Origin of the sequence: Rhodococcus sp. ACPA1, from assembly GCF_002300195.1 — a bacterium.
Taxonomy (GTDB): Bacteria; Actinomycetota; Actinomycetes; order Mycobacteriales; family Mycobacteriaceae; genus Rhodococcus_F; species Rhodococcus_F opacus.
Map to the genome: position 1 here is coordinate 57,672 of NZ_NSDX01000011.1, position 115,343 is coordinate 173,014.

General features: G+C 68.9%; 112 protein-coding genes and 1 tRNA gene (2 of these 113 cut by a window edge). 32 read left to right on the forward strand and 81 right to left on the reverse strand.

Translation table 11 applies throughout. From position 1 onward, the window contains the following. Positions 1-99 carry the start of an ABC transporter substrate-binding protein gene (locus CJ177_RS36615; RefSeq protein ID WP_005247457.1) on the reverse strand. It extends 1,224 nt beyond the left edge of the window, so only the first 99 of its 1,323 coding nucleotides appear in the window; its start codon is at positions 97-99; its stop codon lies off the left edge, out of view. A 166-nt stretch (positions 100-265) separates the two neighbouring features. Next, complete coding sequence (locus CJ177_RS36620) at positions 266-826, reverse strand: TetR family transcriptional regulator (protein WP_095870115.1); 561 nt, start codon at positions 824-826, stop codon at positions 266-268. A gap of 109 nt (positions 827-935) precedes the next feature. On the opposite strand from CJ177_RS36620, the gene CJ177_RS36625 reads away from it, so the two are divergent. Next, entirely contained in the window at positions 936-1,775 is an 840-nt protein-coding gene (locus CJ177_RS36625; protein ID WP_095870226.1) for an oxidoreductase, read from the forward strand. 38 nt (positions 1,776-1,813) lie between these two features. Here CJ177_RS36625 and CJ177_RS36630 read toward each other — a convergent pair whose 3' ends face one another. Beyond that, positions 1,814-2,443, reverse strand: a complete 630-nt coding sequence (locus CJ177_RS36630) for an ANTAR domain-containing response regulator (RefSeq protein WP_005260374.1) — start codon at positions 2,441-2,443, stop codon at positions 1,814-1,816. A 100-nt stretch (positions 2,444-2,543) separates the two neighbouring features. Here CJ177_RS36630 and CJ177_RS36635 point away from each other — a divergent pair. Then, a tRNA-Leu gene (locus tag CJ177_RS36635) sits at positions 2,544-2,617 on the forward strand. Between the two features lie 84 nt (positions 2,618-2,701). On the opposite strand, the gene CJ177_RS36640 is transcribed toward CJ177_RS36635, so the two are convergent. Next, a complete protein-coding gene (locus CJ177_RS36640) occupies positions 2,702-3,157 on the reverse strand; it encodes a carboxymuconolactone decarboxylase family protein (RefSeq protein ID WP_005247464.1) in 456 nt (151 codons plus the stop codon). 97 nt (positions 3,158-3,254) lie between these two features. On the opposite strand from CJ177_RS36640, the gene sigJ reads away from it, so the two are divergent. The 3 genes from sigJ to CJ177_RS36655 all read left to right on the forward strand — a co-directional run bounded on the left by sigJ (position 3,255) and on the right by CJ177_RS36655 (position 5,800). Beyond that, positions 3,255-4,130, forward strand: a complete 876-nt coding sequence (gene sigJ / locus CJ177_RS36645; RefSeq protein WP_095870116.1) for an RNA polymerase sigma factor SigJ — start codon at positions 3,255-3,257, stop codon at positions 4,128-4,130. A 104-nt stretch (positions 4,131-4,234) separates the two neighbouring features. After that, positions 4,235-4,738 carry an SRPBCC family protein gene (locus tag CJ177_RS36650; protein ID WP_005260370.1) on the forward strand — a complete coding sequence of 168 codons (504 nt, stop codon included), beginning with the start codon at positions 4,235-4,237 and terminating at the stop codon, positions 4,736-4,738. 36 nt (positions 4,739-4,774) lie between these two features. Then, positions 4,775-5,800, forward strand: a complete 1,026-nt coding sequence (locus CJ177_RS36655) for a DUF4185 domain-containing protein (protein WP_095870117.1) — start codon at positions 4,775-4,777, stop codon at positions 5,798-5,800. A gap of 4 nt (positions 5,801-5,804) precedes the next feature. Here CJ177_RS36655 and CJ177_RS36660 read toward each other — a convergent pair whose 3' ends face one another. The 13 genes from CJ177_RS36660 to CJ177_RS36720 all read right to left on the reverse strand — a co-directional run bounded on the left by CJ177_RS36660 (position 5,805) and on the right by CJ177_RS36720 (position 24,092). Further along, entirely contained in the window at positions 5,805-7,592 is a 1,788-nt protein-coding gene (locus tag CJ177_RS36660; protein ID WP_005247472.1) for an ABC transporter ATP-binding protein/permease, read from the reverse strand. Between the two features lie 197 nt (positions 7,593-7,789). Next, on the reverse strand, positions 7,790-8,038 hold the full coding sequence (locus CJ177_RS36665; protein ID WP_095870118.1) for a hypothetical protein: 249 nt from the start codon (positions 8,036-8,038) through the stop codon (positions 7,790-7,792). A 106-nt stretch (positions 8,039-8,144) separates the two neighbouring features. Beyond that, positions 8,145-9,023: an acyl-CoA thioesterase II gene (locus tag CJ177_RS36670; protein WP_005260362.1), complete on the reverse strand. Its 879-nt coding sequence runs from the start codon at positions 9,021-9,023 to the stop codon at positions 8,145-8,147. Then, the gene (gene pyk / locus CJ177_RS36675; RefSeq protein ID WP_005247478.1) at positions 9,024-10,442 is read right to left on the reverse strand and encodes a pyruvate kinase; all 1,419 of its coding nucleotides are present in this window, start codon (positions 10,440-10,442) and stop codon (positions 9,024-9,026) included. It lies immediately after the preceding gene. A gap of 37 nt (positions 10,443-10,479) precedes the next feature. After that, entirely contained in the window at positions 10,480-11,982 is a 1,503-nt protein-coding gene (locus tag CJ177_RS36680; protein WP_095870119.1) for a glutamate synthase subunit beta, read from the reverse strand. Then, positions 11,975-16,558: a glutamate synthase large subunit gene (gltB, locus tag CJ177_RS36685; RefSeq protein ID WP_095870120.1), complete on the reverse strand. Its 4,584-nt coding sequence runs from the start codon at positions 16,556-16,558 to the stop codon at positions 11,975-11,977. Before gltB ends, CJ177_RS36680 begins: the two co-directional genes overlap by 8 nt. Positions 16,559-16,833: 275 nt before the next feature. Next, positions 16,834-17,679, reverse strand: a complete 846-nt coding sequence (locus tag CJ177_RS36690) for a TM2 domain-containing protein (protein WP_061698037.1) — start codon at positions 17,677-17,679, stop codon at positions 16,834-16,836. Beyond that, entirely contained in the window at positions 17,672-18,730 is a 1,059-nt protein-coding gene (gene lgt, locus CJ177_RS36695) for a prolipoprotein diacylglyceryl transferase (RefSeq protein ID WP_061044220.1), read from the reverse strand. The genes CJ177_RS36690 and lgt overlap by 8 nt, the downstream gene beginning before the upstream one ends. Beyond that, positions 18,727-19,530: a tryptophan synthase subunit alpha gene (gene trpA / locus CJ177_RS36700; protein ID WP_005247486.1), complete on the reverse strand. Its 804-nt coding sequence runs from the start codon at positions 19,528-19,530 to the stop codon at positions 18,727-18,729. The genes lgt and trpA overlap by 4 nt, the downstream gene beginning before the upstream one ends. After that, a complete protein-coding gene (trpB, locus tag CJ177_RS36705; RefSeq protein ID WP_005247488.1) occupies positions 19,527-20,846 on the reverse strand; it encodes a tryptophan synthase subunit beta in 1,320 nt (439 codons plus the stop codon). The genes trpA and trpB overlap by 4 nt, the downstream gene beginning before the upstream one ends. Positions 20,847-20,908: 62 nt before the next feature. Further along, positions 20,909-21,718: an indole-3-glycerol phosphate synthase TrpC gene (gene trpC, locus CJ177_RS36710; protein WP_005247490.1), complete on the reverse strand. Its 810-nt coding sequence runs from the start codon at positions 21,716-21,718 to the stop codon at positions 20,909-20,911. A gap of 86 nt (positions 21,719-21,804) precedes the next feature. Then, positions 21,805-22,509 carry a TIGR02234 family membrane protein gene (locus CJ177_RS36715; RefSeq protein ID WP_061698035.1) on the reverse strand — a complete coding sequence of 235 codons (705 nt, stop codon included), beginning with the start codon at positions 22,507-22,509 and terminating at the stop codon, positions 21,805-21,807. After that, positions 22,506-24,092 (reverse strand): anthranilate synthase component I, encoded by a 1,587-nt coding sequence (locus tag CJ177_RS36720; protein WP_061044248.1) that lies wholly within the window; start codon positions 24,090-24,092, stop codon positions 22,506-22,508. The genes CJ177_RS36715 and CJ177_RS36720 overlap by 4 nt, the downstream gene beginning before the upstream one ends. Before the next feature lie 59 nt (positions 24,093-24,151). Between CJ177_RS36720 and CJ177_RS36725 the strand changes: the two genes are divergently transcribed. Continuing rightward, entirely contained in the window at positions 24,152-24,616 is a 465-nt protein-coding gene (locus tag CJ177_RS36725) for a peroxiredoxin (RefSeq protein ID WP_005247497.1), read from the forward strand. On the opposite strand, the gene CJ177_RS36730 is transcribed toward CJ177_RS36725, so the two are convergent. Continuing rightward, positions 24,604-25,383 (reverse strand): dioxygenase, encoded by a 780-nt coding sequence (locus CJ177_RS36730; RefSeq protein ID WP_061044218.1) that lies wholly within the window; start codon positions 25,381-25,383, stop codon positions 24,604-24,606. The genes CJ177_RS36725 and CJ177_RS36730 overlap by 13 nt on opposite strands. 178 nt (positions 25,384-25,561) lie before the next feature. On the opposite strand from CJ177_RS36730, the gene CJ177_RS36735 reads away from it, so the two are divergent. Continuing rightward, positions 25,562-26,071: a MarR family winged helix-turn-helix transcriptional regulator gene (locus tag CJ177_RS36735; RefSeq protein ID WP_095870121.1), complete on the forward strand. Its 510-nt coding sequence runs from the start codon at positions 25,562-25,564 to the stop codon at positions 26,069-26,071. An 84-nt stretch (positions 26,072-26,155) separates the two neighbouring features. On the opposite strand, the gene CJ177_RS36740 is transcribed toward CJ177_RS36735, so the two are convergent. The 14 genes from CJ177_RS36740 to CJ177_RS36800 all read right to left on the reverse strand — a co-directional run bounded on the left by CJ177_RS36740 (position 26,156) and on the right by CJ177_RS36800 (position 37,639). Further along, positions 26,156-26,335 (reverse strand): 2-hydroxymuconate tautomerase family protein, encoded by a 180-nt coding sequence (locus CJ177_RS36740; protein ID WP_005247502.1) that lies wholly within the window; start codon positions 26,333-26,335, stop codon positions 26,156-26,158. 53 nt (positions 26,336-26,388) lie between these two features. Then, the gene (gene hisI / locus CJ177_RS36745; RefSeq protein ID WP_005247504.1) at positions 26,389-26,733 is read right to left on the reverse strand and encodes a phosphoribosyl-AMP cyclohydrolase; all 345 of its coding nucleotides are present in this window, start codon (positions 26,731-26,733) and stop codon (positions 26,389-26,391) included. Beyond that, positions 26,730-27,503: an imidazole glycerol phosphate synthase subunit HisF gene (gene hisF / locus CJ177_RS36750; RefSeq protein WP_005247506.1), complete on the reverse strand. Its 774-nt coding sequence runs from the start codon at positions 27,501-27,503 to the stop codon at positions 26,730-26,732. Before hisF ends, hisI begins: the two co-directional genes overlap by 4 nt. Further along, entirely contained in the window at positions 27,500-28,333 is an 834-nt protein-coding gene (locus CJ177_RS36755; RefSeq protein WP_095870122.1) for an inositol monophosphatase family protein, read from the reverse strand. The genes hisF and CJ177_RS36755 overlap by 4 nt, the downstream gene beginning before the upstream one ends. A gap of 9 nt (positions 28,334-28,342) precedes the next feature. Beyond that, the gene (gene priA / locus CJ177_RS36760; protein ID WP_005247511.1) at positions 28,343-29,077 is read right to left on the reverse strand and encodes a bifunctional 1-(5-phosphoribosyl)-5-((5-phosphoribosylamino)methylideneamino)imidazole-4-carboxamide isomerase/phosphoribosylanthranilate isomerase PriA; all 735 of its coding nucleotides are present in this window, start codon (positions 29,075-29,077) and stop codon (positions 28,343-28,345) included. A gap of 19 nt (positions 29,078-29,096) precedes the next feature. Beyond that, the gene (locus tag CJ177_RS36765) at positions 29,097-29,354 is read right to left on the reverse strand and encodes a membrane protein (protein WP_005247513.1); all 258 of its coding nucleotides are present in this window, start codon (positions 29,352-29,354) and stop codon (positions 29,097-29,099) included. After that, positions 29,351-29,986, reverse strand: a complete 636-nt coding sequence (gene hisH / locus CJ177_RS36770) for an imidazole glycerol phosphate synthase subunit HisH (RefSeq protein WP_005247515.1) — start codon at positions 29,984-29,986, stop codon at positions 29,351-29,353. The genes CJ177_RS36765 and hisH overlap by 4 nt, the downstream gene beginning before the upstream one ends. A gap of 9 nt (positions 29,987-29,995) precedes the next feature. Beyond that, entirely contained in the window at positions 29,996-31,177 is a 1,182-nt protein-coding gene (locus CJ177_RS36775; protein ID WP_005247517.1) for an MFS transporter, read from the reverse strand. Continuing rightward, on the reverse strand, positions 31,177-31,329 hold the full coding sequence (locus CJ177_RS47690; RefSeq protein ID WP_007297398.1) for a hypothetical protein: 153 nt from the start codon (positions 31,327-31,329) through the stop codon (positions 31,177-31,179). Before CJ177_RS47690 ends, CJ177_RS36775 begins: the two co-directional genes overlap by 1 nt. A gap of 13 nt (positions 31,330-31,342) precedes the next feature. Beyond that, positions 31,343-31,957: an imidazoleglycerol-phosphate dehydratase HisB gene (hisB, locus tag CJ177_RS36780; RefSeq protein ID WP_005247522.1), complete on the reverse strand. Its 615-nt coding sequence runs from the start codon at positions 31,955-31,957 to the stop codon at positions 31,343-31,345. Continuing rightward, complete coding sequence (locus CJ177_RS36785; protein WP_095870123.1) at positions 31,954-33,096, reverse strand: histidinol-phosphate transaminase; 1,143 nt, start codon at positions 33,094-33,096, stop codon at positions 31,954-31,956. Before CJ177_RS36785 ends, hisB begins: the two co-directional genes overlap by 4 nt. After that, the gene (gene hisD / locus CJ177_RS36790; RefSeq protein WP_005247527.1) at positions 33,093-34,415 is read right to left on the reverse strand and encodes a histidinol dehydrogenase; all 1,323 of its coding nucleotides are present in this window, start codon (positions 34,413-34,415) and stop codon (positions 33,093-33,095) included. The genes CJ177_RS36785 and hisD overlap by 4 nt, the downstream gene beginning before the upstream one ends. 107 nt (positions 34,416-34,522) lie before the next feature. After that, complete coding sequence (locus CJ177_RS36795; RefSeq protein WP_095870124.1) at positions 34,523-35,584, reverse strand: putative zinc-binding metallopeptidase; 1,062 nt, start codon at positions 35,582-35,584, stop codon at positions 34,523-34,525. A 111-nt stretch (positions 35,585-35,695) separates the two neighbouring features. Further along, a complete protein-coding gene (locus CJ177_RS36800; RefSeq protein ID WP_005247531.1) occupies positions 35,696-37,639 on the reverse strand; it encodes an acyl-CoA dehydrogenase family protein in 1,944 nt (647 codons plus the stop codon). Positions 37,640-37,726: 87 nt separating this feature from the next. Between CJ177_RS36800 and CJ177_RS36805 the strand changes: the two genes are divergently transcribed. Both CJ177_RS36805 and CJ177_RS36810 read left to right on the forward strand, forming a co-directional pair. Further along, complete coding sequence (locus CJ177_RS36805) at positions 37,727-39,004, forward strand: glycoside hydrolase family 1 protein (protein ID WP_005247533.1); 1,278 nt, start codon at positions 37,727-37,729, stop codon at positions 39,002-39,004. A 36-nt stretch (positions 39,005-39,040) separates the two neighbouring features. Continuing rightward, positions 39,041-39,670 carry a LysE family transporter gene (locus tag CJ177_RS36810; protein WP_005247535.1) on the forward strand — a complete coding sequence of 210 codons (630 nt, stop codon included), beginning with the start codon at positions 39,041-39,043 and terminating at the stop codon, positions 39,668-39,670. Positions 39,671-39,720: 50 nt separating this feature from the next. On the opposite strand, the gene nadC is transcribed toward CJ177_RS36810, so the two are convergent. Genes nadC through nadA form a run of 3 tightly spaced genes read right to left on the reverse strand, consistent with a single transcriptional unit; the run spans position 39,721 to position 43,192 of the window. After that, a complete protein-coding gene (gene nadC, locus CJ177_RS36815) occupies positions 39,721-40,590 on the reverse strand; it encodes a carboxylating nicotinate-nucleotide diphosphorylase (RefSeq protein WP_025432858.1) in 870 nt (289 codons plus the stop codon). Next, the gene (locus tag CJ177_RS36820; protein WP_061697445.1) at positions 40,590-42,158 is read right to left on the reverse strand and encodes an L-aspartate oxidase; all 1,569 of its coding nucleotides are present in this window, start codon (positions 42,156-42,158) and stop codon (positions 40,590-40,592) included. Before CJ177_RS36820 ends, nadC begins: the two co-directional genes overlap by 1 nt. Then, the gene (gene nadA / locus CJ177_RS36825) at positions 42,155-43,192 is read right to left on the reverse strand and encodes a quinolinate synthase NadA (RefSeq protein ID WP_095870125.1); all 1,038 of its coding nucleotides are present in this window, start codon (positions 43,190-43,192) and stop codon (positions 42,155-42,157) included. Before nadA ends, CJ177_RS36820 begins: the two co-directional genes overlap by 4 nt. A gap of 78 nt (positions 43,193-43,270) precedes the next feature. Between nadA and CJ177_RS36830 the strand changes: the two genes are divergently transcribed. Continuing rightward, positions 43,271-44,005, forward strand: a complete 735-nt coding sequence (locus CJ177_RS36830) for an NUDIX domain-containing protein (RefSeq protein WP_025432859.1) — start codon at positions 43,271-43,273, stop codon at positions 44,003-44,005. Between the two features lie 18 nt (positions 44,006-44,023). On the opposite strand, the gene CJ177_RS36835 is transcribed toward CJ177_RS36830, so the two are convergent. Next, entirely contained in the window at positions 44,024-44,623 is a 600-nt protein-coding gene (locus CJ177_RS36835) for a TetR/AcrR family transcriptional regulator (protein ID WP_005247544.1), read from the reverse strand. A gap of 82 nt (positions 44,624-44,705) precedes the next feature. Between CJ177_RS36835 and CJ177_RS36840 the strand changes: the two genes are divergently transcribed. Further along, positions 44,706-45,518 carry an SDR family oxidoreductase gene (locus tag CJ177_RS36840; protein ID WP_061697443.1) on the forward strand — a complete coding sequence of 271 codons (813 nt, stop codon included), beginning with the start codon at positions 44,706-44,708 and terminating at the stop codon, positions 45,516-45,518. On the opposite strand, the gene CJ177_RS36845 is transcribed toward CJ177_RS36840, so the two are convergent. From CJ177_RS36845 to bioB, 3 genes are read right to left on the reverse strand one after another with little or no spacing between them, the layout of a single operon-like run. Continuing rightward, positions 45,508-46,065 carry a DUF2567 domain-containing protein gene (locus tag CJ177_RS36845; RefSeq protein ID WP_025432860.1) on the reverse strand — a complete coding sequence of 186 codons (558 nt, stop codon included), beginning with the start codon at positions 46,063-46,065 and terminating at the stop codon, positions 45,508-45,510. The genes CJ177_RS36840 and CJ177_RS36845 overlap by 11 nt on opposite strands. 10 nt (positions 46,066-46,075) lie before the next feature. Beyond that, entirely contained in the window at positions 46,076-46,342 is a 267-nt protein-coding gene (locus tag CJ177_RS36850) for a hypothetical protein (RefSeq protein ID WP_025432861.1), read from the reverse strand. Next, complete coding sequence (gene bioB / locus CJ177_RS36855; protein ID WP_005247552.1) at positions 46,339-47,352, reverse strand: biotin synthase BioB; 1,014 nt, start codon at positions 47,350-47,352, stop codon at positions 46,339-46,341. The genes CJ177_RS36850 and bioB overlap by 4 nt, the downstream gene beginning before the upstream one ends. Before the next feature lie 155 nt (positions 47,353-47,507). Between bioB and CJ177_RS36860 the strand changes: the two genes are divergently transcribed. The 4 genes from CJ177_RS36860 (at position 47,508) to CJ177_RS36875 (ending at position 50,810) form a co-directional block, all read left to right on the forward strand. Next, positions 47,508-48,137 carry a TetR/AcrR family transcriptional regulator C-terminal domain-containing protein gene (locus CJ177_RS36860; protein ID WP_005260290.1) on the forward strand — a complete coding sequence of 210 codons (630 nt, stop codon included), beginning with the start codon at positions 47,508-47,510 and terminating at the stop codon, positions 48,135-48,137. A 77-nt stretch (positions 48,138-48,214) separates the two neighbouring features. Next, on the forward strand, positions 48,215-49,348 hold the full coding sequence (locus CJ177_RS36865; protein ID WP_061044211.1) for a lipase family protein: 1,134 nt from the start codon (positions 48,215-48,217) through the stop codon (positions 49,346-49,348). A gap of 56 nt (positions 49,349-49,404) precedes the next feature. After that, positions 49,405-50,142 (forward strand): FadR/GntR family transcriptional regulator, encoded by a 738-nt coding sequence (locus tag CJ177_RS36870; protein ID WP_037181344.1) that lies wholly within the window; start codon positions 49,405-49,407, stop codon positions 50,140-50,142. Then, positions 50,139-50,810, forward strand: a complete 672-nt coding sequence (locus CJ177_RS36875; RefSeq protein WP_095870126.1) for a sterol desaturase family protein — start codon at positions 50,139-50,141, stop codon at positions 50,808-50,810. Before CJ177_RS36870 ends, CJ177_RS36875 begins: the two co-directional genes overlap by 4 nt. Positions 50,811-50,871: 61 nt before the next feature. Here CJ177_RS36875 and CJ177_RS36880 read toward each other — a convergent pair whose 3' ends face one another. From CJ177_RS36880 to CJ177_RS36895, 4 genes are read right to left on the reverse strand one after another with little or no spacing between them, the layout of a single operon-like run. Then, positions 50,872-51,621: a succinate dehydrogenase/fumarate reductase iron-sulfur subunit gene (locus CJ177_RS36880; protein WP_095870127.1), complete on the reverse strand. Its 750-nt coding sequence runs from the start codon at positions 51,619-51,621 to the stop codon at positions 50,872-50,874. A 1-nt stretch (position 51,622) separates the two neighbouring features. Further along, positions 51,623-53,557, reverse strand: a complete 1,935-nt coding sequence (locus tag CJ177_RS36885) for a fumarate reductase/succinate dehydrogenase flavoprotein subunit (RefSeq protein WP_005247564.1) — start codon at positions 53,555-53,557, stop codon at positions 51,623-51,625. A 21-nt stretch (positions 53,558-53,578) separates the two neighbouring features. Beyond that, complete coding sequence (locus CJ177_RS36890; protein ID WP_005247566.1) at positions 53,579-54,403, reverse strand: hypothetical protein; 825 nt, start codon at positions 54,401-54,403, stop codon at positions 53,579-53,581. Continuing rightward, on the reverse strand, positions 54,400-54,684 hold the full coding sequence (locus CJ177_RS36895; protein WP_005247567.1) for a hypothetical protein: 285 nt from the start codon (positions 54,682-54,684) through the stop codon (positions 54,400-54,402). Before CJ177_RS36895 ends, CJ177_RS36890 begins: the two co-directional genes overlap by 4 nt. 173 nt (positions 54,685-54,857) lie before the next feature. Here CJ177_RS36895 and CJ177_RS47695 point away from each other — a divergent pair, with 173 nt between their 5' ends. Continuing rightward, positions 54,858-55,244, forward strand: coding sequence for a VOC family protein (locus CJ177_RS47695; protein WP_025432862.1), 387 nt, complete (start codon positions 54,858-54,860; stop codon positions 55,242-55,244). A 25-nt stretch (positions 55,245-55,269) separates the two neighbouring features. Next, positions 55,270-55,644: a VOC family protein gene (locus CJ177_RS47700; protein WP_025432863.1), complete on the forward strand. Its 375-nt coding sequence runs from the start codon at positions 55,270-55,272 to the stop codon at positions 55,642-55,644. A gap of 10 nt (positions 55,645-55,654) precedes the next feature. On the opposite strand, the gene bioD is transcribed toward CJ177_RS47700, so the two are convergent. Continuing rightward, entirely contained in the window at positions 55,655-56,350 is a 696-nt protein-coding gene (gene bioD, locus CJ177_RS36905; protein ID WP_005247569.1) for a dethiobiotin synthase, read from the reverse strand. Then, a complete protein-coding gene (locus tag CJ177_RS36910; protein ID WP_095870128.1) occupies positions 56,347-57,498 on the reverse strand; it encodes an 8-amino-7-oxononanoate synthase in 1,152 nt (383 codons plus the stop codon). The genes bioD and CJ177_RS36910 overlap by 4 nt, the downstream gene beginning before the upstream one ends. A gap of 68 nt (positions 57,499-57,566) precedes the next feature. Between CJ177_RS36910 and CJ177_RS36915 the strand changes: the two genes are divergently transcribed. The 4 genes from CJ177_RS36915 to CJ177_RS36930 are packed head-to-tail and all read left to right on the forward strand — an operon-like array spanning position 57,567 to position 64,536. Continuing rightward, positions 57,567-58,862, forward strand: a complete 1,296-nt coding sequence (locus tag CJ177_RS36915) for an adenosylmethionine--8-amino-7-oxononanoate transaminase (protein WP_005247571.1) — start codon at positions 57,567-57,569, stop codon at positions 58,860-58,862. Between the two features lie 51 nt (positions 58,863-58,913). Next, positions 58,914-61,169, forward strand: a complete 2,256-nt coding sequence (gene glgX, locus CJ177_RS36920) for a glycogen debranching protein GlgX (protein WP_025432864.1) — start codon at positions 58,914-58,916, stop codon at positions 61,167-61,169. Between the two features lie 13 nt (positions 61,170-61,182). Beyond that, positions 61,183-63,540, forward strand: coding sequence for a malto-oligosyltrehalose synthase (gene treY / locus CJ177_RS36925; RefSeq protein WP_095870129.1), 2,358 nt, complete (start codon positions 61,183-61,185; stop codon positions 63,538-63,540). 54 nt (positions 63,541-63,594) lie between these two features. Continuing rightward, the gene (locus tag CJ177_RS36930; protein WP_061044206.1) at positions 63,595-64,536 is read left to right on the forward strand and encodes an NADP-dependent oxidoreductase; all 942 of its coding nucleotides are present in this window, start codon (positions 63,595-63,597) and stop codon (positions 64,534-64,536) included. Between the two features lie 10 nt (positions 64,537-64,546). On the opposite strand, the gene CJ177_RS36935 is transcribed toward CJ177_RS36930, so the two are convergent. After that, positions 64,547-65,173: a TetR/AcrR family transcriptional regulator gene (locus CJ177_RS36935; protein WP_005247575.1), complete on the reverse strand. Its 627-nt coding sequence runs from the start codon at positions 65,171-65,173 to the stop codon at positions 64,547-64,549. Positions 65,174-65,264: 91 nt separating this feature from the next. Further along, positions 65,265-65,453: a DUF1918 domain-containing protein gene (locus CJ177_RS36940; RefSeq protein ID WP_005247576.1), complete on the reverse strand. Its 189-nt coding sequence runs from the start codon at positions 65,451-65,453 to the stop codon at positions 65,265-65,267. 109 nt (positions 65,454-65,562) lie between these two features. Here CJ177_RS36940 and CJ177_RS47705 point away from each other — a divergent pair, with 109 nt between their 5' ends. Further along, positions 65,563-65,712: a hypothetical protein gene (locus tag CJ177_RS47705; RefSeq protein ID WP_005260252.1), complete on the forward strand. Its 150-nt coding sequence runs from the start codon at positions 65,563-65,565 to the stop codon at positions 65,710-65,712. A 40-nt stretch (positions 65,713-65,752) separates the two neighbouring features. Then, positions 65,753-67,486 carry a malto-oligosyltrehalose trehalohydrolase gene (treZ, locus tag CJ177_RS36945; RefSeq protein ID WP_095870130.1) on the forward strand — a complete coding sequence of 578 codons (1,734 nt, stop codon included), beginning with the start codon at positions 65,753-65,755 and terminating at the stop codon, positions 67,484-67,486. On the opposite strand, the gene CJ177_RS36950 is transcribed toward treZ, so the two are convergent. Further along, the gene (locus tag CJ177_RS36950) at positions 67,453-69,018 is read right to left on the reverse strand and encodes an MFS transporter (RefSeq protein WP_095870131.1); all 1,566 of its coding nucleotides are present in this window, start codon (positions 69,016-69,018) and stop codon (positions 67,453-67,455) included. The two genes, treZ and CJ177_RS36950, sit on opposite strands and share 34 nt — an antisense overlap. Before the next feature lie 126 nt (positions 69,019-69,144). On the opposite strand from CJ177_RS36950, the gene CJ177_RS36955 reads away from it, so the two are divergent. Next, positions 69,145-69,669 (forward strand): TetR/AcrR family transcriptional regulator, encoded by a 525-nt coding sequence (locus CJ177_RS36955; RefSeq protein ID WP_095870132.1) that lies wholly within the window; start codon positions 69,145-69,147, stop codon positions 69,667-69,669. Between the two features lie 4 nt (positions 69,670-69,673). Here the strand turns inward: CJ177_RS36955 and ilvA are convergent, their stop codons facing one another. The 3 genes from ilvA to CJ177_RS36970 are packed head-to-tail and all read right to left on the reverse strand — an operon-like array spanning position 69,674 to position 73,334. Further along, on the reverse strand, positions 69,674-71,026 hold the full coding sequence (gene ilvA, locus CJ177_RS36960; RefSeq protein WP_025432865.1) for a threonine ammonia-lyase IlvA: 1,353 nt from the start codon (positions 71,024-71,026) through the stop codon (positions 69,674-69,676). Between the two features lie 43 nt (positions 71,027-71,069). After that, positions 71,070-72,845: a pyruvate dehydrogenase gene (locus CJ177_RS36965; protein WP_005247584.1), complete on the reverse strand. Its 1,776-nt coding sequence runs from the start codon at positions 72,843-72,845 to the stop codon at positions 71,070-71,072. Between the two features lie 54 nt (positions 72,846-72,899). Next, positions 72,900-73,334 (reverse strand): nitroreductase family deazaflavin-dependent oxidoreductase, encoded by a 435-nt coding sequence (locus CJ177_RS36970; RefSeq protein WP_005247586.1) that lies wholly within the window; start codon positions 73,332-73,334, stop codon positions 72,900-72,902. Between the two features lie 171 nt (positions 73,335-73,505). Here CJ177_RS36970 and CJ177_RS36975 point away from each other — a divergent pair, with 171 nt between their 5' ends. Then, positions 73,506-73,742 (forward strand): hypothetical protein, encoded by a 237-nt coding sequence (locus CJ177_RS36975; RefSeq protein ID WP_005247587.1) that lies wholly within the window; start codon positions 73,506-73,508, stop codon positions 73,740-73,742. A 3-nt stretch (positions 73,743-73,745) separates the two neighbouring features. Here CJ177_RS36975 and dnaE read toward each other — a convergent pair whose 3' ends face one another. From dnaE to lspA, 5 genes are all read right to left on the reverse strand, one after another. Then, on the reverse strand, positions 73,746-77,282 hold the full coding sequence (dnaE, locus tag CJ177_RS36980; protein ID WP_061044203.1) for a DNA polymerase III subunit alpha: 3,537 nt from the start codon (positions 77,280-77,282) through the stop codon (positions 73,746-73,748). A gap of 98 nt (positions 77,283-77,380) precedes the next feature. Beyond that, positions 77,381-78,298 carry an EamA family transporter RarD gene (rarD, locus tag CJ177_RS36985; protein WP_061697440.1) on the reverse strand — a complete coding sequence of 306 codons (918 nt, stop codon included), beginning with the start codon at positions 78,296-78,298 and terminating at the stop codon, positions 77,381-77,383. Continuing rightward, entirely contained in the window at positions 78,295-78,972 is a 678-nt protein-coding gene (locus tag CJ177_RS36990) for a hypothetical protein (protein WP_005247593.1), read from the reverse strand. Before CJ177_RS36990 ends, rarD begins: the two co-directional genes overlap by 4 nt. 1 nt (position 78,973) lies before the next feature. Further along, positions 78,974-79,900: an RluA family pseudouridine synthase gene (locus CJ177_RS36995; protein ID WP_025432866.1), complete on the reverse strand. Its 927-nt coding sequence runs from the start codon at positions 79,898-79,900 to the stop codon at positions 78,974-78,976. Next, positions 79,897-80,493, reverse strand: a complete 597-nt coding sequence (lspA, locus tag CJ177_RS37000) for a signal peptidase II (RefSeq protein WP_179443385.1) — start codon at positions 80,491-80,493, stop codon at positions 79,897-79,899. Before lspA ends, CJ177_RS36995 begins: the two co-directional genes overlap by 4 nt. 51 nt (positions 80,494-80,544) lie before the next feature. Between lspA and CJ177_RS37005 the strand changes: the two genes are divergently transcribed. Both CJ177_RS37005 and CJ177_RS37010 read left to right on the forward strand, forming a co-directional pair. Continuing rightward, on the forward strand, positions 80,545-81,498 hold the full coding sequence (locus CJ177_RS37005) for a hypothetical protein (protein ID WP_005247600.1): 954 nt from the start codon (positions 80,545-80,547) through the stop codon (positions 81,496-81,498). Next, positions 81,498-82,250, forward strand: coding sequence for a sensor domain-containing protein (locus CJ177_RS37010; RefSeq protein WP_005247601.1), 753 nt, complete (start codon positions 81,498-81,500; stop codon positions 82,248-82,250). Before CJ177_RS37005 ends, CJ177_RS37010 begins: the two co-directional genes overlap by 1 nt. Positions 82,251-82,351: 101 nt before the next feature. Here the strand turns inward: CJ177_RS37010 and CJ177_RS37015 are convergent, their stop codons facing one another. The 24 genes from CJ177_RS37015 to CJ177_RS37130 form a co-directional block, all read right to left on the reverse strand. Beyond that, entirely contained in the window at positions 82,352-82,852 is a 501-nt protein-coding gene (locus tag CJ177_RS37015) for a hypothetical protein (RefSeq protein ID WP_005247603.1), read from the reverse strand. Between the two features lie 152 nt (positions 82,853-83,004). Continuing rightward, positions 83,005-84,339 (reverse strand): DNA polymerase IV, encoded by a 1,335-nt coding sequence (locus CJ177_RS37020; RefSeq protein WP_025432868.1) that lies wholly within the window; start codon positions 84,337-84,339, stop codon positions 83,005-83,007. 46 nt (positions 84,340-84,385) lie between these two features. Then, positions 84,386-87,520 carry an isoleucine--tRNA ligase gene (ileS, locus tag CJ177_RS37025; protein ID WP_005247606.1) on the reverse strand — a complete coding sequence of 1,045 codons (3,135 nt, stop codon included), beginning with the start codon at positions 87,518-87,520 and terminating at the stop codon, positions 84,386-84,388. A gap of 261 nt (positions 87,521-87,781) precedes the next feature. Then, positions 87,782-88,033, reverse strand: coding sequence for a hypothetical protein (locus CJ177_RS37030; protein WP_005247607.1), 252 nt, complete (start codon positions 88,031-88,033; stop codon positions 87,782-87,784). 49 nt (positions 88,034-88,082) lie between these two features. Beyond that, a complete protein-coding gene (locus CJ177_RS37035; protein WP_005247608.1) occupies positions 88,083-88,928 on the reverse strand; it encodes a DivIVA domain-containing protein in 846 nt (281 codons plus the stop codon). A gap of 102 nt (positions 88,929-89,030) precedes the next feature. After that, entirely contained in the window at positions 89,031-89,333 is a 303-nt protein-coding gene (locus CJ177_RS37040) for a YggT family protein (RefSeq protein ID WP_005247609.1), read from the reverse strand. A 133-nt stretch (positions 89,334-89,466) separates the two neighbouring features. After that, positions 89,467-90,144: a cell division protein SepF gene (locus tag CJ177_RS37045; protein ID WP_025432869.1), complete on the reverse strand. Its 678-nt coding sequence runs from the start codon at positions 90,142-90,144 to the stop codon at positions 89,467-89,469. 85 nt (positions 90,145-90,229) lie between these two features. Further along, a complete protein-coding gene (locus CJ177_RS37050; RefSeq protein ID WP_025432870.1) occupies positions 90,230-90,964 on the reverse strand; it encodes a YggS family pyridoxal phosphate-dependent enzyme in 735 nt (244 codons plus the stop codon). A 38-nt stretch (positions 90,965-91,002) separates the two neighbouring features. After that, entirely contained in the window at positions 91,003-91,746 is a 744-nt protein-coding gene (pgeF, locus tag CJ177_RS37055; protein ID WP_005247612.1) for a peptidoglycan editing factor PgeF, read from the reverse strand. Then, complete coding sequence (gene ftsZ, locus CJ177_RS37060; protein WP_005247614.1) at positions 91,743-92,942, reverse strand: cell division protein FtsZ; 1,200 nt, start codon at positions 92,940-92,942, stop codon at positions 91,743-91,745. The genes pgeF and ftsZ overlap by 4 nt, the downstream gene beginning before the upstream one ends. 217 nt (positions 92,943-93,159) lie before the next feature. Further along, positions 93,160-94,047, reverse strand: a complete 888-nt coding sequence (locus CJ177_RS37065) for a cell division protein FtsQ/DivIB (protein ID WP_257014873.1) — start codon at positions 94,045-94,047, stop codon at positions 93,160-93,162. Further along, positions 94,044-95,555, reverse strand: coding sequence for a UDP-N-acetylmuramate--L-alanine ligase (murC, locus tag CJ177_RS37070; RefSeq protein WP_025432872.1), 1,512 nt, complete (start codon positions 95,553-95,555; stop codon positions 94,044-94,046). The genes CJ177_RS37065 and murC overlap by 4 nt, the downstream gene beginning before the upstream one ends. Continuing rightward, positions 95,552-96,700 (reverse strand): undecaprenyldiphospho-muramoylpentapeptide beta-N-acetylglucosaminyltransferase, encoded by a 1,149-nt coding sequence (gene murG, locus CJ177_RS37075; protein ID WP_005247177.1) that lies wholly within the window; start codon positions 96,698-96,700, stop codon positions 95,552-95,554. The genes murC and murG overlap by 4 nt, the downstream gene beginning before the upstream one ends. Beyond that, positions 96,697-98,232, reverse strand: a complete 1,536-nt coding sequence (gene ftsW / locus CJ177_RS37080) for a putative lipid II flippase FtsW (RefSeq protein WP_061698846.1) — start codon at positions 98,230-98,232, stop codon at positions 96,697-96,699. The genes murG and ftsW overlap by 4 nt, the downstream gene beginning before the upstream one ends. Continuing rightward, a complete protein-coding gene (murD, locus tag CJ177_RS37085) occupies positions 98,229-99,728 on the reverse strand; it encodes a UDP-N-acetylmuramoyl-L-alanine--D-glutamate ligase (protein ID WP_095870134.1) in 1,500 nt (499 codons plus the stop codon). The genes ftsW and murD overlap by 4 nt, the downstream gene beginning before the upstream one ends. Positions 99,729-99,732: 4 nt before the next feature. Beyond that, complete coding sequence (gene mraY, locus CJ177_RS37090; protein WP_005247625.1) at positions 99,733-100,812, reverse strand: phospho-N-acetylmuramoyl-pentapeptide-transferase; 1,080 nt, start codon at positions 100,810-100,812, stop codon at positions 99,733-99,735. Further along, a complete protein-coding gene (gene murF / locus CJ177_RS37095; RefSeq protein WP_095870135.1) occupies positions 100,809-102,323 on the reverse strand; it encodes a UDP-N-acetylmuramoyl-tripeptide--D-alanyl-D-alanine ligase in 1,515 nt (504 codons plus the stop codon). The genes mraY and murF overlap by 4 nt, the downstream gene beginning before the upstream one ends. After that, positions 102,320-103,933, reverse strand: coding sequence for a UDP-N-acetylmuramoyl-L-alanyl-D-glutamate--2,6-diaminopimelate ligase (locus CJ177_RS37100; protein WP_061698842.1), 1,614 nt, complete (start codon positions 103,931-103,933; stop codon positions 102,320-102,322). The genes murF and CJ177_RS37100 overlap by 4 nt, the downstream gene beginning before the upstream one ends. Positions 103,934-104,102: 169 nt before the next feature. After that, a complete protein-coding gene (locus CJ177_RS37105) occupies positions 104,103-105,953 on the reverse strand; it encodes a penicillin-binding protein 2 (protein WP_005247630.1) in 1,851 nt (616 codons plus the stop codon). Continuing rightward, the gene (locus CJ177_RS37110; RefSeq protein WP_005247633.1) at positions 105,950-106,624 is read right to left on the reverse strand and encodes a hypothetical protein; all 675 of its coding nucleotides are present in this window, start codon (positions 106,622-106,624) and stop codon (positions 105,950-105,952) included. Before CJ177_RS37110 ends, CJ177_RS37105 begins: the two co-directional genes overlap by 4 nt. Further along, positions 106,621-107,637 carry a 16S rRNA (cytosine(1402)-N(4))-methyltransferase RsmH gene (gene rsmH, locus CJ177_RS37115; protein ID WP_005260190.1) on the reverse strand — a complete coding sequence of 339 codons (1,017 nt, stop codon included), beginning with the start codon at positions 107,635-107,637 and terminating at the stop codon, positions 106,621-106,623. Before rsmH ends, CJ177_RS37110 begins: the two co-directional genes overlap by 4 nt. A 196-nt stretch (positions 107,638-107,833) precedes the next feature. After that, positions 107,834-108,265 carry a division/cell wall cluster transcriptional repressor MraZ gene (gene mraZ, locus CJ177_RS37120; RefSeq protein WP_005247637.1) on the reverse strand — a complete coding sequence of 144 codons (432 nt, stop codon included), beginning with the start codon at positions 108,263-108,265 and terminating at the stop codon, positions 107,834-107,836. A gap of 490 nt (positions 108,266-108,755) precedes the next feature. Further along, positions 108,756-109,184 carry a DUF3040 domain-containing protein gene (locus CJ177_RS37125; RefSeq protein ID WP_005247640.1) on the reverse strand — a complete coding sequence of 143 codons (429 nt, stop codon included), beginning with the start codon at positions 109,182-109,184 and terminating at the stop codon, positions 108,756-108,758. A 233-nt stretch (positions 109,185-109,417) separates the two neighbouring features. After that, positions 109,418-109,882 carry an SAV_6107 family HEPN domain-containing protein gene (locus tag CJ177_RS37130; protein WP_257014874.1) on the reverse strand — a complete coding sequence of 155 codons (465 nt, stop codon included), beginning with the start codon at positions 109,880-109,882 and terminating at the stop codon, positions 109,418-109,420. A 173-nt stretch (positions 109,883-110,055) separates the two neighbouring features. On the opposite strand from CJ177_RS37130, the gene CJ177_RS37135 reads away from it, so the two are divergent. Genes CJ177_RS37135 through CJ177_RS37155 form a run of 5 tightly spaced genes read left to right on the forward strand, consistent with a single transcriptional unit; the run spans position 110,056 to position 114,949 of the window. Then, positions 110,056-110,667: an N-acetyltransferase gene (locus CJ177_RS37135; protein WP_095870137.1), complete on the forward strand. Its 612-nt coding sequence runs from the start codon at positions 110,056-110,058 to the stop codon at positions 110,665-110,667. After that, entirely contained in the window at positions 110,664-112,238 is a 1,575-nt protein-coding gene (locus tag CJ177_RS37140; protein WP_095870138.1) for an NAD(P)/FAD-dependent oxidoreductase, read from the forward strand. The genes CJ177_RS37135 and CJ177_RS37140 overlap by 4 nt, the downstream gene beginning before the upstream one ends. Then, positions 112,235-113,047 carry a carotenoid biosynthesis protein gene (locus tag CJ177_RS37145; protein ID WP_025432880.1) on the forward strand — a complete coding sequence of 271 codons (813 nt, stop codon included), beginning with the start codon at positions 112,235-112,237 and terminating at the stop codon, positions 113,045-113,047. Before CJ177_RS37140 ends, CJ177_RS37145 begins: the two co-directional genes overlap by 4 nt. Before the next feature lie 31 nt (positions 113,048-113,078). Then, positions 113,079-113,792 (forward strand): hypothetical protein, encoded by a 714-nt coding sequence (locus CJ177_RS37150; RefSeq protein ID WP_005247649.1) that lies wholly within the window; start codon positions 113,079-113,081, stop codon positions 113,790-113,792. Beyond that, the gene (locus tag CJ177_RS37155) at positions 113,789-114,949 is read left to right on the forward strand and encodes a glycosyltransferase family 2 protein (protein WP_095870139.1); all 1,161 of its coding nucleotides are present in this window, start codon (positions 113,789-113,791) and stop codon (positions 114,947-114,949) included. The genes CJ177_RS37150 and CJ177_RS37155 overlap by 4 nt, the downstream gene beginning before the upstream one ends. Here the strand turns inward: CJ177_RS37155 and metF are convergent. Continuing rightward, positions 114,942-115,343, reverse strand: the final stretch of a protein-coding gene (gene metF, locus CJ177_RS37160) for a methylenetetrahydrofolate reductase [NAD(P)H] (RefSeq protein WP_005247654.1). The gene runs 564 nt beyond the window's last position; only the last 402 of its 966 coding nucleotides appear in the window; the start codon falls outside the window, past its right edge; its stop codon occupies positions 114,942-114,944. The genes CJ177_RS37155 and metF overlap by 8 nt on opposite strands.

Below are 115,343 nucleotides of genomic sequence, written 5' to 3' on the forward strand. Positions count from 1 at the left end.
GCTCGCGGAGTCGTCGCCACTGTCCGAACTACAACCTGCCAGTGCGAGTGATGCCGCGCCGAGAACCGCGGCCGCCCGCACGAGGGTCCGTTTAGCCATCCAAACTCTCCTTAGATCACCTGAGTGCGGGCGCCACCCGAGTTGGCGTCCGCTGTGGGATCAGACGCTAGCGGTCCGGCGGCTTTCGCGATCCGTCCGGAAAGGCTCGTGACCTTACTGTGATCTGAATACGACGAGTGTTTACGCGGCCGTAGCGTGGCGAGCCTCAGGCGCCGACGAGAAGGCGCACGGAGTCGACGACCACCTGGCGCCGGCGGGCCCGGTCGGCGGGGGCCGACGCGCCGAGTTCCGGGGTCTGCGTGTGCCAGGACATCGCGACGGACCGGACGACGGTGAGCAGTTCCACGGGCTCGAATCGGGTTGGCAGCACACCACTTCTCTGCGCGCGCTCGATGTCGGCGAGCTTCGACCGGTTGGACGCGACCACCACCTGGAGCGGCTCACCGCCTGGCCGCTCCAGCTGGTACCAGGTGGCGAGCCGGAGCGTCGCCGGGTTGTCCTCGTACAGGTCGAACGAGCGCCCCGCATAACCCGGGAGGTCGGCGGCGTCGAACCGCACCTGCTCGGTGAACGCCACCACGTGGGCGGAGAAGACAGCGTCGAACAGCTGCCCCTTGTCGCCGAAGTACGCGTAGATCATCGACTTGTTCGCCTTGGCGGCCAGGGCGATGCGGTCGACCCGCGCCCCGGCGATGCCGAACTCGGCGAACTCGGCCGCCGCCGCGTCGAGTAGTCGCTTCTTCGTTGCCTCTGCATCGCGCACCATGCGTCCACGCTATCAACCAAATAGTTGGTTGACAGCTTCTCGCGGCGGGTGTTCCATGGATTTCGTAAGCATCCAACCAGTCAGTTGCAAGCGCGGGATGGAGTACACCATGGTGAAGACCTGGCTCGTCACCGGAAGCTCACGCGGCTTCGGCAGAGAACTCGCGACGGCAATCCTGGGCAGCGGCGACAACCTGGTCGCCACCGCCCGGCAGCCCGAACAGCTGACCCGCCTGGTCGACACGTACGGCGACCGGGTTCGGGCGGTCGCCCTGGACGTCACCGACGCCGAGGCCGCCCGTGCGGCGGTCGCCACCGCCGTCGCCGAGTTCGGGAGCCTCGACGTGGTGGTGAACAACGCCGGCTACGCCAACAGCGTCCCGATCGAGGAAATGGACGAGCAGGACTTCCGGCAGCAGATCGAGGCCAACTTCTTCGGCGTCGTCAACGTCACCCGGGCCGCACTGCCGATCCTGCGCGAACAGCGCAGCGGCTGCGTCGTGCAGTTCTCCTCAGTCGGAGGCCGCGTCGGTGGCACGCCGGGGCTGAGCGCCTATCAGGCAGCGAAGTTCGCCGTCGAGGGATTCTCCGAAGTCCTGGCGGCCGAGGTGAAACCGTTCGGCGTGACGGTGCTCATCGTGGAACCGGGCGCGTTTCGCACCGACTGGCAGGGTTCGTCGATGAAACGCAGCTCGGTCGGCCCCGGCTACAAGGCCACGGTCGGCGCGATGAACCGCCACCGGGAGGCCACCGACGGCACCCAGCCCGGAGACCCGGCCCGGGCCGCTCGGATCATCGTGGATGTGGTTGCCGCCGAGGACGCCCCGCTGCGCCTGCTGCTCGGGGCCGGCGCCGTCGAGATGACCGAGAAGTCGTCCCGCGAACGCGCCGCCGAAGCCCGCCGGTGGGCCGACGTCAGCCGATCCGCGGACTTCCCCGCCCGCACCTGACGCTTCGAAAGCGCATCGGCTGTAGCCGATCTCGCGGGTCAGCTGGTGGGGGCTTCCCCACCGAGGGTCTCGAGCACCACCTGCGCGACCGCCTTCATGGTCGACCGGCGGTCCATCGCGGCCCGCTGGATCCACTTGAACGCTTCGGGCTCGGTCAGGGACTGCTTCTCCATCAACACGCCCTTGGCCCGCTCGACGATCTTGCGGGTCTCCAGACGCTCGGACAGATCGGAGATCTCCCGCTCGAGCGCGGTCACTTCCTTGAACCGGCTGGCCGCCAACTCGACCGCGGGCACCAGGTCGGCGGTGGAGAACGGCTTGACGAGATAGGCCATCGCCCCGGCGTCGCGGGCCCGCTCCACCAGCTCGCGCTGACTGAACGCTGTGAGAATGACCACGGGCGCAATACGTTTCGCCGCGATCTCCGAGGCCGCATCGATGCCGTCGCGACGGGGCATCTTCACGTCCATGATCACGAGGTCGGGTTTGAGCTCCACCGCCAGGTCGACGGCGGCCTGCCCGTCCCCCGCCTCACCGACCACGTCGTAGCCCTCTTCCCGCAGCATCTCGACCAGATCGAGCCTGATCAGCGCCTCGTCCTCGGCCACCACGACCCGCCGCGGCTGCGACGGCACACCTTGCTGCTGGGGAGCGTTCATGGCCACCATTCTCCTCTGTTCGGACGACCCCGGCGCGGGGAGCGAACGTTAGAAGGGTACCGGTGGTTGACTCCCGACGGCGATCTTCTACAGTGGTACAGCGCAACACGCCCTCGTATCCCAATTGGCAGAGGAAACGGATTCAAAACCCGTCCAGTGTGAGTTCGAGTCTCACCGAGGGCACTGCCAGGATTTCTCCGCGAATCGCAGGTCGGATACCTTCTCCGACCTGCGATTCGCATCTCCTCCCCCGTTACGGTGTCCCCGTCACCACTGGCCGCCCGCGACCTGCCGGGTGGCGGCGTTGAGACGGTTCCACAGGTTCACGGTGGCGATCGACAGGACCAGCGACGCGAGCGCCTGCTCGTCGTAGTGCCGGGCGGCCTCGTTCCACACGTCGTCGGGCACCGGATCCGGACGATCACTCAACCGGGTCATCGACTCGGCCAGCGCCAGGGCCGCGCGTTCGGCGTCGCTGAAGTACGGAGTCTCCCGCCACGCCGCCACCGCGAAGATCCGCTCGTTGGTCTCCCCTTCCTTCTCCAACTCACGCGAATGCATGTCCACGCACACGCTGCAGCCGTTGATCTGGCTCGACCGCAGATGGACGAGTGCGTGGGTCACCGGCGGCACGTCCGCGTTCGACGCAGCCTTTCCCAGAGCCAGCAGAGACTTCATGGCGTCGGGAACGATCATCGCGGGGTTGGTCATCCGGGCTTTCATGATTGCCTGCCTCCAAAGGTATTCGGGTGATCTGATGTCACACCGGGTGATTTTCGTTCTCACTGACATGACGAACCGCGACGGCAGAATGTGACAGATGAACGACGACGAAGTTCTGGCACACCGCTTCGAGGAGAGCCGGACGCATCTGTCTGCGGTCGCCTACCGGATGCTCGGCTCGATCAGCGAAGCGGAGGACGCCGTGCAGGAGGGCTGGCTCCGGCTCAGCCGTGCCGAGACCTCGGATGTGGAGAATCTGCGGGGCTGGCTGACGACGGTCGTCGCCCGGGTGTGCCTCGACATGCTCCGGTCACGGAAGACTCGCCGCGAGGAGCCCCTCGACGTCCATGTGCCGGACCCGATCGTGAGTGAGCTGGACGGAGCCGATCCCGAGCACGAGGCGGTGCTCGGCGACTCGGTCGGACTCGCACTGATGGTCGTGCTCGACACGCTGACGCCCGCCGAGCGGATCGCATTCGTGTTGCACGACATGTTCGCCCTGTCCTTCGACGAGATCGCCCCGATCGCCGGACGCACCCCCGCAGCGTCCCGCCAGCTCGCGAGCCGCGCGCGCCGCCGCGTCCAGGGGTCGGGGCCCGTTGCGGATACCGACCTGACCCGACAGCGCGAGGTGGTCGAGGCATTCATGGCCGCCTCGCGGGGCGGCCGGTTCGATGACCTCCTCGCCCTGCTCGACCCGGACATCGTCCTGCGGGCCGACGGCGGCGCGGACGGATCCTCTCTCGTGCGCGGAGCCCGCGCCGTCAGCGAGCAGGCCCTCACCTTCTCGCGCTTCGCTCCTTTCGCCCGGCTCGCCCTGGTGAACGGCGCCGCCGGGGTCGTGACCGCACCCGAGGGAAAGGCCATGTCGGTCATGGCCTTCACCGTCGCAGGTGGGAAGATCGCCCGGATCGACATCCTCGCCGACCCGCAGCGCCTGCAGCGTCTGGGGCTCTCCGCCGTAGACGACTGACGACCCGCAGGTAGCGGCGGTTTTTTGTGGCCGATCCTGGGGATCTGAGCCGTCCTGCCAGTACCATGGTGGGACAGGTACGCCCTCGAGCACGGAGGTCACCCATGGAGCTCGGCACCGTCACTTTCACCTACGACGGGCGGGTAGCCCTTCGATTCCAGCAAGCGCTCTCGCACTCGCCGGAGAAGGTGTGGCGTGTTCTCACCGACCCGCAGTACCTGAAGGCCTGGTTCCCCGCCGACGTCGAGTTCGACCTCACTCCGGGTGCCGAACTCGTCTTCCGGGTGACGCCGGAGCAGGTGCGCCGATTCGGGTTGCCCGCAGATCAGACCACTACCGGGACGGTCATCTCGGTGCATCCCGCGCACATCCTCGAATACCTGTGGGACGCCGAGACCCTGCACTGGGAACTCGTCCCCGACGGCAGCGGAGGCTGCTGGCTGACGCTCACCCACACCGTGGAAGAAGAGGAATCCGCCTACGCGCACGCCGCCGGCTGGCACGCGGGGCTCGAGGTGGTCGAAGCGCAGCTGGACGGCCGCGAGGTCGACTGGTCCCCGTGGGATCGGGCCGACGAACTCGCCGCGTCGTACCGCAAGACGTCCTGACCGCAAGACGTCCTGATCGCTCACCGACTGGGAGGAGTGCGAATCCCGGGCAGCACGACCACACCGGCAGCGTCCTTCGTGAAGGAGGTCACCGGAGAGGCGACGCGGCGGTGGGGTGTGCACGGCACCGACCTCGGCTGTTCCGCGCGCCTGGCCGACGGCAGGGTCGCGTTCTTCTTCGGCGACACGTTCAGCTCACGCGGCCGAAAGGGTGAGCGGTGGCGCAGCCCCGTGATGTTGCGCTCCACCACAACCGATCTCCGGGGCGGCATCGAGTTCGAATCCGCGGCCGGCGGCCGGTATGCGACGGAGATCCTGCCCAACGCGCACGACGTCCGCGAACTCCCCGACCGGGAATCGGCGGGCAGCGAGTTCACCGTCGTTCCCGCTGACGCCGTCACGATCGGTGACCGGACCTATCTGTCCGTCGTCAGTGTGCACTCGTGGAGGTCGCGTGCGTGGCCGACGAACTTCACGTATCTCGCCTGGTCCGACAACGGGGGCGAGAACTGGCACCGCTCACCCGCCCGCTGGGACAACAGCGGTGGGTCGCTCGACCAGCTCTGGACCATGGAACGGCACGACGGCTACGTCTACGTCGTCTCGAGCGCGTTCGACCGCACCAATCCGGGTGGGATGATCCTCCGGCGGGTCCCCGAATCGCGCATCCTCGAGCCCGGAGCCTACGAGGACTGGGGCTGGGACCGCGCCACGGGGTGGGCGTGGGGACAGCCCGCGACCCCGATCCTGCCGGGCCCCGTCGGGGAGATGTGCCTGCGACGGATCGACGGCACCTGGGTCCTCGCGTACTTCGATCCCACCGCGTACGCGATCGTCACCCGCACCGCGGACCGGATCGACGGACTGTGGTCGGAACCGACCGTGCAGGTCGCCGGGGGCGACTGGGGAGCGGCGGACGGCACGTGGGCGCAGATCTACGGCGGATTCATCCACCCGGCGTCCACGTGGGACGAGCTGCATCTGCTTGTGTCGCAATGGAACACGACGACCGGCGACCCCTACCGCGTCCTGCAATTCACGACTCGGCAGGCCGCCGGGTAGCTCGTCACCCCACGAGTTCCGACTCCGTCCACCGTCCCTCCCCTTCCAGTTCCACACCGCGGGAATGGAATTGATTGAGGGTGCTGCGGTGGCCCACGCTCACCACGATGCTGTCCGGGAGTTCGGTCCTGAGCAGGGTGTAGAGCGTGTATTCGAGGCCTTCGTCGATGGCCGACGTGGCCTCGTCGAGGAAGATCACCGCGGGTCGGGCGATCAGCACCCGCGCGAACGCGAGACGCTGCTGCTCACCCGGCGACAGGATCCGCGTCCAGTCGGCGGTCTCGTCGAGCCGATCCCCCAGATTGCCGAGCGACACCTTCGACAGCGCAGCGCGTACGACGTCGTCGGCCGCCGTCGGCTCCTTCGGGTACGCCAGCGCGGTCCGCAGCGAACCGAGCGGAAGGTACGGCCGCTGGGACAGGAAGATCGCCTCTCCCGCGGGTCGTGACACCGTGCCGTCGGCGTACGGCCACAGATCGGCGAGCGTGCGGAGCAGGGTGGTCTTGCCCGAGCCCGAGGGGCCCTTGACCAGCAACGACTGCCCGGGGGTCACGGTGAGCTCGAGGCCCTCGATGAGGGTCTGCCCCGTCGGGATGCGGACGTCCAGCTTCTCGACCTGGAGGTCGTCGCCCGACTTGCCGGTCTTCAGGATCGGAAGTTCGGCAGCATGCTGGTTGTCGTTGGCCAGACCGTTGAGTCGGATGAGGGTGGCGCGGAAACTCGCGAAGTCGGCGTACGACTCACGGAAGAAGGACAGTGAGTCGTGGACCTGGCCGAACGCCTGCGACGTCTGCATCACGTCACCGAGCGACACCTGACCGGTGAACAGTCGCGGACCCTGCACGAGGAACGGGAAGATGACGGCCGTCTGGTTGACGGTGAGGTTCCATCCGCTGAACTTCAACGTCCGGAACACGATCTGCCACATGTTCCGGATGACGTCCGCGAACCGTCCGGCGAGCGTGCGGCGCTCGACGTTCTCGCCGCGGTAGAACGCGATGCTCTCGCCGTACTCCCGCACCCGGATGAGCGCGTAGCGGAAGTTGGCGCCCAGTTTCTCGTTGAGGAAGTTCAGCTTGATGAGCGGCTTGCCGATCCAGAACGCCACCACCGTGGTCACCAGCACGTAGATGTAGACGAGGAAGATCATCGCCCGCGAGATCTCGACGCCGAACACCGTCATCGGGCCGGACAGATCCCACAGGATTCCCGTGAACGACACGATCGACAGCACGGCGGTCACCGCGCCCATCGACAGCGAGCGGGACGTGGTCACGAAGTTGGTGATGTCGGCCTGGACGCGCTGGTCCGGGTTGTCGATCGCGTCGTCCAGGAACCGGTCGCGGTAGTAGGCGCGGCTGTCGAGCCAGTCGTCGACGAGATGGTGGTTGAGCCACGTCCGCCAGTCGATGTCGAGGGTCTGCCCGATCAGGTACTCGATCAGGGCCCGCACCACGTGGACCGTCGCCAGAAGGGCGAACACGCGGAGGAAGTGCCAGAACGCCGATTCGTCCAGGTTCTGGATCGAATCGTAGAAGTCGTTGTACCAGTAGGAGAACAGCACCGTCATCCGCACCGCGAAGACCGTCGACAGCAGCAGCACTGCCAGGATGGTCAACGGCTTGAGGCTGCGCCGCGGATTGAAGTACGGCGCGGCGAAGCGCCAGAACTGCCTACCCCATTTGGTGAACCGAGCGAGCAGTATCACTACGACGACGAACGCGACGACAGTCATGACGTAGGCCTTGAGCAGCCACATTGCGCTGTCCCAGACGACGTTGTTCCAGTCCACGACCCATATCCCCGATCACGAGGTGAAACTCACCAGAAAAGATGGCGAAGTCTAACCCCGGACGTCGGTCATCGGCGAGAGATACGCACAGGACACGCGTCGATCCGCACCCACACATCGCCCGATGTCCCATTTGGGCGGTTTCGCCGCTCGGGTGGGACATCGGGCAGGGCGAACGGACCCCGTCGACCGGGAGTCTACGAGTCCTTCTCGGGCTCAGGCTTTTTCAGATTGCCGTCGTCGTCGACGTAGTCGTCGAAGGCGGTACCCGACACCGTGCCGTCGGAGCCGGGCAGGACGACCGTCTCGCGGGCACCCGGCTCGTAACGGGCGTCGATCTCCTCCACCTTCTTCTTGGCTTCGGCGAGGGCCTCGTCGTCGGGGAGGGGAACTTCGCTCTCGGCCTGCCGGCCGGAGTTCTTCTGCTCGGGTGCGTCTGCGCTCATTGTGCACGTCCGTTCCGTTTTCGGAGATTCCAGACCGACCATACGCCGCAGCCACCAGTTGAACTACCGTTCAAAACCGTTCGGTATCAATGGAATGGCGGGGCCGCTACTTCCGCGGCGGGAAGTGGCGGATGAGACCCTCCTGGACGACGGTGGCCAGCAACTCGCCCTCGAGGGAGAAGAACCGCCCCGTCGCGAGGCCGCGGGACCCGGCGGCGACCGGCGACTCGGTGGCGTAGAGTGTCCAGTCGTCGAACCGGAACGGCCGGTGGAACCAGATGGAATGGTTGACGGTGGCCGCGACGATCCGGTCCAGCCCCCACGACAATCCGTGGGTGGTGATGATCGAATCCAGGACCGTGGTGTCCGACGAGTAGCCCATGACGGCCACGTGAATCAGCGGGTCGTCCGGAAGGTCGCCGTCAGATTTCATCCAGACCCGGTTGTGGGTGAGCTTCTCCCCGGTGCCCTTCATGATCCAGGACGGGTCGTTCGCGTAACGCATGTCGATCGGCTTGAGGGCGTCGACGAACATCTTCAGCCGATCCTCGTAACCCAGGAAGTGGTCGCCCAGCGGCGGCAACGTGTCCGGGAACGGGACGTCGGGCACCTCGACCGCGTGCTCCAGACCCTTGCCCCAGTCCTGGAACGCCGCCAGCATGACGAACAGTTCCTCACCGTTCTGCAGCGCCGTGACCTGCCGGTTCGCGAATGCCCGGCCGTCGCGGTGCCGCTCGACGCGGTATTCGATGGGTTCCTTGACGTCGCCGCCGCGGATGAAGTGGGCGTTGATCGCGTGCACGGCGCGCTCGCCGCTCACGGTGCGGCCGGCGGCGACCAGTGCCTGGGAAATCAACTGGCCGCCGAACGTCCGGCTCCCCACCTGCGCGGGATGCCGACCTCGGTACGTGTCCTCGCCGGTCCTCTCGAGATCGAGAAGTTCGAGCAGGGTCTGGAGATCGGTCTTCGCCGCGACTTCGCTCACCTAGTGGTCCTCTTCGCCGATTCTGTGGACGTGGATCAGGTTGGTCGAGCCTACGGTGCCGGGCGGCGACCCGGCCACGATGACCACCAGTTCACCCTTCTGGTACCGGCCCAACCCGAGCAGCGCGTGGTCGACCTGCCGCACCATCGCGTCGGTGCTCTCGACCGGGTCGACGATGAACGTCTCGGTGCCCCACGTCAGCGACAACTGGCTGCGCACCTCCGGCAGCGGGGTGAACGCCAGCAGCGGCAGCGGGGTGTGCAGCCGCGCCAGGCGGCGCACCGTGTCCCCGGACTGGGTGAACGCGACCAGCGCCTTCGCGTCCAGCCGCTCCCCGATGTCGCGGGCGGCGTACGAGATGACACCCCGCTTGGTGCGCGGCACATGCGTCAGCGGCGGCACCTGGGTGGACTCGTTCTCCACCGCCTCGACGATCCGCGCCATCGTGCGCACCGTCTCCATCACGTACTTACCGACCGACGTCTCACCGGACAGCATCACCGCGTCCGCACCGTCGAGCACCGCGTTCGCCACGTCGGACGCCTCGGCGCGGGTGGGCCGCGAGTTCTCGATCATCGACTCCAGCATCTGGGTGGCCACGATGACCGGCTTCGCGTTCTCCCGGGCGATCTGGATCGCCCGCTTCTGCACCAGCGGCACCTGCTCGAGCGGCAACTCCACACCCAGGTCACCGCGGGCGACCATCACCGCGTCGAATGCCAGCACGATCGCCTCGAGGTTGTCGATCGCCTCCGGCTTCTCGAGCTTCGCGATCACCGGGATCCGGCGACCGACCCGATCCATCACGGCGTGAACCAATTCCACATCGGCCGGCGACCGCACGAACGACAGCGCGATGAAGTCGACGCCGAGGCCGAGCGCGAACTCGAGGTCGGCGATGTCCTTCTCCGACAGCGCCGGGACCGACACGTTCATCCCCGGCAGGGACACACCCTTGTTGTTGCTGACCGGGCCACCCTCGGTGACCCGGCAGATCACGTCGTTGCCCTCCACACCGGAGACGACGAGACCGACCTTGCCGTCGTCGACGAGCAGACGGTCGCCGGGCTTGGCGTCCTCGGCGAGCTGCTTGTACGTGGTCGACACCCGATCGTGGGTGCCGTCGACCTCGTCGACGGTGATCCGCACTTCCTCACCGTTGGCCCACGTGGTGCGCCCCTCGGCGAACCGGCCGAGCCGGATCTTCGGGCCCTGGAGGTCGGCGAGGACACCGACCGCCTTCCCCGTCGCGTCCGAGGCGGCCCGGACGCGTTTGTAGTTCTCCTCGTGGTCGGCGTGTTCGCCGTGGCTGAAATTCAGCCGCGCCACGTCCATACCGCTTTCGACGAGCTCGCGAATACGGTCACCGGTGGCGGTAGCAGGTCCAAGTGTGCATACGATCTTCGTGCGTCGGTTCACGGCCTCGAGCCTAGTCGTCCCGCGCGCCCTTCTCCATTTAGACGACTGCCAGCGGGAGCGCCGTCGGGTGCACCGGCGACGGGAGGTCCGACGCCCCGGTCAGATACACGTCGACCGCGTGCGCCGCGGACCTGCCCTCCGCGATCGCCCACACCACGAGCGACGCCCCGCGATGCGCGTCCCCGCAGACGAAGACCCCGGGTGCGGTGGTCTGCCAATCCGGTCCGCAGGAGAGCGATCCGCGCCGGGTGGGCGACAGCCCGTAGTCGTCGAGCAGCGGTCCGAGATCGACACCCTCGAATCCGATCGCGAAAAGCGCCAATTCGCACGGCAATTCGATCTCCTCGCCGACCGGCGTGATGATGCGTTTGCCGTCCTCGCGGGTGACCCGGACCTCGGCGAGCACCATGGATCGGACGTTCCCGTTCTCGTCACCGAGGAAGCGTTGCACCGCGACCTGATACCGGCGGACACCGCCCTCGGCGTGCGCGGGCGACGTGCGCAGCACCATCGGCCACGCCGGCCACGGCGTCGCGGCCTCGTCCCGTTCCGTCGGCAACTCCGGGTTGTAATCCAGCAGGGTCACCGACAGCGCGCCCTGGCGGTGCGCCGTTCCGAGGCAGTCGGCCCCGGTGTCGCCGCCGCCGATGATGACGACGTGCTTGCCCTTGGCGGTGATCGTCGCGGGACCGTCACCCTCGCATTCCTTGTTCGAGGTGACGAGGTGTTCCATCGCGAGGTGGATCCCGTTCAGCTCCCGGCCTTCGACGGTCGTGTTGTCACGGCCCCGGAGCGCGCCGATCGCGAGCACGACGGCGTCGAAGTTCTCGCGCATCTGCTCCACGGTGAGGTCGACGCCGACCTCGCAATCGGTGACGAAGTGCGTTCCCTCGGCGCGCATCTGCATCAGGCGCTGATCGAGGATCGCCTTCTCCATCTTGAATTCCGGGATGCCGTACCGCAGCAGTCCCCCGAGCCGGTCGTCGCGCTCGTAGACGGTGACGTCGTGCCCCGCCCGGGTCAGCTGCTGAGCCGCCGCGAGACCGGCCGGACCGGAACCGACCACCGCCACCTTGCGGCCCGTGGCGATCATCGGCGGCTTGGGCACCACCGTGCCGGACTCCCACGCGACGTCGGCGATGGCCTGCTCGATCCGCTTGATGGTGACGCTGCCGGTCGTGTGCGTGTCGGCGAGCGCGAGCACACACGCCGACTCGCACGGCGCCGGACACACCCGCCCCGTGAACTCCGGGAAGTTGTTGGTGGCATGCAGGCGCTCACTGGCCGCCGACCAGCGGCCGCGCCGCACCAGGTCGTTCCACTCCGGGATCAGGTTGCCCAGCGGGCAGCCCGCACTTCCCGAGTGGCAGAACGGGATTCCGCAGTCCATGCACCGCGCGGCCTGCTCGGACACCTCGGCCGCCCGCTCCGCCGGACTCTGCGGCGCGTACACCTCGTGCCAGTCGTGCACCCGCTCCGCGACCGGACGCTTGCGCGCCTCCTTCTTGACGATGTGCAGAAAGCCCTGTGGATCAGCCACGTGCCGCCTCCATGATCGCAGTGTCGACGTCGAGTCCCTCGGCCTTGGCAATCCGGGTCGCGTCCAGGACCCGCTGGTAGTCCACCGGCATCACCTTGGTGAACAACGCGGACCGCCGGGGCCAGTCGGCGAGCACCGACGCCGCCACCGCGGAACCGGTCCAGCGGTGGTGGCGGGTGACCGCGCCGCACAACCAGTCGAGGTCGTCCGGGTCGGGTTGCAGGAGCTTCACCATCGCCGGGTTCACGTCCTCGTGGTCCAGGTCGAGGACGTACGCGATGCCGCCGGACATGCCGGCCGCCATGTTCCGGCCGGTCGGCCCGAGGATCACGACCCGTCCGCCCGTCATGTACTCGCAAGCGTGGTCGCCGACGCCCTCCACGACGGCCGACGCACCCGAGTTGCGCACCGAGAAGCGTTCGCCGACGCGGCCCCGGAGATAGAGCTCGCCCGAGGTGGCGCCGTAGAGGAGGGTGTTGCCCGCGATCACCTGGGTTTCCGGGACGAACAGGACGTCGTCGGCGGGACGGACCACGATCCGCCCGCCCGACAACCCCTTGCCGACGTAGTCGTTGGCGTCACCGGTCAGGTCGATGGTGATGCCCGGCGGCAGGAACGCGCCGAGCGATTGCCCCGCCGAACCCGTGAACGTGAGCCGGATCGTGTCGTCCGGCAGCCCGGCGGCGCCGTACCGGCGGGTGACCTCCGCACCGAGCAGCGTGCCGACGGTCCGGTTGACGTTGCGCACCGGCATCTCGATCTCCACGGCGTGCGCGTCCTCGAGGGCACCCTCGGCCAGTTGGATGAGCGTCCGGTCCAGCGCCCGGTCCAGTCCGTGATCCTGATCGCGGTCCCGGCGCCGCTGCGGCAGCGGCGCCCCGTCCGGTCCGGTGGGCACGGCGAAGATCGGGGTGAGGTCGAGTCCGCGATTCTTCCAGTGCGCGATCCCCTGCGCGGTCTCGAGGACATCCGCGTGACCGACGGCCTCGTCGATGCTGCGGAATCCCAGGTCCGCCAGGTACTGGCGCACGTCCTCGGCGACGAAGCGGAAGAACTCCTCCACGAACTCCGGTTTGCCGGTATACCGCTTGCGCAGCTCCGGGTTCTGGGTGGCGACACCGACCGGGCAGGTGTCGAGGTGGCAGACCCGCATCATGATGCAGCCCGCCACGATCAGCGGGGCCGTCGAGAACCCGAACTCCTCCGCACCCAGGAGCGCCGCGACCACGACGTCCCGCGCGGTGCGCATCCCGCCGTCGCACTGGACGGTGATGCGGTCGCGGAGACCGTTGAGCACGAGTGTCTGCTGGGCGTCGGCCAGCCCGATCTCCCACGGCGCCCCGGCATGCTTCATCGACGTCAGCGGGGTGGCGCCGGTTCCGCCGTCGTTCCCGGAGATCAGGACCACGTCGGCGTGCGCCTTGCTGACGCCGGCGGCGACCGTTCCCACACCCACCGAGCTGACCAGCTTCACGTGGACCCGGGCCCGGTCGTTGGCGTTCTTCAGGTCGTGGATCAGCTGGGCGAGATCTTCGATCGAGTAGATGTCGTGGTGCGGCGGCGGCGAGATCAGCCCGACCCCCGGCGTCGAGTGCCGGGTCTCCGCGACCCACGGGTACACCTTGTACGCCGGCAGCTGGCCGCCCTCACCGGGCTTCGCGCCCTGCGCCATCTTGATCTGGATGTCGCTGGCGTTGATCAGGTAGTCGCTGGTGACACCGAACCGCCCGCTCGCCACCTGCTTGACGGCGCTGCGGCGGGACGGATCGTAGAGGCGGTCGACGTTCTCGCCGCCCTCGCCCGTATTGGAGCGCCCGCCGAGATTGTTCATCGCGACGGCCATCGTCTCGTGGGCCTCGGCGGAGATCGAGCCGTAACTCATCGCGCCGGTGTTGAACCGGGTGACGATCCGCTCGACCGGTTCCACCTCGTCCAGCGGCACCGGCGGGCGCACACCCTCCCGGAACGTGAACAGGCCGCGCAGTGCGCCACCGGCCTCGGCGAGGCGGTTCACCTCCTCGCTGTACTTCGCGAACACCTCGTGCTGACCGGTGCGGGTTGCGTGCTGCAGCAGGAACACCGTCTCCGGGGTGAACAGGTGCAGTTCGCCGTCGCGGCGGAACTGGTACTCGCCGCCGTCCTCGAGCCGCCGGTGGGCGAACTCGGCCGGGTTGTCCGGGTACGCCTGCCGGTGACGGAGGGTGACCTCGCGGGCGATCTCGTCGAGACCGGCGCCGCCCAGCTTGCTGACGGTGCCCTTGAAGTACTCGTGGACGAGATCGCGGTCCAGGCCGATCGCCTCGAACACCTGCGCCGCGGTATACGAGCCGACTGTGGAGATGCCCATCTTCGACATCACCTTGAGCACACCCTTGCCGAGAGCGGTGAGATAGTTCCGCACGGCGATCGTGTGCTCGACGCCGGTGAGTTCGCCCTCGGACACGAGGTCCTCGATCGACTCCATCGCGAGGTACGGGTTGACCGCCGCGGCCCCGTACCCGATGAGCAGCGCCAGGTGGTGGACCTCGCGGGCGTCACCGGATTCGACGACCAGCGCCACCTTGGTGCGTTCCTTGGTCCGCACCAGGTGATGGTGCACCGCGGCGACCGCGAGCAGCGACGGGATCGGCGCGCGGGTGTGGTCGGAGTCGCGGTCCGAGATCACCAGCGTCCGGTAGCCGTCCGCGATCGCGGCGCTCGCCTGAGCCCGCAATTCCTCGATCGCCTCGGCCATCCCCGCACCGCCGCGTTCCACGTCGTACAGCGCGCGCAGCACCGCCGCGGCCAGCCCCGGATGGTTGCCGTCCGCGTTGACGTTGATGATCTTGTTCAGCTCTTCGTTGTCGAGCACCGGCCACGGCAGCACGATCTGCCTGCACGACGCCGCGGTCGGCTCGAGCAGGTTCTGCTCCGGTCCCATGACCCGCGACAGCGACGTCACGATCTCTTCACGGATCGCGTCGAGCGGCGGGTTCGTGACCTGCGCGAACAGTTCGACGAAGTAGTCGTAGAGCAGCCGCGAACGCTGCGACATGACGGCGATCGGGGTGTCCGTCCCCATCGAGCCGAGGGGCTCGCCGCCGGACGCGGCCATCGGCGCGAGCAGGATCCGCAGATCCTCCTCCGTGTACCCGAACGCCACCTGCCGTCGCACCACCGACTCGTGGTTGTGCTGCGCATGCGGGCGATCCGGCAGCGTCTTCAGTTCGAGCAGACCGGCGTACAGCCACTCGGCGTACGGCCGCTCCGCCGCGAGCCGCATCTTGATCTCCTCGTCGGGCACGATCCGGCCCTCGGACGTGTCGACCAGGAACATCTGCCCCGGTTCGAGGCGGCCCTTCGCCACGACCTCCGCCTGCGGGACGTCGAGGACACCGCTCTCGCTCGCGAGGACCACCCGCCCGTCGACGGTCTGCCACCAGCGTCCCGGACGCAGGCCGTTGCGGTCCAGCACGGCGCCGACCACGGTCCCGTCGGTGAACGTCACACACGCCGGTCCGTCCCACGCCTCCATCAGCGACGCGTGGAACTGATAGAACGCCCGGCGGTCGGGGCACATCGACGTGTCGTTCTCCCACGCCTCCGGCACCATCATCATCACCGCGTGCGCCACGCTGCGGCCCGCGAGGTGCAGCAATTCGAGGACCTCGTCGAACGACGCCGAATCCGACGCGTCCGGGGTGCAGATCGGATACAGCCTGCGCAGGTCGCCCGGGATCACCGAACTCGACAGCAACGCCTCGCGGGCGCGCATGCGGTTCCGGTTGCCGCGGACCGTGTTGATCTCACCGTTGTGCGCGACGAACCGGAACGGATGCGCGAGCGGCCAGGACGGGAACGTGTTGGTCGAGAACCGGCTGTGCACGATCGCGATCGCACTCGCCATCCGCGGGTCGCGCAGGTCCGGGAAGTACCGGGACAGCTGGGACGTGGTCAGCATTCCCTTGTAGACGACGGTCCGGCTCGACAGGGACGGGAAGTACACGCCGCTGCCCTCGGACTCGACCTCGGGAGTGACCTGCTCGGCCCGCTTGCGCAGCGCGTAGACCAGGCGGTCGAGCGCCAGCCCGCCGGGCCGGATCCCACCGACGGCGGGTGCGGTGACGAACAACTGGCTCATGTGCGGCGCGCAGGCCCGGGCCGTGGAGCCGACGTCCGCGCCGTCCGGATCGACGGGCACCGGGCGCCAGCCGAGGATTTCGAGCCCCTCCTCGGCCGCGAGGCCGGACACGCGTCGTTGCGCGGCCGCCCGCGCCTGCGGGTCTTGCGGGAGGAAGCAGATTCCCGCCGCGTAGGTGCTGCCGCCGTCCTCGAGCGGCGCCGGGAGATCGAAGTCGACGACGTCCCCGAAGAATTCGGTGGGCAGCTGGAGGAGGATGCCGGCGCCGTCTCCGCTGTTCGGTTCCGATCCTGCCGCACCGCGGTGCTCGAGATTCTCGAGGGCGAGGAGTCCGTCGGAGACGATGGAGTGTGAGCGGCGGCCGTGCACGTCCGTGACCATGGCGACGCCGCAGGAATCGGCTTCCTGGTCCGGGTCGTACAAGCCCTGGGGACCGGGCAACTGAGAGAACAGCACCGATATACCTCCACATCGGCCAGGAAGACCACCAGTGTGTGCGCTCCGCACGTGCTGTCGGCGGCCTCCGCTAGCGGGGTCGCCACGACGGGCGCTAACTGCTTTTCGGGGGTCTACCGGGACAGCATCGGCCCGTGAAGGTTGTAACCGGACATACACCCGGCGCGCTCAGCTTACCAGGACCGATACCTCGCAAGATATGCCGAATCCGGCCCCGGAACGGGCTGTGGCCCGTGTCGCATCAGCAACACGGGCCACAGTTCCTTCAGGGATCGTCACTGCTCCCGCAGGGGTCGTCCGTACTTGTCCTTCACGCTTCCGGTCAGCATCATGATGCCGTCGACCAGCGGCCAGATTCCGCCGATTCCACAGGTGAGCCACGTGACGGCGATCTGCGCCACGGCGATGCCGGGCTGGTTCAGGTAGAACCGTCCGACTCCGAAACCGCCGAGGAAGATCTGCAGCAGGCCGGCGGTCAGCTTGGACTTGTCGGAGTACGGCTCACCCGTCAGCGGGTGCCTGCCGAACGGCGCCGACGGATCGGCGTACGCGTTGTAGCCGGCGGGAGCGTATCCGGGCGGCGGGAACCCCTGCTGGGGGTAACCCGGCTGCTGTCCGTACCCCGGCTGCTGGTACCCGGGCTGCTGGTACTCCTGCGACGACTGCGGAGCAGCCCCGTACTGCGCGCCGTAGTTGGGGTCGGGTGCGCCGTAGGTGGGACCGTCCGGTTGCTGCTGGGGCTTCTCGTACCCGGTGTAGGGCGCGGTCGGCGAAGTCGGCTCGCCCACGTTCGGGAACGGGGCCGTCGGCTCGGTGCCGCTCGGCGACGGGTAGGTGGGCGTGGACCCCCAGCCCGGGCCGTTACCGACACCAGAGTAGGTGTCCCAGCCCGGTCCGGTGCCGGTCGAACCCGGTGACGGTGTCGCGTCCGACGTGGCCGGCGGCTGGGACAGCGAGGCCTCGGCGGTGGCGTCGTAATCGAAGGGTGAGCCGAACTCGGGCGGCAGGCTCGACTCGGTGCTGTTCTCGGTGCCGTCGCTGCTCTTCCCCAGGTCGACTTTGTGTGCGTCCTCGGATGCACCCTTGCCGGAATCGTCGGATGCTTTCCCCGGTTCAGTCATTCGCGTCATCCTTCTTGCTGTCGATGGTCTTCGTGCGCGCCTCGCCGCCGGTACTCGCGGTACTCGCGGCCTTGTCGTCCGATACCGGCTCCGATGCGGGCGCGTCCTCGTCCGTGCCCTCGTCCTCGACGTTCTTCTCGGGCTCCTTCTCCGTGGTCTCGCTGTCGACCGGTTCGCCGTCGGCAGGCCGCAATTCGGCCGGGTCCTCACGGCCCTTCGTCGCGGCGAAGAAGTACACCAGGGCCGCGACGAACACCAGGGCTGAGGTGAACGAGTTCACGCGGACACCGGCGATGAGGCTCGCGTGATCGCTGCGCATCAGTTCGATCCAGAAGCGGCCGGCGCAATATCCGGCCACGTACAGGGCGAAGAGGCGGCCGTGACCGATGCGGAAGCGGCGATCGACCCACACGAGCAGGAGAACGATCAGCACGTTCCACAGCGCCTCGTACAGGAACGTCGGATGCACCACGAACGCGACCTCGCCGGTCGACACCCCGTCGATCAGCTGCGGTGACACCTGGCCCACGTCGTTGCGCCGCTCGAAGATCTCGAGCCCCCACGGCACGTCGGTCTCGCGACCGTAGAGTTCCTGGTTGAAGTAGTTTCCGAGCCGGCCGATCGCCTGCGCCAGCAGGATTGCGGGCGCGACCGCGTCGCCGAGCGCAGGCAGCGGGATGCCGCGGCGACGACAACCGATCCAGGCGCCGACGCCGCCGAGCGCCACGGCGCCCCAGATGCCGAGGCCGCCCTGCCACACCTTCAGGGCGTCGACGGGGTCGCCGCCCTCCCCGAAGTACGTCGGCCAGTCGGTCATCACGTGGTAGAGACGGCCGCCGATCAGGCCGAACGGCACCGCCCAGATGGCGATGTCGAGGACGGTGCCCTTCTCGCCGCCGCGGGCGACCCAGCGACGGTCACCCCACACGATCGCGACGACGATCCCGACGATGATGAACAGCGCGTACGCGCGCAGGGCCACCGGTCCGACATACCAGACACCTTGAGGCGGACTCGGAATGTAGGCCAGTACGTCCACAGTGGAAGTCACGACGCCACGGTAGCGGAGCGAACGCCCTCGGCGAGTTCCTTCGTGAGCGAGCGCACCGCGTCCAGACCGCTCTCCGCGGCCGTGACCAGCGCGGATCCGACGATGACCGCGTCGGCGTACGCGGCGATCTCGGCGGCCTGCGCGCCGGAGCGGACACCCAGTCCGACACCCACCGGGATGTCCGAGTGGGCGCGGATGCGGGCCGTCAGCTCGGGTGCCATCGACGACACCGCGTCACGGGCGCCGGTGACACCCATCGTGGACGCGGCATACACGAAGCCGCTGCTGGCGTCGAGGGTCATCGCGAGGCGTTCCTCGGTCGACGACGGCGCCACCAGGAAGATCCGGTCGAGGTCGTGTTCCTTCGACGCGGCGATCCACTCGCCGGCCTCCTCGGGGATCAGGTTGGGCGTGATCAGGCCGAGGCCACCCGCGCTCGCCAGGTCGCGGGAGAACTTGTCGACCCCGTACTGCAGGACCGGATTCCAGTACGTCATCACGACGGCCTTGCCGCCGACGGAGGCGATCGCCTCGACGACGGTGAACACGTCACGCACCCGGACACCGTTCCGCAGCGCCGTCTCGGCCGCCGCCTGGATGGTGGGCCCGTCCATCACCGGGTCGGAGTAGGCGATGCCGACCTCGACGATGTCGCAACCGGATTCGACCATCGCCTTGAACACGTCGATGGACTCCTGCACGGTGGGGAAACCGGCCGGGAGGTACCCGACGAGCGCGGCGCGTTTCTCCTCGCGGCACTGCGCGAACGTCGGGGCGAGGCGCGAGAGTCGTTCGCTCACTTGGCCGAACCTTCCTTGTCAGTCGTGGTGGTCTCGGTCGAGTCGTCGGGATCGAACAGTCCGAACCACTTGGCGGCCGTGTCCATGTCCTTGTCGCCGCGCCCGGACAGGCTGATGACGATGATCGCGCCCTCCCCCAGTTCGCGGCCCAGTCGCAGCGACCCGGCGACGGCGTGGGCGGACTCGATGGCCGGGATGATGCCCTCACGCTCGGACAGCAGACGCAGCGCGTCCATGGCCTCCGTGTCGGTGACCGGCTCGTAGGTGGCGCGACCGATGTCCTTGAGGAGCGCGTGCTCCGGTCCGACACCGGGGTAGTCGAGGCCCGCGGAGATCGAGTGCGACTCGATGGTCTGGCCGTCCTCGTCCTGCAACAGGTACGAGTACGCGCCCTGGAACGCGCCCGGGGTGCCCGCCGCGAACGTGGCGGCGTGCCGCCCGGTCTCGACGCCGTCACCGGCGGCCTCGTAGCCGACGAGCCGCACGGCCGGGTCGTCGAGGAACGCGTGGAAGATGCCGATGGCGTTGGAACCGCCGCCGACGCACGCCGTCACCGCGTCGGGCAGCCTGCCCGTCAGCGCCTGCACCTGGGCACGCGCCTCCAGACCGACGACGCGCTGGAAGTCGCGGACGATGGTCGGGAACGGGTGCGGCCCGGCAGCGGTGCCGAAGCAGTAGTACGTGTTGTGGGCGTTGGTGACCCAGTCGCGCAGCGCCTCGTTGATGGCGTCCTTCAGGGTCCTCGACCCCGACTCGACCGACACCACCGAGGAGCCCAGCAACCGCATGCGGGCGACGTTCAGCGCCTGCCGCTCGGTGTCGACGGCACCCATGTAGATGACGCATTCGAGGCCGAGGAGCGCGCAGGCGGTGGCGGTGGCCACACCGTGCTGGCCGGCGCCGGTCTCCGCGATGATGCGGGTCTTGCCCATGCGCTTGGCGAGCAGCACCTGACCGAGCACGTTGTTGATCTTGTGCGAGCCCGTGTGGTTGAGGTCTTCGCGCTTGAGGATGAGCCGCGCCCCACCGGCGAACTCGCTCATCCGTTTCGCCTCGAAGATCGGGGACGGACGACCGGTGTAGTCGCGCTGGAGACGGTCGAGTTCGTTCAGGAACGCGTCGTCGGCGCGGGCCTTCTCGTACTCGGCGGTGACCTCCTCGATCACTGCCATCAGGGCCTCGGGCACGTGCCGTCCGCCGTACACGCCGAAGTGTCCTCCGGCGTCGGGGTCGTGCGTCGTGCGCTCGGCGATTCCGGCGCTGGCAGTCGGCAGATTGCCACCCTTGAAGACGGTTTCCTGATTACGTGAAGTCACAGGTCCAGTCTGCCCCAACGCCGGGTTCCGCCGCCGTCCGGGTCAGTTCCGCCGACGCAACGTCAGCGTGACGGCTTGGGGCAGGACGGGTGAGCGCCGGCGTTGACCAGATCGGCCACCGCCTTGCGCGGATCCCCGCTGGTGACGAGGCCTTCGCCGACCAGCACCGCGTCGGCTCCCGCACCGGCGTAGGCCAGCAGGTCGGCCGTGCCGCGCACACCGGACTCGGCGATCTTGATGATCTCGGTGGGCAGCCCGGGAGCGATCTCGCCGAACGTGTTCTTGTCGACCTCGAGCGTCTTGAGATTGCGGGCGTTGACACCGATGACCTTGGCGCCCGCCTCGAGCGCCCGGTTGGCCTCTTCCTCGGTGTGGACCTCGACGAGGGCCGTCATGCCCAGCGACTCCGTGCGGTCGATCAGCGACGCGAGCGCGTCCTGCTCGAGGGCGGCGACGATGAGCAGCACGACGTCGGCGCCGTGCGCGCGGGCCTCGTGGATCTGATACGGCCCGACGATGAAGTCCTTGCGGAGGATCGGGATGCTCACCGCGCGGCGGACGGCGTCGAGGTCCGCGAGGGACCCCTGGAACCGGCGCTCCTCGGTGAGCACGCTGATCACCCGGGCGCCACCGGCCTGGTAGGCGGCGGCCAGCTCGGCGGGATCGGTGATGTCGGCGAGCGCACCCTTCGAGGGGCTGGCCCGCTTGACCTCGGCGATGACTCCGATGCCCGGCTCGAGCAGGGCGGCCGCGGCATCGAGGGCCGGCGGTGCGGCAGCGGCGGCAGCCTTGACTGCGGCGAAGTCAAGGACGGCTTCGCGGGCGGCGACGTCGGCGCGCACCCCGTCGAGAATCGAGTCGAGAACGGTCATCGTGGCCCGAGTCCTTTCTGGGCAGAAACCCGATGTGAGGAACATCATCAGGGGTGAAGTCAGCCTAGATGGCACTCTGATTCTGTTTACGTTCGGGTCCCCGGGTCTTTGTCCGGTCCGTCAACTTGGTCGACAGGTTCGGCTTTCTTGTCTTCCACCGTGGGGTCCTCCCCCGCGTCCAGGGCGTCCCAGAGCATGCGCTGGGTGACGGGCCCCTCCGCCGAATCGGTGGCGGCCTTCTTCGCCGCGTCCCGTCGCGCACCGGGGCTGTCGTACTTGGAGGAGAGCCCGGCCCGCACCCGCGGACGGCGGACGAGTTCCACCGCGGCGGCGAGCGCCGCCAGGGCGCCCACCAGCGCGAGAACGGCGGGACCGACGTGCACGGACACCGACTGGACCTCGGCGCGGCCCGGGAGCTCGGCCAGCCGGCCCGCGTCGTCGTCGGAGGCGCCCGAGACGATCAACCCCACCGCGGGGACCGCGGCCGCGACGGCCACGACCGCGACGAGGACGCCGAGCACCCGCAGCGCCCAGCCCTTCACTGCGAACGACGCGGCGATCGCGGCGACCAGGGTCAACGCCAGCGGCGTGAGCGCCGCGGCCCACGTGCCGCCGACGAGCGCGGACGTGCGCTCCTCACCGAGTCCGTCGGAGGAGGTGACCTCGACCCACGTCATCCGGGAGGCACCCCACAGGCACACCGCCGCGACCGCGAGCAGCAGCACCGAGATCATCGACCGGCGACGTCCCGCCTGCCCGGGTTCCCGGGCCGTCTCCGACGCGTCACTCACTGCGTGTCGCCTCCCAGGGTCCGGAGCGTGTGCGCCGCCGCGATCGCGCTGAGCACCGCCATCGCCTTGTTCCGCGCCTCGGTGTCCTCGTACTCGGGGTTCGAGTCGGCGACGACACCCGCACCCGCCTGGACGTACCCGATGCCGTCCTTGATCAGCGCGGTACGGATCGCGATGGCCGTGTCGGCGTCGCCGGCGAAGTCGAGGTACCCGATGATGCCGCCGTAGATGCCGCGGCGCGTCGGTTCGAGTTCCTCGATCAGCTGCATCGCCCGGACCTTCGGCGCGCCCGACAGGGTGCCCGCCGGGAAGCACGCGGTGACGGCGTCCAGGGCCTGCTTGCCGTCCGCGAGGTGACCCGTGACGGTGGAGACGAGATGCATCACGTGGCTGTACCGCTCGATGTGGCGGTAGTCGTGGACCTTCACCGTGCCCGGTTCGCACACGCGCCCGAGGTCGTTGCGGCCCAGGTCCACGAGCATCAGGTGCTCCGCGTTCTCCTTCTCGTCGGCGAGCAGGTCCTTCTCGAGCAGGATGTCCTCCTCCTCGGTGTGCCCTCGCCACCGGGTGCCCGCGATCGGGTGCGTGGTGGCGACGCCTTCCGACACGGTCACCAGGGCCTCCGGGCTCGAACCGACGATCGAGAACGCGGTCTCGCCGTCGCCGTTCGGCACGTTGAGCAGGTACATGTACGGGCTGGGGTTGGAGGCGCGCAGCATCCGGTAGACGTCGATCGGGTCCGCGGTGCAGTCGATCTCGAAGCGCTGCGACAGCACGACCTGGAAGGCCTCACCCGCCTCGATGTCTCCCACGAGCTTCTGCACGTCGGCGCCGAAACCTTCGGTGGTGCGCTGACGCCGGTAGTCGGGGGCGGGCTTCGCGAACGTGGACACGGTGGACGACGCCGGCGCCGACAGGGCGTGCGTCATCCGGTCCAGCCGCTCGACCGCGGAGTCGTAGGCCTCGTCGACGCGTTGGTCGGTGCCGTCCCAGTTGACCGCGTTGGCGATCAGGGTGATGGCGCCCTCGTGGTGGTCGACGGCCGCGAGGTCCGTCGCCAGCAACATGACCATCTCGGGGATCTGCAGATCGTCGGTGGCGTGCTCGCCGATCCGCTCGATCCGGCGCACCGCGTCGTAGCCGAGGAAACCCACCATGCCGCCGGTCAGCGGCGGCAGGTCGGGCAGCCGCTCGCTGCGGAGCAGTTCCAGCGTCTGGCCGAGGGCCGCGATCGGGTCGCCGCCGGACGGTGCGCCCGCGGGAACGTTGCCGTACCACGCGGCCTCGCCGTCGACGACCGTCAGCGCGGCGGGACTGCCCGCGCCGATGAACGACCATCGCGACCACGATCGGCCGTTCTCCGCCGACTCGAGCAGGAAGGTCCCCGGCCGGTTCGCCGCCAGCTTGGTGTACGCCGACAGCGGGGTTTCCGCGTCAGCCAACACCTTGCGCGTCACCGGGACCACCCGGTGTTCGGCGGCGAGAGCGTGGAACTGCTCGCGCGTGGTGGTCGAGTCGGACCCGCCGTCGGCCGGGGTGGCGGCGGACTCGGGTGCGGGAATCGTGGTGGGCTCGCCGTGCATGCCGACCATCATCCCAGGCGCACTCGTCGTGTCTGCGTGCGCGGGTAGCCTCGGCTCTCATGAAGCCAGGTCAGCTCGCACCGGAATTCACCCTGCCCGATCAGGACGGCATCGCGCGATCGCTGTCGAGCCTCCTCGAGGACGGCCCTCTGGTGCTGTTCTTCTATCCCGCGGCGTCGACGCCGGTGTGCACCGCCGAGGCCTGCCACTTCCGTGACCTCGGAGTCGAGTTCTCCGCGGTGGGCGCGTCCCGCGCCGGGATCTCCACCGACGCGGTGGAGAAGCAGGCATCGTTCGCGCAGGCGCAGTCGTTCGACTACCCGCTGCTGTCGGACGCCGACGGAGCCGTCGCGGAGAAGTTCGGTGTCCGCCGCGGACTGCTCGGCAAGCTCGCCCCGGTCAAGCGGTCGACGTTCGTCATCGACGCCGACCGCACCGTGCTCGAGGTCATCTCGAGCGAGTTCCGCGCCAACACGCACGGCGATCAGGCGCTCGCCTTCCTCCGGACGCGTCAGTCCACCTGAATCGACCGTTTGGCCAGCCCCATCCAGAAGCCGTCGATGACCTGCCGGGGGATCTGCTCGGGATCGCTCGAGGCGCCCAGCGTGACGAACAGCGGCGCGAAGTGCTCGATCGTCGGGTGGGCGTACGGCATGCCCGGCGCGAGCGAGCGGAAGTCGATGAGCGAATCGACGTCGCCCGCGGCGAGACGCTCGTCCGCCCAGGCGTCGAACTCCGACGACCAGCCGGGCGCCTTCGCGTCGGGTGACGGGTCGCGCAGAAACGGCAGCCCGTGGGTGGTGAATCCGGAACCGACGATCAGGACACCCTGCTCGCGCAGGGGACGCAGCCGCTCACCGAGGTGCAGCAGTCGCTGCGGGTCGAGCGTGGGCAGCGAGATCTGCAGGACCGGGATGTCGGCGTCGGGGTACATGACCGTCAACGGCACGTAGGCGCCGTGGTCGAGGCCGCGGTGCGGCTGGTGCGACACGGTCTCGTCGTCGGGCATCAGGGCCACGACCTGCGCCGCGAGTTCGGGGGCGCCGGGCGACTCGTATGTGGTCCGGTAGAAGCGTTCGGGGAAGCCACCGAAGTCGTAGACGAGGGGCGTGCCGGTGGTGGTGGATCCGATCGTGAGCGGCGCCGACTCCCAGTGCGCCGACACCATGAGGATGGCCTTCGGCCGCGGCAGGTCGCCGGCCCACTTCGCCAGCTGCGACACCCACAGTTCACTGTCCACCAGCGGAGGCGCACCATGACTGAGGAACAGTGCGGGCATGGTGGCGGTCATCGCGACTCCTTCGGATCGAGATCCAACACCGGATACTCAATGTTGAAACTTCAAGTTACTATAGGAGTCAACGTGTGGGCCCGGCAACTATTCCCCACGCACGGTCCGGCCCACGACGTGCTAACTATGTTGAACACGTTGCACGCGTGGATCGACGTACGGATGGAGGACACCACTGATGAGTGGTAACGACGAGGGCACTCCGGCAGAGCCCGGCAGCCGATGGCTCGACGCCGAGCAGCAGGAGGCCTGGCTCACCCTCATCGCCCTGGTCACCCGGCTCCCCGCCGCACTGGACACCCAGCTCCAACGCGACTCGGCACTCACCCACTTCGAGTACTTCGTCCTCGCCTCGCTGTCCGGCGAAGCGAACCGGCGCCTGCAGCTGTCCCTGCTCGCCCAGCGCGCCAACGCGTCCCTGTCCCGGCTCTCCCACGTCATCACCAAGATGGAAAAAGCCGGCTGGGTACGCCGCGAGAGCATCCGCGGCAGCCGCGGCTCCGACGCCGTCCTCACAGACGAAGGCATGGCCAAGGTCGTCGAAGCCGCGCCGCCGCACGTCGAATCCGTCCGGTCCCTGATCTTCGACGGACTGTCCGCCGAACAGGTCCGTCAGCTGTCCGAACTGTCCGGCGCCATGCTCACCCAACTCGACAAGAGCATCGCATCGGGAACCGGTCGAGCCTGACAGCCCCGCAGCTCACCCCAGCGGCGTCCCGGCACCTCACCCCAGCGGCGTCCCGGCAGCTCACCCCAGCGGCGTCCCGGCAGCTCACCCCAGCGGCGTCCCGCCGACACCCCAGCTGTCTCGCGGGACCTCGGTGATCGTCACCCACACCTTCGCGGGATCCTTGCCCGTCGCGTCGGCGTAGGCCTTGGTGACCGCCTCGATCGTGGCGCGCTTCTGCTCCGCGGTAAGTCCCGGTGTCTGACTGATCTGAATCAATGGCATGTGGGCATTCTGCCCGAGGACATGCAGGCACTCTGCCCGAGCGCCGAGGCGCCCTACTCGGCGGCGAGGAGCACGTCGGTGTCGAAGCAGGTGTGCGTGCCCGTGTGGCACGCCGCCCCCTCCTGATCGACGACGAGCAGCACCGTGTCGCCGTCGCAGTCGAGCCGCACCTCGTGGACGTACTGCGTGTGACCGGACGTCTCGCCCTTCACCCAGTACTGCTGACGGGACCGGGAGTAGTAGGTTCCCTTGCGGCTGTCGAGCGTGCGAGCGAGGGCCTCGTCGTCCATCCACGCCACCATCAGGACGTCGCCCGTCGACCGTTCCTGCGCGACAGCACTGAACAGTCCTGCCTCGTTGCGCTTGAGCCGGGACGCGATGGCGGGGTCGAGACTCATCGGACGGTGATCCCTTCTTCACGCATGGACTTCTTCACGTCGCCGATCGTCATGTCGCCGAAGTGGAAGACGCTGGCCGCCAGGACGGCATCCGCGCCGGCGCCGACCGCGGGTGCGAAATGCTCGACGGCGCCCGCTCCCCCGCTGGCGATCACCGGCACGTGCACGGCGGCGCGCACCGCCCGGATCATCGGCAGATCGAAACCCGCCTTCGTGCCGTCGGCGTCCATCGAATTGAGCAAGATCTCCCCGACCCCCAGTTCGGCGCCGCGGACCGCCCACTCCACCGCGTCGATACCGGTGCCGCGCTTGCCGCCGTGCGTCGTGACCTCCCACCCCGACGGGGTGTCGGGCTGACCCTGCGGCACGGTCCGCGCATCGACCGACAGCACGATGCACTGCGATCCGAAGCGTTCGCTGAGTTCGCGAAGCAATTCGGGGCGGGCGATCGCCGCGGTGTTGACGCTGACCTTGTCGGCGCCGGCGCGCAGCAACCGGTCGACGTCCTCGACGGTGCGGACACCACCGCCGACGGTGAGCGGGATGAAGACCTGCTCCGCCGTCCGGCTCACCACGTCGAGCATGGTGCCCCGATCCGCGGTGGACGCGGTGACGTCGAGGAACGTGAGCTCGTCGGCGCCCTGGGCGTCGTACGCGGCGGCCAACTCGACGGGGTCACCCGCGTCCCGCAGGTTCTCGAAGTTGACGCCCTTGACGACGCGTCCGGCATCGACGTCCAGACACGGGATCACTCGAACCGCCAGAGTCATTGCGTACGCCCTCCTGAAGGCTCGGAACGAGGATCACCCAGTGATCCGAGGATATCGAGAATTTCGCCGTGCACTCCGGGCGCTCCGGCGAGCACCGAGTCGGACGTGACCGTCCAGGGCTTGCCGCCCAGATCCGTCACCACACCACCCGCGGCGCGCACCAACGCGACACCGGCGGCGTTGTCCCAAGCATTGTGGCCGAACACCACCGCGCCGCCGAGTATTCCGGCCGCGGTGAACGCGAGGTCGACGCCGGTGGATCCGTGGATCCGGATCCGCGACGACACCCGGCTGAGCTGCGCGAGGACCTGCAGCCGGTACGCGCCGGGGATGCGCCCGCGACTGTCGATGTTCAGTGCGCCCAAGCCCACGATCGACGACGCGAGCGACGTGCGCCCGAGCGCAGGCAGGGGCGTGCCACCTTCGATTAGCGGACCGTCCGCGACGGCCGCATACCGGCGCCCGACGAGCGGCAGCCACGTGAGACCGAGAACGGGAACCCCGTCGTCGAGCAGCGCGAGCAGCGTGCCCGCCGTGGGCAGACCGGCCGAATAGTTGAACGTGCCGTCGATGGGGTCGAGCACCCACACGGGTCCGCTGCCCAGGTCGGGGCCGCCGAACTCCTCGCCGTGCACGTCGATGCCGGTCCGGTCGCGCAGTTCGCCGGTCAGCCGCTTCTCGAGTTCGAGGTCGACGGCGGTCGCGAAGTCGTCGGGACCCTTGTGGACGGCGCTGGGCGCACCCACGCCCGAGACGAACCGGTCGTGCACGCCGTCGAGCAGCTCACTGGCGACGGCGAGGAGCTCCCGGGGATCACGGGACAGGGCCATGGTGGGAACTCAGCCCGAGACCGCGGCGAGCGCCTCGGGGAGGGTGAACCGCCCCGCGTACAGCGCCTTGCCGACGATGGATCCCTCGACCCCCTGATCGACGAGTCCGGCGATCGCCCGGAGGTCGTCGATGGTGGACACGCCGCCCGAGGCCACGACGGGAGCGTCGGTGGCAGCGCAGACCTGCGCGAGGAGTTCGAGATTGGGGCCGGTGAGGGTGCCGTCCTTGCTGACGTCGGTGACGACGTACCGGGAGCAGCCGTCCTTGTCGAGCCGGGCGAGCGTCTCCCACAGGTTTCCGCCCTCGGTGACCCAGCCGCGGCCGCGGAGCTGGTATTCACCGTCGACGAGGCGCACGTCGAGACCGACGGCGATCTTCTCGCCGTACTTGGCGATGGCGCGGGCACACCACTCGGGGTTTTCGATGGCGGCGGTACCGAGGTTGACGCGTCCGCAGCCCGTGGCCAGTGCGGCCTCGAGCGACGCGTCGTCGCGGATCCCACCGGACAGTTCCACCTGGACGTCGAGCTCGCCCACCACGTCGGCGAGGAGTTCACGGTTGGAGCCGCGGCCGAACGCGGCGTCCAAGTCGACGATATGGACCCACTCGGCACCGTCGTTCTGCCACGCGAGGGCGGCATCACGAGGCGAGCCGTATCCGGTCTCGCTTCCTGCCTCCCCCTGGACGAGGCGAACAGCTTCACCGTTGACGACATCTACAGCAGGCAAAAGGACCAGGCTCACGTGCGACAACCCTAGTCGCTCAGCGGTCGGAACCCGGCTCCGGGTCCTCGGGATCGGGACCGTAGGCGTTGCGGGTCATGCGTTTCGACACGTAGCCCATGGCCGCGATCGCACCTGCGACGCCGAGCAGTCCGACGATCAGGCCGAGGACGGGGCCCGGTTTCACGACCAGAATGATCGCGGTGGCGAGTACCAGCACCGCGGTGGCGGCGCCCATCGCGTACACCGCGAGCCTGCCGATCGACAGGTCGCCGCGCCCGTCCCCGGGTTCGGTCACAGACTGCGAACCCAGTTCCGGAGCAGCTCGGCACCCGCGTCGCCGGACTTCTCGGGGTGGAACTGGGTGGCGGACAGCGCGCCGTTCTCGACGGCGGCGAGGAACTTGCCGCCGTGGTCGGCCCACGTCAGGGCGGGGGGCGCCAGCCGCTCCGGCGTCGGCATGTCCCAGGACTGGGCCGCGTACGAGTGGACGAAGTAGAACCGGGTGTCGGGATCGATGCCGGCGAACAGCGTGCTGTTCTCCGGCGCCTCGACCGTGTTCCATCCCATGTGCGGCAGCACGTCGGCCTGAAGCCGTTCGACGGTGCCGGGCCATTCGCCGCAGCCTTCCGCCTCGACGCCGAACTCGACTCCGCGTTCGAAGAGGATCTGCATGCCGACGCAGATCCCGAGGACCGGCCGTCCGCCGGCCAGACGCTGACCGATGATCCGCTCGCCGCGGACCGCGCGCAGTCCCTCCATGCACGCGGCGAAGGCGCCGACGCCGGGAACGACCAGACCGTCGGCCGCGAGTGCGACCTTGTGATCGGATGTGACCTCGACGCGCGCGCCGGTCCGGGCCAGAGCGCGGGTGGCCGAATGCAGGTTGCCGGAGCCGTAGTCGAGGACGGCAATCGTGGAGACGGTCATGACACAACCTTATCCGGCGGCCGCACGACGCCCGAGGGCGCGGCCGACGACCATCCCGGCGGCCGGAACCACCGCGACGGCCGTCGCCGCGACCGCGAAAACCCAGGAGTACCCGGCCGCCGACGCGACGGCTCCGAGTGCGAGGGAACCGAAACCGGTTCCGGCGTCGAACCCGATGTTCCATCCGGCGCTCGCCGAGCCGAAACGAGCCGGTCCCGCGGCGGTGAAGATCATGACGAGGGATTCGTTCTGCACCGCGCCGAATCCGAATCCGAAGGCCAGGGCCGCGCACACCAGCAGCGGCACCGGCGCACTCGTCGCCGCCGCGACGGCGAACAGCACCAGGCCGAGGCACACGAACGTCAGGGCGGGAACCAGGGCGCGGCCCACCCCCAGCCGGTCGGAGAAGGATCCCGCGGCGTATCGCCCGATCAGCGTCGCACCGCTCGAGACGGCGAGGATCACCCCGGCGAGCGAGGCTCGCTCCGAGATCGCGATGGGCAGCAGGCTGGACAGGCCGCCGAATGCGGCCGCAGAGATCGCGATCGCAAGCCACGGCGTGAGCAGGACGGCGAGCGGGATGCGGCCCTGCGACGTGCGATCCGCTGGGGCGTGGATGGCGGGGAGGCGCGTGATCGCGACCACCGCGAGAGCGGGAATGAGCGCGCCGATCACGAAGACGGGGGTCGCGGACCAGTGCTGCATGATCGCGAGCCCCGCGGGCAGCCCGACCATCTGCGCGGCGGCCACCGCGATTCCCTGCGCACCGGTCGCGCGGCCGAGCATCTCGCGGGGAACGAGTTCGGCGACCAGCGCACTACTGGCGACGGTGAGCATGCCGAAGCCCGATCCCCGGACGGCCGACACGGCCAGCACCGGGATCGCCTCGGTGGACACCAAGAGGAGCAGCGACGGCGGCCCGAGCAGCATGCAGCCGGCGGCGAGCACCCAGCGATGCCCCCACCTGCGCAGGAGTCGGGGCACACCGAGCTGCGTGACGACGGTCGCGGCCATGAACACGGCCGTGACGCTGCCGGCGAGCGTGTCCGAGCCACCGGACAGCGAGACGATCAGCGGAACGACGGGCAGCAGCACCGCCCAGCCGCCGAACGCCGCGGCGCCCATCACCATCGCGGCGGGCATGCCGCGGGTGCGGAGCAGGCCGCGGCGCGGCTCCACTGCGACGGGCACTACATCAACCTGAGAACGCCCGCCACGGCTGCCAGCACCGCCAGTGCCAGCAGCACGCCCGAGGCCAGTTTGTTGAACTTCCACATGGAGTACGCGCCGCCCGCCGCGATCCCCGCGGCGATGAACAGGACGTAGACGAGGACGACACTCACGAATGCGCCCGGATCACAGGCTGCCCTTGGTGGACGGCACACCCGTGACGCGGGGATCCGGTTCGACCGCCTCGCGCAGTGCGCGGGCGACGGCCTTGAACTCGGCCTCGGTGATGTGGTGCTGATCGCGTCCGTAGAGCACCCGCACGTGGAGGGCGATGCGCGCGTTGAGCGCGATCGACTCGAACACGTGCCGGTTGATCACCGTCGCATACGGCACGCCCGGGTAGCCGCCGATGACGGCGTGCAGCAGGTGTTCCGGTTCGCCGGTGTGGACGCAGTACGGACGACCGGACACGTCGACCGATGCGTGGGCGAGCGTCTCGTCCATGGGGATGAACGCGTCACCGAACCGGCGGATGCCCTTCTTGTCGCCGAGCGCCTGACCGAGCGCCTGACCGAGCACGATCGACGTGTCCTCCACCGTGTGGTGCGCCTCGATCTCGATGTCGCCCTTCGCGTGGACGGTGAGGTCGAAACTCGCGTGGGAGCCGAGCGCGGTCAGCATGTGATCGAAGAACGGGACCCCGGTGGAGACGTCGACGATGCCGGTGCCGTCGAGGTTCAGTTCGACGGTGATGCTGGATTCCTTGGTGGTGCGCTCCACGCGGGCGATGCGGTCGGTCATCCTCGGTCTCCTGAGCTGGTGAGTTCGGTGGCGGCGATCTCGTCGCTCGCCACGATGAAGGCGTCGTTCTCGGAGGCCAGCCCGACGGTGGCGCGCAAGTATCCGGGGATGCCGACGTCCCGGATGAGCACTCCGCGGTCGAGGTAGGCCTGCCAGGCGCGGGCTCTGTCGGTGAACTCACCGAACAGGATGAAGTTCGCGTCACTGGGGATGACGCGGAACCCCGTGTCCTCCAATGCCTTCGACACCCGCACCCGCTCCGTTGCGAGAGCGTGCACGCTGGCGAGCGTCTCGTTCGCGTGCCGCAGCGCCGCGCGGGCAGCGGCCTGCGTGACCACCGACAGGTGGTACGGCAGCCGGACCAGGAGCAGCGCCTCGATGAATGCCGGTGCGGCCGCGAGGTATCCGAGCCGGCCACCGGCGAACGCGAACGCCTTGCTCATCGTCCGCGACACGACGAGCTTCGACGGGTACTCGTCGATCAACGTCAGGGCGCTGGGCGCGTCGGAGAATTCGGCGTACGCCTCGTCGACGATCACGATGCCCGGGGCGGCGTCGAGGACCCGGCGCAGTTCCGCGATGCCGACGCTGTGTCCCGTCGGGTTGTTGGGGCTGGTGACGAACACGACGTCGGGCCTGCGCTCGGCGATCGCCGCGGTCGCGGCGCCCACGTCGAGCGCGAAGTCGGCGCGGCGGAAGATCGGCAGCCACTCGGTTTCGGTGCCGTCCGCGATGATCGGGTGCATCGAGTACGACGGCACGAAGCCCATCGCGCTGCGGCCGGGACCGCCGAACGCCTGCAGCAGCTGCTGCAGGATCTCGTTGGACCCGTTGGCGGCCCACACGTTGTCGACCGTGACCGGCACCCCCGTCTGGCGGACGAGGTAGGCGGCGAGGTCGGTGCGCAGTGCCACCGCGTCACGGTCCGGGTAGCGGTGCAGTTCCCGCGCGGCCTCCCGCACGGACTCGGCGACGTCGTCGACGAGCGCCTTCGTGGGCGGGTGCGGGTTCTCGTTGGTGTTCAGCTGAACCGGGACGGTCAGCTGCGGCGCCCCGTACGCCGACTTGCCACGCAGATTCTCCCGGATCGGCAGGGCGTCCACCCCGATCGACGAACCCGGCACGTTCGCCGCGGTCACCGCAGCGCCTCGAACCGCAGCCGCACGGCCTCACCGTGTGCGGGCAGGTCCTCGGCGTTCGCGAGGGTGATGACGTGGCCGGAGACCTCCTTCAGCGCGGATTCGGAGTAGTCGACCACGTGGATGCCGCGCAGGAACGTCTGCACGCTCAGCCCCGAGGAGTGCCGGGCGCAGCCCGCGGTGGGCAGGACGTGGTTGGACCCGGCGCAGTAGTCGCCGAGGCTGACCGGCGCCCACGGGCCGACGAACACCGCGCCCGCACTGGTCACCTTCGCGGCGACGGCGGTGGCGTTCTCGGTCTGGATCTCGAGGTGCTCGGCGGCATACGCGTTGACCACCCGCAGTCCGGCCTCGACGTCGGAGACCAGGACGGTGCCCGACTGCGTGCCGGACAGCGCGGCGGTGACGCGCTCCTTGTGCTTGGTGATCTCGAGCTGCGCGGCCAGCGCCGTGTCGACGGCGTCGGCGAGTTCGACGCTGGATGTGACGAGCACGCTCGCGGCCATCACGTCGTGCTCGGCCTGGCTGATCATGTCCGCCGCGACGTGCACCGGGTCGGCCGTGTGGTCGGCGAGGATCGCGATCTCGGTGGGGCCTGCCTCGGCGTCGATGCCGACGAGGCCGCGGCAGAGGCGCTTGGCGGCAGTGACGTAGATGTTGCCGGGGCCGGTGATGAGGTCGACGGGGGCGAGTTCGGCGCCGTTCGTGTCGCTGCCGCCGTAGGTGAGGAGGGCGACGGCCTGACCGCCACCGACGGCCCACACCTCGTCGACGCCCAGCAGGGCGGCCGCGGCGAGGATGGTCGGGTGCGGCAGACCACCGAACTCGGACTGCGGCGGCGACGCCACCACGAGGGACCGGACACCGGCGGCCTGCGCCGGGACCACGTTCATCACGACGCTGGACGGGTAGACGGCGTTGCCGCCGGGGACGTACAGCCCGACGCGGTCGACGGGCACCCACCGTTCGGTGACGGTGCCGCCCGGGACGACCTCGGTGGTGGTGTCGGTGCGGCGCTGGTCGGCGTGGACCTTGCGGGTACGTTCGATCGCGACCTCGAGGGCTGCGCGGACGGCCGGATCGAGTTCGCCGAGCGCGCGGTCCAACTCGGACTGCGGCACCCGCACCTGCGCGGGACGGACGCCGTCGAACTTCTCGCTGAACTCGAGCGCCGCGTCGGCGCCGCGCTCACGGACCGCCTCGACGACGGGGCGAACCTGATGCAGGACCGCGTCCACATCCACTCCACCTCGAGGAAGTGCGGCGCGAAGTTCGGCCGTGGAAGGGGTACGACCACGAAGGTCGGTGCGGGCGAGCATGAGAGGTCCTCTCTGCGACTGTCGGGACACGGTGTCTCGGACGAGCGGGACTGTTCTGCGGAGAACAGGGCTCGACACCGATTATCCAGGATAGGCGCACCCCATTTTCACCGGTCGGCGGCCGACCGGGTTTCCGTCGACACAGGTGCCGGCTCGTCCCACACCGGGGCGGGCTGGATCAGCGAGTGGATGAACCGCATCTTCTCCAGCACCGCGGCCGGAAGCACGAACGGATACAGGTCGTGGTGGCCCATCGACCTGTTCATCTGGTTCAGCGCCCACGACAGCGGCAGCCACCAGTCGATGATCTGGTCGAACCCCACGTCACCACTGAGTTCACTGCTCGTCGTCGCTCCGGCGGGCGCCATCGCGAAGGCTGCCGCCGTGTCCAGGGCGTCACGGATGTGCAGGTAGTGCGCGAAGGTCTCCGCCCAGTCCTCGGCGGGGTGCATCGTGGCGTAGGACGACACGTACAGCCGGCCCCAGCCCTTCGGCGCGCCCTCGCTGTAGTGACGTTTCAGAGCGGCCTGGTAGTCGAGGTCCGGATCCCCGAACAGGTCCTCGAATCGGGCGCGCTCGGCGTCGCCCCGGATCAGCATCAACTGGTAGTAGTGCCCGATCTCGTGCCGGAAATGGCCGACGAGCGTGCGGTAGGGCTCGTCCATCTCGACGCGCAGCTGTTCCCGGTGCACGTCGTCGCCCTCGGCCAGATCGAGGGTGATCACCCCGCCGGCGTGCCCGGTCACCACCCGGGTCCGTGCGCTCGACAGCAGGTCGAAGGCCAGGCCGGTGCCCGGGTCCTCGAACTTGGGGACGATCGGGAGACCGAGCTCGTCGAGTTCGAGGACGACCCGCCTCTTGTTGGTCTCGGCGGTCGCGAACGCCGCCATGCCCTCGTCGTCGCCGTCCGCGGGCCGGGTCCGCGTCAGCCGGCAGGACGTGCACAGGTTCTGGATGTCGTCGCGCCGGACGAGCCAGTTGCACTTCGCCGGGCCGGCATTCGCGCACCGCATCCAGGCCGCGCCGTCCACCTCCACCCGATCCGCGCCGTCGAGCACGACGATGGACCGGCTCGGCAGGTGGAATCCCAGAGCGCTGTCACATTTCAGGCAGAGACTGTTCTCGAACGACAGTCGTTGGCCGCATTTGCGACACATGAAGCTGCGCACTGGTGTTCCCTCGGCTCGTCCCGCCCGCGTCCGGGAACGCAGGCGGGTGCCACGCTGGCGTGCGCGTCTCCTCGGAGGGTACCGCCGAGCCGTGGTGGGGAACCGGACGGCCTAGAGGCGGGTGGAGTGCAGGAACCTCCTCGCCAGGTTCTCCTCGGTGGACGCGCCGGGGGTCCACTCGGTGATCCACGGACCGGTGCCTTCACTGGGGTCGACCACTCCCCGCTCCAGCCACGCATACCGTCCCTCGAGGATCGAATGCGCAACCTGCTTGTCCACGTCGTCGGTGTTGTGCCACAGACCGTCGAACAGTTTCTCGACCCGTAGCGCCGCCTGCCGGCAGAACACGTCGGCGAGTTCGTAGGCGGCCGCACCCTCGGCCTCGTTCTCCTCGCGCTGCATCTCCGCCTTGACGCAGGTGGCGGACATCGCGAACAGTTCGGCGCCGATGTCCACGACCCGGCCGAGGAAGCCCTGCTGCTTCTCCAGCGCCGCCTGCCACCGGGCCATCCCGTAGAACGTGGAGCGGGCCAGCTTGCGGGAGTGCCGTTCGACGAACCGCAGGTGCTTGGCCAGGACACCGAATTCGCTGTAGGACGTCGGCACCTGCCCCTTGCCTGCCACGAGCTGCGGCAGCCACTTCGCGTAGAACCCGCTCGCCTTGGCGGCCGCGCGGGCCTTCGCACCCGTGTCGGCGTGCGGGTCCGCGAGATCGCCCGCCGCCGTGAGGTGCGCGTCCACGGCCTCGCGCGCGACCAGCAGCCGCATGATCTCGCTCGAGCCCTCGAAGATCCGGTTGATGCGCAGGTCGCGGTCCAGCTGTTCCACCGGCACCGCGCGTTCACCGCGGGCGGCCAGCGACGCCGCCGTCTCGTATCCGCGACCGCCGCGGACCTGGATCAGCTCGTCGGAGATGACGCAGGCCATCTCGGACGACCACAGCTTGGCGAGCGCCGCCTCGATCCGGATGTCGTTGCGACCCTCGTCGTTCATCTGCGCCGACAGGTCCACCACGGCCTCGAGGGCATAGGTGGTCGCGGCCATGAACGACAGTTTGTTGGCGACGGCCGCGTGCTCGGCGATGGGCTTGCCCCACTGGACGCGTACCCCGGACCATTCGCGGGCGATCTTCAGCGACCACTTCCCGGCCCCGGCGCACATCGCCGGAATCGCCAGCCTGCCGGCGTTGAGGGTGGTGAGCGCGATCTTGAGCCCGTCACCTTCCCGGCCGATCAGATTCTCGCGGGGAACGCGGACCTTGTACATCCGGGTGACGCCGTTCTCGATCCCCCGCAGTCCCATGAACGCGTTGCGTCGTTCGACGGTGATGCCCGGGGTATCGGCCTCGACGACGAACGCGGAGATGCCGCCACGGTGACCTTCGCTCTTGGGCACCCGCGCCATGACGACGAGCAGTTCGGCGACGACGCCGTTGGTCGTCCACAGCTTCACGCCGTCCAGTTCGTAGGCGGCGCCGCCCTCGATCGGGGTCGCGGAGGACGCCAGGCGCGCAGGGTCGGAACCGACGTCCGGTTCGGTGAGGAGGAACGCGGAGATGGCGCCGCGGGCGCAGCGCGGCAGGAACTCGCGCTTCTGCTCGGGGGTGCCGGCCAGCTTGAGTGGTTCGGGGACGCCGATCGACTGGTGAGCCGACAGCAGCGCGCCCAGGCTCGGATGCACCGACGCGACGAGCATCAATGCCCGGTTGTACGCGACCTGCGAGAGTCCGAGGCCGCCGTACTCCTCCGAGATCTTCAGGCCGAAGCAGCCGAGGTCGGCGAGGCCGCGGACGTATTCGTCGGGAATGCGCGACTGGGATTCGATGACGCTGCCGTCCATCTCCTCGCAGTAGGCGCGGAGGCGGATGAGGAATTCCTCGGCCTTCGCGGCGTCCTCGGTAGCCGGGCGGGGGAAGGGATGAACCAGATCCAGCCGGAACCGTCCCAGAAACAGTTCTTTCGCGAAGGAGGGTTTGTCCCAGCCGGATTCCCTCGCCTCCTCCGCGACCGCTCGTGCTTCTTCTTCGGTGACCTTCGGAGCTGAGGTGTCGACCATGACGCGCCTCCTACTGGCGGGTAGTCCTACTCACCAGTATCCCCCAATCGGCGCAGTCGGGACACCGTTTCCGCTACTCTTCGGCCGATGCGGACTCCCTCGCGACTCCTGGGCGCCGGCGCGGTCCTGCTGTGCTTGCTGGCGCCCGCCACCGCGGCGCACGCCGCCCCTCTGCCCGACGACTTCCTGTGGGGCGTGGCAACGTCCGGGTTCCAATCCGAGGGTTCCTCACCGGACAGCAACTGGCGGCGGTATTCCGACTCGGGGCGCACCCACGACGCGATCGGCAACTCCGTCGACTTCCGTCACCGGTACACCGAGGACATCACCCGCGCCGCGAACCTGGGTGTCGACGTCTTCCGGTTCGGCGTCGAGTGGGCCCGCGTGCAGCCCGCCCCGGGCGTGTGGGACGAAACCGAACTGCGGTACTACGACGACGTCGTCCGCGAGATCACCAGCCGCGGGATGACCCCGATGATCACGCTCGACCACTGGGTGTATCCGGGGTGGGTCGCCGATCAGGGTGGGTGGGCGAACCCGGACACCGTCGACGACTGGCTCGCGAACGCGCAGAAGGTGATCGAGCGCTATTCCGGTCTCGGCGTGCTCTGGATCACGATCAACGAACCGACCGTGTACGTGCAGAAGGAGCTGACGTTCGGCGGCATCGGCGCCGACCGGGTCCCGCAGATGCTCGACCGGCTCGTCGAGGTCCACCGCCGCGCCTACGACCTGATCCACGAGAACGACCCGGGCGCCCGGGTGAGCAGCAACCTCGCGTACGTCCCGGCCGCCATGGACGCACTCGACGCCACCTTCGTCGACCGGGTCCGCGACAAGCTCGACTTCCTCGGCGTCGACTACTACTACGGCCTCTCCCTCGACAACCTCACCGCGGCACATGCGGTCACCGACGCCTTCTACGACATCAGCCCCCAACCGGACGGCATCTACCACGCCCTGATGCGGTACAGCCGCACGTTTCCGGGACTACCGCTGTACGTCGTGGAGAACGGCATGCCCACCGACGACGGGAAACCGCGCCCGGACCGCTACACCCGGTCCGATCATCTCCGCGATCACGTCTACTGGCTGGAGCGGGCACGGTCGGACGGTGCCCCCGTGATCGGTTACAACTACTGGTCGATCACCGACAACTACGAGTGGGGCACGTACCGTCCCCGGTTCGGTCTGTTCACCGTCGACGCGCTGACCGACCCCACCCTCACCCGGCGACCGACCGAAGCGGTGACCACCTACCGCGATCTCGTCGCGAACGGGCTCCCGCCCGGCTACGAACCCGAACGCCCCGCCGCACTCTGTTCCCTCGTGGATCCGCCCGTCAGCTGCACCGATCCCCCGTAGAACGGTTGACGCCGAAGCGCGACGTACCATCACCTGGTGTCGTGGCAGATGTGGTGTGCAGTGCTCGGGGCCTCGTGCGTGATCAGTCTGTCCCCGGGGGCCGGCGCGATCGCGTCGATGGCCACGGGGATGCGGTTCGGGCTCCGACGCGGCTACTGGAACATCGCGGGTCTCCAGCTCGGGTTGCTGCTGCAGATCGCGGTGGTCGCCGCCGGACTCGGGGCGCTGCTCGCGAACTCGACACTCGCGTTCACGGTGATCAAGTGGTTCGGCGTCGCGTACCTGGTGTATCTCGGCATCCGCCAGTGGCGGGCGAGTGCGACCGATGTGTCCGGGGTCGACGGCGACGTCGCCGAGACCAGCGGGCCCGCGATGACACTGCGCGGGTTCCTGGTCAATGCCAGCAACCCGAAGGCCGTCGTCTTCATGCTCGCGGTGCTTCCACAGTTCATCACCCCGTCGGCGCCCCTGCTCCCCCAGTACGCGATCATCGCCGCCAGCATGATCGCGGTCGACGTAGTCGTCATGACCGGCTACACCGGCCTCGCGGCGAAGGTCCTGCGGCTGATGCGGTCACCACGGCAGCAGCGCGCCACCAACCGGACGTTCTCCGGGCTGTTCTTCGTGGCGGCCACGTTCCTGGCGACAGTGCGCCGCGCCGTCTGACCCGTGAGTACTTCTCAACCGCGGGCGGTTGACAAGTACTCACGGGTGGGTCACATGTCGAGGCCGAGATCCAGCACGGTGACGGAATGGGTGAGCGCGCCGACCGCGAGGTAGTCGACTCCGGTCCCGGCGTACTCGGCCGCGACGTCCAGCGTGAGACCGCCCGACGACTCCAGCTTGGTGCCGGGGGCGTTCGCGTCGCGGCGTTGCACCGCGATCTGCGTCTGCCACAGCGGAAAGTTGTCGAGCAGCACCAGTTCTACGTTCTCGGCCAGCACCTCGTCGAGTTGCTCGAGGCTGTCGACCTCCACCTCGCACTCGATGTCCGGTGCCGCGGCGCGCACCGCCCGCAGCGCCGCCACCACCGAACCGGCGGCCGCGACGTGGTTGTCCTTGATCAATGCCGCGTCGCCGAGGCCCATGCGGTGATTGACGCCGCCACCCACCCGGACGGCGTACTTCTGCAAGCCGCGCAGTCCCGGCAGCGTCTTGCGACTGTCGCGGATCTTCGCCCCGGTGCCCTCGACCGCGTCCACCCAGGCGGACGTCGCGGTGGCGATGCCGGACAGGTGGCACACCAGGTTGAGCATCGTCCGCTCCGCGGTGAGCAGCCCCTGCGTGGGCGCGGTGACCGTCAGCACGGCCTGGCCGGGCACGACCCGGGCGCCGTCGGCGAGCCGGTCGAGCACGTGGTAGCGGCCCGTCCCGATCACCTCGTCGAGCACCAGCAGTCCCACGTCGAGGCCGGCGACGGTGCCGTGCGCACGGGAGACCACGGACGCCTTCGTCACCGCGTCGGCCGGGACCGTGGACGACGACGTCACGTCCGGTCCGTACCGCAGGTCCTCGTCCAGGGCGAGGCGCACGAGCGCGCGCACCTCGTCCGCGTCCAGACCGTCGGGAAGGACATGGTCGGACATCACAGCACTCCTGTCAGTTGGGGTTCGAGAAGCTCGAGTTCGCCGTCTCGCAAGCGAACGTGCGTGCTGCGGCGCCATTCGTCGGACGTCTGCGGGTAGTCGCTGCGCGTGTGGCAACCACGACTTTCGGTCCGCGCGGCGGCCGCGAGTACCAGCGCGGACGCCGCCAGGGTCAACGCGGCGTCTTCGAGCGCGGCCTCCCCCTCGGGCACCGCGCGCGGCGCGCCGGCGAGGGCGGCGGCCACCGCCTCGAGTCCGGCACCGTCCCGGACGACGGAGGCGTTGCCGGTCATCAGCTGCTGCACCAGTTCCCGCGGTGCGGACGGCAGGGCCCGCTGTTCGGGGGCGGTTGCCTCGACGCGGAGGCCGGCGCGTTCGACGGCCGCGGCGCCGACCCGCTCGCCGACCACCAGGCCTTCGAGGAGACTGTTGGAGGCCAGCCGGTTCGCTCCGTGCAGCCCGGTGCGGGCCACCTCTCCCGCGGCGTAGAGACCGGGGACGGCGGTGCGTCCGTCGACGTCGGTGACCACTCCGCCGCACGAGTAGTGCGCGGCGGGTGCGACCGGGATCAGCTGTTCGCACGGATCGATCCCGGCTTCCAGGCACGACGCCGTCACGGTCGGGAACCGCTGCGCGAACCCGGACAGGTGACGCGCGTCGAGGTAGACGTGGTCGTGACCCAGGTCCCGGAGCCTCGACGCGATCGCCCGCGACACGACGTCGCGGGGGGCGAGGTCGCCGCGCGGATGCACACCCGCGGTGACCGAATCGCCGTTGGCGTCGACGAGGATCGCGCCCTCGCCGCGGACGGCCTCGCTGATCAGCGGACGTCGTCCGAGTCCGCCGGGGGTGAACAGGACGGTCGGGTGGAACTGCACGAACTCGAGATCGGCGACGGCTGCGCCCGCGTCGAGCGCGAGAGCGATACCGTCCGCGGTCGCTCCGGGCGGGTTGGTACTGCAGGCGTACAGCTGTCCGAGTCCGCCGGTCGCCAGGAGGACGGCCGGTGTGTGGACGACACCGAGTCCGCGCGGCGAATCCACGAGCACGCCGGTGACGCCGCGGGCATCGGTGAGTACCCGTACGGCGCAACTGTCGAACAGGACGGGAAGGCCGGCGGCACCCAGGGCGCGCTGGACCTCCGCGCCCGTGGCGTCCCCGCCGGCGTGAATGATCCGCCGGGTGCTGTGCCCGCCCTCGCGGGTGCGCGAGACGGCGCCGTCACGGCCGCGGTCGAACACCGCGCCCAGATCGGTCAACGCGGCCACGGCATCACGGCCACCCGCCACGATCGACCGCACGGCGTCCTCGTCGCACAGGCCCACCCCGGCCTCGCACGTGTCGGCGACGTGCGAGTCCACCGAATCGGTGACAGCGTCACCCACCACCGCGATACCACCCTGCGCGTACTGCGTCGCGGTGTCCGTCGCCCCACCCTTGCTGACGGTGAGCACGGTCAGTCCGCGCAGCGAGGCGGTGCGTGCGGCCGTCAGTCCGGCCACACCACCGCCCACGACCACGAGGTCGGCGTGCTCTTCCCAGGAAATCCCCCGGGCCGGGCTGCTCACTCGCCGCCGCCCGGGTTTCCGATCTCGATCATGCGCTGCACCGACTTGCGGGCACGCTCTGCGGTCGCGAGATCGACGTGAACCTCGTCCTTGCCCTCGAGGAGGCAGCGGAGCAGGGCCGCGGGGGTGATCATCTTCATGTACGGGCAGGATGCGCGGTCGTTGACGGCCTGGAAGTCGACCTCCGGCGCAGCCTTGCGCAGCTGGTGCAGCATGCCGACCTCGGTGGCCACGAGAACCTGCTTGGCCCCGGTCGCGCGGGCGGCGTCGAGCATGCCGCCCGTCGAGAGGATCTTCACCTTGTCCTCGGGCACGAGCCCTTCGCCGGCCAGGTAGAGAGCCGAGGTGGCGCAACCGCATTCGGGGTGCACGAACAGTTCGGCACCGGGGTGCGCCTTGGCCTGCGCGGTGAGCTCGTCGCCGTTGATGCCGGCGTGGACGTGGCACTCACCCGCCCAGATCTGCATGTTCTTGCGGCCGGTGACGCGCTTGACGTGTGCGCCGAGGAACTGGTCGGGAAGGAACAGGACCTCACGGTCGGGGTCGATCGACGCGACCACGTCGACGGCGTTGGACGACGTGCAGCAGATGTCCGTCAGACCCTTCACCTCGGCGGTGGTGTTGACGTACGACACGACGACGGCGTCGGGGAACTCCGCCTTCCATTCGCGCAGCTGATCGGCGTTGATCGAGTCGGCGAGCGAGCAGCCCGCGCGCTCGTCCGGGATCAGCACGGTCTTGGCGGGGCTGAGGATCTTCGCGGTCTCGGCCATGAAGTGCACGCCGCAGAACACGATGGTGTCCTCGGGGGCTTCGGCCGCGATGCGCGAGAGTGCCAGGGAGTCGCCCACGTGGTCGGCCACGTCCTGGATGGCGGGCAATTGGTAGTTGTGCGCAAGGAGGGTCGCTCCCCGCTCACGTGCCAGCCGTTTGATCTCGGCAGCCCACTCTTCGCTCGCCTCGACGCCCGCGTATCCGCCGGGACCGTCCTGAATCTGCGGGTTGGTACCCGCCCACAACGTCGTGGTCGTCATGGCTTGCTCCTTCACCGTGAACTCGGGCGGGCTGGCCCGAATTTCCGCAATCGGGGTTTTCGACTTAGGATCGAAAACATGCCCAATAGTAACACCACGCATGAAGTGCTTACCGCGGTGTTCCAGGTTCGCCACTTCCCCGACCACATCACCGCAGGTCGAGGCGGTGATGTGCGTCACGCGGCGGGCACCGGTGAGCTCGCCGTGCTGCTGTGGCAACGAGCCCTCGATCCCCAGGCGGGGGCCTGGTCCCTACCCGGTGGACTGCTCCACGAGAACGAGGACCTCACCACGTCCGCGCGACGCCAGCTGGCCGAGAAGGTGGACGTGCAGGAGGTCTCCCACCTCGAGCAGCTGTCGGTGTTCAGCGATCCGCATCGAGTGCCCGGCCCGCGCACCATCGCGTCGACGTTCCTCGGGCTCGTCCCCCTCCCCGCCGACCCACATCTGCCGCCGGACACCGCGTGGCACCCGGTGTCCGCGCTCCCCGAGACGGCGTTCGACCACGGCACCGTCGTCCGGCACGCCCGGACCCGCCTCGCGGCCAAGCTCTCCTACACCAACATCGCGTTCGGTTTGGCCCCCGACGAGTTCTCCATGTCGACGCTGCGTGAGATCTACTGCGCCGCACTCGGGTACCAGGTGGATGCGACCAACCTCCAGCGCGTCCTCGGGCGACGCGGGGTGCTGACTCCCACCGGGAACACCGCACCGTCGGGCCGCACCGGCGGGCGCCCGGCAGCCCTCTACCGGTTCACCGACTCCACGCTGCGGGTGACGGACGAGTTCGCTGCACTCCGACCGCCGAGCTGACCCGCACGTCAGGCGGCCTCACGCCTGGGCGAGACCCCGCCAGAACGTGTCCGATGCGGCGGTGACGACTTCGTCCACCGGCGCGCCGTCGAGCATTCCGCCGGCGGCAAGGGTCGCGATCCCGTGGAACGTCGCGAACGCGACGAGGGCGATGCGCGACGCGTCCCCGGGCCCGATGTCACCCGCGGCCTGGGCTTCGGTGACGATCCGGACCGTCAGGTCCATCGAGGCGTGGCCGGCCTCCACGACCTGGGAGGCGGCTCCGGGCGCGTGCTTGTTGCCGTACATCAGGGCCAGCAACTCGCGATGCTCGAGCGCGAAGCTCACGTAGGCGCCGGCGAGCGCGGCGAAGCGGGCCCGGGCGTGGGGTTCCGCCTCCTCGACCGCGCGTTCGAGAGCGGCGGTGAGGCGCAGGAAACCGGACTCCGCGAGTGCGTCGAGCAGCGCCTGGCGGTCCCGGAAGTGCTTGCTGGGTGCGGCGTGGCTGACCCCGGCCTCACGAGCGAGCTGCCGGAGGGAGAGTCCGTCGACACCGTCCTTCTCGAGCGTGCTCTCGGCGCGCGCGAGCAGCACCTGGCGAAGACTCCCGTGGTGGTAGGGCTGTTCGGCGACGGACATGCCGCCAGCCTAGCAAAATGTTGTCATTGACTACATAGATGGCACTGACTACATTCGAGACACCCCACCGCTAGGAGCAGACATGTCCTTCGACGTATCCGGAACCACCGTCCTCATCACCGGCGCGAGCGCGGGCCTCGGTGTCGAATTCGCCCGCCGGTTCGCCGGGCGGGGTGCAGATCTCGTTCTCGTCGCCCGCCGCGCCGACCGCCTCGAACAACTCGCCACCGAACTCCGCGCCGCTCACCACGTATCGGTCACCGTGCTCCCGTTCGACCTCGCGACACCAGGCGCCGGCGAGCGGTTGCGCAGCGAACTCATCACCCGCGACATCCGCGTCGACTCACTGATCAACAACGCGGGATTCGGGACGCACGGAGATTTCGCTTCCGCCGACCTGGAGCGCCTCACCTCCGAGATCCAGCTCAACGTCACCACCCTCGTCGAGCTGTCGCACACGTTCCTGCCCGACCTGCTCCGGGGACGCGGCGCACTCGTGAACGTCGCGAGCACCGCAGCGTTCCAGCCGACTCCCGGCATGGCCGTCTACGGGGCGACGAAGGCGTTCGTCCTCAATTTCACGGAGGCGTTGTGGGCCGAGGCGCGAGGCACTGGCCTCACCGTGCTCGCCATCTGCCCGGGCCCCACCCGCACCGAGTTCTTCGACGTCGTCGGCTCCGAGGACGCCGCCGTCGGCCGCATGCAGACCGCGGATCAGGTGGTCACGACAGCGCTGCGCGCCCTCGACCGGCGCAGCACCCCGCCGAGCGTCGTCTCCGGTCTGATGAACTGGGTGTCGTCGGTCAGCACCCGGTTCGCGACCCGCCGCATCGGCGCTCTCGCCAGCGGGCGCCTCCTCGGGGACGTGCGGATGCGGACCTCGGTCACGAGGTAAGGGTCGCGTCGCGCTCTTCCGGCTCGTCGAGTTCGACCGGGGGATCGCTGACGCCGAGATCGTCGTACGGATTGAGCGCGGCGAGCACCAACGTCACGGCGCAGGCGACGAGGGGCTGGAAGATCAGCACCAGCAGGGTTCCGATTCCCGGCGCGACCGCCACGACGGTGCCTGCGGTCGAGGTGTCGGGGTCGGGGAACCGCAGCGCAGCCACGCCGATTCCACCGAGCGCCATCACCCCGGCGCCGACCACACTGCCTGCCAGGACCGCGCCCAGCGCCACCGGGCCGCGACTCGTCCGCGCCGTCCACGCCGCGACCGCGGTGAGGATGCCGACCACCAGGCCCGCGCACGCGAACATCCCGATCGCGTCGAACCGGTGCACACTCTCCCCCGTCAGCGACACCCCGCGGTCGGGGGCGACCACCAGCAGGTGCTCGGGCGGTGCGAGGACTCCCCACAGCACCCCGGCGAGCGCGCTCGCCACCACCGTCCCGCAGAAGATTCCGGCGGCAGATCGAAGCCTGAAGCGCGGGAGCGTGGTCACCCGTCCGACGCTACCGCCGTCCGCCGTAGATCGAGTCGAACACACCGTGGCGGGAACATTTCGCCCACCAGCCGTCCGGGCTGATCTGCACCACCATCCGGCGGCCGCACGCCTCGCAGAAGCGGGGCGGCTCCAGCCCCAGCTGCGCGGCGGTGGGGACCGCGTCGTCCACACCGGCCACCACGCGGCGGCCGGTGTACGGGTTGTAACGCTCCTCGGGGCCGTCGACCCGATCCTCGGGGCGCTCGCTTATTGTCGCCTCTGCCATGATCGTCACAGGGTGTCGTTCAGTGCCTTGATCGGCATCTGCAGATCGACGAGCAGGTCGAGGTCCTGTTCGGCGGGCCGGCCGAGGGTCGTCAGGTAGTTGCCGACGATGACGGCGTTGATGCCGCCGAGGATGCCCTGCTTGGCCCCGAGGTCGCCGAGCGTGATCTCCCGACCGCCCGCGAAGCGGAGGATGGTGCGGGGCAGCGCGAGGCGGAACGCGGCGACCGACTTGAGGGCCTCGCTCGCGGGCAGGACCTCGAGGTCGCCGAACGGGGTTCCGGGACGCGGGTTGAGGAAGTTCAGCGGCACCTCGTCGGGTTCGAGTTCGGCCAGGTTGGCCGCGAACTCGGCGCGCTGCTCGAGGCTCTCACCCATGCCGAGGATGCCGCCGCAGCACACCTCCATCCCGGCTTCGCGGACCATCCGGAGGGTGTTCCAGCGCTCGTCCCAGGTGTGGGTGGTGACGACGTTCGGGAAGTGGGACTTCGACGTCTCCAGGTTGTGGTTGTAGCGGTGCACACCCATCGCGGCGAGCTGGTCGACCTGCTCCTGGGTGAGCATGCCCAGCGAGCAGGCGATCTGGATGTCGACCTCGTTGCGGATCGCCTCGATGCCGGCAGCGACCTGGGCGAGCAGCCGCTCGTCGGGGCCGCGGACGGCGGCGACGATGCAGAATTCGCTGGCGCCGGACTTGGCGGTCTGCTTGGCGGCCTCCACGAGCGACGGGATGTCGAGCCACGCCGCGCGAACCGGCGACTGGAACAGGCCGGACTGCGAGCAGAAGTGGCAGTCCTCGGGGCAGCCACCGGTCTTGAGGCTGATGATGCCCTCCACCTCGACCTCGGGACCGCACCACTTCATGCGCACGTCGTGCGCGAGGGCGAGCAGTTCCTCGAGCCGGTCGTCGGGAAGTTGCAGGACCTCGAGCACCTGACTCTCGTCGAGCGCGTCACCGCGCTCGAGAACCTGCTCACGCGCGAGGGCGAGGATGTCTGTCTGTACCGGGGCCGATGTCACACGTATCTCCTGGAAAACGGGCCGATCACGTGCCGTGAATCGACTGGACCGAAAAATTGAACACCGTACAAGTTGAACGGTGTTCACGTTAGATCCGTGGTGGAATACTGTCAAAGCCGGAACGGGACTTGTCGACGAGATTGGGAGATCACACAGTGCAATTGCGACGCGGCGACGTACTCGACGGCGCAATGGCCATCCTCGACGAGTTCGGCCTCGCCGACCTGACGATGCGCAGACTCGCGACGGCCCTCGGCGTGCAGCCGGGCGCCCTGTACTGGCATTTTCCCAACAAGCAGACCCTGCTCGGGGCCCTCGCCGACAAGATCCTCGAAGACGTCGACGCCCCGGTCACTGCCCCCGGCTGGGACGCGGAGTTCACCGAACTGGCCCACCGGCTCCGCACCGCGCTGCTCGCCCACCGCGACGGCGCCGAACTGGTCTCCGCCACGTACGCGTCCCGCATGACCAACTCCCGGGTCCGGGAAAGCTTCGCCGCAGTCGGTCTGCGATCCGGACTGTCCCGCGAACACGCGGAACTGTCGTCCTACTCGCTGCTGTACTACGTCCTCGGCCACACGGTCGACGAGCAGTCGCGGGCGCAGATGGAGTCGGCCGGGGCCCTCACCCGTGCCGCCCTGTCCCCCGACGCCCCGCAGTCTCCGATCGCGGCATACGACGAGGATCTCCTCGACGGCGATCCGGCGGTCCGGTTCGACTTCGGCCTGTCGCTGTTCGTCGACGGAATTCGCGCACGACTGAAAGACTCCGCCCACCGCCCCTGAGCGCGCACAATTGAGTCGACGCCGCGTCGGCCACCAGGGGACCGCGCGGCGCCTCCGACGGCCCAGGGACGGACGCGATGACGTCTTCGCTCGGCCGCCGCACCGGAACGGTTCTCGCGGCGGCACTCGCACTGTCGCTCCTCGGCGCGCCCGCCCCGGCTGCGGCACAGACTGCGGGCGGCGATCCGGGTGCCGTCGTCGTCGCGACGCCGGTGGCGCCGGACGCGCGGCCGCCGGGCGTCGCCGACGCCACGTACGTCACCTACTGGACGACGGGGCCGATGAACGAACCCGCGCTCAGCACCGGCGCGGTCCTGCTGCCCCCCGGTGAGGCGCCGCCCGGCGGGTGGCCCGTCGTGTCCTGGGCCCACGGAACGGTCGGCATCGCCGACAAGTGTGCGCCGACGGTGACGGGAAAACTCGTCGGGCCGTACGTCCAGCACTGGCTCGACCAGGGCTACGCCGTCGTCGCAACGGATTACGTCGGCCTCGGCACACCCGGCGTGCACCCCTACCTGGACGGCCCGACGGAGGCGCACAGCGTGATCGACATGGTGCGCGCGGCGCGGACCGTCACGCCGTCCCTGTCGAACCGGTGGGTCGCGATCGGCCAATCGCAGGGCGGTCACGCCGCTCTCGTCGCCGCCTCGATGGCCACCACCTACGCACCCGACCTCGACTTCCGCGGCACCGTCGCCACCGGCGCCCCGTCCAATCTGGAGAACCTCGCACCGCTCGTCGGCCCCGGATTCCCGCAGCTCCCCCTCACCGGGAGCACGGTGTTCGTGGCGTACGCGCTTGCCGGATTGCGTGCGTCGCGACCCGACCTCGACATCGACAGCTACCTCACACCGCTCGGCGTCGACGTCCTGAATCGCGTCGAATCGCTCTGCTACGAGGAGGCGGCCCCGCAACTCGACGGCATCTCGATCGGACAGTTGATGTCCCGCCCCCTCGACGACCCGGCGGTCCTGGCGGCGCTTCGTATCACGCTGGGAGTTCCCGTGCGGGGCTACGACCGGCCGCTGTTCATCGGACAGGGACTGTTCGACGACGTCGTCCCCATCCCCCTCACCTGGAAACTCACGGCCGACCTCGCCGCGAACGGGCAGCAGTTCGTGTTCCGGACGTATCCGACCGGCCATCTCTACACGATGCCGGCGTCCCTGCCCGACACCAGCGCGTTCGTCCGGAGTCTTTTCGGCTGGTGACATCCACTGGTAAGATCACTTGACCTCTTACCTGTCGCCGCCCTAGTGTCGTGGTCATGATGTTCGAGCCGATCGCACGGAAATCCGCCTCCACCGAAGTCTTCGACCAGATCACCGCGCGTGTGCTGGGCGGCGACCTCGCCGCCGGCGACGCCCTGCCGAGCGAACGACGCCTGGCCGAAGCCTTCGGGGTGTCCCGGCCCGCGGTCCGGGAAGCGATCCAGAAGCTGGCCCAGGCCGGACTCGTCGAGGTCCGGCAGGGCGACGCCACCTCTGTGCGCGACTTCCGGCAGCACGGCGGGCCCGAATTGCTGTCCCAGCTGCTGGTCCGCGACGGTGTACCCGATTGGGCGGTGGTCCGCAGCGTCCTCGAGGCCCGGCGGATGATCGGCGTGCAGGTCGCCCGGCTCGCCGCCGGCCGGGCGACCGACGAGTCGGGTGCCGCTCTCCGCGACGCCGTGGATCGTCTCGCCTCCGACAGCGACCCGGTCGCGCAGCAGGTCGGCGCCCTGGCCTTCTGGGAGCGCGTGGTCGACACGGCCGATTCCATCGCATTCCGGCTCATCTTCAACAGCCTCCGCAACGCGTACGAACCGACCATGACGGCGATGGCCGCCGTCATGGTCGCGGAAGTCGGCCGCACCGACCTGTATTACCAGCTGGCCGAGGCGATCTCCGCCCACGACGAGGTCGCCGCGGCCCAGACCGCCACCACCCTCCTCGACCTCGGCTCGGCGGCCGTGACCGCCGTGATCGATGCACTGCACCAACACGATTCGGAGAAGGACACATGACCACGAAACCTCCCGCCGATCGCCGCCAGCGCAGGTCGATCACCCTCCGCGACGCCGCAGACCAGTTCCGTCGCCACCCCTCCCCGTGGATGATCGGCGGCATGCTGGTCGCCGCGGTGGCCGCCCGCCTGATCGTCGGCGACTGGCAGCCGACCGATGCCGTGCTTCCGCTGGTGATGCTGGCCGTGTTCCCGTTCGCCGAATGGGTCATCCACGTCTGCATCCTGCACTGGAAGCCCCGAAAGGTCCTGGGCCTGACCGTCGATTCACTGCTCGCCCGGAAGCATCGCGAGCACCACGTCGATCCCCGCGACGTGCCACTCGTCTTCATCCCGTGGCAGACACTGACGTGGTTGATCCCGGTTCTCGTGGCCCTCGCGCTGTTCGCGTTTCCGCGCACCGGCCTCGGACTGACGTTCCTCGTCGTGCTGAGCGTCCTGGGTGTCCTGTACGAGTGGACGCACTACCTCATCCACAGCGACTACAAGCCGAACTCCCGCCTGTACCGCGCGATCTGGCGCAACCACCGCCATCACCACTACAAGAACGAGCACTACTGGTTCACCGTCACCACCTCGGGCACCGCCGACCGGATCCTGGGCACCGACCCCGACCCCGAATCGGTCGAGAAGTCGCCCACTGCCCGCAACCTCCACGCCGTGCGCTGACGCGCCTGTGAGTACTTGTCAACGTCGGGCGGTTAATAAGTACTCACGGGCGCCGGAGGCGCTATCCGCGGCGAAAGAGCTTGTTGCCCAACCAGACGATGGGGTCGTACCGTCGGTCGACCACCCGCTCCTTCATTGGAATGATGGCGTTGTCGGTGATCTTTATCCCTTCGGGGCACACCTCGGTGCAGCACTTGGTGATGTTGCAGAGCCCGAGGCCGAACTCTTCCTGAGCCGCCTCCCGACGGTCGGCCGTGTCGAGTGGATGCATCTCCAGTTCGGCGACGCGGATGAAGAAGCGGGGCCCGGAGAACGCCGGCTTGTTGTCGTCGTGATCACGGATGACGTGACAGGTGTTCTGGCAGAGGAAGCACTCGATGCACTTGCGGAATTCCTGCGACCGTTCGACGTCGATCTGCTGCATCCGGTACTCGCCCGGCCCGAGCCCCGGCGGCGGGGTGAACGACGGGATCTCCCGCGCCTTCGCGTAGTTGAACGACACGTCGGTGACGAGATCCCGGATGACCGGGAACGCCCGCAGCGGCGTGACCGTCACCACCTCGTCTTCCGTGAACGTCGACATCCGCGTCATGCACAGCAGCCGTGGCTGGCCGTTGATCTCCGCGGAACACGAACCACATTTGCCCGCCTTGCAGTTCCATCGCACCGCCAGGTCCGGGGTCTGCGTCGCCTGCAACCGGTGGATGATGTCGAGCACCACCTCACCTTCGTTGACGGGAATGGAGTAGCCCTGGAGGGCGCCGCCGTCGGCGTCGCCGCGCCAGACCCGGAACTGCGCGTCGTAACCCATCTCAGGCCTTCCTTCCCGGGTGTTCCGCGAGTTCGGCGTCGGTGTAGTACTTGGCCAGTTCGTCGATGTCGAAGAGCTCCAACAGCTCTGCGCGCATCGGGAGCTGGGGCTCGCGGGTAACGGTGACGTCCGGCACCACCGAATCGGGATGCGCGGACATGTCGCCGACCACGCTGCACACCAGCAGGGTGTTGCGCCACTCGGCCTCCATGCTCGGGTGGTCGTCGCGGGTGTGCCCGCCGCGACTTTCCGTGCGCAGCAGTGCCGCCTGCGCGACGCATTCGCTGACCAGCACCATGTTCCGCAGGTCGACGGCGAGGTGCCATCCCGGGTTGAACTGCCGGTGCCCCTCGACCTCCACGCCCCCGATGCGGCCCTTGATCTCCGTGAGTTTGTCCAGGGCGCGAACGATCTCGTCTTCCTTCCGGATGATGCCGACGAGGTCGTTCATGGTCTGCTGCAGTTCGGTGTGGAGCGTGTACGGGTTCTCGGTGGTACCGCCCTCCCCGACCGCGGGATCGAACGGCGACAACAACATCCGCGCCGCCGCATCGACGGCGTCCGCGGAGACGACCGGCCGTTCCTGCAGCGACTTGACGTACTCCGCCGCCCCCAGTCCGGCGCGACGCCCGAACACGAGGAGGTCGGACAGTGAGTTGCCGCCGAGCCGGTTGGAGCCGTGCATCCCGCCCGAGCACTCCCCCGCAGCGAACAGACCCGCGACGCTGGAGGACCCGCTGTCGGGGTCGACTTCGATGCCCCCCATCACGTAATGGCAGGTGGGCCCGACCTCCATCTGCTCCTTCGTGATGTCGACGTCCGCGAGTTCCTTGAACTGGTGGTACATCGAGGGCAGCCGCCGGACGATCTCGTCGGCGGGCATCCGCGAGGCGATGTCGAGGTACACGCCGCCGTGCGGGGTCTGCCGTCCGGCCTTGACCTCGGAGTTGATGGCGCGGGCCACCTCGTCGCGGGGCAGCAGATCCGGTGTGCGGCGGTTGTTGTCGGAATCCTTGTACCAGCCGTCGGCCTCTTCCTCGGTCTCCGCGTACTGCCCTTTGAAGACCGGTGGGATGTACGAGAACATGAACCGCTCGCCCTCGGAGTTCTTCAGGACCCCGCCGTCGCCGCGGACGCCTTCCGTCACGAGGATGCCCTTGACGCTGGGTGGCCACACCATGCCGGTGGGGTGGAACTGCACGAACTCCATGTTGATGAGGTTGGCGCCTGCGCGCAGGGCGAGGGCGTGACCGTCGCCGGTGTACTCCCACGAGTTCGACGTGACCTTGAACGACTTGCCGATCCCGCCGGTGGCCATCACGACGGCCGGCGCCTCGAACAGGACGAAACGTCCACTCTCGCGCCAGTATCCGAACGCACCCGAGATCCGGTCGCCGTCCTTGGTCAGCTCGGAGATGGTGCACTCGGCGAAGATCTTGATCCGTGCCTCGTAGTCGCCGGTGGCGGCGAAATCTTCCTGCTGCAGCGACACGATCTTCTGCTGCATGGTGCGGATCAGTTCGAGTCCGGTGCGGTCACCGACGTGGGCGAGCCGCGGATACGTGTGACCGCCGAAGTTGCGCTGGCTGATCCGGCCGTCGGGGGTCCGGTCGAACAGGGCGCCGTACGTTTCGAGTTCCCACACCCGGTCGGGAGCCTCGCGGGCGTGCAGTTCGGCCATTCGCCAGTTGTTGAGGAACTTGCCGCCGCGCATCGTGTCCTGGAAGTGGGTCTGCCACGTGTCCTTCTCGTTGGCGTTTCCCATCGCGGCGGCGCAGCCACCCTCCGCCATGACCGTGTGTGCCTTGCCGAACAGCGACTTGCAGACGACGGCGACGGACAGGCCCTGTTCCCGGGCCTCGATGACCGCTCGCAGTCCGGCGCCGCCGGCACCGATGACCACGACGTCGTACTGGTGCCGTTCGACTTCCGTCATTCCACTCCCTCTTCGGTGAAGTCAGTTGATCAGGCGCAGGTCGGAGATGGTCCCGCTCGCCACGAGCATCACGTAGAAGTCGGTGACGATCAGTGTGGCGAGGGTGGTCCAGGCGAGCTGCATGTGCCGGGTGTTCAGTGTGCTGACCCAGGTCCAGAGCCGGTATCGGATCGGGTGCTTGGAGAAGTGGGTGAGCCTGCCGCCCGTGACATGCCTACAGGAATGGCACGAGACGGTGTACGCCCAGAGCAGGATCACGTTGCAGACCATGACGAGTGTGCCGAGCCCGATTCCGAATCCGCCGTCGGCGCCGTGGAACGCGCGGATCGCGTCGTACGTGTTGATCAGCGAGACGACGAGTGCGACGTAGAAGAAGTAGCGGTGTGCGTTCTGGACGATCAGCGGCAGGCGCGTCTCCCCCGTGTAGGTTCGATGGGGCTCCGCGACCGCGCACGCGGGCGGCGAGAACCACACCGACCGGTAGTAGGCCTTGCGGTAGTAGTAGCAGGTGAGCCGGAAGCCGAGCAGGAACGGCAGCACCAGGAACCCGAGCGGGATGATCATCGGCAACTCGCCGATGGGTGTCCCGAAGTCGCTCGAACCGGGCACGCACGAATCGCTCAGGCACGGCGAGTAGAACGGCGTCAGGTAGTGATAGTCCTCGACGAAGTACGCGGTGCGGACCCACGACCGGACCGATGCGTACACCACGAAGACGGACAGGCCGAGCACCGTCAACAGCGGGGCCAGCCACCACCGGTCGGTGCGGAGCGTGCGTTCCGCGATCCGGGCACGCGTCGGCGCCCCCACACCGGCACTTTCGGGATTCTTCGGCGGCGCGCTCATCCGCGCTCGTAGTGGAGCCCGCCCAGCCCCTCGTCATCGACACCGAGCCACATCGACGCGTCGTACGGGGTGTCCGACACCTTGATCCGCTCCACCGGTTCGCGGTGGACGACGTTCGGTGGCGAGGAGTCGAGGTCCCGCGCGTCGATCTCGAGCCGCTCCAGATCGTTGCTCAGTCGCCGCACGGATGCGGCGTCGCCGTACATCGATCGCAACGAACCGACAGCGCGCCGAAGGCGGTCGATGGTGCGATTCAATTCGAGCATTTCGGAGGTCGACATGTGACCCCTCCCAACCCAGCCGGATGTAGCCGTGACACGAATCACACTACCGACATTCGGAGGGGACGGTGCAGCTTTCGGAACCTCGGAAACTCCGTGGCGATGAATTTCGCGGGGCGGCCGAGTCCATATCTGCAGGACCACCGACAACGCACACCCACCGGGAGGACATCATGGCCGACGCCACGATCGGAAGCATCCTGCTCGCCAGCACTCACCCCGACCGACTACGGGACTGGTATACCGCGGCATTCTCGCCGAAGGTCGAACGCACCCCCGGCGAGCCGGGCTACGACGTCCTCGACTTCGACGGCTTCTACATCATGCTCGACCGGCGTGACGACGTCGGCGACACGAATCCCGAGCCCGGACGCGTACTCCTCAACGTCGAGGTCACCGACGCGCGCGCCGCAGCAGACCGGATCGACGAACTCGGCGCGACGTGGCTGTCCCCGCTCGAGGATCGTGACGGCAGCTGGTTCGGCACCACGGTGGACCCCGACGGCAACTACGTCCAGATCATCCAACTCAGCGCGCAGGCGCGGGCCGAGATGTCCTGACCGACTGCACGGAAAGAGAACAGACATGTTGAGCAATGCGCGAGCATTCAGCGGATTCGCCGTCGACGACATCGCCGCGGCCAAGTCCTTCTACACCGACACCCTGGGCCTCGAGGTCACCGAGGAGGAGATGGGCCTGCTGGGCCTGCATCTCCCGAAGGGCCCCGTGGTGCTGATCTACCCCAAGCCCGACCACACGCCGGCGACGTTCACCATCCTGAACTTCGCCGTCGACGACGTCGAGAAGGCTGTCGACGCGCTCACCGAGCGCGGGATCCGGTTCCTGCGGTACGACGGTTTCGATCAGGACGACAAGGGAATCATGCGCGGCAACGGTCCCGACATCGCCTGGTTCACCGACCCCGCAGGCAACGTGTTGTCGGTGCTCGCCGAATCCTGACGGCACGAGCTCAGAGCCCCGTGAGCGTCGCCTTCAGCCAAGTGTCGTCGAACCACGTGGACGCGGCCGCGCCGAACGACGCGGAGCCGAGGCGCCCGCTGCCCGCGGGCACCGAGCCGACGACGTCGACCCCGGTCACGGCCGGCAGGTCGTCGAGATTGCACCGCTCGGCGAGCCCGGGCTCGTCCGGCCACGACCCGATCACGGTTCCGGCGCAGGCGAGACCGGCCGACGACAGTGCCCGGATCGTGAGCTCGGTGTGATTGAGCGTGCCGAGGCCCGCCGCGGCGACCACGACAGCCGGTGCGTCGAGGGCGCGCGCGAGATCGACGAGCGTGAAGCCCTCGGCGCCCAATCGCACCAGCAGGCCGCCCGCACCCTCGACGAGCACCAGATCGTGCCGGTCGTCGAGTGCGCGGACCGTCTCGACGACGTCGGCGAACCGCAGCATCGGCTGTCCACTGCGCCGGGCCGCGGTGTCGGGAGCGAGTGGTTCGGGGTAGCGAGCGAGTTCCACCACCGCCGTGACGCCGGACAGTCTGGTGACCTCGGCCAGATCGCCCGGTTCTCCCGGGGCGACGCCGGTCTGCGCGGGCTTGCACACCGCCACGGACAGGCCGGCCTTGCGCGCAGCCGCCGCGAGCGCCGCCGTGACCACCGTCTTACCGACGTCCGTCGACGTGCCGGTGACCACCAGGATGCTCACGCCGAGGCTCCCGCCAGGACGTCGGTCAGCACGGCTTCGATCCGCGCCAGTTCGTCCGCGTCGAGCGTCGCGCGCGCGGTGAGCCGCAGACGCGACGTGCCCTCCGGCACCGACGGGGGCCGGAAGCAGCCGACGTGCAGTCCCTGTTCGCGGCAGGAGGCGGCGGCGTCGACGGCGCGTTGCGGGTCGCCGAGGATCACGGAGACGACGGCGGACTGGGGTGTCCCTGCGCCGGTGAACCGCGCGAGATCCCGCGCACGGTCCAGGACCGACTCGGCACGGTGCGGTTCCCGCCGCAGAACGGCGAGCGCCGCCCGCGCCGCGCCGACGGCCGCGGGCGCCAGTCCGGTGTCGAAGATGAACGTGCGCGCGGCGTCGACGAGATGCGCGCGCACCTTCTCCGACGCCAGCACCGCACCGCCCTGACTGGCCAGCGACTTCGACAGCGTGGCCGTGACGACGATGTCGGGTTCGCCGGCGAGCCCCACCTCGTGCACGAGTCCGCGGCCCCCTGTGCCGCGGACTCCGACGCCGTGCGCCTCGTCCACGACGAGGAACGCCCCGTGGTCGCGGCACACCCGGTGGAGGTCGACGAGGGGTGCGAGATCACCGTCTGCGCTGAACACCGAATCGGTGACGACCAGCGCCCGCTCCTCCGGCCGGGTGGCCAGTGCGCTGCGGACGAAGTCGAGATCTGAGTGCGGTGCGACGGCCACGCGGGCCCGGGACAGCCGGCACGCGTCGACCAGCGACGCGTGGCTACCCGCGTCGGAGACGATCAGCGATCCGGCGCCGGACAGCGCGGTGACGGCACCGAGGTTCGCGGTGTACCCGGAGGAGAACACCAGCCCGGCCTCGGCACCGACGAACTCGGCGAGTTCCGTCTCGAGCAGTTCGTGTTCGGTGGTCGATCCCGTGACCAGACGCGAGCCGGTAGCCCCCGCACCCCACCGGCGCAGCGCGGTCATCGCGCCGTGCAGCACCTCCGGGTGCCGTACGAGTCCGAGGTAGTCGTTGGACGCCAGATCGATGAGCGCGTCGCCGGGCGTGCGTGGACGCAACTCGCGGCGCAGTCCAGCGGCGCGCCGCTGGTCCTCGACGTCGTCGAGCCAGGTGGTGAAGGTGCGGTCGGTACTCACCCCCGGCACGATACGCGACTTGAACGGTGTTCAACCCGGGTGGGCCCGGTTTTCTTCGGGTGGCTAGGGTCGAGACCGTGACCTCCCCGAGCCTGTCCGTCGACGACATCACGTCCCTCGATGCCTCGCTGCTCTGGCATCCGTACGGCGCCTTCCCCGCCTCGACCACCCCGCTCGTGGTGGCCGAGGCGAGCGGGACGCGCCTCACTCTCGCCGACGGACGTGAACTCGTCGACGGCATGAGTTCGTGGTGGGCCGCGGTCCACGGCTACCGGCATCCCGTCCTCGACGCGGCAGCGACGGCGCAGCTCGGGCGGATGAGTCACGTGATGTTCGGCGGGCTCACCCACGAACCGGCCGCGCGGCTGGCCCAGCTGCTCGTGGAGATCACCCCGGACGGACTCGACAAGGTGTTCCTCGCCGATTCCGGTTCGGTGTCCGTCGAGGTCGCCGTCAAGATGTGCCTGCAGTACTGGCGCAGTCGCGGCAGGCCGGAGCGACACCGGTTGCTCACCTGGCGCGGCGGGTATCACGGCGACACGTTCGCCCCGATGAGCGTCTGCGACCCGGACGGCGGCATGCACTCCCTGTGGACGGACGTCCTGGCACGGCAGGTCTTCGCGGGACCTCCGCCCCGCGAGTTCGACCCGCGGTACGTCGCGGAGTTCGAGCGTCTGGTTGCCTCGCACACCGACGAGCTGGCGGCCGTCATCGTGGAACCGGTGGTGCAGGGCGCCGGTGGTATGCGCTTCCACGACCCCCGGTACCTGTCGGAGCTGCGGCGGATCTGCGACGAGCACGGGCTGCTGCTGGTGTTCGACGAGATCGCGACCGGATTCGGCCGCACCGGCGAGCTGTTCGCCGCGGACCACGCCGGCGCCCGACCCGACATCATGTGCGTCGGCAAGGCCCTCACCGGCGGGTACATGACCCTCGCGGCGACGCTCTGTTCCACCGACGTCGCCGAGACCATCAGCGCCGGGGACGCCGGCGGGCTGATGCACGGTCCCACGTTCATGGCCAACCCGCTCGCCTGTGCCGTCGCGGTGGCGTCGATCGAACTCCTGCTGTCGCGCGACTGGCGAGGCGAGGTCGAGACCGTGCGCCGCGAACTCGAATCGGGACTCGCACCGGCCCGGGAACTCCCCGGTGTCCGGGACGTCCGGGTGCTCGGCGCGATCGGCGTGATCGAACTCGCCGAACCCGTCGACATGCGGGCCGCCACCGAGGCGGCGGTGGCCGCCGGGGTGTGGTTGCGGCCGTTCCGGAACCTGATCTACGCGATGCCGCCGTACGTGTGCACCAGCGAGGACGTGCGGAAGATCACAACCGGAATGCTTGCTGCCGCACGAAGCTCCACCCCGGGCCGCTAGCCCGCTCTCGTCGAGCTGAGAGCGACGCGAACGCGGGCTAGTGTTCTCGATATGGAAGCAAGCGAGTCGACCGGCACCACGCCCATTCCCGTGTGGCCCGGCAGCGCCTACCCCCTGGGCGCCACCTACGACGGGGCCGGGACGAACTTCTCCTTGTTCTCCGAGGTCGCCGAGGCGGTCGACCTGTGCCTGATCGCGAAGGACGGCACGGAGACGCGCGTGCGCCTCGACGAGGTCGACGGCTACGTGTGGCACGCGTACCTGCCGACCGTCGTTCCCGGTCAGCGGTACGGGTACCGGATCCACGGTCCCTGGGATCCCGCGGCCGGGCACCGCTGCGACCCCAGCAAGCTCCTCCTCGACCCCTACGGCAAGGCGTTCGACGGCGAGTTCGACGGAGACCGGTCCCTGTTCTCCTACGACATCGACGCGCCCGCCGAGCCCGCCCCGGAGGAATCGGAGGATGCCGTCGAGATCGTCGACTCGGACGACGACATCGAGGCCCAGGACGACGCCGAGCTCACCGCGGAGCCCGAGGACATCTCGACGCCGGGACTGCCCGGACACGACTCGCTCGGCCACACGATGACGACGGTGGTGATCAACCCGTTCTTCGACTGGGCTGCCGACCGCGCACCGAAACACCCGTACCACGACACCGTGATCTACGAGGCCCACGTCAAGGGCATGACGGCGACGCATCCCGGTGTGCCGGAAGAGCTTCGCGGCACGTATGCGGGCCTCGCGCATCCGGTGATCATCGACCACCTCGTCGACCTCGGTGTCACCGCGATCGAACTGATGCCGGTACACCAGTTCATGCACGATCAGACGCTGCTCGACAAGGGACTGCGGAACTACTGGGGCTACAACACGTTCGGCTTCCTCGCCCCGCACACCGGGTATTCGTCGGCGGAGAAGCCGGGCGCCGCGGTGTCGGAGTTCAAGGCGATGGTCCGCTCGTTCCACGAGGCGGGCATCGAGGTCATCCTCGACGTCGTCTACAACCACACCGCCGAGGGCAACCACCTCGGTCCGACCATCTCGTTCCGCGGCATCGACAACGCCGCCTACTACCGGCTCGTCGACGGCGACGCCGAGCACTACATGGACTACACGGGCACCGGGAACAGTCTCAACGCCCGGCACCCGCACACGCTGCAATTGATCATGGACTCGCTGCGGTACTGGGTCACCGAGATGCACGTCGACGGATTCCGGTTCGACCTCGCGTCCACGCTCGCCCGTGAACTGCACGACGTCGACCGGCTCTCCGCGTTCTTCGACCTCGTCCAGCAGGATCCGATCGTCAGCCAGGTCAAGCTCATCGCCGAACCGTGGGACATCGGCGAGGGCGGGTACCAGGTGGGCAACTTCCCGGGCCTGTGGACGGAGTGGAACGGCAAGTACCGGGACACGGTCCGCGACTACTGGCGCGGCGAACCCGCGACGCTCGGCGAATTCGCGTCCCGGCTCACCGGCTCGTCCGACCTCTACGAGGCGACCGGGCGCCGCCCCGGCGCGAGCATCAACTTCGTCATCGCCCACGACGGGTTCACCCTGCACGACCTGGTGTCGTACAACGAGAAGCACAACGAGGCCAACGGCGAGGGCAACAACGACGGCGAGAGCCACAACCGGTCCTGGAACTGCGGTGTCGAGGGACCGACGGACGATCCGGAGATCCTCGATCTGCGCGGGCGGCAGAGCCGCAACATCCTGGCCACCCTGCTGCTGAGCCAGGGGACGCCGATGCTGGCACACGGCGACGAGATGGGCCGCACTCAGCAGGGGAACAACAACGTGTACTGCCAGGACTCGGAACTGTCGTGGATGGACTGGTCGCTGGCGGACTCCAACGCCGACCTGGTCGAGTTCACCAAACGGGTGATCGCACTGCGCATGAAGAATCCGGTGTTCCGTCGTCGCCGGTTCTTCGAGGGCACCCCCATCCGCAGCGGTGACCAGACCCGCGACATCGCGTGGCTCACCCCGGCCGGTGAGGAGATGACCCCCGAGGACTGGGACAGCGGTTTCGGGAAGTCGCTGGCGGTCTTCCTCAACGGCGAGGGCATCCCCGAACCCAACCACCGCGGTGAGCGGGTGGTCGGCGACTCGTTCCTGCTGTGTTTCAACGCGCACGACGAGGAGATCGAGTTCTCCACGCCGAATTCCGATTACGCCGACGAATGGGCGGTCGTGCTCGACACCGCCGTCCCGACGGGGGCGAAGGAAGCGGTGATCAAGGCCGGGAATCCGCTGCAGGTCGAGGCCCGGTCGCTGGTCGTGCTGCGCCGGACCGCCTGAGCCGGGGACGACGATGTCGATCACGGCCACCTACCGACTGCAACTACGCGGTGACTGCTTCACCCTGGCGGACGCCGCCGCCGTCGCCGACTACCTGGACGACCTCGGGATCTCCCACGTCTATCTGTCGCCGATCCTGACGGCCACGACCGGATCGACCCACGGTTACGACGTCACCGACGTGACCCGCGTGTCCCCGGCGCTCGGTGGGCGGGAGGCGCTGGCCGCGCTGTCCCAGGAGTTGCGTGGCCGCGGCATGGGCATCGTCGTCGACCTCGTCCCCAACCATGTGGGTGTCGCGAATCCGCGGGAGAACGCGTGGTGGTGGGACGTCCTCACGCACGGTCGCCGCTCCGAGTTCGCCGCCTTCTTCGACATCGACTGGAGCGACGACAACGGCGCGGGCGGGCGACTCGCGCTGCCCGTCCTCGGATCGGACGCCGATCTCGACTCCCTCACCGTCGACCGCTCGGGACCCGAGCCGCTGCTCGCGTTCTACGAGCACCGGTTCCCGATCGCCACCGGCACCGACGCAACCGACCCGCAGGCGGTGCACGACGCGCAGTCCTACCGCCTGGTCCCGTGGAACTCCGCGCTCATCGGATACCGCCGATTCTTCGCGGTCAGCGAGCTGGCCGGTATCCGACAGGAAGACCCGCAGGTGTTCGAGGCGTCGCACCGCGAACTGCGGAGCTGGGTGGCGGACGAGTTGATCGACGGAGTGCGCATCGACCATCCCGACGGGTTGTCCGATCCGGCCGAGTATCTCGACCGGCTGCGCGGGCTGATCGGCGCGGACCGGTGGCTCGTGATCGAGAAGATCCTCGGTCACACCGAACCACTGGACGACCACCTGCCGATCGCGGGCACCACCGGCTACGACGCACTGGCCGAACTCGGCGGCGTCTTCGTCGACGCGTCGGGAGCTCCCGCGCTCACTGCCCTGTCGGCGTCCCGCACGGGTGCCCGGGGTGACGCGACGTGGATTCACGAGCACGAAACCGCGATCAAACGTGACGTCGCCGGAACCATCCTCGCCCCGGAGGTCCGGCGCCTCGTCCGTGCGATCCGCGCGGAGACCGGCACCGACTGCAGCGATGCGGACCTGCGCGACGCCGTCATGGCCGTCGTCGCGGCCATGCCCGTGTACCGGTCCGACTACAGTCCGCTCGCCGGGCTGGCGAAGCGCGTGATCGGTGACGTCCTGCGGCGTGAACCGCAACGGTCCGACGCGCTGTCCGCCCTCGCCGCCGCCCTGATCGCCGGCGGTGAGGCGGCCACCCGATTCCAGCAGGTGTGCGGTGCGGTGATGGCGAAGTCCGTGGAGGACTGCCTGTTCTACCGCACCGCCCGGCTGGTGTCGCTGCAGGAGGTGGGTGGCAATCCGGCGAACGTCGGCGTCTCCCCCGCCGAATTCCACCTGGCCGCAGCCGAGCGAGCCACCCGGTGGCCGCGGGCGATGACGACTCTCTCGACGCACGACACCAAGCGCGGGGAGGACGTCCGGGCCCGGATCGGCATCCTGTCGCAGGTGCCGGACCTGTGGGCCGAATGCGTCGATCAGTGGGAACGCATCGCACCCAGCCCCGATCCCGTCACCGGACTGTTTCTGTGGCAGAACCTGTTCGGGGTGTGGCCGGTCGACGGCCGCGCCGCGGGCGACGTGCCCGACTTCCGCGACCGCGTCCACGCCTACGCGGAGAAAGCGGTCCGTGAGGCCGGGACCCGGACGTCGTGGCACGACGTGAACGAAGACTTCGAGAGCGACCTCCACCGCTGGCTGGACACGGTGATCGACGGCACGGTCGGGAAGGCGCTCGGTTCGCTGTGCACCCAGCTGGCCCCGCACGCCTGGTCGGACTCGCTCGGCCAGAAGCTCCTGCAGCTGTGCGGACCGGGGATCCCGGACGTGTACCAGGGAACCGAGCTGTGGGAGGACTCGCTCGTCGACCCGGACAATCGCCGTCCCGTCGATTACGACGTGCGACGGAGCGTGCTCGCGGGACTCGGCGCTCCTCCGCTCGATGCGACGGGCGCGGCGAAGATGCACGTCGTCCGCACGGCTCTGCGCCTGCGCCGGGAACGTCCGGACAGTTTCGTCGGCGGGACCTATGCGCCGGTCTTCGCGTCGGGAACCGCGGCGGAGCATCTGATCGGTTCCGCCCGCGGCCCCCGGGGGTCGTCCGCGGACGTCGTGGCGCTGGCCACCCGCCACACCGTCGGCCTGGAGCAACGCAGCTGGGGCGACACCACCGTTTCCCTCCCGGACGGCACCTGGACCGACCTGCTCACGTCCGCGACGTACGCCGGCGGCCGAGTCGACACCGCGAGACTGTTCTCCCGGTATCCCGTTGCGCTTCTGGCCCTGTGAGTACTTCCTAACCGCCCGCGGTTAACAAGTACTCACAGGGGTACTGGCTCTGGTATGTCGCGACGCGTGGTTGCCCGGGCGTACGGAGGGCCGGAGGTCCTCGCGGTCGTCGACGCGGAGGCTGTGAATCCCGCCCCCGGCGAGGTGGTGATCCAGGTTCGCGCCATCGGGGTCAACCCTTTCGACTACAAGCTCTACAGCGGCGCGTTCGGCGCCGACCCGGACGCCCTGCCCATGCGGCTGGGTAGCGAGGCCGCGGGCGTCGTCGCCGAGGTGGGTGACGCCGCGGCGGGACCGGTGGGCCCGATCTCGGTGGGTGACGAGGTGATCGTGTATCCGGTGTCCGAGTCGTACGCGGATCGACTTGTCGTGTCCGGTGATTCAGTGATCCCGAAGCCGGCGTCGTTGCCGTGGAACGAGGCTGCCGGACTTCTCGCGGTGGGTGCCACCGCGGTCGACACCCTCGACACGGCGAACGTCGGCACCCGCGACCTCCTGCTCGTGCACGGAGCGGCCGGCGGCGTGGGGTCGTTCGTCGTGCAGTTGGGGCGGGCCCGCGGTGCCACGATCATCGGCACGGCGCGCCCCGAGCACCACGACTACGTCCGCTCGCTCGGCGCCGCCCCCGTGTCCTACGGCGCCGGCCTGAGCGATCGGGTCCGCGTCCTGGCACCGGACGGGGTGGACGCCGTCATCGACACCGCGGGCAGCGACGAGGCGATCGACGTCTCCGTGGAACTGGTGCGGGACCGGTCGCGGTTGGTGACGACCGTCCCGGGTCCGAGGCCGGCCGAAGCCGGTTTCCGAGTCGTGGGCGCGCTGGGGCCGGAAGGGATGGAACCGCGTAAGCGGGCCCGCGTCTTCCTCGTCGACCTCGCCGGCAACGGCGACGTTCGGGTGCGCGTCGCGCGCACGTACGCACTGTCCGAGGCGGCGCGCGCTCACGCCGATCTTCGGAAGCCGCACGCGGCGGGCAAATTCATCCTGCTGCCGTAGGCGCGCCCCATCAGTGGAGCAGACTCGCCCGGATTGTGGCTTTCACCCAGTTCCGGTACTCGTCGACGTCCCACCCGCACTGCCGGCGCAGCATGGAGTACACCTGCGGCGACACGACCGTGAACAGCACGTCGGCGGCCCGCTGGACGGAGATCTCGGGACGCAGCAGTTCGTGCGCGGCGAGTCCCTCGGCGAGCGTCATCGCATTCTCGGCCGAGGCCCGCGCGCCCTCGTCGGCGAACCGCCGCATGTCGTCGTCCGCTCCCGAGGATTCGATCGACGTCGTCATCAGGGTCCCGGCCCGCTCCAGGACGTCGGTGCTGAATCCCACCATCTGGTCGAGGATCCGTTCGACCGGGTCGCCGTCCCGGGGCACGGGCGTGTGGGCCGCGGCGGCATCACCCTCGATGGCCGCGTGAAGTACCTCGTGGAACAGTTCCGCCTTGCCACCGGGGAACGCGGTGAACACCGTGCGGGTCGACACCCCGGCGGCCTCGGCCACGTTCCGCACCGTCGTGCTGACGTATCCCCGGTCGATGAACAGCCGGGCCGCGGCGTCCCGGACGAGGAGACGGGTCCGGCGCGCCGATTCCGCACGCAGCGGAGAACTGTAGGGCCTCTTGGCGGATTCGGGCATGGACTCACGATAGACGCATTCGATACATCAATCGTGCAACCGATATGGCACAGCGATTCGCCACACATCGACCAGGCGAAACGCCCGATACCTACGACTTAGGATGTTCCACCCAGGCATCGGATCCGGGAAACACGAGCGCCTCGTGGCCGTCGTCGTACCGGACGAGATAGGGCGGTTCGCCGTTCTCTCCGTGTACCTCCACGACCTCGGCGGTCGTCTCGTGCACTCCGACCACCCTGCCCTGAACGTGCAACCGGTCTCCCACTGCTACGTGCATGACTGCTCCTCGCGACGTTCGAGTCCGTACTCTCAGCTTGCTACTTCCGGAACCGGGGCGAAAGGGCCGACTCGCCGCCATCTCTGCCGGCGTGTGCCATCGTGGGGACATGGCTACGTATCGATACCTCGACAAGGACCGTAACGTGCTCGAGGAGCAGGACTTCGGCACCGTGCAGGACGCCGAGGAACACCGGTTGTCCGTTCTCGGCGCCGAGATCATCGAGGAGGTCGAGGACTCCGGCACGCCCGAGAGCTGACTGTCCTGCACGGCCCGCCGCGTCGAGGCATGCTGATCGGGTGCACACATTCGAGGTATGGGCCCCGATTCCGGAATCCGTTTCTGTGGAGGTCGACGGCCGACGCCACGACATGACCCCGTCACCGGACGGATGGTGGCGAGCCGACGTCGACGCGTCGCCGGATTCCCGGTACGCGTTCCTCCTCGACGACAGCGACACCCCACTTCCCGATCCCCGGTCACCGCGCCAGCCCGACGGAGTCCACAGTCCGTCGCAGCTCCACACCCTCGACGAGAGTCTCTGGACCGACTCGCGGTGGACCGGGCGGCAGCTCGCCGGCTCCGTCGTCTACGAATTGCACGTCGGCACGTTCACCCCGGAGGGCACGTTCGCAGCCGCCGTCGACAAGCTCGACCATCTCGTCGCCCTCGGCGTCGATTTCGTGGAACTGATGCCCGTCAACGGGTTCAACGGGACCCACAACTGGGGATACGACGGCGTTCTCTGGTACACCGTGCACGAGGGCTACGGCGGACCGGACGGGCTGCAGACCCTCGTCGACGCATGTCACGCCCGCGGTCTCGGCGTGGTCCTCGACGCCGTGTACAACCACCTCGGACCGTCCGGGAACTACCTCGAACGGTACGGGCCGTACCTGGCACAGGGCGCCAACACGTGGGGCCGGAGCATCAATCTGGACGGACCGGACAGCGGCGAAGTCCGCCGCTACATCATCGACAACGCGCTGCGGTGGTTCCGCGAGTTCCACATCGACGCGCTGCGCCTCGACGCGGTCCACGCGCTCGTCGACCACACCGCCACCCACCTTCTCGAGGACCTGGCCATCGAGACCCGCCGGCTGTCTGCGCACCTGAGACGGCCGCTGACGCTCATCGCCGAGAGCGACCTCAACGATCCGCGCCTGATCACGTCGCGGTCGGCAGGCGGCTGCGGCCTCGACGCCCAGTGGGACGACGACGTGCATCACGCCATCCACGCCGCGGTCTCGGGCGAGAGGCAGGGCTATTACGGAGATTTCGGTTCGATGGCCTGCCTCGCCGACACCCTGCGCCAGGGGTGGTTCCACGCGGGCACGTTCTCGACGTTCCGCGGTCGCACCCACGGCAGGCCGCTGGACACCCGCCGGACCCCGGCCAGTTCGCTGGTCACGTACACGTGCACGCACGATCAGATCGGCAACCGGGCGATCGGCGACCGCCCCGGCACGTATCTCGATTCCGGGCAGCTCGCCGTCAAGGCCGCGCTCGTGCTGTGCTCGCCGTTCACGCCGATGCTGTTCATGGGTGAGGAGTGGGGGGCGAGCACCCCGTTCCAGTTCTTCACCTCCCACCCCGAACCGGAACTCGCGCGGGCGACGGCGGAGGGGCGCAAGGCCGAGTTCGCGGAGCACGGCTGGAGCACGGACGATGTTCCCGACCCTCAGGACCCGGAGACGTTCGAGCGGTCGAAGCTCGACTGGGACGAACTGGTCCGCGAACCGCATGCCCGGCTGCTCGACTGCTATCGCTCGTTGCTGCACCTCCGTCGGGAGCGCGCCGAGCTGACGGATCCGTGGCTCGAGAACCTGTCCGTCGACTACGACGAGGCGGAGCAGTGGATCGTGGTGCACCGCGGTGCACTTCGTCTCGCGTGCAACCTGGGCGCCGAACCGGTGAGCGTCCCGGTCGGCGGCTCCCCCGTGCTGTGGTGGGAGCCGCCGACGCAGGACGAGACCGCGTCGGCGACGGTGCTACCGGGTCACTCGTTCGTGGTGCTCGACAGCTCACCCTGACGGTCGCGCAGCATCCGCAGGACGAGGATGGCGGTCGCGAACAGGATCACGGCCGTCGCGCCGGCGGCGACATGCATGCCGTCGACGAACGCCGATTGCGCGGACTCCAGGAACACCGTCCGGGCCGTCTCCGGGAGGTGCTGGGCCTCCGCGACGGCGGCACCGAGCGTGCCCTGCGCTGGCTCGACCTGTTCCGGCGGCAGCATCGACGTGTCGAGGCCGCTCCGGAAGATCGCCATGACGACGCTGCCGAGCACCGCGACACCGAGTGCGATGCCGAGTTCGTATGCGGTCTCGGACACCGCGGAGGCCGCGCCGGCCCGTTCGGGCTCGACGGCGCTGACCACGAGGTCGGACGTCAGGGTCAGTGCGATACCGACACCGGCGCCTGCGAGGCCGAAGCCGATCACGAACATCGTCGGGGCACCGTCCACACCGAGCGTCAGCATCAATGCCGCACCCACGGCCGCGATCGCGAGACCGCCGCCGAGCACGTGCGAGGTGGCCCACCGGCGCACCATCCAGGCCGCCGCGAGTGCGGTGATCGCGCTCATCAGCATGCCGGGCAGCATCAGCACACCCGATTCGAACGCGCTGTTGCCCAGCACCAACTGCAGGTACTGCGAGCCGAAGAACAGCACACCGGCCAGCGCGAAGATGGACAGCAGGTTGGTGAGGACAGCGGTCGAGAACGCCGGCTTGGCGAACAGGCCGATGTCGATCATCGGGTCCTTCATCGCCTTCTGCCTGCGCACGAACACCACACCGGACACGACGCCGACGAGTCCGACGGCGAGGAGCACCGGGTCGACACCGTGCACCACGGTCTCCTTGACCGCGTACACCAGCGGGAGCATCGTCGTCATCGACAGCGCCGCGCTGATCAGGTCGAAGCGTCCCGGGGCGGGGTCCTTCGACTCGGGGATCACCAGCGGTCCCACCGCGATCAGTACCAGCATCACCGGGATGTTGATCAGGAACACCGAGCCCCACCAGAAGTGCTCGAGCAGCCAGCCGCCGATCAGCGGGCCCGCCGCGGTGCCGCCACCGGCCATCGCACCCCACACGCCGATGGCGAGGGTCCGCTGGCGGGGGTCGACGAAGATCGTGCGGATCAGACCGAGCGTCGCGGGCATCAGTGTCGCACCCGAGATTCCCTGCAGAACGCGGGCCGCGATCAGCATCTCGGGTGTCGGCGACCACGCCGCGATCAGCGAGGCGATGCCGAATCCGGCGGCGCCGAGGAGCAGCAGACGACGCCGCCCGATCCGGTCGCCGAGCGTACCCATCGTGATGAGCAGGCCGGCGAGGACGAACGAGTAGACGTCGATGATCCACAGCAGCTGCGTGCTGCTGGGCTCGAGGTCGGCGCTGATGAACGGCAGTGCGAGGTCGAGCACGGTGCCGTCGACGGCGATCAGGAGGACGGCAAAGGCCAGGACGACCAATCCGAGCCAGTCTCGGCGTGATGCGGAGGACTGACCTGGCGCGCCGTAGGCGTCGTTGATCCCGCGATCCGTGGAGACAGACATTTATCTTCCTGCGACTTTCCGATTCGTGAGCTGGCACGGGGATGAACCGTCCAGCCGGTACAGTTCCGTTACATTACCGTGAACCGTCCGGACGGTAAAGTTATTTCCCGGGTACAGTCCCTCTCCATGGCTGCCGGAACGCGCGATCGAATACTCGACGCCCTCGAGAAGCTGCTGCTCGACGTGGGGATAGCCCAGGTGACCCTCGAATCCGTCGCCGCGGAGGCCGGGGTGTCCAAAGGCGGACTGCTCTACCACTTCCCCAGCAAGGAAGCGCTGCTCGCCGCCATGGTGCGCCGGCTCGGCGAACGGGCGGACGCCCAGCGCGCCGACGCCGTCTCCGGCGGCACCTCGCTGTCCGAGTGGTATCTGCAGGTTCCCGATGCGAGCACCACCGAGGAACTCGCCCTCTACCGTTCGACCATCGCCGCGCTACGGAGCGTCGACGGTCAGCACGACGAGATCCAGAAGGCCGTTACCGAAGTGATGCGAGGCTGGGACGAAGGTCTCCAAAGCGAGATCGACGATCCCGTACAGGCTGAGATCGTGCGACTCGTCGGCGACGGGATCTACCTGTCCGCGCTGCTCGGTCTCCCCATGCCCGAGCCCGAGCTGTACAACAAGGTGGTCGCGCAGCTGCTGCAGAAGTAGCGGCTCAGGTGAGGTAGCGGTACGCGGGGCTCCCCGGCTCCAGGCGTTCCACCTGCATCCGGGACTGCTCCATCCGCTCGAGCAGCTCGCCGAGCCCCTCGGCCTTGCCGAGTTCGATACCCACGAGGGCGGCGCCGGTCTCCCGGTTGTTGCGCTTCACGTACTCGAACAGGGTGATGTCGTCCTCCGGGCCGAGCACCTCGTCCAGGAAGCGGCGCAGCGCGCCCGGCTCCTGCGGGAAGTCGACGAGAAAATAGTGCTTCAGGCCGAGATTCACCAGCGAGCGTTCCAGGATCTCGCCGTACCGCGAGACGTCGTTGTTGCCTCCGGAGATCAGGCACACCACCGTGGAACCCGGCTCGAACGTGATGTTGCCGAGGGCCGCCACCGACAGCGCGCCCGCGGGCTCGGCGATGATGCCCTCGTTCTGATACAGCTCGAGCATCGTGGTGCACAGCGCACCCTCGTCGAGGTTGGCCATCACGAAGCTCTCGGGATCGAGCCGGATCGTGGTGGACCGGTCGGACTGGCCCAGCGACGTGTGCGTCACCACCTCGGCGCCCAGGGCGGACACCACGGCGTAGGGAAGGTCGCCGACCCGCTTCACCGACGCGCCGTCGACGAACGGATCAATCTCCGTCAACGTCACGGGACCACCGGCCACCAGCGCAGCCGTCATCGACGCCGCCCCCGTCGGCTCCACCCCGACGATGGCCGTGCGGGGTGCGTGCGCACGCAGATACGTGGCGATGCCGGCGATGCATCCGCCGCCACCGACCGGGACCAGCACGGAATCGGGGGCCGCACCGAGCTGGGCGAGGATCTCGGCGGCGATGGTGCCCTGTCCGGCCGCGGTGCGGGCGTCGTCGAACGGCGCAACCATCGTCGCGCCCGTCCGCCGCACGTCGGCGGCGGCCGCAGCGGCAGCGGCGTCGTACGTCTCCCCCGTCAGGATCAGTTCGACGAACTCACCGCCGTGCGCACGGATGCGATCACGCTTCTGCTTGGGGGTGTTCGACGGAACGTAGATGCGGCCGGTGATTTCCATCGTCCGGCAGGCGAACGCGACACCCTGCGCATGGTTGCCCGCGCTGGCCGTCACCACTCCGGCCGCACGCTCGCCGGCGTCGAGCTGGGCCATGAGGTTGTAGGCGCCGCGCAGCTTGTAGGAGCGGACGACCTGCAGGTCTTCGCGCTTGAGGTAGACGTTCGCGCCGGTCAGCGACGACAGGCGATCGCTGCGCTGCAGCGGGGTCGCGTCGATCACGTGGGAAATTCGCTCGATGGCAGCGTCGATGTCGCCCACCGTCAGGGGCGAGGTGATGTTCTGGGCTGCGGTATCGGGCGATGTGGACACCCGGATATGTTCCCACTCTCCAGCCATGGGATACCAGTCGGGTTCAGCCGCGCGGATCGAACTGGGACGGTCGCGGCACGTTGCGGACGTTCGACTTCGCCATCTTCACGGCCTCGCCGACACCCCCGTTCATCACCATCTTCGACAGCGCCAACGCGAAACCGGTGACCTGCCCGCCCGTGATGGTCGGCGGCAGTGACAATGCCAGCGGGTCGGTGACCAGATCGACGAGCGCCGGTCCGTCGTGATCGAACGCCTGCCGCAGACCCGATTCGATGTCGGCCGGATCCTCGATCCGGCGGGCGAAGATGCCCAGTGCCGACGCCACCGCCGAGTAGTCGACGGGCGCGACGTCCACCCCGAAATCCGGCAGCCCGTCCACCAGCATCTCCAGCTTGACCATACCCAGAGTGGAATTGTTGAACACCACGATCTTGACCGGGAGACGGTACATCGCGACCGTCACCAGTTCTCCCAGCAGCATCGACAGCCCGCCGTCGCCCGACACGGACACCACCTGCCTGCCCGGCGCGCACACCTGGGCGCCGATCGCGTGCGGCAGGGCGTTCGCCATCGATCCGTGCAGGGCCGAGGACAGGAACCGCCGCGACCCGTTCGGCGTCAGGTAGCGCGCCGTCCAGACGTTCGACATTCCCGTGTCGGTGGTGAAGATCGCGTCCTCGGCGGCGAGGTCGTCGAGGATCGACGCCGCATACTCCGGGTGGATCGGGATGCGCTGCTTCGCGGGTTTCGTGTACGCACCCACCACCTTGTTCATCAGCGTCCGGTGCTTCTCGAGCATGTCGTCGAGGAATCGGCGATCGTCCTTTCGCCGGATCAACGGGGCGAGGGCACGCAACGTGCTCGCCACGTCGCCGTGCACGGCCAGGTCGACGTTCGTTCTCCGGCCGATTCGCTGTGCGGCCCAGTCGATCTGCGCGGTGCGGACTCCGTCGGGCAGGAACTGGTTGTACGGGAAGTCGGTTCCGACGAGCAGCAGGAGGTCGGCGCCGTGCATGCCGTCGTGCGCCGCCCCGTATCCCAGCAGTCCCGTCATTCCGACGTCGAAGGGGTTGTCGTACTGGATCCATTCCTTGCCGCGGAGCGTGTGGCCGATCGGCGCACCGATCGTGTCGGCCAGGTTCAGCAGATCCTCACGAGCCTCCCGCACACCCTCGCCGGCGAAGATCGCGACCTTTCCCGCCTCGTTCACGGCGTCGGCGAGCGCCTGCACGTCGGCCTGGTCGGGCACGATCGCCGGTACGCCGGTCCGCGGCACCGACGGCGCCTTCCCCTCGGCGGGGCGGTCCGCGATGTCGCCCGGAAGGGTGATCACCGCAACGCCGGACAGCGCGGTCGCGTGCGCGATGGCGGACGCCGTCACGCGTGGCGCCTGAGCGGGACTTCCGATCAGCTCCGCGTACCGGGAGCACTCGACGAACAGGCGGTCCGGGTGGGTCTCCTGGAAGAAGCCGAGCCCGATCTGCTCGCTCGGGATCTGCGCCGCGATCGCAAGTACCGGCGCCCCCGAGCGGTCCGCGTCGTAGAGACCGTTGATCAGGTGCAGGTTTCCCGGGCCGCACGAGCCGGCGCACACCGCCAGCTTGCCGGTGACCTGCGCCTCGGCTGCCGCGGCGAACGCGGCGGCCTCCTCGTGACGCACGTGGATCCAGTCGATTCCGCCCTTCGCCGCGCCGCCCGACCGCCGGACCGCGTCGACGACGGGATTGAGGCTGTCGCCCACGATTCCGTAGATCCGCTGGACGCCGGCGTCCTGGAGTTGACGTACCAGTTGATCGGCAACGGTTTTCGCTCTCATCGGGCCTCCGGTCGGGGGACGGTCGAACGGCGAAGGACAGCGGCGGTGCGGGCGTCAGGCGGGTTCGAGCACGAACACCGGGATCTCCCGATCGGTCTTCTTCTGGTACTCGGCGTAGTCCGGGAACGCGGCGACGGCGCGGTCCCACCAGGCGGTCTTCTCCTCGCCCGTCACCTCACGGGCCACCATGTCCTGTGTGGTCGAGCCGTCGCGGAGTTCGACGTGCGGCTCGGCCTTCACGTTGTAGTACCAGACCGGGTTCTGGGGTGCGCCGCCGAGCGAGGCGACGATCGCGTACGTCCCGTCGTGTTCGACACGCATCAACGGCGTCTTGCGGAGTTTGCCGGATTTCGCGCCGCGGGTGGTCAGCAGGACGACGGGCCTGCCGCCCAGCGTCGTGCCCTTGGCTCCATCGGTGGATTCCATCAACTCGGCCTGATCTGCTGCCCACTTGGACGGACTGGGCTCGTATTCACCTGTGAGTGGCATGCGTCCAGTCAACACCTGATCCGCGAGAACGCGCCACCGATTCCACCGAACGAGCGCACATGCGAAGACCCGCATCCGATTGTTCGTTGCGCCGAACTCCGGGTTCCGAGTACCCTGATCCCACGCGGGGGACGTCCGCTCCCCTGACCCGCGCCAGTGAGGTGACCTGCGATGACGACACATGACGCATGGGTGCGCCGCGGGGTTCGCCGCAGCGACCCCGCCCGGACCGTCGACATCGCCGGCGCCGAGTGGCCCCTCTACAAGCTCGAAGCGCTGGCCGTCGCGCTGCTGGTCTTCGTCACGATCCTCGTCGTCACCCAGACGCTGCAGGCGGCCGTCCTCACCGCCGCCGCGGTGGCCGTCGTGGTGTGGTGGGCGCGGCGCCTCTTCCCGCCGCGCCCCTAGCCGTCACACGGACAGGCAGCTCGGTCCGAGCAGCGCCTTGAGATCGCCCATCAACGCCGACGACGGTTCCACCCGGAGCACGTCGTCGACCTTCCACAAGGTGACCTCGGTGCCGCCGATCAACCGCACGTGGACGTCCGACGTGCCCGGATGGCGCGTGAGCACCTGACGCAACGCGCCGATCTTGTCCTTGGTGCACTGACGCAGCGGCAGACTGACCGCCAGCGGCTTCGCGACCCCCACTGCCGAGAGATCCGGCACCGCAAGGTCGTTGGCGATGAGTGAGATCCGATCGTCACGAATCGACACTCGCGCCTTGACGAGCACGACGGAGTCCTCCGTGACATCCATCCCGTAGACCGAGTAGGCCTGCGGGAAGAACAGCACCTCGATACCACCGGTCAGATCCTCGAGCTGCGCGGACGCCCAGGTGAGACCGTTCTTGTTGATCCTCCGGTTCACCGACGCGAGGATCCCGCCGACGGTGACCTGGGTGCCGTCCTTGATGTCGCCTTCGAGGATGGTCGGTATCGCGGTGTCGGACTGCGCCGACAGCACGTGTTCGACGCCGTTGAGCGGGTGCCCGGACACGTACAGTCCCAGCATTTCCCGTTCCAGCGCCAACCGGTGCTTCGAGTCCCACTCTTCCTCGGGGATCTTCACGTTGAACACCGAGGAGATCGACTCGTCGGCGTCGTCGCCGCCGAAGAGGTCGAACTGTCCGATCGCCTCCGCCTTCTTGGTGCCCATCACCGCGTCGATGGCGTCGGCGTGGACGAGCATGAGTCCCTTGCGCGGATGGCCCAGCGAGTCGAACCCGCCTGCCTTGATCAGCGATTCGGTGACCTTCTTGGAGCAGGCGGCGGCGTCGATCTTGTTGAGGTAGTCGGAGAAGTCGACGAACTTGGACTTCTCCTTGCGCGCCTTGATGATCGAGCCCACGACGTTGGCGCCGACGTTGCGGACGGCGCCCATGCCGAACCGGATGTCCTCACCGACGGAGGCGAAGTTGACCTCCGATTCGTTGACGTCCGGCGGCAGCACGGTGATACCCATCTTGCGGCAGTCCGCGAGGTAGATGGCGGCCTTGTCCTTGTCGTCACCGACCGAGGTGAGCAGACCGGCCATGTACTCGGCCGGATAGTTGGCCTTGAGGTACCCGGTCCAGAACGACACCAGGCCGTACCCGGCCGCGTGCGACTTGTTGAACGCGTACCCGGCGAACGGGAGGATGGTGTCCCACAGCGCCTTGATGGCGGGCTCGGAGAATTCGTTGGCGAGCATGCCCTCGCGGAAGCCGGCATACGCCTCCTCCAGCACCGAGAGCTTCTTCTTACCCATGGCTCGGCGGAGAATGTCGGCCTGTCCGAGCGAATACCCGGCCACCTTCTGAGCGATCTGCATGATCTGCTCCTGGTAGACGATCAGGCCGTACGTGTCGGCCAGGATCTCCTTCAGGGGCTCCTCGAGCTCCGGGTGGATGGGTTTGACCTCTTGCCGCCCGTTCTTGCGGTCGGCGTAGTCGTTGTGCGCGTTCATGCCCATCGGACCGGGCCGGTACAGCGCGAGCACCGCGACGATGTCTTCGAAGCCGGTGGGCTGCATGCGGCGCAGCAGGTCGCGCATCGCGCTGCCGTCGAGCTGGAACACGCCGAGAGTGTCTCCGCGGGAGAGCAGTTCGTACGTGGCCGGGTCGTCGAGCGCGAGGGTGTCGAGATCGAGGTCGATCCCCCGGTTCGCCTTGATGTTGTCGATGGCGTCACCGATGACGGTGAGGTTCCGCAGTCCGAGGAAGTCCATCTTCAGCAGGCCGATGGCCTCGCACGACGGGTAGTCCCAGCCGGTGATGATGGCACCGTCCTGGGCGCGCCTCCACACTGGAATCGCGTCCATCAGCGGTTCGGACGACATGATCACCGCGCAGGCGTGAACGCCGGCGTTACGGATCAGGCCCTCGAGCCCCTTGGCCGTCTGGTAGATCTTCGCGACGTCCGGGTTGGAGTCGATGAGGGCGCGAACCTCCACCGCTTCCTTGTAGCGCTCGTGGTTCGGGTCCGTGATGCCGGACACCGAGATGTCCTTGGCCATGATCGGCGGCGGCAGCGCCTTCGTGATCTGGTCGGCGATCGCGAAACCGGGCTGGCCGAACTGGACTCGGGCGGAGTCCTTGATGGCCGCCTTCGTCTTGATGGTGCCGAACGTGATGACCTGGGCGACGCGGTCGCTGCCCCACTTGTCCGTCGCGTAGCGCACCATCTCGCCGCGACGGCGATCGTCGAAGTCGATATCGATATCGGGCATGGAGACGCGTTCGGGGTTCAGGAACCGCTCGAACAGCAGACCGTGCGGGATGGGGTCGATGTTGGTGATGCCCATCGCGTAGGCGACGAGCGAACCGGCCGCCGAGCCTCGGCCGGGGCCGACGCGGATGCCGACCTCCCGGGCGTGGTTGATGAGGTCACCGACGACGAGGAAGTAGGCGGGGAAACCCATTTCGAGGATGACGCCGATCTCGTAGTCGGCGCGGGCGAGGTACTCCTCGGGGGGTCCGTCGGGGAACCGGCGATCCAGTCCGCGCATGACCTCCTTGCGCAACCAGGTGCCCTGCGTCTCACCCTCGGGGACCGGGAAGATCGGCATCCGGTCGTGGTGCGCCCAGACGTCGTCGTACGACTGGACCCGCTCGGCGATCAGCAGTGTGTTGTCGCACGCGCCGGGCACCTGGTCGTCCCACAGCGCCCGCATCTCCGCGGCCGGCTTCAGGTAGTAGCCGTCGCCGTCGAACTTGAACCGGGTGGGGTCGGACAGCGTCTTACCGGTCTGGATGCAGAGAAGCGCCTCGTGGTTCTCCGCGGCTTCCTTGGTGACGTAGTGGCAGTCGTTGGTGGCGAGCGGCGGAATCTCGAGCTTCTTGCTGATCTCGAGCAGGCCCTCTCGCACCCGTCGCTCGATCGAGAGTCCGTGGTCCATCAGCTCGAGGAAGAAGTTGTCCTTGCCCCAGATCTCCTGCCACTTGGCGGCGGCCTCGAGCGCCTCGCGGTCGTGGCCGAGTCGCAGCCGGGTCTGGATCTCACCGGACGGGCAGCCCGTGGTCGCGATGATGCCCTCGTGGTGGGTGGCGATGAGCTCTTCGTCCATCCGCGCCCACTTGCCGAGCTGGCCCTCGATCGACGCGAGCGAGGACAGCTTGAACAGGTTCCGCAGACCGGTCGCGTTCTCCGCGACCATCGTCATGTGGGTGTACGCACCGCTACCGGAGACGTCGTCGGACTTCTGGCTGCGGTCGCCCCACAGCACGCGCTTGGTGTTGAAGCGGGACTCGGGCGCGATGTACGCCTCGATGCCGATGATCGGCTTGATGCCCTGCTTCTTCGCGACGTTGTAGAACTCGCTGGCGCCGTACATGTTGCCGTGGTCGGTCATGCCGACCGCCGACATCCCCAGTCGCTCGGCCTCTTCGAACAGGGGGCCGACCTTGGCCGCACCGTCGAGCATCGAGTACTCGGTGTGATTGTGCAGATGTACGAACGAGTCAGCCACGTGCGCCTCTCTGAAGGTCTGGGAGCCTCACGAGTGTAGGCCCTCGGACCGACAGCACCGGTCGCCGACGGCGGGTGTCGGAGAAGTCGTGACGCGAGTTACTGGACGGGCGCCTGGGACGGTTCGGTATTTCGCCGCTCGCGCCGGACCCGTACCAGCGCATCGGTACTGAAGATCGCGAGTGCCACCCAGATCAGCGCGAAACCGATCCACCGCGACGCGGGCATGTCCTCGTGGAGAACGGCGACACCCCACGCCATCTGCAGCGCCGGCGTCAGGTACTGCAGCATGCCGAGTGTGCGCAACGGCACCCGTTGCGCGGCCGCGCCGAACAGCAACAGCGGCAGCGCGGTCACCGGTCCCGCGGCCAACAGCAACAGGGTGTGACCCATCCCGAACCCGAGGAACGTGCCTGCCCCGGTGAGGGCGAGGAACACGAGGTAGCCGATCGCGACGGGCGCGGCCACGATTCCCTCGGCGGTCAGGCTCGTCCGCGGGTCGAGCGGCATCACCTTCTTGCACAGCCCGTACAGCGCGAACGACGCGGCCAGGGTCAGCGCGATGTACGGCGGATGCCCGTAGTCGACGGTGATCACGATCACCGCGGCGGCGGCGAGCGCGAGGGCGACGATCTGGGCGGGGACGAGCCGTTCCCGGAAGATCAGGACCCCGAGCAGCACGCTCACCAACGGGTTGATGAAGTAGCCGAGCGCCGTCTCGACCACCCGGTCCGAGGTGACCCCGTAGATATAGGTGCCCCAGTTCACCGCGATGGCCGTCGACGCGGCCGTGACCAGCAGCCAGGTGCGCACACTCAGCCCGCGCAGCGACCGGAGCCGGCCTGAGACCGCGAGGACGACGAACATGAGCGCGAGCGTCCACACCACCCGGTGCGCGAGGATCTCCACCGACCCGGCCGGGCCGAGCAATCCGAAGAACGCCGGGAACGCGCCCCACAGCACGTAGGCGCCGACTCCGCAGGCGGCGCCCACGGTTTCCGCCTTCCTCGCCTTCACGAACCGCTCCCCGGGACGATGCCGTCGTCGGGGCCGGGCGCGACGATCTCGACCTGCTCCGGCAGCAGCGGGCGCACGGCGAACCGCCCGGCGACGGCGTCGGCTCCGAGTGCCTCGACCGCCCGGACGTCCGGGGCGGACCGCAGCGCGGTGAGGGCTTCGTGATCACCGCGGACGACGACACCGATCACGCACGCGCAGTTCCGGGCGAGTTCCTCCGACGACACCGCCGCGATCTGCGCCTGCCGCTCCGTTTCGCCCCTCATCGCCTGGGCGCGTCCGGCGGCCAGGACGCTCGCCCGTGCGAGCGCCGCATCGCCTGCCGCGACGGATACGGGAACGAGGGGTGTCTGCACCCGGTCCAGGGGCACACGGAAGAGCACCTGCGACACCCGGGTGCCGGACGCGGCGTCCCGGACGACCTCCGTCGTCACCGGACGCGTGAACGAGACCAGCGCCCAGTGCTCTCGGCGCGCGTCCGGCGCGTCGAGCGACCGGTCCGCCAGGGCCAGGTAGTCGGCCACCACTTCCCCGTTGTCCGGGCCCAGCGTGTCCGTCGACACGGGCGCCCGCCGGACAGGATGCAGTACTCCGAGCACGACCGTCAGCGCGATCAGGGCGGCGGCGGTGAGCACTGCCGGCACCGCGGTACCGCTCGGGTACGGGCGCCTCACCTCAGCTCGCCCGCAGAACCCCGAGAGCGTCCTCGAGATCCTTCGGGTACTTGGACGTGATCTCGACCCACCGCCCGTCCGCGGGATGCGCGAAACCGAGCGACCGAGCGTGCAGCCACTGCCGCTCCAGCCCGAGACGTTCCGCCAGCCGCGGATCGGCCCCGTATGTGAGGTCGCCGCAGCACGGGTGCCGCAGTGCGGCGAAGTGGACGCGGATCTGATGGGTCCGGCCCGTTTCGAGGTGGATGTCCAGCAGGCTCGCCGCCTGGAACGCCTCGACCGTGTCGTAGTGCGTGATGCTGGGCTTGCCGTCCGCGGTGACAGCGAACTTCCAGTCGTTGCTGCGGTGCCTGCCGATCGGCGCGTCGATGGTTCCGCTGCTCGGATCCGGGTGACCCTGCACCAGCGCGTGGTACCGCTTGTCGATGGTCCGCTGCTTGAATGCGCGCTTGAGGAGTGTGTAGGCGCGTTCCGACGTGGCCACCACCATCACTCCGGACGTGCCGACGTCCAGCCGGTGCACGATGCCCTGGCGCTCGTGCGCACCGGACGTCGAGATCCGGAAGCCCGCGGCGGCGAGACCGCCGATCACGGTCGGACCGGTCCAGCCCACGCTGGCGTGGGCGGCCACACCCACCGGTTTGTCGACGGCGACCACGTCGTCGTCGGCGTACAGGATTTCCATGCCTTCGACGGGTTCCGCCTCGATGGTCAGCGGACGCGGCGGTTCGGGCAGTTCCACTTCGAGCCAGGTGCCTGCGGACAGACGATCGGACTTGCCGACGGGTGCGCCGTCGACGAGCACCGAACCTTCCTCGGTGAGCTGAGCCACCGCGGTGCGCGACAGACCGAGCAGTCGAGCGAGGCCGGCGTCGACCCTCATCGATTCGAGCCCGTCCGGGACCGGCATCGACCGTGTTTCCCTCACTTCTCTACCCCCTTACGTGTTCCGTCCGGTTCCAGCCCTATGAGTGTGAGCACGACGAGCAGGATCGCACCGCACACGATGCCGGAATCTGCCACGTTGAACACCGGCCACCAGCCGACGGACACGAAATCGACGACGTGACCCTGCATCACTCCCGGCGCCCGGAAGAACCGGTCGACGAGGTTGCCGAGGGCGCCCCCGAGTACCAGCCCCAGACCGAGCGCCCACCACGGCGACCGCAGCGTGCGGCCGATGCGGACGACGCCGATCACCACACCCACGGCGACGAGCGTGAGCAGCCACGTCATGCCGGTGGCCATGGAGAACGCCGCACCCGGGTTGCGCACGAGCCGCAGCGAGACGATGTCCCCGATCAGCCAGACCGGCCGGCCGGGCTCGATGTTGGCGACGGCGAGGATCTTCGTCAGCAGGTCCGTCGCCAGGACGGCACCGGCGATCACGAACAGGAGCAGCCTGCGCTGATGCTTCACCGGCCGGGGCGCTGCGGTGCCGGACGTGTCACCGTCGTTTCGGTCTTCTGCGTCGGTCTCGTTCTCTGCCGTGGGGTCTTGACTCACCCGTTCATCATCCACTACGGAGGCAAGCCTCCGTTCACGCGCTCCCGCGCGCACTAACCTGGGGGCGTGCCACTGTTCTCGAAAGCTCTGCGACCCGGATTCTGCCTACTCGCCGCAACCCTCTCCCTGGTCGCTCTGACCGCCGGGTGCGGAGGTGACGGCGACCCCTCGGAGTCGAACCCCGCAGGGTCCACGTCCACTCCCGCCGAAGTGACCGTCCCGATCTCCGCGACCACCGTCGAACTGATCCAGCCCGGCGAGGAGCCGCGCGAGGTGATCCAGCGCAGACCGCCGGTGGGGGTCACGCAGCAGGTGCAGTTGACCACCGGCGCGCAGGTGTTCCAGCAGATCGACGACCAGCCCGCCCAGGACTTCTCCTCACCCGAGATCACACTCCCCCTCACCGCCGCCGTCGGGCAGGCCACCGACGACACGGACGGCGGCACCACCGTCGACCTCACGCTCGGTGACGTCACCAGCCCCGACGACCGCCTCGGCAGCGCGCTCGAAGCCAGCGCCGGTTCGGGCGCCGGCTTCACGGTCGACCCCACCGGTGCGATCACCGCGCTGCGACTGCGTCCGGACGCCGAAGCCCAGGACATCGCGCGCTCCGCGATCGAGCAGGCGTTCTACCAGGCCGTGTATCGCACGGTCCCGTTTCCGGCGGAGCCCGTCGGTGTGGGCGCGCAGTGGACGATCCGACAGCAGGTGATGAGCGGCATCGCCCTCGACCAGACCACCGTGGCCACCCTGACCGCCCGGGACGGCAACCGCCTCACCGTCGACTACACGATCGACCAGAAGCCGAAGTCCCCCGTGTGGGAGCTGCCCGGGGAGGCAGGCACGCTGAACGTCGACCAGTACGTGATGCACGGTTCGGGCACCATGACCGTCGACCTCGGCCTGCCGCTGCCCGTCGCCGGGACGGTGACCGTGGGCGGCGACCAGGAGTACAGCGACCCCGACGGCGCCACCCGCTTGCACCAGACCACGTCGAACTCGGTCCGGTGGGGTTCCTGATGCGCCGCGGACCCGTCGCCGCCTCCTGCTCCCTGTTCGCCGTGCTCGCGCTGTCGGCGTGCTCGTCGAACGCGTCCGGCGACGCCGGCGGCACCGCCTCACTTGCGCCGCTCGGACCGGCGGTGACCGCAGCACCGGACGCGGCGGGCACACCGTTCGCCGATCCGGCCGCACTGAAGGCGGCGCTCCTCGACGTCGGCGACCTTCCCGTCGGATTCACCCCCGTGCCCGACCCCGAGGACGATCTGGGGCTGCCTCCGGCGTCGGAGTCGGCGGACTCCGACAAGTCGAGCACGGATCCCACGGAATGCGGCGCGGTGCTGTCGCCCGTCGCGGATCAGCGTGCGGGCGCGGTGGCGTCGGCGTCCGGCTGGTTCACCGGCCCGGACTTCGCCACCATCGACCAGGACGCGGCGAGCTACGGCACCGGTGCCGACGCATCCCAGGCCTTCGCGGCGGTGCAGGACCGGCTGGCGGGATGCACCGAGTACACCGGCACGGACGCCGACGGCGTGCAGGTGCAGTACCGGGTCGGCGGCCGCGAGCAGCAGCCCGCCGGTGACGCGTCGGTGGCGTTTCGGCTCGTCACCACCAGCGAGGGCGTCAGTCTGGTCTCGGACGTGGTGGTGGTCGTCGTCGGGAGCACCGTCACCCAACTGGTCGCGACGGGCCAGGACCCGATCGACGCCGGCGTCTTCGACGACCTGACGAGCACCGCCGTATCGAAGCTCGCGCCCGCCCCTGCCGGCTGAACCGACCGGCCACGAACGACCGATGCCGGTGTCCCCGAGGGGACACCGGCATCGGTGCGAGAACGCGGCGATCCGTCAGGACCGCGCGGTTCGGCCTGGAATCAGGCGGGGCATGCAGGCGACGTCAGCTGCGCGAGCGACACGATCTGGCATGCGGTGATCTTCGACAGCTTCCACGTTCCGTTCTCGCCGGGAACGAAGATGGCCGGAACGCCACCCTGCTGGACCTGGCCGTTGACGGTCAGCTGCAGCTGGCCGCTGGCGGTGCCGTCACCGTTGTCGATGACCGGGTCGAGAACGGTGACCTCCGCGTTGTTGGCCTTGGCGGCGGCGGCGACCTGGTTGATGAGCTCCGGATCCTGCTCCGAACCCTCGACCATGGCGGACTTGACCTCGAGCGGCGTGGCCGGATCGAGGCCCTGCACCAGAAGCGCGTTGAGATCGGCCGCGGTGGGCACCTCGATGGCTTCCGAGGTCTCGGCAGCTGCGGAAGTCGTCGTCGTGGTCTTGGTCGCCGTGTCGCTCTCGTCGGAGCCACACGCGGACATCGTGAGGGCTGCGGCGATTGCTACTCCGGCAACCGTGATCTTACGAAGCTTCAACTCAATAACCTCTTCATTCTCGGTGTTCGTTCTCGGACGATCTGAGCATCTATCGCTACCCGGGCCAACATTACCCAAGGGTAAGCATCAGCGCCCGAGGCTACCTTCTCGTGGAGCCGGTCTCCACTCCTTCGTCCGGGCGGTGGGTCCGGTCACTCGAGCGAGCCTTCCACATCGGCCCGTTCGAGTTGCACGTCGTCCTCCTTGAAGGTCCGCGCCTTCCCCGGACCCGTTGTGCGCGTTTCGAATCGGACGGTCACGACACCGTGGCCGGCCCCCTGCACCCAGCCGTGGCCGAAGTCCGGGTGCGTCACGTCGAGACCGGGATGCCACCGGGTGTCGATCGCCCGGGCGGGTGTGGGAGCGGGCGCGGAGAGGCCGTCGTCGGGGCCCTCCTCCGTGATCTTCGACTCCTGATAACCCGGGACGTCCAGGTCCAGTTCGGGGAACAGCGAGCCCTGGCGGACCGTCGACAGTCCGGCGAATCCCACCCCGACCAGACGTACCGGCCCGAGTTCGAGCGGATCGATCACCTGCCGCTGTGCCGCCGCGACGAGGATCTGACGGTCGAGGGTCGCGTAGGGCAGCGTGACCGACCGCGTCACGATGCTCATGTCCGCCTTCTTCAGCTTCAGCACCACCGTCCGCGCGGCCCGGCCGTCCTTTTGCAGGCGCACGAACGCGGACGCCGCGCTCGACTCGACGGCACCCCGCAACTCCGCCATCGTGACGATGTCGGTGGCGAAAGTCGTCTCCGCACTGACCTGTTTGGACTCGGCGCGTTCGGCGACCGGCCGATTGTCGATGCCCTGCGCCAGCCGGTGCAGGCCCGGTCCGACCGTGGTGCCCAGAATGGATGCCACCTCCGATTCCGGAGTCCGCGCGAACCCACCGATGGTCTCGATGCCGAGCCGCTTCAGCTTCTCCTCGGCGACCGGGCCGATGCCCCACAGCTTCCGCACCGGAAGCTCGTCCAGCACGGCATGCTGCTCGTCCGGCGGGATCACCGTGATCCCGTCGGGTTTGGCCAGACCGGAGGCGATCTTGGCCACCTGCTTGCCCGACCCGGCGCCGATGGACGCGACCAGTCCCGTCTCCCCGAGCACCAGGGCGCGCAGTCCCTCGCAATAGCGTTGCACCGTGGCCGCATCCGCCCCGGCCAGCTCGGTGGGTTCGCCGAACGCCTCGTCCATCGACAGTTGCTCGAGCACCGGCATCGGGCCGCGGAGAGCGTCGAACACGGACTTGCTCAACATGCCGTAGAGGCGGCCCCGCGGCGGCAGCACCACTGCGCCCGGACCCACCAGCCTGCGCGCCTGATGCATCGGCATGGCCGAACGCGCGCCGAAAACCCTCGCCTCGTAGCTGGCCCCGGCGACGACACCGCGTCCGCCGAGACCACCGACGAGAACCGGGCGGCCGCGGAGCGTCGGCCGGGTGAGCTGCTCGACCGACGCGAAGAACGCGTCCATGTCGAGGTGCAACACCCAACGACGACTCACCTGGTGCAAAATACCCGCCCGGTCCGACAGGTCATGCCTTGGCGATCGCCGCCCGCACACCCTCACCGAGTTCGACGGCGTCGCCCGGCGCCTCGGCCAGTTCCAGCTCGACGGCGAGGATCTCGCCCGCGATCAGCTCCCGGTGCGCGAGTGCCCAGTCCCGCCGTTCCGCGGGCACGTCGAGGACGACGGTGATCCGATCGGACACCTCGAGCCCGGCGGCGCGCCGCGCGTCCTGCAACTCGCGGATACGGTCCTTCGCCCACCCCTCGGCTTCCAGTTCCTCGGTGACCGCCGAGTCCAGGACGACCAGACCGGCCCCGTCGGGCAGGGCTGCCGTCGACTCCGGCTCGGCGGCGACCAGCCGCTGCGTGTACTCCTCCGGCAGCAACTCGATCCCCGCCGCGACGACGACGCCGTCCGAATTCTCCGACCAGTCACCGGCCTTCACGGCCTTGATGACGGTCTGCACGTCCTTGCCCAGGCGCGGCCCCGCGGCGCGGGCGTTGACGACCAGCTCGAACCGGCCGTGCACGTCCACGTCGGTGGTGAGGTCGACCTTCTTGACGTTCACCTCGTCGGCGATGAGACCCAGGTACGGGCGAAGGCGCTCCGCGTCGTCGGACGCGACCGTCACCTCGGGCAGCGGCAGCCGCACCCGGAGGTTCTGGGCCTTGCGCAGTCCCAGCACCGTCGAGCACACCGACCGGACCTCGTCCATCGCCGACACCAACTCCGCATCCGCCGGCAGCTCACCCTGGGCGGGCCAGTCCGCGAGATGCACGGACCGTCCGCCGGTGAGCCCCCGCCAGATCACCTCACTGACCAGCGGCAGCAACGGAGCGGCGAGCCGGGTGACGACCTCGAGCACCGTGTGGAGGGTGTCGACGGCGTCCTTGTCCTCGTCCCAGAAGCGCGAACGCGACCGCCGCACATACCAGTTCGTCAGCGCGTCGCAGAACGTGCGCAGTTCGTCGCACGCCCCGGCGATGTCGTTCGTCTCGAGCGCGCCGGTGATGGCGTCCCGGGTTCCGGCCAGCTTCGCGAGGATGTACCGGTCCAGGACGTTCGTCGAATCCGTGCGCCACTCACCGGACGTCGGCGCGTACAGCTGCAGGAAGCTCCACGCGTTCCACAGCGGCAGCAGCGCCTGCCGGACACCCTCGCGGATGCCCTGTTCGGTGACGACGAGGTTCCCGCCGCGGAGGATCGGCGAGGACATGAGGAACCAGCGCATGGCGTCCGAACCGTCCCGCTCGAACACCTCCTTCACGTCCGGGTAGTTGCCCTTGGACTTGCTCATCTTCAGTCCGTCTTCGCCCAGGACGATGCCGTGGGCCGCAACGGTCTTGAAAGCGGGACGATCGAACAGCGCCGTCGCCAGCACGTGCAGCGTGTAGAACCAGCCGCGGGTCTGGCCGTTGTACTCGACGATGAAATCGCCCGGGAAGTGACCGTCGAACCATTCACGGTTCTCGAACGGGTAGTGCACCTGCGCGTACGGCATCGACCCGGACTCGAACCAGCAGTCGAGGACCTCGGGCACGCGCCGCATCATCGACTTCCCGGTGGGGTCGTCGGGGTTCGGGCGCACCAGGTCGTCGATCATCGGCCGGTGCAGATCCGTCGGCCGCACCCCGAAGTCGCGCTCGAGTTCGTCGAGCGAGCCGTACACGTCCGTGCGCGGGTACGCCGGGTCGTCGGACACCCACACCGGAATCGGGCTGCCCCAGTACCGGTTGCGGCTGATGTTCCAGTCGCGGGCGCCCTCGAGCCACTTGCCGAACTGTCCGTCGCGGATGTGCTCGGGCACCCACGTGATGTCCTGGTTCAACTCGACCATGCGGTCGCGGAACTTGGTGACCGCGACGAACCACGACGGGACCGCCATGTAGATCAGCGGCTGCCCGCTGCGCCAGCTGTGCGGGTACGAGTGCTCGATCGTCTCGTGCCGCAGCAACTTTCCAGCAGCCTTGAGGTCCTTGATGATCACGGGGTTCGCGTCGAACACCTGGAGACCCTCGTAGGGCGGCACCATCGCCGTGAACTTGCCGCCCGGGTCGAGCGGCTGCACGATCTCGATTCCGTTCGCCGTGCAGTACTCCATGTCCTCTTCACCGAAAGCCGGTGCGAGGTGGACGATTCCGGTACCGGACTCGGTGGTGACATAGTCGGCGGAGATGACGCGGTGCGCGTTCTCGTGACCGACGAAGAAGTCGAACGGCGGGTCGTAACGGAGCCCGACGAGGTCCGAACCCTTGTGCTCGGACAGCACCTCGGGAGCCTCGCCGAGTTCGCGGGCATAGTGCCCCAGCCGATCCTTGGCGAGCACGTAGCGCTTGCCGTCGGCGCCCGTCACCTGGACGTAGTCGATGTCCGGGTGCACCGCGACAGCGAGGTTGGACGGCAGCGTCCACGGCGTGGTGGTCCAGATGATCGCGTTGGCGCCGTCGAGCGGGCCCTCACCGTGCAGCGGCATGTCGACCGTGACGGCGGGATCCTGGCGCATCTTGTACGCGTCGTCGAGCCGGGTCTCCTGGTTCGACAACGGCGTCTGCTCGTACCAGCTGTACGGCAGCACACGGAAGCCCTGGTAGATCAGGCCCTTGTCGAACAGTTCCTTGAACGCCCACATGACCGACTCCATGAAGTCGAGGTCCAGGGTCTTGTAATCGTGGTCGAAGTCGACCCAACGGGCCTGACGGGTGACGTAGTCGCGCCACTCGTCCGTGTACCGCAGCACGGAGGACTTGCAGTACTCGTTGAACTTCTCGAGACCCATGACGTCGATCTCGGACTTGTCCTTGATGCCGAGCTGCTTCTCCGCCTCGAGTTCGGCGGGCAGTCCGTGGCAGTCCCAGCCGAATCGGCGCTCGACCTTGTTGCCGCGCATGGTCTGGAACCGCGGGATCAGGTCCTTGACGTACCCCGTCAGGAGATGGCCGTAGTGCGGGAGACCGTTCGCGAACGGCGGACCGTCGTAGAACACGAATTCGGGGGCGTCGTCACGCTGGGCGACCGATGCCCGGAAGGTGTCGTCCTCGTCCCAGCCGGCCAGCACACGCTGCTCGATCTGGGGGAACCGGACACCCGCATCCTGGGAGACGCCGTAGTCGACCTTGGGGTAGGACTCGTTGCTGCTGGTCACGTTGCTGGTGTCGGTCACCGCGATCTCCTCGTGCCTGACGTACTCGGCACGGGGACGACGGAGACGCCTCCTGCGTCACCACCGCGGTACCACCCCGCTTGCACCCCGGAGGGCGCCTCTCGGTGCCGGGCTGTGACGGGCCCACCCGTTCGGTTCTACTGAGCCGGCGTACCGGCCGTTCTTCCGAAGGCTCCCCGGTGATGGCCGGATCGTCGCCGCGAAACTCGGTTACTGATTTATTCGCTGAATGCAGTCTAGCCGCCACCGGCGTGCGGCAGCTCAGTCGCCCTCGTCGGGTCCGGGCCCCGTGTCCGCGTCCCGTGCGGGACCGCGTTCACCGGGGACACCGCTCGCGGGTTGCCCCGGCACGACCGCCGCCTTCTTGCCCGCGAGGGCGCTGACGAGCAGCAGGACCGCTCCGGCGACGCACACTACGATGCATCCCCAGGCCCACACGACCGAACCGGTCATGAGAGCCACCACCAGGAGAGCGAACCCCACCGCTGCAAGAGCGAGTGTCACGACCAGCACGGCTCAACCTCTATCCGGGCCGCTGGCTGGGCAACTACCGCGCGCTCAGTCAGCTATTGCCCTTGGCGTAGGACTGGCTGTAATTGGACTGCGATCCACCCTGCGCGAACGAATCCTGACCGCCGTCCACCGGAACCGCGGATCCCCGCTGCTCCAGTTCCTCGAGCTGCGACTCCAGGTACGACTTCAGGCGCACACGGTATTCGCGCTCGAACGTCTTGAGCTGCTCGATGCGACCCTCCAGCACGGAACGCTGCTGGTTGATCGTCGCCATGATCTCGGTGTGCTTCTTCTCCGCGTCCGCCTGCAGCGCGTCGGCCTTCTCCTTGGCCTGGCGCAGCTGGGTCTCGGAACGGGTCTGAGCGTCGGTGATCAGTGCTTCCGACTTCTGGCGAGCATCCGCGATCATCGTCTCGGAACGGGTCCGCGCATCGCTGACCAGCTGCTCCGAGTTGGTGCGCGCATTGCCGAGCAGCTGCTCGGACTCCGTCTTCGCGTCACTCGTGAGGCGGTCCGCCATCTCCTGGGCGAGACCCAGAACCTTGGCGGCCTGCATGTGAGCGTCGGCGCCCTGTGCGGGAGCGGCCGCAGCCGCAGCGGCGGGAGCCGGTGCCGGCGCGGGAGCCTTGGGCTGCTCGACGACGCGAGCCGGCTCCGCCTTGGGAGCGGGAGTCTGCGCCGCGGACGCGGGGCGTGGAGCCTTCTTCGCATCGGCGAGCTCCTTGTCGAGCTCCCCTACTCGCTGCCGAAGGTCGGCGTTCTCCTCGATCAGGCGCGACAACTCTTGCTCGACGAGGTCGAGAAACGCATCGACTTCGTCTTCGTTGTAGCCCCGCTTACCGATCGGTGGCTTGCTGAACGCGACATTGTGCACATCAGCGGGAGTCAGCGGCATGGAAGGATCCCTTCACGCGTCATTTGGCGGTCTAGCAAGCATTCAGTTACAGCGCAGTCTACGTAACGGTGAAACAAGACTGGATCAATGGGGTCCATTCTGTCACACCAGACCCGTGGCACGCGCTTGTCCCTGAACGATCGACATCAGGATGAAGACGATGAACAGCAAGACCATGATGGATAGATCCAACCGCACCCCACCGAGATTGATCGGGGGGATCAACCGCCGGAGCAGTTTGACCGGTGGATCGGTGACCGTAAAAATCGCTTCGAGAATGACGACCACGACGCCGGTTGGCCGCCAGTCTCGTGCGAAGGTCCGTACGAACTCGACAATGATTCTGCCGATGAGTAGCAGCCAAAAGACAAACAGTATCAAGTAGATCACCGAGAACAAGGCCACACCTTCACTCTGCCTGAGAATGTCCGGCCGATCAAAACGAGCCGCGTGGCCAGGGCTTTCTTCGCCACAGCCGCCGCGGCCCGCGCCGTTTCGGACGTTCGGATCCCGATGGTCGTTTCCCCCGCTCCCCGGTTTACTTCTGGCTGTAGAAGCCGGTTTCCGCGATGCGGCGACGCTCCTCGGCGGACACGTCGATGTCTGCGGGTGAGAGCAAGAACACCTTCGTGGCCACCTTGTCGAAGGACCCGCGCAGCGCGAATGCCAGCCCGGCGGCGAAATCGACGAGACGCTTGGCGTCGGCGTTGCTCATCTCGACGAGGTCCATGATGACGGGGGTGCCGTCACGGAACCGCTCGCCGATGGTCCGGGCCTCCCCGTAGTCGCGGGGCCGCAGCGTAGTGATCTTGGACAGCGGGCCCCCTTCGTCGAAGAGGGGTCCGCGACGACTCTCCACCCGCTCGGACCGCGTGTCGACGGCCAGCGCGCCACGGGTGCTGCCGCGCACAGCACCGCTCGCACTGGGACGGGCCGACCGGACGGCCACGGGTTCGACCCGGGACGAGTGCCGAGGGGGGTCGTACCGGTCGAAGTCGTCGTCGAGGTCGTCCCGGCGGCCGGGAGCGTAGGCGGCCTTGCTGAAGGCCGGCTCCACGAAGTCACGGTCGTCACGGTCGAGGTATGGATCACGTCCACTGTCACGCGCCGGTCGAGCGGGCCTGCGCGCAGGTTCCGGCTCGTCCAGGTACTCGTCCTCGTAGTCGTCGAGGGGAACCATGCCGAAGTAAGCCTTGAACTTGTGCAGACTGCTCATTGATCGACCTTCCTTGGCGCGGCGGACAGGATCCAACTGCGACCGGTCGCAGCGGTGTGGACGGGTTGGCGATCACCTGGGCGATCTATTTCGAGGTTATAGGCCTCGAACCCAACAGCGCGGTTCCGACACGCACGCACGTCGACCCGTGTCGGACAGCGTGCTCGAGATCATTCGTCATGCCCGCTGAGAGGTCCGTCGCATCCGGATGGTCGCGCCGGAGCCGCGCGTGAATCTTCTCCAGTTCCTCGAACGCCGCGTCGGGGTCGGCGTCGATCGGCGGAACCGCCATCAGCCCGCGGTATTCGAGTCCCGGCGACGACTGCACCTGCGCGGCAAGATGTTCGAGGTCGTCGATCGCGGCACCGCCGCGCTGCGGATCGCCGTCCAGACTGACCTGCAGCAGCACCCGCAGCGGCTCGGGCCGCTCCCCCGCCTCGAGAGCCGTGGTCGCCGCCCGGCCGAGGGCGCCGACGAGTCGTTCGCTGTCCACCGAGTGGATGGCGTACGCCCAGTGCGCGACGGCCTTCGCCTTGTTGCGCTGGAGGTGCCCGATCATGTGCCACCGCACCGACGGATCCGTCACCGCGGTCCGGAACTCCGCAATCTTGGCCGTGGCCTCCTGCTCACGTGACTCCCCGAATTCGCGGCACCCGAGGTCGTACAGGATCCGCGCGTCGGATTCGGGGAAGAACTTGGTGACGGGCAGCAGCGACACCTCCGCGGGGTCGCGGCCGGCGTCCCGGCACGCCGCGTCGAGCCGTGCGCGCACAGCGCCCAGCGCAGCCTCGATCTCCCCGACCCTGCCCATCGTTTCCACTCCCACACCGAATCCTCGCCGCCCACCGGCGGCCGTCGTCACATGCTGTCTTGCCCAGTATCCATCCAGATCACCGCCGCGAGCCGACCGGTCGGGGCCTGCCGGCGATGACTGAACAGCGTCTGGTCCTCGATGGTGCAGCGCGGATCCTCCGCCACTCCCGCGACACCCGCGTCGAGCAGTTGCTTCCGCAGACCGGCCCGCAGGTCGAGGCCGGGGGTCCCCTTGACGGTGCGGATGGCGCTGCCGGGAAGGAATTTCTCGACGTCCGCCTGCATCGCCGCGGGGACCTCGTACTGTCGGCCGCTCGCCGCCGGACCCAGGAACGCGCCGATCCGGTCGACCCGCGCCCCCTGCTCGACCATGACGTCGAGCACCCGCGGAACGATGCCGATGCGGGCGCCGATCCGGCCGGCGTGGACGGCGGCGATCACCCCGGCCTCGTCGTCGGACAGCAGCACCGGGACGCAGTCGGCGCTGAGGGTCGCGAGTGCGAGCCCCGGCACCGTCGTCACCAGCGCGTCCGTGGCGGGAACCGGCACGTCGGTGGGCCCGTCGACCACGGTCACGTTGCGACTGTGGATCTGCTCCATCCAGACCAGGTGGTCGAAGGCCACGCCGATGCTGTCGGCCAGCCGACGCCGGTTCGCCTCCACCGCGGCCGGATCGTCGCCGACGTGATCACCGAGGTTGAACGTGTCGTACGGTGCGACGGAGAGTCCTCCGGCACGGGTGGTGACGACCCGGCGAACCCTGAAATCGGGAGCGGACGACGAACTCAACGACGCATGAAGGAGGGCACGTCGACTTCGTCTTCACCCTCCTCGTCGGACACCGGCACCGCGCGGGACTGACCGTTTCCCGGAAGCGGCGGCAGACTGCTCGGGCTCTGGTGGGAGCTGATCGTCTCGCGGGTCACCGACATCGGCTCGCTGTGCTGCTGCTCGGCCTGCTGTCCGACCTCGCCCGCCCGCCCGGCACCGATGGCACTGCGACCGGCAGCGCCCGACTCGACCGGCCGACGGGCGGGGGCGCCGCCGTCGAACCCGGCGGCAATGACGGTGACCCGCACCTCGTCGCCGAGCGAATCGTCGATGACGGTGCCGAAGATGATGTTCGCGTCGATGTGGGCAGCTTCCTGCACCAGCGACGCGGCCTCGTTGATCTCGAACAGGCCGAGGTCGCTGCCACCGGCGATCGAGAGCAGCACGCCGCGCGCACCCTCCATCGACGCCTCGAGCAGCGGGGAGTTGATCGCCGATTCCGCGGCCTTGATGGCCCGGCCCTCGCCGCGCGAGGATCCGATGCCCATCAGCGCGCTACCTGCGCCGGACATGACGCCCTTGACGTCGGCGAAGTCGACGTTGATCAGACCGGGGGTGGTGATGAGGTCGGTGATGCCCTGGACACCGTTGAGCAGGACCTCGTCGGCGCTGCGGAACGCGTCCATGAGGCTGACTGCGGCGTCGCCGAGCTGCAGGAGGCGGTCGTTCGGGATCACGATGAGGGTGTCGCACGATTCACGCAGCGACTGGATGCCGGTGTCGGCCTGGCCGCCGCGGCGCTTGCCCTCGAAGGAGAAGGGGCGGGTGACGACACCGACGGTGAGGGCTCCGAGCTTGCGCGCGATACTCGCCACGACCGGTGCGCCACCGGTACCCGTGCCGCCGCCCTCGCCTGCGGTCACGAACACCATGTCGGCACCCTTGAGGACTTCCTCGATCTCGTCCTTGTGGTCTTCTGCGGCCTTGCGGCCGACTTCGGGATCCGCGCCGGCTCCGAGCCCGCGGGTGAGTTCCCGGCCGACGTCGAGCTTGACGTCGGCGTCACTCATCAGCAGCGCTTGCGCGTCGGTGTTGACGGCAATGAACTCGACTCCCTTGAGTCCCTGCTCGATCATCCGGTTGACTGCGTTCACGCCGCCGCCGCCGATGCCGACGACCTTTATTACGGCGAGGTAGTTGTGCGGGGGCGTCATCGGCTCTCGCCTTCCATGAGTGTGTATCACGCTTTCGTACAGATCAGTCCAGCCTGAACCCTCAACCTCAACCATAGGGTTACGGTTATGTCAAGTGCTGCTCGACTAGAGCGAAACGCTATGCACCGCCATACGGATACGCCATTAGGCGCGCCGAGACGCGCCGAGTTATTTGACGAACTCGCCCGCAACTCTTTCGCATCCGGGTCACGACCCCTCACCGTACCGTCGGCAGGTCGGGACTCGACACGTCGTACGTCTGCCCGGGCTGGGTGAGCAGCGGCAGGGTGACCGCAGCCTTGCGCTCGGACTTCTCCGTGCCGCCCCACACCACGGTCCGGCCGTCGAGCAGCGTCACCGAGATATCCGAAATCGACTTCGCCGCAACCTGTCCCACCTGACCGCGGAGCTGAGGCGGCATCGACTCCAGCACCTCGATCGCCGCCTCCGTCGACGGGTCACCCCACCCCGGCGTCTCCGTCACCAGACGCGGCACCCCGGGCGGCGGCGGTGCGATCTCGTAATCCACGGCCTCCGCGTCGAGAAGATGGGTACCGCCGGGACTGTCGACGAACACGACGGGCACCCGCTCGGTTACCGTGACCCGGATGGTGGACGGGTACACCCGCTGGACGCGCGCGGTCGCCACCTTCGGGATCGCGGCGACCCGCTGAGCCGCGCCCTCCGTGTCGACACGCAGCAACGGCTGCCCCTGCGGCACCGCCAGCACCTGGCGAATCTGCTCCTCGGAGATCGACGTCGCCCCCGCGACGTCCGTCTCCCGCACCGACAGCAGCGGCGTGAACCAGGCGACGAGACCGAGCGCCACGACCACGACGACACCGACGACGCCCATCACCGCCGGCCGCCGGTACCACGGCCGCCGCGGCGTCTCCGCCGCCGCGGACTTCCGTGCCGCCGAAGCCGATTCGCGGGTGCGCCGCGTTCCGGGGTCGGTGACCGTCGAGGTGCGCCGGCGCGAGGACGTCCGATCGCTCGCCGTCGCGCGGGCACCGGCCGCACGCCCCGGCCTCGGACTGCGCTGGACGTCGCGGCGGACAGGGCGGTCCGGCCGCTCGGACCGGCCCCGACGCTCCCGCGTCATCGCGACGGGTGGTGGTGCGGAGCCGCACGCAGAGCGTCGAGGATCTGGTTGCCGAGCATCGTCACGTCACCGGCACCCATGGTGATCACCACGTCCCCGGGGGTCGCGAGTGCCGCGACCTGCCGCGGCGCCTGCGACAGGTCGGGCTGGTAGTGCACCGGCTTCGACACCGACAGCGCGACCAGGGCGCCGCTGACGCCCGGGAGCGGTTCTTCCCGCGCGCCGTACACGTCGAGGACCACGACCTCGTCGGCGAGGTCGAGCGCGTGCCCGAATTCTTCCGCGAATGTTGCTGTACGGGAGTACAGGTGGGGCTGGAACACCACGATGACCTTGCCGCTGCGCACCGAATCCTCGGATTCGCGACGGTCGGCCTCGTGGGGCTGGCGCACCAGATCGGCGGCGGCGCCGAGCACGGCGCGCACCTCCGTGGGGTGATGCGCGTAGTCGTCGAACACGCGGACCCCGTGCTCGCGGCCGGTGAACTGGAACCGGCGGTGCACTCCCCCGAATCCGGCAATGCCTTCGAGGATCTCGTCCACGTCGGCGCCGGCTTCCCGGGCGGCGAGGAGAGCGGCCAGCGCGTTGAGCGCCATGTGCCTGCCGGGCACACCCATCCGGACCGTCCTCGGCGACTGCTCGCCGGCCAGCTGGAACTGCAGGACTCCGCCGACGTCCCGGGCCTCGAAGCTCAGCAGTCGCGCGCCGACCTCGACGCCGTCGACAGGTGCGAAGGCCCCGTCGGCGTTCTCGGCGCTGCCGTATCCCAGCACCCGCACACCGGGCAGTCCCCGCGCCGCCACCCGCTGCGCGAGCGCCGCGGACCCCGGATCGTCGAGACAGGAGACGAGCAGACCGCCGGGCGACAGACGTGCCGCGAAATCGTCGAACACCTGGATGTACGCCTCGGTGCTGCCGAAGTAGTCGAGGTGGTCGGCTTCGACGTTCGTGACGACGACGACGTCCGGTTCGTACTGGAGCAGCGAACCGTCGCTCTCGTCGGCCTCCGCGACGAACACGTCGCCGCTGCCGTGGTGGGCGTTGGTTCCGGCCTCGTTGAGTTCGCCGCCAACTGCGAACGACGGATCGAAACCGCAGTGTTGCAGCGCCACCACCAGCATCGACGTGGTCGACGTCTTGCCGTGGGTGCCCGACACCAGCAGGGTGCGGTGCCCCTGCATCAGCGAGGCCAGCACCGCGGGTCGCAGGATCACGGGTATCCCGCGCCGGGCCGCCTCCACGAGTTCCGGGTTGTCCTTCGGGATGGCGGCGTGCGTGGTGACCACGACCGTCGGGCCGCCGGGCAGCAGGTCGAGCGCGCCGGCGTCGTGGCCGATGCGGACGTGCGCGCCGCGGGCGCGCAGCGCGAGGACGCCGCGGCTCTCCTTGGCGTCCGATCCGGACACCTGCCCACCCCTGGCCAGCAGGATCCGCGCGATTCCGGACATTCCGGCGCCGCCGATCCCGACCATGTGGACACGTTCCAACTCCGCGGGCAGGTCGGTCATCGGGTTCCCCTTGTCAGCGCGGCCACGTCGAGCACGATCCGCGCAACCTCGGTGGCTGCGCTGCGGTGACCCGCGCCGGCCGCACGTCGTCCCATGTCCTCGAGCTGTGCGGGGTCGCGCAGCAGAGGGATCACGGTCTCCGCGACGAATCCGGCGGACAGGTCTCCGTCGGCGACAATCATTCCACCTCCGGCCGCGACCACCGGTCGCGCATTCAGTTCCTGCTCCCCGTTGCCGTGGGGCAGCGGCACGTATACCGCGGGAAGTCCCACCGCCGACACCTCCGCCACCGTCATCGCTCCCGACCGGCAGATCACCGCGTCCGCGGCCGAATACGCGAGGTCCATCCGCGACAGGTAGGGAACGGCCACGTACGGCGGGCCGCCCGGTGTCGCGGGAACGTCGAGCGTGTTCTTCGGTCCGTGCGCGTGGAGGACGGCCACACCGGCCGCAGCGAGCGACTCGGCCGCGCCCGACACGGCCTCGTTGAGCGACCGCGCGCCCTGCGAACCGCCGAACACGAGCAGCACGGGACCGTCGGCGGGGAGCCCGAAGTGTGCGCGCGCCTCCGCCCGCAGGGCCGCCCGGTCGAGACCGGTGATCGACGCCCGGACCGGGATCCCGAGGATCTCCGCGTCCGAGCGGCCGCGTGCGGAGACTCCGGAACCAGCGACCGCGGCCAGGACCCGGGCGGCGCGGCGGGCACCGATCTTGTTCGCGATCCCCGCGCTGGCGTTCGCCTCGTGCACCACGATCGGAATGCGACGCCGGCGGCGGAGCAGTCCGGGGCCGGCCGCCAGATAGGCCGGCAGCGCGACGTACCCGCCGAATCCGACGACGACGTCGGCACCGGTCGCGTCGAGCACCTCGCGGGTGCGGCGCACCGACGCGCGCACCCGGCCGGGAAGCCGCAGCAGGTCGAGGGTGGGTTTACGGGGCAGCGGAACCGGCGGTATGAGCTCGAGCGGGTAGCCCCGCTCGGGAACCAGGGTGGTTTCGAGGCCACGCGCCGTACCGAGAGCGGTCACCACCGCGGTGTCGTCGATCGCCTTGATCGCATCGGCCACTGCCAGAGCCGGTTCGATGTGCCCGGCGGTACCACCACCGGCCACGATCACCGACAGGGTGGACTTGTCGCCGTTCACCTACGAAATCCTCGCTCTCCTGCTCGGCCACCCGAGCTTCGCTGTTGACGTGCACCTCGTTCGGGGGTGCGGCCCTTGCCGCGTTCGGGGCGGCCCTTCTCGTATGTGACGCTGCGGGTCCGTGGGGCCATCTCGCGACCGGCCCGCCGGCGGGCCTCGGCGCGGCGCACGGCCTCGGCGCGTGCCGCGTCGGCCCGCACCGGCGAATACGCCTCCGGCTTGCGGAGCCGCAGGAGACGACCGAACGGGCCGTCCTGTCCGGAGTGCAGCGCGGCGACCGCCTCCGGTTCGTGCCGCGCCGCGTTGGCGACGAGGCCGAACATGAACAAAGTGGTGGCCGTCGACGTTCCGCCGGCCGACACCAGCGGCAACTGCAGGCCGGTGACGGGCAGCAGCCCGATCACGTATCCGACGTTGATGAACGCCTGTCCGGTGATCCACACCGTCGCCGTTCCGGTGAGCAGGCGCAGGAACGGGTCGGCGGATCGGGCCGCGATGCGCAGGCCCGTGTACACGAACAGTCCGAACAAGCCGAGCACGGCGGCGCCGCCGAGATATCCGAGCTCCTCGCCGATGATCGCGAAGATGAAGTCGTTGTGGGCGTTCGGCAGGTAGCTCCACTTCGCGCGGCTCTGCCCCAGCCCTCGCCCGAGGATCCCGCCGTCGGCGAGCGAATACATCGCCTGCCGCGACTGGTACCCGATGCCCTGCGGGTCGGAACCGGGATTGAGGAACTCGCGCACGCGAGCGGAGCGGTAGCCGGCGGTGAGCGCGAGGATCACGATTCCGCCGAAGCCGGTGCCGACGATCGCGATGAACAGCTTCAGCGGCAGGCCCGCGAACCACAGCAGCGCCATCAGGATGATGGCCAGCGAGACCGTCGTTCCGAGGTCGGGCTGCAGGATGATCAGGACGAACGCGACGAGCGCGGCCGGCACCAGCGGAACGAGCATGTCCCGGATACTGGAGATGTCGCTGCGCCGCGACGCCAGGATGTGCGCACCCCACACTGCCAGCGCGATCTTCGTGAGCTCGGCGGGCTGCAACGAGAATCCCGCGACGACGAACCAGCCCCGGGTGCCCTGGGACACGGTGCCGATGCCGGGTATGAGGACCAGGACCAGCAGGATGATCGTGACCGCGAAGGCCGGGAACGACAGGGCGCGCATCACCCGGACCGGGATCTGCAGCGCCGCGTAGAACAGGCCGAGTCCGAGAGCCGCGAACAGCGCCTGCCGGGTGAAGAGGGTGTACGCCGAACCGTCGGAGGCGTAGGCCTCCACGCTCGAGGACGACAGCACCATCACCAGGCCGAGCACCGTCAGCAGAAACGCGATGGTGACCACGAGGTGGAACGACGCCAGAGGCCGCGACAGCCAGGCCCCGATCCGGGTGCGCGGGCCGCGCGGAGGTGCCGTGCGCGTGCGAGGACTCGACGCTGCACGCTTCGCCACCCCGGGGGCGGCCGCCGTGCGGGCCGGGGACCGCTGTCCCTCGGGGACGCGGCGGGTGCGGGCTCCGGCGGAGGTCATCGCAGCGTCCTGGAGATGTCCGACTCGTCGAGCCTGCCGACGGCGTCCGCGAAGCTGCGCCCCCGGTGGCCGTAACTGTCGAACATGTCGAGCGAGGCCGCCGTGGGCGCCAGGACGACGCAATCCCCTGCCGTTGCGAGCGCAGCCGCTTCGCGCACGACGACACCCATCACGGCGTCGCTGTCGGTGTCCGCCGGCAGCACCACCCGGTGCGTCGCGGTCTGCGGGACTGCACTCACACCTGCATCGTCTCCCGTTTCGACAGTGACCACGGGAACCTCGGGGGCGTGTCGCGCAAGGGACTCTGCGATCTGCATCGCATCGCGGCCGAGCAGGACGGCGCCGGCGAGGCGACCGGCCACCTCGCGGACGAGGTCGTCGACCCGCGCACCCTTCAGCAGACCACCGGCGATCCACACCACCCGCTCGTGGGCGAGGATCGACGGGCGGGCGGCGTGCGGGTTGGTGGCCTTGGAGTCGTCGACGAACGTCACTCCCCCGACGTCGGCGACGTGTGCCGCTCGGTGCGGGCCCACGACGTGGGCGGCCAGACCTGCAGCGACGGCATCCGGCGGAACTCCGATCGCCCGGGCCAGAGCCGCCGCGGCCAGGGCATCCATCAGTCCGGCAGGCCCGGGCGGGGTGATCCCCTCGGCCGGAGCCAGCCGCTCGCCGTCCCCGAACGCGCGGTCGACGAGATACCCGTCCTCGACACCCAGTTCGCCCGACGCCGGCACACCGAGCCGGAAACCCAGGGTCCGGACTGCGAGGGACGAGGAGAAGAGAGAGGACGCGACTTCGTCGTCCAGCCCCAGCACCGCGACCTCACCGGTCAGGGCGCGGGCCTTCGCATCGATGTACGGCTGCATCCCGCCGTGCCAGTCCAGATGATCTTCGGCGATGTTGAGGATCGCGCCTGCGGTCGGCCGGACCGACGGCGCCCAGTGCAGCTGGAACGACGAGAGTTCGACCGCCAGCACCTCTGCCCGGGGTTCGGTCTGCCGCAGGGCGTCGAGTACCGGAAGCCCGATGTTGCCGCAGGCCAGACTCGGCAGCTCGGCCGCCTCGAGGATGGACTGCAACATGGAGGTCGTCGTCGTCTTGCCGTTGGTTCCGGTGACCACCAGCCACCGCCGGGGCGGACCGTAGAGCCCGGCCCGGTCGACGTGCCAGGAGAACTCGATGTCGCCCCAGATCGGCACCCCGTCCCCGGCGGCGAGCGAGAGCAGCGGCGCGTCCGGACGGAACCCCGGACTCGTCACGACCAGCGCGAACTCGGCGACCCGGTCCCGCTCGGCGAGCAGATCGTCGATCGGGACGGTCGCGGCGCCGAGTCGCGCGCACTCGGCGAGGGCGTCGACGTTCGCGTCGGTGACGGTGACGAGCGCACCGAGGTCACGAAGAGGTTCGATGGTGGCCCGGCCGGAGACTCCCGCACCGGCGACGAGGACGCTGCGACCCCGCAACCAGTCGAGCCCGCCGTGTTCCTCTGCCACGTCGTCAGCCCCCGATCGCTGCCAGGTACTCGCTGTAGAACAGCGCGAGCCCGATCGCGGAGGCGATGGCGGCCAGCAACCAGAACCGGATGATCACCGTGGTTTCCGCCCACCCGGCGAGTTCGAAGTGGTGGTGGAACGGAGCCATCCGGAACACTCGTCTTCGGCTCGACCGGAACACCGCGACCTGGATCACGACCGATGCCGCCTCGGCGACGAACAGCGCGCCGATCACGACCATCAGCAGTTCGGTGCGCGTCGTGATCGACAGTCCGGCGAGCATGCCGCCGAGTGCCAGCGAACCGGTGTCGCCCATGAAGATCTTGGCGGGCGCCGCGTTCCACCACAGGAATCCGATGCACGCACCGGCACCGGCCGCGCAGATCAGGGCCAGGTCGAGCGGATCGCGGACGTCGTAGCAGCCCTTGCCGGGACTCGTCTCGCACGCGTTGCGGTACTGCCAGAACGTGATGATCACGTACGCCCCCAGCACCAGGCTCATGGAACCGGCAGCGAGACCGTCGAGGCCGTCGGTGAGATTGACCGCGTTCGACCACGCGCTCACCAGCAGGTAGCAGAACGCGACGAACACGACGGAGCCCATCGTGACCGTCGCGATGTCACGCACGTACGACAGGTGCTCACTGCCCGGCGTGAGGTCGTTCGCGCCCCGGAACTGCAGCGCGAGAATGCCGAACGCCACTGCCGCGATGAGCTGGCCGACCAGCTTCGCCGTCTTGTTCAGACCGAGGTTGCGCTGCTTGCGGATCTTGATGAAGTCGTCGAGGAACCCGACCCCGCCGAGCGCCGTCGTGAGGCCGAGAACCAGCAGTCCCGATGCCGACGGCCCGTCCGCGTTGTAGCCGATGCCGATCAGGTGCGAACCCCAGTAGCCGGCCCACAGTCCGGCGAGGATGGCGACGCCACCCATCGTCGGGGTGCCGCGCTTCGACTGGTGGCTCGCCGGACCTTCGACACGGATCTCCTGGCCGAACCCCTGACGGGAGAAGGCCTTGATGAGAACGGGGGTCAGCAGAATCGAGACGGCGAGCGCGATGCCCGCCGCGAAGAGGATCTGTCTCACCGCGTAGCCTCCGAACCCTTCTGTCCCGTGCTTCCCGCCAACACCGTGTCCGCAACCTCCCACAATCCGATGGACTGCGACGCCTTGACCAGCACCAGATCACCCGGCGCCAGTTCCTGTTCGAGCAATGCGACCGCACCGGCGATGTCGGGGACGAGGATCGACTCCTCACCCCACGAACCTTCCATGACCGCACCCTGGTGCATCGCGCGGGCGGGCCTGCCCGTTCCGACGATGATCAGCCTGCTCACGTCCAGCCGGACGGCGAATCTGCCGATGGCGTCGTGTTCGACCACTGATTCTGGACCCAGCTCGGCCATTTCTCCGAGCACCGCCCAACTCCGGCGCGCCGCCCCCCGGCCGGTCCTGGCCATCGATACCAGCGCCTTCAGGGCCGCCCGCATCGAGTCGGGGTTCGCGTTGTACGAATCGTTGACGACGGTCACACCGTCGTGCCGGTCGCGGACGTCCATCCGGCGGGCCGAGACGGCGGCGGCATCGGAGAGAGCCTGCGCGATCTGCTGGAGGTCCGCCCCGCATTCGAGCGCCACCGCCGCCGCGGCGAGCGCGTTGCCGACCTGGTGTTCGCCGTGCACGGCGAGCTCGACGGACACACTGCCCGCCGGCGCCGTGAGAGTGAAACGCGCCCTTGCCTTCTCGTCCAGCACGATGTCGGTGGCCCGCACGTGCGCGGACTCCGACTGGCCGACGAGGACCACCCGGGCCGACGTGCGCGGGGCCATGGCTGCCACCAGCGGATCGTCTGCGTTGAGGATCGCGACGCCACCGTCGTCCGCCGAGGGCAGCGACTCCGCGAGTTCGCCCTTGGCGGCGGCGATCGCGTCACGCGAACCGAATTCGCCGAGGTGCGCCGTGCCCACGTTGAGGACGACCCCGATCTTCGGGGGCGCGATGTTCGCGAGGGAGGCGATGTGGCCGCGGCCGCGGGCCGACATCTCCAGAACCAGGAATCCCGTGTCCGCGTCCGCGCGCAGGGCGGTCCACGGGTGGCCGAGTTCGTTGTTGAACGATCCGGGCGGCGCGACGACGGGGCCGAGGGGGCGCAGGACGGCGGCGAGCAGATCCTTCGTCGACGTCTTTCCCGCTGATCCGGTGACGCCGACGACGGTGAGCCCCTTCGCGGTGAGGTCGTCGACTGATGCGCGCGCGAGCTTCGCGAGGGCCGCGAGCACGGCGGCGCCCGATCCGTCGGTGTCGTGTTCGAGTGCCATCGCCTTGCTCGGGACGTCGCTCGGTGTCGGGGTGACGACGACGGCGGGGACGCCGACCGGGCGTGCCGCCAGGACCGCGACCGCACCGGCCTCGACCGCCGAGGCCGTGTGATCGTGGCCGTCCACTCGGGCGCCGGGCAGTGCGAGGAACAGTCCGCCGGCGGTGACCTTCCGCGAGTCGAACTCGACCGTTCCCGTCACCTCGGCCGACGGATCGGCGACGTCGTGCAGTTCGCCGCCCACGATCTCGGCGATGCGAGCGAGTGTCATCGGGATCATCGCGCTCCTCCGACCTGTCGCTCGATCGCGTCGCCCAGTACGTCGCGGTCGTCAAATGGGTACTTCACCCCGTGTATCTCCTGACCGATCTCGTGTCCCTTGCCTGCGACCAGAACCACGTCGCCTGCCTGCGCCCAGCCGACGGCGTCGGCGATCGCCTTCGCTCGGTCCGCTACTTCCCACACCTGTCCCCGCTCGGATTCGGGCACTCCGAGAGCGCCCTCGCGGACCGCGGCCCTGATCTTCGCCGGATCCTCGGTGCGGGGGTTGTCGTCCGTGATGATCAGCAGGTCGGCTCCGCGGGCGGCCGCGGCGCCCATCAGCGGCCGCTTGCCTGCGTCGCGATCGCCGCCCGCACCCACGACGACGGCGACGCGGCCGTGCACCTGCTCGCGCAGCGTGGCGATCACGGCCTCGACCGCTGCAGGCTTGTGCGCATAGTCGACGACGGCGAGGAAGTCCTGCCCTCGGTCGATCCGCTGCACCCGGCCCGGCACGTCGACCCCGGCGATGCCCTCGACGGCGTCGCGCGGATCGACACCCAGCGCGGCGCACAGCGCAACGGCGAGGGAGGCGTTGGCGACGTTGTACTGCCCCGGCAGACGGAGCTCCACGTCGAGTGTGGTGCCCTCGGCCGTGGTGAGCGCGAAGGTCTGCGAGCCCGAGGGCGACACCGTCGCCGGGCCCGCCGTCCACACCGCGCCCTCGGCCTCGGGCGTGGTGGCCACCGTCGTCACCATCGAGTGCGCGCCCCGCGCGACGTCGGCCATCCGCTGCCCCCACACGTCGTCGACACAGATGACGGCGTGCTGTGCGTGCACGGACGAATCGGCTGCGAAGAGCCGCGCCTTGGCGGCGAAGTAGTCCTCGAAGTCGCGGTGGAAGTCCAGGTGGTCCTGGGAGAGGTTCGTGAACGCGCCCACATCGAAGCGGACTCCGTCGACGCGGCCGAGCGACAGCGCGTGGCTGGACACCTCCATGACCACGGTGTCGATGCCCTGCTCGAGCATCACGGCGAACAGGGCGTGGAGCTGCGGCGCCTCGGGGGTCGTCAGTGCGCTCGGCACCCGGCGGCCACTCATCCGGGTCTCGATGGTGCCCACGAGACCGGTCGTCCGCCCCGCGGCGGTGAGCGCGGCCTCGACGAGGTACGAGGTCGTGGTCTTCCCCGACGTTCCGGTGATGCCGATGACCTGCATCTTCTCCGAGGGTCGGCCGTAGATGGTGGCGGACAGCTCACCGAGAACGCCCCGTGGGTCGTCGTGGACGAGCACCGGCATGTCGGAGCCCAGTGCGGACACCAGCTCGAATCCGGCCTCGTCGGTGAGGATCGCGGTCGCGCCGCGTGCGAGGGCGTCGGCGGCGAACTCCGCGCCGTGCGCGCGGGCCCCGGAAAGGGCCGCGAACAGATCGCCCTCGATGATCCCCTGGGCGCGGAGATCCACCCCGGTGACGATCACGTGCTCGGCGGTTCCGGTGGGTGCCTCGACCCTCGCTCCGGCGAGCGCTGCCAGAGCGCTCACCGTGGTACGGACCGGCTGGGCGGGGCGAAGGCTGTCTGTGACCTTCACCTCCACTGACGCCGACTGCGGGCGGGACGGAACAGGCACCGGGCTCCTCTCGGATGTCGACTCTCATTGACAACGGCGTAGTGCACGGATCGATACAGCGTGCTACCTCGGCAGTTCCCTGCGTCCACGGAAAAGTCCGTGTCCACTGAACGGCCGACGTGTCAGATTACCGCGAGAGCTCTCGGAACCCGATTCGGCCGACCTTCGCTCAATCGGCCTGCAGCACCAGCCTGCGTCCGGGGTCCGGGGACATCGGCACGCTGTCGCGCTGCAGCATCCAGGACGCGATGTTGTGGAACAGCGGTGCGGCGGACTGCCCGCCGGAGCCGTCGGCGCTGCGTGTCGGCGCGTTGAGCATGATTCCGACGACGTACCGCGGGTTGTCGGCCGGGGCGATCCCGGCGAACGTGATCCAGTAGTTCGAGTTCGAGTAGCACTTGCAGGCGGGATCGACCTGCTGGGCGGTGCCCGTCTTGCCGCTGATCTGGTATCCGTCGACGGCGGCCTGCACCCCGGTACCCCGCTGGTTGCCCGTGTCGTTCTGGGTGACGGACCGGAACATGTCGCGAACGGTGGACGCGGTCTGGGGGCTGACGACCGTCACCTCCTCGGGCGCTTCGGTCTCCGTCCGGTTCCCGGACGCGTCGACCGTCGCCTTGACGATGCGCGGCGGGATGCGGACGCCGTCGTTGGCGATCGCCTGGTACATGCCGGTCATCTGCAGCAGTGTCATCGACAGGCCCTGGCCGATCGGCAGGTTCGCGAACGTGCCCCCCGACCACTGGTCGCGACTGGGGACGTTGCCGGCGCTCTCACCGGGTAGCCCGACGTCGGTGCGCTGGCCGAGACCGAACCTGGACAGCATGTCCGCGTAGCGGTCCTCCCCCACGCGCTGGGCGAGCATCAGGGTGCCCACGTTGGAGGACTTACCGAACACGCCCGTGGCCGTGTACGGGGCGACCCCGTGGTCCCACGCGTCCTTCACCGACACACCCGACATCTGAATGTTGCCGGGGACCTCGAGAACTTCGTCCGGTGTGGTGAGCCCGTACTCGATCGCGGCCGCCGCGGTGACGATCTTGTTGACGGAGCCCGGTTCGAACGGCGTGCTCACCGGCAGGTTGCCCATCTCCACGGTCCGCGGATTGTTGCCCACCCCGATCGCCGGATTGAACGTGCTGTCGTTCGACATCGCGAGCACCTCACCGGTGTGGGAGTCGAGCACGACCGCCGACGCGTCCTTCGCACCGGACTTGTCCTTCGCCATCTGCACCTGCTGCTGGACGTAGTACTGCAGGTCGGAGTCGATGGTGAGCTCGACGCTCGACCCGTCCACCGCCGGTTGCTTGTCGCGCCAGCTGCCGGGAATCACCGCGCCGTCGGAGCCTCGGTCGTAGGTCTGGGAGCCGTCGGTGCCGGCGAGAGTGGAGTCGAGCGAGTCCTCGAGGCCGAGCAGTCCGTGACCGTCCCAGCCGGTGGCGCCGACGAGGTTGGCGGCAAGGGATCCGCCGGGGTACTCGCGGATGTCCTGGCGTTCGAGTCCGACCTCCGGGAACTTGTCGCTGATCTGCGCGGCGATGTTGGGGTCGACGCTGCGCGCGAGATAGACGAACGTGTCGTCGCCGTGCAGTTTCTCCTTCAGCTCCTTCTCGGGTGCGGCGTCGCCGAGCCGGTCGTGGATCTCCTTCGCGATCGCGTCGAGACGGGAGTCGACGTCGGGGGCGGTGTCGCTCTTGGCCTTCGCCTCCTCGAGTTCCTTCCGCACGCGTGCGGGCTGGAACGTCAGGGCCTTCGCTTCCATCGTGAATGCGATGGGGTTGGCGTTGCGGTCGGTGATCGACCCGCGCAGCGCCGGATCCACCTCGGTGGTGGTGCGCTGGTTCGCCGCCTCCGCGGACAGTTGTGGTGCGTCGATGACCTGGATCCACAGAAGTTGCACTGCGGCGAGGCCGAGCGCCAAGAACATCACCAGGCGTCCGTACCGTTGTCTGAACGGAAAGGACGCCGTACCGGCGCCCTTGGGGCGCCGGGGACGACTTCTCGGTGCGCTTCGACTCACCGGCGACCGCCGGACGGTGGAGCAGTCGTCGGAGCGGTGGTCGAGGGGATCACGGGAACCAATTGTTCACCCTGCGCTTGGATCTCCGTGCCATTGCCGGGCTGCGGCGTGGCGCGCGGCGACTGCGTCGTCCCGCGGTTGGGGGCGGTCGCGACAGCGTTGCCGCGCTGGGTGGGCGGAGCGGCGACGTCCAGCGGCGGCACGGGTGCACCCGACGCCGGGGCCGGCTTTCCGACGACCTCGACGCTGCCGTCGGGGTGGACGACGAGGCGAGCGGGATCGTTGGCGGGCACCATGCCGAGCTTGGCTGCTTCCTCCGCCAGTTTCGGGGCGGAGTTGGCGGTCTCGACGTCACGCTCGAGCGCCGCCTTCTCCTCCGCGAGCGACTGGTTGTGAGCGCGGGCGGCGCTCAACTGGTACGAGTCCTCGGCGGATCGGGTGGTCAGGAGCAGCGTCATGGCCAGGCCCATCGCGAGCAGAACGAGGATCGTCGCCACGAACGGGATGCGGGCGGTGAGGGTGCCGGTGCGGTTCTTGCCGGAGACGGCGATCGCGGATCCACTGTGCACAGCCGCGCGCTGGGTGCGCTTCTTGTACGCCCGCTCAGCCGCGCCCGTCCGGTTGGCCGCCCGCGCGGGCCGCATCTCGGTGGAACTCACCTGAACCGTCATGCCGCCGACCTCCTGGCAATTCTTTCTGCAGCGCGCAAACGCACCGGGGCTGATCGTGGGTTCTCTTCGACTTCCTGTTCGGACGCGCGCTCCGCCCCTCGTGTGAGGATCCGGAACTCCGGTCCCATCCCCGGCAGTTCGACAGGAAGCCCCTCGGGGCTCTTCGACTTCGACCTGGGAGTGATTTCCTGCTTGACGACCCGGTCTTCCAGGGATTGGTACGACATGAACACGACGCGTCCCCCGACGGTCAACGCGTCGAGTGCTGCCGGGACCGCGGCGCGCAGTGAATCGAGCTCGCCGTTGACCTCCACTCGAAGGGCCTGGAACGTCCGCTTGGCCGGATGTCCCCCGGTACGGCGGGTCGCCGCAGGAATGGAGCGATACAGCAGTTCGACCAGCGCTGCGCTGGTGGTGAACGGCTCCTTCGCGCGCTGCCGGACGATCTCCGACGCGATCTTGCCTGCGAAGCGCTCCTCGCCGTACGTGCTGAGGATGCGAGCGAGGTCTCCGTGGCTGTACGTGTTGAGGACCTCGGCCGCGGTGATGCCGGTGGTCGGGTCCATCCGCATGTCGAGGGGCGCGTCGATCGAGTACGCGAATCCCCGATCCGATTCGTCGAGCTGCATCGAGGAGACACCGAGGTCGAAGAGGATCCCGTGCACCGACTCCTGCGCGGGGAGGCCCGCCTGGGCGAGCGCATCCTCGATGCCGTCGTAGCGGGTGTGCACGAACGTGATGCGATCGGCGAACGGAGCGAGCCGGCCACCGGCGATCTCGAGCGCGTGCGGATCACGGTCGAGGGCGATGAGCCTCAGCTGAGGGTAGGTCCGCAGGAAGTGCTCGGAATGTCCACCGAGACCGAGGGTCGCGTCGATCATGACGGCTCCCCCGCCCTGCGGGTCGTTCACGGTGAGCGCGGGGCCCAGCAGTTCGTCTGCGCGGTGGAGCAGAACCGGGATGTGACCGAAACCATCGGCGGGCGAGGAATCTTCCCCCTCGTGATCCACCATGATCCCTCCGGCTCCTGCTCTGTGGTGCGGGTGAAGCGCCCGAAGCCGGGGTTCACTGCTCGAACTTCTCTTGTCGGCCAGTTGCCGTGGCGAATGCTTCGAGGTCCCTGCCCGAAATGAAAACCTGGCGCTGGGGAAGTGCGTCAGGGTTCCGTCGGACAGAGGCCTCGCGGCATTCGCGGGGACGCGGTCACGCTCAGACGATCTCGCCGAGCGCGACTCCTGTTGCCTGCGAGTAGTTCTCCTCGTTCGCCTCGACGTAGGTCTGCCAGGCTTGCGCATCCCAGATTTCGAGGAAATCGACCGAACCGATCACTACGCAGTCCTTGGAGAGACCCGCGTAACGACGGTGATCTGCCGAGAGGGTGATGCGCCCCTGGGCATCTGCGTGCTGCTCGTCGGTACCTGCCGCCAGTCCGCGAACGAAGGCTCGCGCCTCCGGATCGCTTCTCGACGCGGCCGCGGCCTTGCGTGCGAGAGCGGTGAATTCTTCCCGGGGATACACCGCGAGGCTGTGATCCTGACCCTTGGTGACCATCAACCCTCCCGCCAGCGCATCCCGGAACTTTGCGGGCAACGTGAGCCGCCCCTTGTCGTCGAGCTTCGGCGTGTAGGTACCGAGAAACACTCGACACCTCCCACCACGTTCGTATCGAACGCCGTATGCCCGGGCGGTTCACCTTCGCTCCCCGCTGCGCACCACAGTACCCCACTTTCCCCCACTCACAAGGTGGATAACGGCGTGTTGTCGCCCAATTTGCCCAATACTTGCTGGTCAACGCTTATTGCAGAAGGTGGGGGAAAATTCCCGACGTGATCACCGACACGAGCCGAGCCGATCGGGCTCGGTCGCACATCGGCCCCATAAGCAGCAAAAGCCCAGGTGAAAGTACAGTACGAGGAGCCGGCGCCCCCACCTCGCGGTCCATCGCGGGGCGCAGGGGGAAAGTGGGGAAACGAGGTGGGTGAGGGTGGGGATTCGTGGGCCGGAACGTTCACTGGCCCCACCGGATCGACCCTGACCTACCGCACCCAGGCGACCGGAGCACGGACCGGACACAGCAGTGGCGGCGTGGCATCACCTGCCACGCCGCCACTGTGTTGCCGAGCGGGTCGAACTACTCCTGCTCGAATCTCTTCTTGAAGCGGTCTTCCATTCGCGACGAGAATCCGCCACTCTTGCGCCCGCCTCGGGGCTTACCGCGATCGGCACGGCCGGTCTCGCCTTGCGTGGTCGAGCCACCACGTGAGGACTGTCCGGACTTGCTCTTTCCTCCACCCCACAGGAGGAGGACTCCGGCACCGAACATGACGATGAAGCCGATCAGGCTGATGACGGGAAAACCGCCCGGCTTGATCGGTAGGGCGACGCCGGCGATGAGCAGGACCAGCCCCAGAACGAACAGGGCCACCGCCTGCAATCGACGACGACTCGATGCCGCACGCATGCGACCGCCTCGCACAGTGGAGGCGAACTTGGGATCCTCGGCGTAGAGAGCGCTCTCGATCTGGTCGAGCATGCGCTGCTCGTGCTCGGAGAGTGGCACGGTACCTCCCCCGGCACTGGAGTGTTGGCCACCGCCTCACGGTGCGAGACGGTGGGTAACCGACTTTGGCGGCTACCTAGATTTAATAATACGAGCAGTTCGATCCCCGTACCACCTACTCCACGTACGAGTTCGACACCAACCTTACGGACTCCCGCACCGAACCCCGTTCGGGGCACCGCAATGTCGCGGACGCCTCACCGTTTTCCCGCCGTTTCCGGCCCACAGCCCGGCTACGACGCCCGCAGATCGAGACCTGCGCCCCGTCCGATGTGATCTTCGACGTGCTGGAGAAAGCGCCCGACCTCGACAAAGAACTCGTCCGCCTCGAGATCGGTGAGGGTTCGCGACATTCCCGCCTCGATCGCGGCGCGGGTGGCCGAGTGCCCGGCGAAGTAGTCGGCCCAGTTCACGAATTCCGGCGCCGCGTCGGCCATGAGAACCCAGGCGTTACGCGTTCGTGTCCGTCTGCTCCCCGCCGCAGGCCCCTCGACGGCGGCCAGCACTGCGCCCGCGCCGCGGAGCGCGGCCAGATACGCACTGTGGAATCGATCCGCCGGCCCACCGGCCCCCACCGATTGGGCGAGGAGCGCGTCGGCGCGATCGAGCAGCGCCGAACCCCGCCTGGAGCCCGGGTTGCGTACGTCACCCGGTCGGCGCGCGTTCCCAGAGGTCGGTCCCGTGACCGGGTTCGTCATCACCTCGAACACCTCCAAAACCCCGGTGCAACCACCCCGCCGGGCGTAGTCAGTTCGTGAGTTCGGGGGCCGGCGATGCTCGCTTCCCTCGAGCATCGCCGGATCCCCGCTATCGAACATCCGTTCGACCTATTCAATATAGCTGGACCCACCGACACGTCGTCAAGAGAAAGGTGAGACCGGTCGACACGAACGCTGACCAGACTCCACTCGTGGTCGAACTCACGGCCACCGAGTTCCGCGACCGCCTGCACGAGGCGCTGTCGATCTACGTCGCCGCCATGGGCTATCCCCACGGCACCGAATACCACCGGGCGCCGATGTGGAACGAGCACCTGCAGCGCTCGGGGTGGCGTGGCGTCGGCGCGCTCGTCCCGGCCGGCGACGGATCCGCCGACAACGCGGCCGCCCGTCTCGTCGCCGTCGCCTACGGCTACCGCGGGGCGCCCGAACAGTGGTGGCACCAGCAGGTCCGTTCCGGTCTGCGCCACACCGGGTGGACCCGGGACCAGATCGACGTGATCCTCGGCAACTACTTCGAACTCACCGAACTCCACGTCCACCCGGACGCCCAGGGACATCGGCTCGGCGAGACCCTGCTCCTCCGCCTCCTCGACCGCAGGCCCGAACGCGGGGTGCTGCTCTCCACCCCGGAGGTGGCGGACGAGGACAACCGCGCGTGGCGGCTGTATCGCCGCCTCGGCTTCAGAGATGTCCTGCGCCACTTCCGATTCGCCGGGGACAACCGGCCGTTCGCCGTTCTGGGACGCGGGCTTCCCCTGTGATCGACGCGGTGGTGGTGGGATCGGGACACAACGCCCTCGTGTCGGCGTGTTACCTCGCGCGGTCCGGATGGTCGGTCGAGGTGATCGAACGCGACACCGTCATCGGTGGCGCGGTGTCCACGGTGGAACGCTTCCCCGGGTACAAGGTCGACCGTGGGTCGTCCGCGCACATCATGGTCCGTCACACGGGAATCGTCGAGGAACTCGACCTCGGCGCGCACGGCCTGCGGTACCTCGACTGCGATCCGTGGGCGTTCGCCCCCGCCCCCGCGGGTTCGGATCGGCCGGGGATCGTGTTCCGCCGCAGCCTGGACGCGACGTGCCGGTCCATCGAGGAGTCCTGTGGCGCCGCGGACGCCGACGCGTACCGACGGTTCGTCGCGGTGTGGGGTCCGCGCAGCGCACGCGTCATGCGCGCGTTCTCGAATCCGCCGACCGGGCCCGCGCTGCTCTCGTCGTTCTGGGGGCTCGACACGGGCGGCGGCGGCAGCGACCTCTCCCGGCAGTTCCTCGGTTCCGGCGACGCGCTGCTCGACGAGTACTTCGACGACGAGCGCCTCAAGGCCGCCCTCGCGTGGTTCGGCGCCCAGTCCGGTCCGCCGATGTCGGAGCCGGGGACGGCGCCGATGGTCGGATTCGCCGCCCTGATGCACACCATTCCGCCCGGCCGGGCCGTCGGCGGCAGCGGAGCCCTGACCGCGGCTCTCGCCGCGAAGCTGCGCGCCGACTCCGGGACCGTCTCGCTCGGCGACTCGGTGGTCTCGCTGAGCCGCGACGGCGACTCCTGGACGACGCGGACGGCGTCCGGGCGGGAGATCCGCTCGCGTGCGGTGGTCGCGGGCTGTCACGTGCTGACCACCCTCGGCCTGCTCGAGCGGGGTGGGTACGACGCGCAGACCCTCGACCGGTGGCGTCGCCGGATCCGCGTCGGCCCGGGGATCGGGATGGTCGTGCGGCTGGCCACCGACGCCCTCCCCGCCTATCCGAGCGCGCCCGACGCCTCGGTCACCCACGGGCTCCAGTTGCTCGTCTCGGATCGCGCACACCTGCGGCTCGCGCACGGCGCGGCACTCGCCGGGGAACTCCCGCCGCGGCCCGCGGTGCTGGGAATGAGCTTCAGCGGCCTCGACCCCACCATCGCACCCGAAGGCAGGCACCAGGTGACGCTGTGGTCGCAGTGGCAGCCGTACCGGCTGACCAGCGGCCGGCGCTGGAGCGATCTCGCCGGGCCGGAGGCCGATCGGATCGTCGCGGAGATCGACGCTCTGGCACCCGGTTTCGGTGAATCCGTCCTCGACCGGCACGTGCAGTCGCCGCAGGACCTCGAAGACGAGATGGGGTTGCTCGGCGGCAACGTCATGCACGTGGAGATGTCGCTGGACCAGATGATGATGTGGCGTCCCCTCCCCGAACTGTCCGGACACCGGGTGCCGGGGGCCGACCGCCTGTACCTCACCGGCGCCTCGACCCATCCGGGTGGCGGGGTGTCCGGCGCGAGTGGCCGCAGCGCCGCACGCATCGCGCTCCACGACGACAGGTGGGGCCTGGGACGCCTGCGGCGCCGGCGATGACCTCCCGCCTGCCCCTGCTGCTCGCGGGCACGGCGATCGCGGCGCAGATCGTCTACCCGCTGGTGCACGGCGGGACCCGCGACGTCGTCACCGTGCTCGTCGTCGCGCTGCTCGCCGCGGCGTCCGTCGCGCACGCGGCCGCGACCCGGGGTGCCCGCTGGACGGTGGGACTGGTGCTCGTGACTGCGGGGCTCGGTCTGTGCTCCGAGGTCGTCGGCACGGCCACCGGCTTCCCCTACGGCTGCTACGACTACAGCGTCGACCGGCTCGGGCCCGCACTCGCCGGGGTGCCTCTCGTGGTGCCGTTCGCCTGGACGGCCGGGTTCTATCCGGTGTGGTGCGTGGCGTCCGTGCTCGCGCGCGGCCCGCACCGACGGCTGACGCGCATCGCGCTGACGACGATCGGTGTCGTCGGCTGGGACCTGTACCTCGACCCGCAGATGGTCGCGGACGGGCAGTGGCACTGGTGTGTCACCGACGCCGGCCTGCCCGGTATCGAACACATTCCGCTGACCAACTACGCCGGGTGGTTCGTCGTCGCGGCCGTGATGGCCGTCGCCGTGGACCGCATCGACCATCGCCTGGACGCCGGGACCCGGCACCCTGACGGTGTCCCGATCGGGTTGTTCCTGTGGACGTGGCTCGGTTCGGCGCTGGCGCACTCGGTGTTCCTCGGCGCCCCCGAGTTGCGGTATTCGGCGATCTACGGGTGGTTGGCGATGGGAATCCTGGGAGTTCCCCTGCTCGTATCGCTGCTTCGGCCGCGCGCCCGGCGACCCCGGACCCACGACACGCACCCTCACGCCTGACACCGATCCACTCCCCTGGCACGATACGACTGTGCAGCCGCCCTCAGTTCCGACCTCCACCCGCTCGCGGAGGGCCTTGTCCCTCGCGGCCCTCGGCCTCCTCCTCGTGCCCCTCCTCGCGGGATGCCTGCGGGTTCAGGTGTCGATGGGGGTGTCCGCCGACGACCGGGTCTCCGGCCAGATCGTCGCGGCCGCCGTGCCGGCGAACGATCAGGACAAGGGCCCGCAACTCACTCCGCCCGACTCGCTGTCGGGCAAGGTGCGCGTCCAGGAGTACAAGAAGGACGGGTACGTCGGCAGCCAGGCGTTCTTCAGCGACCTCACCTTCGGCGACGTGCAACAGCTCGGCACCATGTCGGAGCAGGCCAACGGAAGTTTCCAGATCTCGCTGAAGCGGACCGGCGACCTCGTGACCCTCGACGGGAAGGCCGATCTCGGTTCGGTACCCGCCCAGGGCACGGACGTGCAGTTCACGATCGCCTTCCCGGCGCGCGTCGCCACCACCAACGGCACCCGGGAGGGTGACTCCATCGTGTCGTGGAAACTTCCCGCCGGCGACACCTCGACGATCCGCGCCGAGGTGCGGTATTCGGACCCCAGCACCCGCAGCTTCGCGGGCTGGGCGGGCATCATGGCCGGCGTGACGCTGGGCGTCGCCGTGATCGTCGGTGCGCTGGCCTGGATGGCCCGCAACAAGGATCCGGTGATCGGCAGCGGTCGGGCACGGGACCACTCGGAGGTGTGACCGCTCCGCCGATCGAGCGGGTCGTCCGGATCGGCTCCCTGATCTCGGTTCTCGGTCTCGCCACGGCCGTCGCCAACCTGCGCCGCGCCCCGCGGCTCCCCACAGCGGACCGCCCGGTCACCGAACCCGTCACGGTCTGTATCCCGGCCCGGGACGAGCGTGACCGGTTGCCGGACCTGATCGGCGACCTGCGAGAGCAGCGAGGCGTCGACGACCTGCGGGTGTTCGTCTACGACGACGCCTCCACGGACCGGACGGCCGAGGCCGCGGAAGCCGCGAGCGGCGCGGACCCCCGCTTCTCCGTGGTGCGGGGAACCGCGGAACCGCCGCCGGGCTGGGTGGGCAAACCCGCGGCGTGCCATCGGGTGAGTGAGCACGCGTTCGCGCAGGGCCGCGGTGACGGCGGGATACTCGTGTTCCTCGACGCCGACGTGCGGTTGCGTCCGGACGCGCTGAATGCCGCCTGCGCCGCGCTGCGCGAGTCCGAAGCAGCGCTGGTCTGCCCGTGGCCGTTCCAGCAGGCGGGATCGGGGACCGAGGTCCTGGTGCAGCCGCTGCTCGCGTGGTCGTGGGCGGCGACACTGCCGATCCGCGTGGCCAACCGATCACGACGCCCGTCGACGGCCGTGGCCTGCGGTCAGTTCATGGTCTTCGATTCCGCCGCGTACCGCAGGGGCGGGGGTCACCGGGCCGTCGCGGACAGCGTGACCGAGGACCTCGATATCGCTCGCCTGCTCCGGACGCGGGGGCATGCGACCACACTCGTCGTGGCCGGCCGGTCGGCGTCGTGCCGGATGTACGAGGACGCCGACGCGCTGCGCCGCGGTTACGACCGCTGGCTGTGGACGGCATTCGGCTCCCGCCTCGGTGCCGTCGCGGTCCTCGGTGCGGCAAGTGTGGCGTACCTCGCGCCGCCGATCGCGTTCGCTGCCGGACGGGGACGCGTGCGCGGGTGGGGTGCGGTGGGGTATCTCGCCGCCACGGCGTCCCGGCTGTGCGCCCGGGCACTCGAACGGGGTGGCCGCCTCACCGCCGCCGACGTGGCCGGCGCGGTCGCGCACCCGCTGTCCGTCGCCGCGGTGACGGCCCTGACGGTGTCGTCACACCGCAATCATCGCCGCGGGCGCACCCGATGGAAGGGGCGGACGCTCAGCTGACCCGCGCCGGGGTGACCGGGGCGGGATCCGCGACACCCGAACCGACCTTGTCGCCGAGCCGGGCCAGCACCTCGCTCGTGGCGCGCGCGAAGTTGAGGGTGATGAAGTGCAGACCGGGCGCACCCTCCGCGATGAGACGTTCGCTCATCTCGGTGGCGACGTCGATGCCGATCTCGCGCACGGCGGCACGGTTCTCCTCGGGACCGTCCCCCGCGGCCGTGGCCAGACGCTTCTCGAGGTGCGCCGGGAGACGCGACCCCGACAGTTCGAGCACGCGGCGGACCGACCGCAGCGACGTGATCGGCATGATCTCGGGGATGATCGGCTTCGCACCCTGTTCGGGGTCGTACGCCGACACCCGGTCGCGCAGCCGCAGGTAGTCGTCGACGTCGAA

What these genes read in the sequence shown, in the direction of transcription:
- CJ177_RS36620 (WP_095870115.1), bottom strand. Translation starts at nt 826, where the DNA reads ATGGTGCGCGATGCAGAGGCAACGAAGAAGCGACTACTCGACGCGGCG.
- CJ177_RS36625 (WP_095870226.1), top strand. Translation starts at nt 936, where the DNA reads ATGGTGAAGACCTGGCTCGTCACCGGAAGCTCACGCGGCTTCGGCAGA.
- CJ177_RS36630 (WP_005260374.1), bottom strand. Translation starts at nt 2,443, where the DNA reads ATGGTGGCCATGAACGCTCCCCAGCAGCAAGGTGTGCCGTCGCAGCCG.
- CJ177_RS36640 (WP_005247464.1), bottom strand. Translation starts at nt 3,157, where the DNA reads ATGAAAGCCCGGATGACCAACCCCGCGATGATCGTTCCCGACGCCATG.
- sigJ (WP_095870116.1), top strand. Translation starts at nt 3,255, where the DNA reads ATGAACGACGACGAAGTTCTGGCACACCGCTTCGAGGAGAGCCGGACG.
- CJ177_RS36650 (WP_005260370.1), top strand. Translation starts at nt 4,235, where the DNA reads ATGGAGCTCGGCACCGTCACTTTCACCTACGACGGGCGGGTAGCCCTT.
- CJ177_RS36665 (WP_095870118.1), bottom strand. Translation starts at nt 8,038, where the DNA reads ATGAGCGCAGACGCACCCGAGCAGAAGAACTCCGGCCGGCAGGCCGAG.
- CJ177_RS36690 (WP_061698037.1), bottom strand. Translation starts at nt 17,679, where the DNA reads ATGACTGAACCGGGGAAAGCATCCGACGATTCCGGCAAGGGTGCATCC.
- trpC (WP_005247490.1), bottom strand. Translation starts at nt 21,718, where the DNA reads ATGACCGTTCTCGACTCGATTCTCGACGGGGTGCGCGCCGACGTCGCC.
- CJ177_RS36720 (WP_061044248.1), bottom strand. Translation starts at nt 24,092, where the DNA reads ATGCACGGCGAGCCCACCACGATTCCCGCACCCGAGTCCGCCGCCACC.
- CJ177_RS36725 (WP_005247497.1), top strand. Translation starts at nt 24,152, where the DNA reads ATGAAGCCAGGTCAGCTCGCACCGGAATTCACCCTGCCCGATCAGGAC.
- CJ177_RS36730 (WP_061044218.1), bottom strand. Translation starts at nt 25,383, where the DNA reads ATGACCGCCACCATGCCCGCACTGTTCCTCAGTCATGGTGCGCCTCCG.
- CJ177_RS36735 (WP_095870121.1), top strand. Translation starts at nt 25,562, where the DNA reads ATGAGTGGTAACGACGAGGGCACTCCGGCAGAGCCCGGCAGCCGATGG.
- CJ177_RS36740 (WP_005247502.1), bottom strand. Translation starts at nt 26,335, where the DNA reads ATGCCATTGATTCAGATCAGTCAGACACCGGGACTTACCGCGGAGCAG.
- hisI (WP_005247504.1), bottom strand. Translation starts at nt 26,733, where the DNA reads ATGAGTCTCGACCCCGCCATCGCGTCCCGGCTCAAGCGCAACGAGGCA.
- hisF (WP_005247506.1), bottom strand. Translation starts at nt 27,503, where the DNA reads ATGACTCTGGCGGTTCGAGTGATCCCGTGTCTGGACGTCGATGCCGGA.
- CJ177_RS36755 (WP_095870122.1), bottom strand. Translation starts at nt 28,333, where the DNA reads ATGGCCCTGTCCCGTGATCCCCGGGAGCTCCTCGCCGTCGCCAGTGAG.
- hisH (WP_005247515.1), bottom strand. Translation starts at nt 29,986, where the DNA reads ATGACCGTCTCCACGATTGCCGTCCTCGACTACGGCTCCGGCAACCTG.
- hisB (WP_005247522.1), bottom strand. Translation starts at nt 31,957, where the DNA reads ATGACCGACCGCATCGCCCGCGTGGAGCGCACCACCAAGGAATCCAGC.
- hisD (WP_005247527.1), bottom strand. Translation starts at nt 34,415, where the DNA reads ATGCTCGCCCGCACCGACCTTCGTGGTCGTACCCCTTCCACGGCCGAA.
- CJ177_RS36800 (WP_005247531.1), bottom strand. Translation starts at nt 37,639, where the DNA reads ATGGTCGACACCTCAGCTCCGAAGGTCACCGAAGAAGAAGCACGAGCG.
- CJ177_RS36805 (WP_005247533.1), top strand. Translation starts at nt 37,727, where the DNA reads ATGCGGACTCCCTCGCGACTCCTGGGCGCCGGCGCGGTCCTGCTGTGC.
- nadC (WP_025432858.1), bottom strand. Translation starts at nt 40,590, where the DNA reads ATGTCCGACCATGTCCTTCCCGACGGTCTGGACGCGGACGAGGTGCGC.
- nadA (WP_095870125.1), bottom strand. Translation starts at nt 43,192, where the DNA reads ATGACGACCACGACGTTGTGGGCGGGTACCAACCCGCAGATTCAGGAC.
- CJ177_RS36830 (WP_025432859.1), top strand. Translation starts at nt 43,271, where the DNA reads ATGCCCAATAGTAACACCACGCATGAAGTGCTTACCGCGGTGTTCCAG.
- CJ177_RS36835 (WP_005247544.1), bottom strand. Translation starts at nt 44,623, where the DNA reads ATGTCCGTCGCCGAACAGCCCTACCACCACGGGAGTCTTCGCCAGGTG.
- CJ177_RS36840 (WP_061697443.1), top strand. Translation starts at nt 44,706, where the DNA reads ATGTCCTTCGACGTATCCGGAACCACCGTCCTCATCACCGGCGCGAGC.
- CJ177_RS36865 (WP_061044211.1), top strand. Translation starts at nt 48,215, where the DNA reads ATGACGTCTTCGCTCGGCCGCCGCACCGGAACGGTTCTCGCGGCGGCA.
- CJ177_RS36870 (WP_037181344.1), top strand. Translation starts at nt 49,405, where the DNA reads ATGATGTTCGAGCCGATCGCACGGAAATCCGCCTCCACCGAAGTCTTC.
- CJ177_RS36875 (WP_095870126.1), top strand. Translation starts at nt 50,139, where the DNA reads ATGACCACGAAACCTCCCGCCGATCGCCGCCAGCGCAGGTCGATCACC.
- CJ177_RS36880 (WP_095870127.1), bottom strand. Translation starts at nt 51,621, where the DNA reads ATGGGTTACGACGCGCAGTTCCGGGTCTGGCGCGGCGACGCCGACGGC.
- CJ177_RS36885 (WP_005247564.1), bottom strand. Translation starts at nt 53,557, where the DNA reads ATGACGGAAGTCGAACGGCACCAGTACGACGTCGTGGTCATCGGTGCC.
- CJ177_RS36890 (WP_005247566.1), bottom strand. Translation starts at nt 54,403, where the DNA reads ATGAGCGCGCCGCCGAAGAATCCCGAAAGTGCCGGTGTGGGGGCGCCG.
- CJ177_RS36895 (WP_005247567.1), bottom strand. Translation starts at nt 54,684, where the DNA reads ATGTCGACCTCCGAAATGCTCGAATTGAATCGCACCATCGACCGCCTT.
- CJ177_RS47695 (WP_025432862.1), top strand. Translation starts at nt 54,858, where the DNA reads ATGGCCGACGCCACGATCGGAAGCATCCTGCTCGCCAGCACTCACCCC.
- CJ177_RS47700 (WP_025432863.1), top strand. Translation starts at nt 55,270, where the DNA reads ATGTTGAGCAATGCGCGAGCATTCAGCGGATTCGCCGTCGACGACATC.
- glgX (WP_025432864.1), top strand. Translation starts at nt 58,914, where the DNA reads ATGGAAGCAAGCGAGTCGACCGGCACCACGCCCATTCCCGTGTGGCCC.
- treY (WP_095870129.1), top strand. Translation starts at nt 61,183, where the DNA reads ATGTCGATCACGGCCACCTACCGACTGCAACTACGCGGTGACTGCTTC.
- CJ177_RS36930 (WP_061044206.1), top strand. Translation starts at nt 63,595, where the DNA reads ATGTCGCGACGCGTGGTTGCCCGGGCGTACGGAGGGCCGGAGGTCCTC.
- CJ177_RS36935 (WP_005247575.1), bottom strand. Translation starts at nt 65,173, where the DNA reads ATGCCCGAATCCGCCAAGAGGCCCTACAGTTCTCCGCTGCGTGCGGAA.
- CJ177_RS36940 (WP_005247576.1), bottom strand. Translation starts at nt 65,453, where the DNA reads ATGCACGTAGCAGTGGGAGACCGGTTGCACGTTCAGGGCAGGGTGGTC.
- CJ177_RS47705 (WP_005260252.1), top strand. Translation starts at nt 65,563, where the DNA reads ATGGCTACGTATCGATACCTCGACAAGGACCGTAACGTGCTCGAGGAG.
- CJ177_RS36950 (WP_095870131.1), bottom strand. Translation starts at nt 69,018, where the DNA reads ATGTCTGTCTCCACGGATCGCGGGATCAACGACGCCTACGGCGCGCCA.
- CJ177_RS36955 (WP_095870132.1), top strand. Translation starts at nt 69,145, where the DNA reads ATGGCTGCCGGAACGCGCGATCGAATACTCGACGCCCTCGAGAAGCTG.
- CJ177_RS36965 (WP_005247584.1), bottom strand. Translation starts at nt 72,845, where the DNA reads ATGAGAGCGAAAACCGTTGCCGATCAACTGGTACGTCAACTCCAGGAC.
- CJ177_RS36970 (WP_005247586.1), bottom strand. Translation starts at nt 73,334, where the DNA reads ATGCCACTCACAGGTGAATACGAGCCCAGTCCGTCCAAGTGGGCAGCA.
- CJ177_RS36975 (WP_005247587.1), top strand. Translation starts at nt 73,506, where the DNA reads ATGACGACACATGACGCATGGGTGCGCCGCGGGGTTCGCCGCAGCGAC.
- CJ177_RS37010 (WP_005247601.1), top strand. Translation starts at nt 81,498, where the DNA reads ATGCGCCGCGGACCCGTCGCCGCCTCCTGCTCCCTGTTCGCCGTGCTC.
- CJ177_RS37035 (WP_005247608.1), bottom strand. Translation starts at nt 88,928, where the DNA reads ATGCCGCTGACTCCCGCTGATGTGCACAATGTCGCGTTCAGCAAGCCA.
- CJ177_RS37045 (WP_025432869.1), bottom strand. Translation starts at nt 90,144, where the DNA reads ATGAGCAGTCTGCACAAGTTCAAGGCTTACTTCGGCATGGTTCCCCTC.
- ftsZ (WP_005247614.1), bottom strand. Translation starts at nt 92,942, where the DNA reads ATGACGCCCCCGCACAACTACCTCGCCGTAATAAAGGTCGTCGGCATC.
- CJ177_RS37065 (WP_257014873.1), bottom strand. Translation starts at nt 94,047, where the DNA reads ATGACGCGGGAGCGTCGGGGCCGGTCCGAGCGGCCGGACCGCCCTGTC.
- murC (WP_025432872.1), bottom strand. Translation starts at nt 95,555, where the DNA reads ATGACCGACCTGCCCGCGGAGTTGGAACGTGTCCACATGGTCGGGATC.
- ftsW (WP_061698846.1), bottom strand. Translation starts at nt 98,232, where the DNA reads ATGACCTCCGCCGGAGCCCGCACCCGCCGCGTCCCCGAGGGACAGCGG.
- murF (WP_095870135.1), bottom strand. Translation starts at nt 102,323, where the DNA reads ATGATCCCGATGACACTCGCTCGCATCGCCGAGATCGTGGGCGGCGAA.
- CJ177_RS37110 (WP_005247633.1), bottom strand. Translation starts at nt 106,624, where the DNA reads ATGACGGTTCAGGTGAGTTCCACCGAGATGCGGCCCGCGCGGGCGGCC.
- rsmH (WP_005260190.1), bottom strand. Translation starts at nt 107,637, where the DNA reads ATGGTGGATCACGAGGGGGAAGATTCCTCGCCCGCCGATGGTTTCGGT.
- CJ177_RS37130 (WP_257014874.1), bottom strand. Translation starts at nt 109,882, where the DNA reads ATGACGAACCCGGTCACGGGACCGACCTCTGGGAACGCGCGCCGACCG.
- CJ177_RS37145 (WP_025432880.1), top strand. Translation starts at nt 112,235, where the DNA reads ATGACCTCCCGCCTGCCCCTGCTGCTCGCGGGCACGGCGATCGCGGCG.